This is a genomic window from Serratia quinivorans, from assembly GCF_052113645.1.
GTDB classification, from domain to species: domain Bacteria; phylum Pseudomonadota; class Gammaproteobacteria; order Enterobacterales; family Enterobacteriaceae; genus Serratia; species Serratia quinivorans_B.
Window position 1 is genome coordinate 228,849 of record NZ_JBIEIU010000001.1, and the last position, 115,343, is coordinate 344,191.

At 54.8% G+C, this 115,343-nt stretch carries 104 protein-coding genes, 2 tRNA genes, 1 other RNA gene, 1 pseudogene and 1 other annotated feature (1 of these 109 only partly in view); of the genes and pseudogenes, 55 read left to right on the plus strand and 53 right to left on the minus strand.

From position 1 onward, the window contains the following. Positions 1-121: 121 nt before the first annotated feature. The 3 genes from zigA to folE2 are packed head-to-tail and all read right to left on the minus strand — an operon-like array spanning position 122 to position 2,801. A complete protein-coding gene (gene zigA / locus ACGS9J_RS01005; protein ID WP_442229254.1) occupies positions 122-1,309 on the minus strand; it encodes a zinc metallochaperone GTPase ZigA in 1,188 nt (395 codons plus the stop codon). 12 nt (positions 1,310-1,321) lie between these two features. Continuing rightward, positions 1,322-1,882, minus strand: coding sequence for a carbonate dehydratase (locus ACGS9J_RS01010; protein ID WP_442229255.1), 561 nt, complete (start codon positions 1,880-1,882; stop codon positions 1,322-1,324). Beyond that, positions 1,872-2,801 carry a GTP cyclohydrolase FolE2 gene (gene folE2 / locus ACGS9J_RS01015; protein WP_442229256.1) on the minus strand — a complete coding sequence of 310 codons (930 nt, stop codon included), beginning with the start codon at positions 2,799-2,801 and terminating at the stop codon, positions 1,872-1,874. Before folE2 ends, ACGS9J_RS01010 begins: the two co-directional genes overlap by 11 nt. Before the next feature lie 204 nt (positions 2,802-3,005). Here folE2 and sapA point away from each other — a divergent pair, with 204 nt between their 5' ends. The 6 genes from sapA (at position 3,006) to ACGS9J_RS01045 (ending at position 9,943) form a co-directional block, all read left to right on the plus strand. Further along, positions 3,006-4,658: an ABC transporter substrate-binding protein SapA gene (gene sapA / locus ACGS9J_RS01020; protein WP_442229257.1), complete on the plus strand. Its 1,653-nt coding sequence runs from the start codon at positions 3,006-3,008 to the stop codon at positions 4,656-4,658. Further along, a complete protein-coding gene (gene sapB / locus ACGS9J_RS01025; RefSeq protein WP_442229258.1) occupies positions 4,655-5,620 on the plus strand; it encodes a putrescine export ABC transporter permease SapB in 966 nt (321 codons plus the stop codon). Before sapA ends, sapB begins: the two co-directional genes overlap by 4 nt. Next, complete coding sequence (gene sapC / locus ACGS9J_RS01030) at positions 5,607-6,497, plus strand: putrescine export ABC transporter permease SapC (protein ID WP_442229259.1); 891 nt, start codon at positions 5,607-5,609, stop codon at positions 6,495-6,497. Before sapB ends, sapC begins: the two co-directional genes overlap by 14 nt. Further along, the gene (gene sapD, locus ACGS9J_RS01035; RefSeq protein WP_442229260.1) at positions 6,497-7,489 is read left to right on the plus strand and encodes a putrescine export ABC transporter ATP-binding protein SapD; all 993 of its coding nucleotides are present in this window, start codon (positions 6,497-6,499) and stop codon (positions 7,487-7,489) included. The genes sapC and sapD overlap by 1 nt, the downstream gene beginning before the upstream one ends. Before the next feature lies 1 nt (position 7,490). Further along, the gene (gene sapF / locus ACGS9J_RS01040; protein ID WP_442229261.1) at positions 7,491-8,303 is read left to right on the plus strand and encodes a putrescine export ABC transporter ATP-binding protein SapF; all 813 of its coding nucleotides are present in this window, start codon (positions 7,491-7,493) and stop codon (positions 8,301-8,303) included. Between the two features lie 449 nt (positions 8,304-8,752). Beyond that, complete coding sequence (locus ACGS9J_RS01045) at positions 8,753-9,943, plus strand: CMD domain-containing protein (protein ID WP_442229262.1); 1,191 nt, start codon at positions 8,753-8,755, stop codon at positions 9,941-9,943. Here the strand turns inward: ACGS9J_RS01045 and ACGS9J_RS01050 are convergent, their stop codons facing one another. Both ACGS9J_RS01050 and dacD read right to left on the minus strand, forming a co-directional pair. Beyond that, on the minus strand, positions 9,944-10,840 hold the full coding sequence (locus tag ACGS9J_RS01050) for a LysR family transcriptional regulator (RefSeq protein WP_442229263.1): 897 nt from the start codon (positions 10,838-10,840) through the stop codon (positions 9,944-9,946). A gap of 81 nt (positions 10,841-10,921) precedes the next feature. Then, complete coding sequence (gene dacD, locus ACGS9J_RS01055) at positions 10,922-12,091, minus strand: serine-type D-Ala-D-Ala carboxypeptidase DacD (RefSeq protein ID WP_442229264.1); 1,170 nt, start codon at positions 12,089-12,091, stop codon at positions 10,922-10,924. 280 nt (positions 12,092-12,371) lie between these two features. Here dacD and ACGS9J_RS01060 point away from each other — a divergent pair, with 280 nt between their 5' ends. Continuing rightward, complete coding sequence (locus ACGS9J_RS01060) at positions 12,372-14,678, plus strand: FdhF/YdeP family oxidoreductase (RefSeq protein WP_442229265.1); 2,307 nt, start codon at positions 12,372-12,374, stop codon at positions 14,676-14,678. A 15-nt stretch (positions 14,679-14,693) separates the two neighbouring features. Here the strand turns inward: ACGS9J_RS01060 and ACGS9J_RS01065 are convergent, their stop codons facing one another. Beyond that, positions 14,694-15,548 (minus strand): LysR family transcriptional regulator, encoded by an 855-nt coding sequence (locus ACGS9J_RS01065; protein WP_442229266.1) that lies wholly within the window; start codon positions 15,546-15,548, stop codon positions 14,694-14,696. A gap of 99 nt (positions 15,549-15,647) precedes the next feature. On the opposite strand from ACGS9J_RS01065, the gene gloA reads away from it, so the two are divergent. The 3 genes from gloA to ACGS9J_RS01080 all read left to right on the plus strand — a co-directional run bounded on the left by gloA (position 15,648) and on the right by ACGS9J_RS01080 (position 20,588). After that, complete coding sequence (gene gloA / locus ACGS9J_RS01070) at positions 15,648-16,175, plus strand: lactoylglutathione lyase (protein WP_442229267.1); 528 nt, start codon at positions 15,648-15,650, stop codon at positions 16,173-16,175. 186 nt (positions 16,176-16,361) lie between these two features. After that, entirely contained in the window at positions 16,362-18,296 is a 1,935-nt protein-coding gene (locus ACGS9J_RS01075) for an exoribonuclease II (protein WP_442229268.1), read from the plus strand. 234 nt (positions 18,297-18,530) lie between these two features. Beyond that, complete coding sequence (locus ACGS9J_RS01080; protein WP_442229269.1) at positions 18,531-20,588, plus strand: carbon starvation CstA family protein; 2,058 nt, start codon at positions 18,531-18,533, stop codon at positions 20,586-20,588. 56 nt (positions 20,589-20,644) lie between these two features. On the opposite strand, the gene fsa is transcribed toward ACGS9J_RS01080, so the two are convergent. After that, positions 20,645-21,310, minus strand: a complete 666-nt coding sequence (gene fsa, locus ACGS9J_RS01085) for a fructose-6-phosphate aldolase (protein WP_442229270.1) — start codon at positions 21,308-21,310, stop codon at positions 20,645-20,647. 147 nt (positions 21,311-21,457) lie between these two features. Between fsa and ACGS9J_RS01090 the strand changes: the two genes are divergently transcribed. From ACGS9J_RS01090 to ACGS9J_RS01100, 3 genes are read left to right on the plus strand one after another with little or no spacing between them, the layout of a single operon-like run. Further along, positions 21,458-22,357 (plus strand): glycyl-radical enzyme activating protein, encoded by a 900-nt coding sequence (locus ACGS9J_RS01090; protein ID WP_442229271.1) that lies wholly within the window; start codon positions 21,458-21,460, stop codon positions 22,355-22,357. A 4-nt stretch (positions 22,358-22,361) separates the two neighbouring features. Beyond that, positions 22,362-24,794: a formate C-acetyltransferase/glycerol dehydratase family glycyl radical enzyme gene (locus ACGS9J_RS01095; protein ID WP_442229272.1), complete on the plus strand. Its 2,433-nt coding sequence runs from the start codon at positions 22,362-22,364 to the stop codon at positions 24,792-24,794. A gap of 48 nt (positions 24,795-24,842) precedes the next feature. Beyond that, entirely contained in the window at positions 24,843-25,589 is a 747-nt protein-coding gene (locus ACGS9J_RS01100; protein WP_442229273.1) for a DeoR family transcriptional regulator, read from the plus strand. Between the two features lie 51 nt (positions 25,590-25,640). On the opposite strand, the gene araD is transcribed toward ACGS9J_RS01100, so the two are convergent. Further along, the gene (gene araD, locus ACGS9J_RS01105) at positions 25,641-26,336 is read right to left on the minus strand and encodes an L-ribulose-5-phosphate 4-epimerase (RefSeq protein WP_442229274.1); all 696 of its coding nucleotides are present in this window, start codon (positions 26,334-26,336) and stop codon (positions 25,641-25,643) included. Positions 26,337-26,698: 362 nt separating this feature from the next. Here araD and osmB point away from each other — a divergent pair, with 362 nt between their 5' ends. Next, positions 26,699-26,917: an osmotically-inducible lipoprotein OsmB gene (gene osmB / locus ACGS9J_RS01110; protein WP_004945176.1), complete on the plus strand. Its 219-nt coding sequence runs from the start codon at positions 26,699-26,701 to the stop codon at positions 26,915-26,917. A 202-nt stretch (positions 26,918-27,119) separates the two neighbouring features. Here osmB and yciH read toward each other — a convergent pair whose 3' ends face one another. Both yciH and pyrF read right to left on the minus strand, forming a co-directional pair. After that, positions 27,120-27,446, minus strand: coding sequence for a stress response translation initiation inhibitor YciH (gene yciH, locus ACGS9J_RS01115; protein WP_442229275.1), 327 nt, complete (start codon positions 27,444-27,446; stop codon positions 27,120-27,122). A gap of 10 nt (positions 27,447-27,456) precedes the next feature. Further along, positions 27,457-28,185 (minus strand): orotidine-5'-phosphate decarboxylase, encoded by a 729-nt coding sequence (gene pyrF / locus ACGS9J_RS01120; RefSeq protein ID WP_442229276.1) that lies wholly within the window; start codon positions 28,183-28,185, stop codon positions 27,457-27,459. A 329-nt stretch (positions 28,186-28,514) separates the two neighbouring features. Between pyrF and bhsA the strand changes: the two genes are divergently transcribed. Together bhsA and ACGS9J_RS01130 are read left to right on the plus strand one after the other, a co-directional pair. Further along, entirely contained in the window at positions 28,515-28,775 is a 261-nt protein-coding gene (gene bhsA / locus ACGS9J_RS01125; protein WP_442229277.1) for a multiple stress resistance protein BhsA, read from the plus strand. Between the two features lie 173 nt (positions 28,776-28,948). Then, positions 28,949-29,245 carry an Arc family DNA-binding protein gene (locus ACGS9J_RS01130; RefSeq protein WP_442229278.1) on the plus strand — a complete coding sequence of 99 codons (297 nt, stop codon included), beginning with the start codon at positions 28,949-28,951 and terminating at the stop codon, positions 29,243-29,245. Between the two features lie 61 nt (positions 29,246-29,306). On the opposite strand, the gene lapB is transcribed toward ACGS9J_RS01130, so the two are convergent. The 3 genes from lapB to pgpB form a co-directional block, all read right to left on the minus strand. Further along, complete coding sequence (gene lapB, locus ACGS9J_RS01135; protein ID WP_442229279.1) at positions 29,307-30,476, minus strand: lipopolysaccharide assembly protein LapB; 1,170 nt, start codon at positions 30,474-30,476, stop codon at positions 29,307-29,309. A 6-nt stretch (positions 30,477-30,482) separates the two neighbouring features. Further along, entirely contained in the window at positions 30,483-30,785 is a 303-nt protein-coding gene (locus tag ACGS9J_RS01140; protein WP_020827127.1) for a LapA family protein, read from the minus strand. 288 nt (positions 30,786-31,073) lie between these two features. After that, positions 31,074-31,844, minus strand: a complete 771-nt coding sequence (gene pgpB, locus ACGS9J_RS01145; protein WP_442229280.1) for a phosphatidylglycerophosphatase B — start codon at positions 31,842-31,844, stop codon at positions 31,074-31,076. Positions 31,845-32,122: 278 nt separating this feature from the next. On the opposite strand from pgpB, the gene ribA reads away from it, so the two are divergent. Next, entirely contained in the window at positions 32,123-32,716 is a 594-nt protein-coding gene (gene ribA / locus ACGS9J_RS01150) for a GTP cyclohydrolase II (RefSeq protein WP_041415420.1), read from the plus strand. Between the two features lie 46 nt (positions 32,717-32,762). On the opposite strand, the gene acnA is transcribed toward ribA, so the two are convergent. From acnA to topA, 4 genes are all read right to left on the minus strand, one after another. Beyond that, positions 32,763-35,435 (minus strand): aconitate hydratase AcnA, encoded by a 2,673-nt coding sequence (gene acnA, locus ACGS9J_RS01155; RefSeq protein WP_442229281.1) that lies wholly within the window; start codon positions 35,433-35,435, stop codon positions 32,763-32,765. Between the two features lie 314 nt (positions 35,436-35,749). After that, complete coding sequence (locus ACGS9J_RS01160) at positions 35,750-35,863, minus strand: YmiA family putative membrane protein (protein ID WP_442229282.1); 114 nt, start codon at positions 35,861-35,863, stop codon at positions 35,750-35,752. Positions 35,864-36,187: 324 nt separating this feature from the next. Beyond that, positions 36,188-37,162 carry an HTH-type transcriptional regulator CysB gene (cysB, locus tag ACGS9J_RS01165; protein WP_020827132.1) on the minus strand — a complete coding sequence of 325 codons (975 nt, stop codon included), beginning with the start codon at positions 37,160-37,162 and terminating at the stop codon, positions 36,188-36,190. 360 nt (positions 37,163-37,522) lie between these two features. Next, entirely contained in the window at positions 37,523-40,120 is a 2,598-nt protein-coding gene (topA, locus tag ACGS9J_RS01170; RefSeq protein WP_442229283.1) for a type I DNA topoisomerase, read from the minus strand. Positions 40,121-40,546: 426 nt separating this feature from the next. On the opposite strand from topA, the gene ACGS9J_RS01175 reads away from it, so the two are divergent. Continuing rightward, complete coding sequence (locus ACGS9J_RS01175; protein ID WP_442229284.1) at positions 40,547-40,798, plus strand: YciN family protein; 252 nt, start codon at positions 40,547-40,549, stop codon at positions 40,796-40,798. A 48-nt stretch (positions 40,799-40,846) separates the two neighbouring features. On the opposite strand, the gene sohB is transcribed toward ACGS9J_RS01175, so the two are convergent. Further along, positions 40,847-41,893 (minus strand): protease SohB, encoded by a 1,047-nt coding sequence (gene sohB, locus ACGS9J_RS01180; protein WP_442229285.1) that lies wholly within the window; start codon positions 41,891-41,893, stop codon positions 40,847-40,849. Between the two features lie 359 nt (positions 41,894-42,252). On the opposite strand from sohB, the gene ACGS9J_RS01185 reads away from it, so the two are divergent. Together ACGS9J_RS01185 and cobO are read left to right on the plus strand one after the other, a co-directional pair. Further along, positions 42,253-43,014, plus strand: a complete 762-nt coding sequence (locus tag ACGS9J_RS01185) for a YciK family oxidoreductase (RefSeq protein ID WP_442229286.1) — start codon at positions 42,253-42,255, stop codon at positions 43,012-43,014. Positions 43,015-43,027: 13 nt separating this feature from the next. Next, positions 43,028-43,618 carry a cob(I)yrinic acid a,c-diamide adenosyltransferase gene (gene cobO, locus ACGS9J_RS01190; protein WP_442229287.1) on the plus strand — a complete coding sequence of 197 codons (591 nt, stop codon included), beginning with the start codon at positions 43,028-43,030 and terminating at the stop codon, positions 43,616-43,618. 45 nt (positions 43,619-43,663) lie between these two features. On the opposite strand, the gene rluB is transcribed toward cobO, so the two are convergent. The 5 genes from rluB to rnm all read right to left on the minus strand — a co-directional run bounded on the left by rluB (position 43,664) and on the right by rnm (position 47,763). Beyond that, positions 43,664-44,560 (minus strand): 23S rRNA pseudouridine(2605) synthase RluB, encoded by an 897-nt coding sequence (gene rluB / locus ACGS9J_RS01195; protein ID WP_442229288.1) that lies wholly within the window; start codon positions 44,558-44,560, stop codon positions 43,664-43,666. A 229-nt stretch (positions 44,561-44,789) separates the two neighbouring features. Next, positions 44,790-45,587: an alpha/beta fold hydrolase gene (locus tag ACGS9J_RS01200; protein ID WP_442229289.1), complete on the minus strand. Its 798-nt coding sequence runs from the start codon at positions 45,585-45,587 to the stop codon at positions 44,790-44,792. 147 nt (positions 45,588-45,734) lie between these two features. Continuing rightward, positions 45,735-46,094: a Rap1a/Tai family immunity protein gene (locus ACGS9J_RS01205; RefSeq protein ID WP_442229290.1), complete on the minus strand. Its 360-nt coding sequence runs from the start codon at positions 46,092-46,094 to the stop codon at positions 45,735-45,737. Between the two features lie 113 nt (positions 46,095-46,207). Further along, complete coding sequence (locus ACGS9J_RS01210) at positions 46,208-46,828, minus strand: L-threonylcarbamoyladenylate synthase (RefSeq protein ID WP_442229291.1); 621 nt, start codon at positions 46,826-46,828, stop codon at positions 46,208-46,210. Positions 46,829-46,884: 56 nt separating this feature from the next. Continuing rightward, the gene (gene rnm, locus ACGS9J_RS01215) at positions 46,885-47,763 is read right to left on the minus strand and encodes an RNase RNM (RefSeq protein WP_442229292.1); all 879 of its coding nucleotides are present in this window, start codon (positions 47,761-47,763) and stop codon (positions 46,885-46,887) included. Between the two features lie 242 nt (positions 47,764-48,005). Beyond that, positions 48,006-48,109 (plus strand) — a sequence feature (Trp leader region). A gap of 24 nt (positions 48,110-48,133) precedes the next feature. On the opposite strand from rnm, the gene ACGS9J_RS01220 reads away from it, so the two are divergent. The 6 genes and pseudogenes from ACGS9J_RS01220 to ACGS9J_RS01245 all read left to right on the plus strand — a co-directional run bounded on the left by ACGS9J_RS01220 (position 48,134) and on the right by ACGS9J_RS01245 (position 55,229). Next, complete coding sequence (locus ACGS9J_RS01220; RefSeq protein ID WP_442229293.1) at positions 48,134-49,696, plus strand: anthranilate synthase component 1; 1,563 nt, start codon at positions 48,134-48,136, stop codon at positions 49,694-49,696. Further along, positions 49,696-51,291 (plus strand): annotated as a pseudogene (trpD, locus tag ACGS9J_RS01225) (bifunctional anthranilate synthase glutamate amidotransferase component TrpG/anthranilate phosphoribosyltransferase TrpD). The gene ACGS9J_RS01220 and the pseudogene trpD overlap by 1 nt, the downstream one beginning before the upstream one ends. Positions 51,292-51,294: 3 nt before the next feature. Further along, the gene (gene trpCF, locus ACGS9J_RS01230) at positions 51,295-52,656 is read left to right on the plus strand and encodes a bifunctional indole-3-glycerol-phosphate synthase TrpC/phosphoribosylanthranilate isomerase TrpF (protein WP_442229955.1); all 1,362 of its coding nucleotides are present in this window, start codon (positions 51,295-51,297) and stop codon (positions 52,654-52,656) included. A 28-nt stretch (positions 52,657-52,684) separates the two neighbouring features. Then, on the plus strand, positions 52,685-53,878 hold the full coding sequence (gene trpB / locus ACGS9J_RS01235) for a tryptophan synthase subunit beta (protein ID WP_172479814.1): 1,194 nt from the start codon (positions 52,685-52,687) through the stop codon (positions 53,876-53,878). After that, positions 53,878-54,684 carry a tryptophan synthase subunit alpha gene (gene trpA, locus ACGS9J_RS01240; RefSeq protein ID WP_442229294.1) on the plus strand — a complete coding sequence of 269 codons (807 nt, stop codon included), beginning with the start codon at positions 53,878-53,880 and terminating at the stop codon, positions 54,682-54,684. Before trpB ends, trpA begins: the two co-directional genes overlap by 1 nt. A gap of 230 nt (positions 54,685-54,914) precedes the next feature. Then, a complete protein-coding gene (locus ACGS9J_RS01245; RefSeq protein ID WP_442229295.1) occupies positions 54,915-55,229 on the plus strand; it encodes a BON domain-containing protein in 315 nt (104 codons plus the stop codon). 44 nt (positions 55,230-55,273) lie between these two features. On the opposite strand, the gene ompW is transcribed toward ACGS9J_RS01245, so the two are convergent. Next, a complete protein-coding gene (ompW, locus tag ACGS9J_RS01250; protein WP_442229296.1) occupies positions 55,274-55,918 on the minus strand; it encodes an outer membrane protein OmpW in 645 nt (214 codons plus the stop codon). Positions 55,919-56,200: 282 nt separating this feature from the next. On the opposite strand from ompW, the gene ACGS9J_RS01255 reads away from it, so the two are divergent. Together ACGS9J_RS01255 and ACGS9J_RS01260 are read left to right on the plus strand one after the other, a co-directional pair. Then, complete coding sequence (locus tag ACGS9J_RS01255; protein WP_442229297.1) at positions 56,201-56,641, plus strand: YkgJ family cysteine cluster protein; 441 nt, start codon at positions 56,201-56,203, stop codon at positions 56,639-56,641. A gap of 39 nt (positions 56,642-56,680) precedes the next feature. Further along, positions 56,681-57,433 (plus strand): YciC family protein, encoded by a 753-nt coding sequence (locus tag ACGS9J_RS01260; RefSeq protein ID WP_442229298.1) that lies wholly within the window; start codon positions 56,681-56,683, stop codon positions 57,431-57,433. A 45-nt stretch (positions 57,434-57,478) separates the two neighbouring features. On the opposite strand, the gene ACGS9J_RS01265 is transcribed toward ACGS9J_RS01260, so the two are convergent. Next, the gene (locus tag ACGS9J_RS01265) at positions 57,479-59,182 is read right to left on the minus strand and encodes a SulP family inorganic anion transporter (protein ID WP_442229299.1); all 1,704 of its coding nucleotides are present in this window, start codon (positions 59,180-59,182) and stop codon (positions 57,479-57,481) included. Between the two features lie 234 nt (positions 59,183-59,416). Between ACGS9J_RS01265 and ACGS9J_RS01270 the strand changes: the two genes are divergently transcribed. Beyond that, positions 59,417-59,956, plus strand: coding sequence for a septation protein A (locus ACGS9J_RS01270; RefSeq protein WP_044551680.1), 540 nt, complete (start codon positions 59,417-59,419; stop codon positions 59,954-59,956). A gap of 75 nt (positions 59,957-60,031) precedes the next feature. Further along, entirely contained in the window at positions 60,032-60,460 is a 429-nt protein-coding gene (gene yciA / locus ACGS9J_RS01275; RefSeq protein WP_012145405.1) for an acyl-CoA thioester hydrolase YciA, read from the plus strand. Positions 60,461-60,598: 138 nt separating this feature from the next. Here the strand turns inward: yciA and tonB are convergent, their stop codons facing one another. Together tonB and ACGS9J_RS01285 are read right to left on the minus strand one after the other, a co-directional pair. After that, complete coding sequence (gene tonB, locus ACGS9J_RS01280; protein ID WP_442229300.1) at positions 60,599-61,345, minus strand: TonB system transport protein TonB; 747 nt, start codon at positions 61,343-61,345, stop codon at positions 60,599-60,601. A gap of 237 nt (positions 61,346-61,582) precedes the next feature. Then, the gene (locus tag ACGS9J_RS01285) at positions 61,583-62,236 is read right to left on the minus strand and encodes an epoxyqueuosine reductase QueH (RefSeq protein ID WP_442229301.1); all 654 of its coding nucleotides are present in this window, start codon (positions 62,234-62,236) and stop codon (positions 61,583-61,585) included. Positions 62,237-62,418: 182 nt separating this feature from the next. Between ACGS9J_RS01285 and ACGS9J_RS01290 the strand changes: the two genes are divergently transcribed. Together ACGS9J_RS01290 and ACGS9J_RS01295 are read left to right on the plus strand one after the other, a co-directional pair. Then, on the plus strand, positions 62,419-62,715 hold the full coding sequence (locus ACGS9J_RS01290; RefSeq protein ID WP_004945285.1) for a YciI family protein: 297 nt from the start codon (positions 62,419-62,421) through the stop codon (positions 62,713-62,715). Between the two features lie 225 nt (positions 62,716-62,940). After that, complete coding sequence (locus ACGS9J_RS01295; protein ID WP_442229302.1) at positions 62,941-64,830, plus strand: hypothetical protein; 1,890 nt, start codon at positions 62,941-62,943, stop codon at positions 64,828-64,830. Positions 64,831-65,087: 257 nt separating this feature from the next. Here ACGS9J_RS01295 and ACGS9J_RS01300 read toward each other — a convergent pair whose 3' ends face one another. Beyond that, positions 65,088-65,642, minus strand: a complete 555-nt coding sequence (locus ACGS9J_RS01300) for a TetR family transcriptional regulator (RefSeq protein WP_442229303.1) — start codon at positions 65,640-65,642, stop codon at positions 65,088-65,090. 123 nt (positions 65,643-65,765) lie between these two features. On the opposite strand from ACGS9J_RS01300, the gene ACGS9J_RS01305 reads away from it, so the two are divergent. Together ACGS9J_RS01305 and ACGS9J_RS01310 are read left to right on the plus strand one after the other, a co-directional pair. Then, positions 65,766-67,241 (plus strand): MFS transporter, encoded by a 1,476-nt coding sequence (locus tag ACGS9J_RS01305; protein WP_442229304.1) that lies wholly within the window; start codon positions 65,766-65,768, stop codon positions 67,239-67,241. Positions 67,242-67,434: 193 nt separating this feature from the next. Then, positions 67,435-67,926 (plus strand): Dps family protein, encoded by a 492-nt coding sequence (locus tag ACGS9J_RS01310; RefSeq protein ID WP_442229305.1) that lies wholly within the window; start codon positions 67,435-67,437, stop codon positions 67,924-67,926. 47 nt (positions 67,927-67,973) lie between these two features. Here the strand turns inward: ACGS9J_RS01310 and ACGS9J_RS01315 are convergent, their stop codons facing one another. Then, the gene (locus tag ACGS9J_RS01315; RefSeq protein WP_071827036.1) at positions 67,974-68,150 is read right to left on the minus strand and encodes a YciY family protein; all 177 of its coding nucleotides are present in this window, start codon (positions 68,148-68,150) and stop codon (positions 67,974-67,976) included. Positions 68,151-68,403: 253 nt separating this feature from the next. On the opposite strand from ACGS9J_RS01315, the gene cls reads away from it, so the two are divergent. Beyond that, positions 68,404-69,864, plus strand: coding sequence for a cardiolipin synthase (gene cls / locus ACGS9J_RS01320; RefSeq protein ID WP_442229306.1), 1,461 nt, complete (start codon positions 68,404-68,406; stop codon positions 69,862-69,864). A 56-nt stretch (positions 69,865-69,920) separates the two neighbouring features. Further along, entirely contained in the window at positions 69,921-70,244 is a 324-nt protein-coding gene (locus ACGS9J_RS01325) for an HI1450 family dsDNA-mimic protein (RefSeq protein WP_004945300.1), read from the plus strand. A gap of 63 nt (positions 70,245-70,307) precedes the next feature. Here the strand turns inward: ACGS9J_RS01325 and ACGS9J_RS01330 are convergent, their stop codons facing one another. Next, positions 70,308-71,072: a DeoR/GlpR family DNA-binding transcription regulator gene (locus ACGS9J_RS01330; RefSeq protein WP_442229307.1), complete on the minus strand. Its 765-nt coding sequence runs from the start codon at positions 71,070-71,072 to the stop codon at positions 70,308-70,310. Between the two features lie 303 nt (positions 71,073-71,375). On the opposite strand from ACGS9J_RS01330, the gene ACGS9J_RS01335 reads away from it, so the two are divergent. The 3 genes from ACGS9J_RS01335 to ACGS9J_RS01345 all read left to right on the plus strand — a co-directional run bounded on the left by ACGS9J_RS01335 (position 71,376) and on the right by ACGS9J_RS01345 (position 74,519). Further along, positions 71,376-72,818 (plus strand): FGGY family carbohydrate kinase, encoded by a 1,443-nt coding sequence (locus ACGS9J_RS01335; RefSeq protein WP_442229308.1) that lies wholly within the window; start codon positions 71,376-71,378, stop codon positions 72,816-72,818. Positions 72,819-72,841: 23 nt separating this feature from the next. After that, positions 72,842-74,089, plus strand: a complete 1,248-nt coding sequence (gene eutH / locus ACGS9J_RS01340; RefSeq protein WP_442229309.1) for an ethanolamine utilization protein EutH — start codon at positions 72,842-72,844, stop codon at positions 74,087-74,089. 73 nt (positions 74,090-74,162) lie between these two features. Then, complete coding sequence (locus ACGS9J_RS01345; RefSeq protein WP_442229310.1) at positions 74,163-74,519, plus strand: DUF1937 family protein; 357 nt, start codon at positions 74,163-74,165, stop codon at positions 74,517-74,519. Between the two features lie 70 nt (positions 74,520-74,589). Here ACGS9J_RS01345 and ACGS9J_RS01350 read toward each other — a convergent pair whose 3' ends face one another. The 9 genes from ACGS9J_RS01350 to ACGS9J_RS01390 all read right to left on the minus strand — a co-directional run bounded on the left by ACGS9J_RS01350 (position 74,590) and on the right by ACGS9J_RS01390 (position 86,204). Further along, positions 74,590-75,807: an NAD(P)/FAD-dependent oxidoreductase gene (locus ACGS9J_RS01350; protein WP_442229311.1), complete on the minus strand. Its 1,218-nt coding sequence runs from the start codon at positions 75,805-75,807 to the stop codon at positions 74,590-74,592. After that, complete coding sequence (locus ACGS9J_RS01355; RefSeq protein ID WP_442229312.1) at positions 75,804-77,201, minus strand: NAD(P)/FAD-dependent oxidoreductase; 1,398 nt, start codon at positions 77,199-77,201, stop codon at positions 75,804-75,806. Before ACGS9J_RS01355 ends, ACGS9J_RS01350 begins: the two co-directional genes overlap by 4 nt. 287 nt (positions 77,202-77,488) lie before the next feature. Continuing rightward, positions 77,489-78,490, minus strand: coding sequence for a murein tripeptide/oligopeptide ABC transporter ATP binding protein OppF (gene oppF, locus ACGS9J_RS01360; RefSeq protein WP_020827182.1), 1,002 nt, complete (start codon positions 78,488-78,490; stop codon positions 77,489-77,491). Continuing rightward, positions 78,487-79,503, minus strand: a complete 1,017-nt coding sequence (locus tag ACGS9J_RS01365; protein WP_442229313.1) for an ABC transporter ATP-binding protein — start codon at positions 79,501-79,503, stop codon at positions 78,487-78,489. Before ACGS9J_RS01365 ends, oppF begins: the two co-directional genes overlap by 4 nt. An 11-nt stretch (positions 79,504-79,514) precedes the next feature. Continuing rightward, on the minus strand, positions 79,515-80,423 hold the full coding sequence (gene oppC, locus ACGS9J_RS01370; RefSeq protein ID WP_044551719.1) for an oligopeptide ABC transporter permease OppC: 909 nt from the start codon (positions 80,421-80,423) through the stop codon (positions 79,515-79,517). 14 nt (positions 80,424-80,437) lie between these two features. Then, positions 80,438-81,358 (minus strand): oligopeptide ABC transporter permease OppB, encoded by a 921-nt coding sequence (gene oppB / locus ACGS9J_RS01375; RefSeq protein WP_442229314.1) that lies wholly within the window; start codon positions 81,356-81,358, stop codon positions 80,438-80,440. A gap of 83 nt (positions 81,359-81,441) precedes the next feature. Then, positions 81,442-83,079: an oligopeptide ABC transporter substrate-binding protein OppA gene (oppA, locus tag ACGS9J_RS01380; protein WP_442229315.1), complete on the minus strand. Its 1,638-nt coding sequence runs from the start codon at positions 83,077-83,079 to the stop codon at positions 81,442-81,444. Positions 83,080-83,230: 151 nt separating this feature from the next. After that, entirely contained in the window at positions 83,231-84,868 is a 1,638-nt protein-coding gene (locus ACGS9J_RS01385; RefSeq protein WP_442229316.1) for an ABC transporter substrate-binding protein, read from the minus strand. Between the two features lie 691 nt (positions 84,869-85,559). Then, the gene (locus tag ACGS9J_RS01390) at positions 85,560-86,204 is read right to left on the minus strand and encodes a YchE family NAAT transporter (protein ID WP_020827188.1); all 645 of its coding nucleotides are present in this window, start codon (positions 86,202-86,204) and stop codon (positions 85,560-85,562) included. Positions 86,205-86,729: 525 nt separating this feature from the next. On the opposite strand from ACGS9J_RS01390, the gene adhE reads away from it, so the two are divergent. Continuing rightward, on the plus strand, positions 86,730-89,402 hold the full coding sequence (gene adhE / locus ACGS9J_RS01395) for a bifunctional acetaldehyde-CoA/alcohol dehydrogenase (protein ID WP_442229317.1): 2,673 nt from the start codon (positions 86,730-86,732) through the stop codon (positions 89,400-89,402). 126 nt (positions 89,403-89,528) lie between these two features. Here the strand turns inward: adhE and ACGS9J_RS01400 are convergent, their stop codons facing one another. After that, positions 89,529-90,113, minus strand: a complete 585-nt coding sequence (locus ACGS9J_RS01400) for a thymidine kinase (RefSeq protein WP_442229318.1) — start codon at positions 90,111-90,113, stop codon at positions 89,529-89,531. Positions 90,114-90,817: 704 nt separating this feature from the next. Between ACGS9J_RS01400 and hns the strand changes: the two genes are divergently transcribed. Continuing rightward, the gene (gene hns, locus ACGS9J_RS01405) at positions 90,818-91,225 is read left to right on the plus strand and encodes a histone-like nucleoid-structuring protein H-NS (protein ID WP_006321188.1); all 408 of its coding nucleotides are present in this window, start codon (positions 90,818-90,820) and stop codon (positions 91,223-91,225) included. Positions 91,226-91,430: 205 nt separating this feature from the next. On the opposite strand, the gene ACGS9J_RS01410 is transcribed toward hns, so the two are convergent. The 5 genes from ACGS9J_RS01410 to rssA form a co-directional block, all read right to left on the minus strand. Then, positions 91,431-92,441: an NAD-dependent epimerase gene (locus ACGS9J_RS01410; protein WP_442229319.1), complete on the minus strand. Its 1,011-nt coding sequence runs from the start codon at positions 92,439-92,441 to the stop codon at positions 91,431-91,433. Positions 92,442-92,450: 9 nt separating this feature from the next. Continuing rightward, positions 92,451-93,794 (minus strand): UDP-glucose dehydrogenase family protein, encoded by a 1,344-nt coding sequence (locus tag ACGS9J_RS01415; RefSeq protein WP_442229320.1) that lies wholly within the window; start codon positions 93,792-93,794, stop codon positions 92,451-92,453. A gap of 43 nt (positions 93,795-93,837) precedes the next feature. Then, a complete protein-coding gene (gene galU, locus ACGS9J_RS01420) occupies positions 93,838-94,755 on the minus strand; it encodes a UTP--glucose-1-phosphate uridylyltransferase GalU (RefSeq protein WP_442229321.1) in 918 nt (305 codons plus the stop codon). Between the two features lie 197 nt (positions 94,756-94,952). After that, on the minus strand, positions 94,953-95,966 hold the full coding sequence (rssB, locus tag ACGS9J_RS01425; RefSeq protein WP_442229322.1) for a two-component system response regulator RssB: 1,014 nt from the start codon (positions 95,964-95,966) through the stop codon (positions 94,953-94,955). 105 nt (positions 95,967-96,071) lie between these two features. Further along, on the minus strand, positions 96,072-96,977 hold the full coding sequence (gene rssA, locus ACGS9J_RS01430) for a patatin-like phospholipase RssA (RefSeq protein ID WP_442229323.1): 906 nt from the start codon (positions 96,975-96,977) through the stop codon (positions 96,072-96,074). A gap of 142 nt (positions 96,978-97,119) precedes the next feature. Here rssA and ACGS9J_RS01435 point away from each other — a divergent pair, with 142 nt between their 5' ends. From ACGS9J_RS01435 to ACGS9J_RS01470, 8 genes are all read left to right on the plus strand, one after another. Beyond that, positions 97,120-97,584, plus strand: coding sequence for a YchJ family protein (locus tag ACGS9J_RS01435; protein ID WP_442229324.1), 465 nt, complete (start codon positions 97,120-97,122; stop codon positions 97,582-97,584). A gap of 99 nt (positions 97,585-97,683) precedes the next feature. After that, entirely contained in the window at positions 97,684-98,532 is an 849-nt protein-coding gene (gene purU, locus ACGS9J_RS01440) for a formyltetrahydrofolate deformylase (RefSeq protein ID WP_442229325.1), read from the plus strand. A gap of 158 nt (positions 98,533-98,690) precedes the next feature. After that, positions 98,691-98,775, plus strand: a tRNA-Tyr gene (locus tag ACGS9J_RS01445). 194 nt (positions 98,776-98,969) lie between these two features. Beyond that, positions 98,970-99,054: transfer RNA gene (locus tag ACGS9J_RS01450), tRNA-Tyr, on the plus strand. Between the two features lie 42 nt (positions 99,055-99,096). Further along, a non-coding RNA gene (locus ACGS9J_RS01455) (RtT sRNA) lies at positions 99,097-99,223 on the plus strand. A 162-nt stretch (positions 99,224-99,385) separates the two neighbouring features. Continuing rightward, positions 99,386-99,958 (plus strand): TIGR00730 family Rossman fold protein, encoded by a 573-nt coding sequence (locus ACGS9J_RS01460; RefSeq protein ID WP_442229326.1) that lies wholly within the window; start codon positions 99,386-99,388, stop codon positions 99,956-99,958. A gap of 102 nt (positions 99,959-100,060) precedes the next feature. Continuing rightward, positions 100,061-100,867 carry an exodeoxyribonuclease III gene (gene xthA, locus ACGS9J_RS01465; protein WP_442229327.1) on the plus strand — a complete coding sequence of 269 codons (807 nt, stop codon included), beginning with the start codon at positions 100,061-100,063 and terminating at the stop codon, positions 100,865-100,867. A 52-nt stretch (positions 100,868-100,919) separates the two neighbouring features. Beyond that, entirely contained in the window at positions 100,920-101,321 is a 402-nt protein-coding gene (locus tag ACGS9J_RS01470) for a pyrimidine (deoxy)nucleoside triphosphate diphosphatase (RefSeq protein WP_442229328.1), read from the plus strand. A gap of 18 nt (positions 101,322-101,339) precedes the next feature. On the opposite strand, the gene ACGS9J_RS01475 is transcribed toward ACGS9J_RS01470, so the two are convergent. From ACGS9J_RS01475 to ACGS9J_RS01495, 5 genes are all read right to left on the minus strand, one after another. After that, the gene (locus ACGS9J_RS01475; RefSeq protein WP_442229329.1) at positions 101,340-101,633 is read right to left on the minus strand and encodes a DUF1496 domain-containing protein; all 294 of its coding nucleotides are present in this window, start codon (positions 101,631-101,633) and stop codon (positions 101,340-101,342) included. Next, on the minus strand, positions 101,630-103,555 hold the full coding sequence (locus ACGS9J_RS01480) for a DNA topoisomerase III (protein WP_442229330.1): 1,926 nt from the start codon (positions 103,553-103,555) through the stop codon (positions 101,630-101,632). Before ACGS9J_RS01480 ends, ACGS9J_RS01475 begins: the two co-directional genes overlap by 4 nt. Next, the gene (gene mnmH / locus ACGS9J_RS01485) at positions 103,555-104,673 is read right to left on the minus strand and encodes a tRNA 2-selenouridine(34) synthase MnmH (RefSeq protein ID WP_442229331.1); all 1,119 of its coding nucleotides are present in this window, start codon (positions 104,671-104,673) and stop codon (positions 103,555-103,557) included. The genes ACGS9J_RS01480 and mnmH overlap by 1 nt, the downstream gene beginning before the upstream one ends. Continuing rightward, positions 104,673-105,716: a selenide, water dikinase SelD gene (gene selD, locus ACGS9J_RS01490; RefSeq protein WP_442229332.1), complete on the minus strand. Its 1,044-nt coding sequence runs from the start codon at positions 105,714-105,716 to the stop codon at positions 104,673-104,675. The genes mnmH and selD overlap by 1 nt, the downstream gene beginning before the upstream one ends. 157 nt (positions 105,717-105,873) lie before the next feature. After that, the gene (locus ACGS9J_RS01495) at positions 105,874-106,425 is read right to left on the minus strand and encodes an NAD(P)H nitroreductase (protein ID WP_442229333.1); all 552 of its coding nucleotides are present in this window, start codon (positions 106,423-106,425) and stop codon (positions 105,874-105,876) included. A gap of 160 nt (positions 106,426-106,585) precedes the next feature. Here ACGS9J_RS01495 and sppA point away from each other — a divergent pair, with 160 nt between their 5' ends. The 4 genes from sppA to ACGS9J_RS01515 all read left to right on the plus strand — a co-directional run bounded on the left by sppA (position 106,586) and on the right by ACGS9J_RS01515 (position 111,723). Beyond that, positions 106,586-108,442 carry a signal peptide peptidase SppA gene (gene sppA / locus ACGS9J_RS01500; RefSeq protein WP_442229334.1) on the plus strand — a complete coding sequence of 619 codons (1,857 nt, stop codon included), beginning with the start codon at positions 106,586-106,588 and terminating at the stop codon, positions 108,440-108,442. Between the two features lie 93 nt (positions 108,443-108,535). Beyond that, a complete protein-coding gene (ansA, locus tag ACGS9J_RS01505) occupies positions 108,536-109,552 on the plus strand; it encodes an asparaginase (protein ID WP_442229335.1) in 1,017 nt (338 codons plus the stop codon). Positions 109,553-109,577: 25 nt separating this feature from the next. Next, positions 109,578-110,207 carry a bifunctional nicotinamidase/pyrazinamidase gene (gene pncA / locus ACGS9J_RS01510; RefSeq protein WP_442229336.1) on the plus strand — a complete coding sequence of 210 codons (630 nt, stop codon included), beginning with the start codon at positions 109,578-109,580 and terminating at the stop codon, positions 110,205-110,207. A gap of 235 nt (positions 110,208-110,442) precedes the next feature. Beyond that, the gene (locus ACGS9J_RS01515; RefSeq protein WP_442229337.1) at positions 110,443-111,723 is read left to right on the plus strand and encodes a glycoside hydrolase family 18 protein; all 1,281 of its coding nucleotides are present in this window, start codon (positions 110,443-110,445) and stop codon (positions 111,721-111,723) included. Positions 111,724-111,761: 38 nt separating this feature from the next. Here ACGS9J_RS01515 and ACGS9J_RS01520 read toward each other — a convergent pair whose 3' ends face one another. Together ACGS9J_RS01520 and msrB are read right to left on the minus strand one after the other, a co-directional pair. Then, positions 111,762-112,034, minus strand: a complete 273-nt coding sequence (locus ACGS9J_RS01520) for a YeaC family protein (protein ID WP_020827210.1) — start codon at positions 112,032-112,034, stop codon at positions 111,762-111,764. A gap of 65 nt (positions 112,035-112,099) precedes the next feature. After that, on the minus strand, positions 112,100-112,513 hold the full coding sequence (gene msrB, locus ACGS9J_RS01525; protein ID WP_442229338.1) for a peptide-methionine (R)-S-oxide reductase MsrB: 414 nt from the start codon (positions 112,511-112,513) through the stop codon (positions 112,100-112,102). A gap of 348 nt (positions 112,514-112,861) precedes the next feature. Here msrB and gapA point away from each other — a divergent pair, with 348 nt between their 5' ends. Together gapA and ACGS9J_RS01535 are read left to right on the plus strand one after the other, a co-directional pair. Next, on the plus strand, positions 112,862-113,857 hold the full coding sequence (gene gapA, locus ACGS9J_RS01530; RefSeq protein WP_012145453.1) for a glyceraldehyde-3-phosphate dehydrogenase: 996 nt from the start codon (positions 112,862-112,864) through the stop codon (positions 113,855-113,857). A gap of 80 nt (positions 113,858-113,937) precedes the next feature. Further along, on the plus strand, positions 113,938-114,813 hold the full coding sequence (locus ACGS9J_RS01535; RefSeq protein WP_442229339.1) for a D-hexose-6-phosphate mutarotase: 876 nt from the start codon (positions 113,938-113,940) through the stop codon (positions 114,811-114,813). A gap of 114 nt (positions 114,814-114,927) precedes the next feature. On the opposite strand, the gene ACGS9J_RS01540 is transcribed toward ACGS9J_RS01535, so the two are convergent. After that, positions 114,928-115,343, minus strand: the 3' portion of a protein-coding gene (locus ACGS9J_RS01540) for a MipA/OmpV family protein (protein WP_442229956.1). 289 nt of this gene lie beyond the right edge of the window; the window shows 416 of its 705 coding nt (coding positions 290-705); the start codon falls outside the window, past its right edge; it ends in the stop codon at positions 114,928-114,930.

Consider the following 115,343-nt stretch of genomic DNA (forward strand, 5'->3'; position numbering starts at 1 on the left):
TCACAGCAGAACCACAATGAGTGGCCTTCCGTGAACTGCCAAGCGATGATAATAGTTATCAGTATCATCTGTAAAGCACTTTGTTGAGAATTTTTCTCATTACCACACTGTCATTGTGCAATTACCACTCAGGGAAGGGATCGGCCATCTCGTGCCAATAGTCCACCCCGGCAGCCATTTCCTCGTCGTTCAACAGGCAAGCGTCCAGCAAACGCGTTATTTTGGCCTGCTGCAGATGCTGGCCGATGAACACCAGTTCCTGACGCATATCACCAAAGGGCTCCACCCATTTTTCCATAATCTGCGCTCGCGTCTCCTCATCCTGCGGCCATCTATCTTGCGCTATGGCGCGCCAGAAGGTGCCTGCCAGCCCATAATGAGCAATCCCTCCCGCCTGGCTCCACTGCCCGGCCTGACGCGGGCGCGTCGCCAACCAAAAGAACCCTTTAGAGCGCAGTAGCTTGCCACCGCCCCAGTCACCGTTGATCACCCGGTAAAATTTATCCGGCGCAAAGGGACGGCGCGCCTGATAAACAAAACTGCTGATGCCGTAGTTTTCAGTTTCGGGCAGGTGTTCGCCACGCAGCTCCTTCAGCCAGCCGGGTGCCTGTTGCGCCTTGTCGAAGCTGAAGCTGCCGGTGTTCAATACCGCCGCCAGCGGTAATGTGCCGGGTGAGATGGCGATAATATTGGCCTCAGGATTCAGACTGGCCAGCAACGCCATCACTTCCCCCTGCTGCTCTGGCGTCAGCAGGTCGGTTTTGCTTACCAGCATCACATCACAGAACTCAATCTGTTCGATCAGCAGATCCGCCACGCTGCGCAGGTCGTCCTCACCCAGACTTTGCCCCGCCTCCTGCAGCGTCTGCGCCTGCTGGTACTGCTGGATAAAATTCACGCCATCCACCACGGTGACCAAGGTATCCAGACGGGCGAATTGAGACAGGCTTTGCCCCTGTTCGTCCTCAAAAGTGAAGGTTTCCGCCACCGGTAACGGTTCGGAAATGCCGCTGGATTCGATCAGCAGATAATCGAAGCGCCCGGCCTGCGCCAGTTCGCGTACAGAAATCAGCAGGTCTTCACGCAGCGTGCAGCAGATACAGCCATTGCTCATCTCCACCAGTTTTTCCTGCTGGCGATCAAGCTGGACTTCGTTCTCAACCAGCGCGGCGTCAATGTTGACTTCGCTCATGTCATTGACGATCACCGCCACACGCATGCCCTGGCGATTATTCAGAATATGATTCAACACCGTCGTTTTACCGGCGCCGAGAAAGCCGGAAAGCACGGTTACGGGTAATGGATTCATCGGGGTCCTCACTCAAAACTCATTGCGTAATGCCTGATAACCGCGCACCAGTTCGATATTGGTGGCGGCTACCTCTTCAGAAAATTGCAGTGCGCCGCGATCTACCTGGCGGTAAAGCGACAGATCGCTGTCGGCGCCAACACGCTCGGTTGACGGAATGTACAGGTTTTCCGGCAGCGTCACGCCGTCCACCACCGCGTTGTAACGCACCACGCAACCGGCGCCGATATGACAGTTGAACAGCACGCTGTTGAAGCCGATAAACACCCGATCCTCAATTCGACACGGGCCGTGGACGATGGCGCGATGGGCGATGGAACTGAAGCGGCCAATGGTGACCGCTGCGCCGCTTTTCGAGTGGATCACCACACCGTCCTGAATATTGGAATGGGAGCCGATCACAATAGGTTCCATGTCACCGGCCGCATTCAGCTCGTCCGCACGGATCACCGCATAGGGGCCAACGTAGACAAAATCTTCGATAATCACCCGGCCGCAGAGTATCGCGGTAGGATCGATGTAAGCTTTCGGCGATACCTGTGGCAGATGCCCACTGGGATTTTTACGCAGCATCCGCTTTCCCCCGCCAGCTCAACTCCGCCACCGCGTTGTGAGCGTGCAAGCTTTCCTGATGCTCGACCCGCAGCGAAAAGGCGCGGTAGCTGCATTGGCTGCGTAGCATCCGATACAGTCGGCGCGCGGCATCCTCACAAAACATCAGGTTTTGCCCATTCGCCAAGGCAAACGCCTGTTCGTCACGACGCTTCACCAGCGTCTGCAACGGCGTTCCCAATGCATGCTCGATGCGATCGATTAAGTTAACCACCGGCAACGCCGTTGCACGCTCATTCAGCGTCACCGTCACCCACGCCCAACTGCGCTGACTATGGGGAGTGGCCGGCATGCCCTGCTCGCCCAGCCAGTCGATAACCTGCTGCTGGTCGACTTTGTCCGCCGCCTGTTCGAAATCAAACTGAAACTGCTGCTGCGCCAGTTGGCGGCTGAGGGCCGCCGAACTCGGGCAAGTGGAGGAATATGGCACACCCACCGTTAGCGACAGGGTTAGCTCGGTGGTCCACGAAGCCTCAACTTTCAGCGGATAGGCTTTCCAGCCACGGTGTGGCGACAGCAGTGCCGGACGCGACAACAGCAGCTCTCCGCCGATGTTCAGGCTGGCACGGTCGCTGTTCTCCGGCTGCGACGCCAGAAAAGCGCGCAGGGACTCAGCAATGCGTTGTGGCGTCAGCTCCCCCTGGGTCAACTCATCCAACGCCAGATACAGGCGCGACATATGTATGCCCCGCGCCCCCTGGCTGCTGGCACGCAGATTGATCCCGGCATTGACCCGCGCCATCAGCGGCTTGCCCGCCAATTCCAGCGGCAGTGCTATCCCTTCCATCCCGACCCAATCGAGCCCGACATCACTCATTACGCCCTGCCAGGCCTGCGCGTCCGGCAGCGGCTGGCGTGGTGGAAGTGCAATATTGTTCATACATCCCCTTGCTATTATCAGTACATTGCAGGGAACGGTAACATGATTTTGTTATGTTATAACATATCAATTATAATTTTTTTGCCTTTGAGGCCACATTGTTCAATCAAGTAGCAGAAAACTCAGCCATTTTGCTCAATGGATTGGGCTGTTGGTCAGAGTGCGATACACTAAGGCTATTGCTTATTAACCCATGAAGCCTCTATGCGTGGTTTACCCCTTTGGATACTGTCATTGAGTTGCCTGGCCGGCAGCGCTCTGGCCTCCACACCTCCTGCGCCCGCCGCGGCATCGCCGTTGCCGGACATCCGCCAGAGCGGCTTTGTCTATTGCGTCAGCGGTATTCTGAACACCTTTAACCCGCAAATGGCCAGCAGCGGCCTGACGGTCGATACCCTGGCCGCACAGTTGTATGACCGTTTGCTGGACGTCGACCCTTATACCTACCGGTTGATCCCCGAATTGGCGCAAAGCTGGGAAGTGCTGGATAACGGCGCGACTTACCGTTTCCACCTGCGCAAAGACGTGCCATTCCAGACTACCGCCTGGTTCAAACCGACCCGCAAACTGAATGCCGACGACGTGGTTTTCAGCTTCGAGCGCGTGTTCAATCAGAAGCACCCTTATCATGATGTCAACGGCGGCGAATATCCCTACTTCGACAGCCTGCAGTTTGGCGAATCGGTGCAAAGCGTCAAGAAGCTGGATGACTACACGGTAGAGATCCGTCTGCAAGCGCCGGACGCCTCATTCTTGTGGCATATCGCGACCCATTATGCACCGGTGTTGTCGGCAGAGTACGCTGACAACCTGACGGGTGAAGGCCGCCAGGAAATGATTGACCGCGAGCCGGTCGGCACCGGGCCGTTCATGCTCAATGAATACCGCTCAGGGCAATATATCCGGCTGGCGCGCAACGATGTTTACTGGAAGGGTCAACCGCGTATGCCGCAGGTGGTGATCGACCTGGGGGCCGGCGGCACCGGTCGGTTATCGAAGCTGCTGACCGGCGAGTGCGACGTGTTGGCCTATCCTGCCGCCAGCCAGCTTTCGATTCTGCGTGATGACCCGCGCCTGCGCCTGACGCTGCGTCCGGGGATGAACATTGCCTATCTGGCCTTTAACACCCGCAAGCCTCCGCTTAACGATTTGAAAGTACGGCAGGCGATTTCGCTGGCGATCAACAACCAGCGTTTGATGCAGTCGATTTACTACGGCACGGCGGAAACCGCCGCCTCCATTTTGCCGCGCGCCTCATGGGCGTATGACAACGAAGCGCACGTCACCGAGTTTAACCCGGCCAAATCGCGCGAGATGCTCAAGCAAGCGGGCATCGAGTCGCTGAACCTGCGGCTGTGGGTGCCGACCGCCTCGCAGTCCTACAACCCCAGCCCATTGAAGACCGCTGAGCTGATCCAGGCCGATTTGGCCCAGGTCGGCATTAACGTCACCATAGTGCCGGTCGAAGGCCGTTTCCAGGAGGCGCGGCTGATGGAGATGAATCACGATCTGACCCTCACCGGCTGGGCCACCGACAGTAACGATCCGGACAGTTTCTTCCGACCGCTGCTGAGCTGCGCGGCAATTCGCTCGCAAACCAACTATGCTCACTGGTGTGACCCGGCGTTTGACGAAGTGCTGCAAAATGCCCTGCTGTCACAGCAGTTGGCACAGCGAATCGAAAACTACCAAAAGGCGCAGAAAATTCTCGAACAGCAACTGCCGGTGTTGCCGCTGGCGTCTTCATTGCGTCTGCAGGCCTACCGTTACGACATCAAAGGACTGGTATTGAGCCCATTCGGCAATGCGTCCTTTGCCGGGGTGTACCGTGAATCCGCGGAGGGGCCGAAAAAGTGATTATCTTTACCTTACGCCGTTTCTTGCTGCTGCTGATCACCCTGTTCTTCCTGACCCTGGTCAGCTTTAGCCTGAGCTATTTCACGCCACGGGCGCCGCTGAACGGTGCGGCTCTGCTGGATGCCTATCAGTTTTACTTTGTCAGTCTGCTGCACTGGGATTTTGGCGTTTCCAGCATTAATGGTCAGGCGATCAGCGAGCAATTGCGCGAAGTGTTTCCGGCAACCATGGAACTGTGCCTGCTCGCGTTCACGCTGGCGCTGTTTATCGGCATCCCCCTTGGCATCATTGCCGGCGTGATGCGCGGCAAATGGCAGGACACCGCCATCAGCACCTTTGCGCTGCTCGGTTTTTCAATGCCGGTTTTCTGGCTGGCGCTGCTGCTGATGCTGTTTTTCTCGCTGCACCTCGGCTGGCTGCCGGTTTCCGGGCGTTTCGATCTGCTGTATCAGGTTAAGCCCATTACCGGTTTCGCCCTGATTGATGCCTGGCTGTCCGATTCCCCCTACCGCGCCGAAATGATCGGCAGTGCGCTGCGTCATATGATTTTGCCGATTGCCGCGCTGGCGGTGGCGCCGACCACCGAGGTGGTGCGTCTGATGCGTATCAGTACCGACGACGTGCTCAACCAAAACTACATTAAAGCCGCCGCGACCCGGGGGTTATCCCGTTTCACCATCATCCGCCGCCACGTGCTGCATAATGCGTTGCCGCCAATCGTGCCCAAGTTGGGGCTACAGTTCTCGACCATGCTGACGCTGGCGATGATCACCGAAGTGGTGTTCAGTTGGCCGGGGCTGGGCCGCTGGATGATTAACGCTATCCGCCAGCAGGATTATGCGGCGATCTCCGCCGGTGTCATGGTGGTCGGCACGCTGGTGATCACCATTAACGTTCTGGCCGATATTTTAGGCGCTGCCACCAACCCACTGAAACATAAGGAATGGTATGCCCTTAGATAACGTATACCGCGAAAAGAAAATGCCGAGCCCGCTGCTGTATACCTGGCGGATTTTTTACGGTGATGCGCTGGCGATGATTGGCTTCTACGGCGTGATCGCGCTGCTGCTGCTTTCCGTGTTCGGCAGCCTGCTGGCGCCTTATGCGCTCGATCAACAGTTCCTGGGTTATCAACTGTTGCCGCCCTCCTGGTCGCGTTACGGCAACGTTTCCTTCTTCCTCGGTACCGACGATCTCGGCCGCGATATTCTCAGCCGCCTGCTGACCGGCACCGCCGCCACTTACGGCTCAGCGCTGCTGGTGACCGTTGCCGCCGCGTTGGTCGGGGTGATCCTCGGGGTGTTTGCCGGGGTGACCCGCGGCCTGCGCTCAGCGGTACTGAATCATATTCTTGACACCCTGCTCTCCATTCCTTCGCTGCTGCTGGCGATCGTGGTGGTGGCGTTCCTCGGGCCAAAGCTCGAGCACGCCATGCTGGCCGTCTGGCTGGCCTTGTTGCCACGGATGGTGCGCACCATCTACAGCGCCGTACACGACGAGTTGGAAAAAGAATATGTGGTGGCGGTCCGTCTCGACGGCGCTTCTACGTTGCAAATTTTGTGGTACGCCGTGATGCCCAACATTGTGGCGGTACTGGTGACTGAATTCACCCGTGCGCTGTCAATGGCGATCCTGGACATTGCCGCCCTGGGCTTCCTCGACCTTGGCGCACAGCTGCCGTCCCCTGAATGGGGCGCCATGCTCGGCGATTCGCTGGAGCTGGTGTACGTTGCCCCCTGGACGGTGATGCTGCCCGGCGCGGCGATCCTGATCAGCGTGCTGTTGGTTAACCTGTTGGGCGACGGTATGCGCCGCGCAATCAATACGGGGGTGGAATAATGCCATTACTTGATATCCGCAACCTGACGATTGAATTTATGACCGCCGAAGGCCCGGTCAAAGCGGTCGATCGCGTCAGCATGACGCTGAGCGAAGGGGAAGTCCGCGGCCTGGTCGGCGAATCCGGTTCCGGCAAAAGTCTGATCGCCAAGGCGATCTGCGGCGTCACCAAAGACAATTGGCGCGTCACCGCAGACCGTTTCCGCTTCGATGATATCGACCTGTTGCAGTTGACGCCGCGCGAACGGCGCAAGCTGGTTGGGCATAACGTCTCGATGATTTTCCAGGAGCCGCAATCCTGTCTGGATCCTTCCGAAAGCATCGGCCGCCAGTTGGCGCAGGCGATACCGGGCTGGACCTATAAGGGCCGCTGGTGGCAGCGCTTTAACTGGCGCAAACGCCGGGCCATTGAGCTGCTGCACCGCGTCGGCATCAAGGATCACAAGGACATTATGGGCAGCTTTCCCTATGAGCTGACCGACGGCGAGTGTCAAAAAGTGATGATCGCCATCGCCCTGGCCAACCAGCCGCGCCTGCTGATCGCCGATGAGCCGACCAACGCCATGGAACCGACCACCCAGGCGCAGATTTTCCGTCTGCTGGCGCGTTTGAACCAAAACAACAACACCACCATTTTGCTGATCAGTCACGATCTGCAAATGATGAGCAAATGGGCCGATCGGGTGAACGTGCTGTACTGCGGTCAAACGGTGGAAAGCGCCCAGTGCGAAGATCTGCTGGCCACACCGCACCACCCTTACACTCAGGCGTTAATCCGCTCAATGCCGGACTTTGGTCGCGCATTGCCGCATAAAAGCCGCCTCAACACGCTGCCTGGGGCCATTCCATCGCTGGAGCATTTGCCTATCGGCTGCCGTTTGGGGCCGCGTTGCCCTTATGCACAGAAAAAATGCATTGAGACCCCGCGCCTGCGCCCGGTGAAAAACCACCTGTTCGCCTGCCACTTCCCGCTGAACATGGAGGAGCAATAACATGGAAACGCTATTGGAAGTGCGCAATCTGAGCAAAACCTACCGTTACCGCACCGGGCTGTTTCGTCGTCAACACGTGGAAGCGGTGAAATCGGTCAGCTTTACCCTGCGTGAACGGCAAACGCTGGCGATCATCGGCGAAAACGGCTCTGGCAAGTCGACGTTGGCCAAAATGCTGTCCGGCATGGTTGAGCCTTCATCCGGTGAACTGCTGATTGACGACCATCGGCTCAACTATGGCGATTACCGCTACCGCAGCCAGCGCATCCGCATGATATTTCAGGATCCGAGCACCTCGCTCAATCCTCGTCAGCGTATCGGTCAGCTGTTGGACGCCCCGCTGCGGCTTAATACCGAGATGGCCGCACCTGAGCGCGAACAGCAAATCAATAGGACGCTGCGTCAGGTGGGGATGTTGCCGGACCACGCCAATTATTACCCGCATATGCTGGCCTCCGGACAGAAACAGCGGGTGGCTTTGGCCCGCGCGCTGATCTTGCAGCCCAAGGTGATCGTCGCCGATGAAGCACTGGCCTCGCTGGACATGTCGATGCGCTCGCAAATCATCAACCTGATGCTGGAACTGCAGGAGAAGCACGGTATTTCCTATATTTATGTGACTCAGCACCTGGGCATGATGAAACATATCAGCGATCAGGTAATGGTGATGCACGAAGGGGAAATCGTCGAACGCGGCAGCACCGCCGAGGTGCTGGCTTCACCGCTGCATGAACTGACCAAACGCCTGATTGCCAGCCACTTCGGTGAGGCGCTTACCGCAGATGCCTGGCGGCGCGACGGCGGCAGGTTCTGATCCTTCGGTTACCCTAAACGCCTGCGGTGCATCAGCCCCTTACCCCGGCCCTCTCCCCCTGGAGAGGGTGACGCCCGGCACTGGCGCTTAGCCAAAATCCTCAAATACAAATTACAATTTTGTTATATCTCATTATATTTTATTCCATTCAGTTATTGATTAGCACTTAACATTATTTTATCTCGCCAATCGAATCGGTGAGGATATCCCCTACGTTGAGCTTATTAAACGACAGGATATCGCACTGATGAATAGCCCTCGCAATCGCCGACTCTCGCAGTTTTTACTCGCTTTAGCCGCAGGTTTCTCGGTTTATGGTCACGCGCTGTGTGCCGATGGTCAACGCTGATCCTGTCATTCCGTGCCCTGTGCGGGCATGTTGCCATTTTGTCTTGCCGCCGCTGCCTGTCGCACCGGTGGCCGTTGCTCATGATTAAGGATCATCCCCTATGGAACTACTACGTCGACAACATAATGCCCAGTGGTATCACGAAACCCAAAGCAGCGTGCGCGGTGATCAGCCGTTGGAGCCGCAAGCGGCCGGCATCCGCGATCGATTCCTGCTGGGGCTGGGCGCTTTTGCCGACGAAGCGCTGAATACCGCACTGACCGCTCGCGCCGGGGTGTTTAACGCCTCTCTCGCCGGTTATCACGTGCTGTTTCCCGATCAGGTCGAATTATCACGATTAGTGACACTGTCACCTTACGATCGTCTCAGTACCGCGCTGACCGTGGCTCAGGTGACCGGCGTACAGTCGCTTTGTAGCCACTACGCTGCCCGCCTCGCCCCGCTGTACAGTCCCGACGCCTCACGTGAAAGTAACATCCGCCTCGCTCAAATCACCCAATATGCTCGCCAGCTTGCCAGCCAACCGACGCTGATTTGCAGTAAAGCCTTGCAGCAGCTCAGCGATGTCGGGTTGAGCCCGGCGGATATCGTGACCTTTTCGCAGATTATCGGTTTTGTCAGCTATCAGGCACGGGTGGTCGCCGGCGTGGCCGCGTTGGCCGGACGCCCCACGGGCGTGGTGCCTGGTTTCCCGAACATCGAGGACGCAGAAGGGGTTGAGTTCACCGCACAAGAGCTGACATGGCAAGCGCGGCTACCGTCGATAGTGCTGGAAGAGGCCCGCGCCGAACAGCTCGACGTGCTCGACCAAAGCCATCCCGATGCTCGCAGCGAGTCGTATTATCTGTTGCTGGCCCATGACGCCCCTGCACTGCGCGAGCGCAACGGCGTGTTTAACAGCATCAACGCCGACGGTTACGGCCTGTCGGCACGGCTGAAAGCCTTGGCAACGCTGGCGGTGTCCCGCATTAACGGCAGCCGCTACTGCGCATCGACCGTCGCGCAAGATATTCAACATGAAGAGTTGGTCGGTGCCCTGTTCGACAATATTGAACTCGGGCTGGAGAGCACGGCTAACCCGGTCGATCAGGCCGTGATCCGTGTGGCAACGGACCTGACTCGCACGCCGGAAAAATTCACCCCGCGCAGCGTGCAACCGCTGTTTAACCATGGTCTGAATCAGGCGCAAGCGCTGGACGTGATCCTGACCGGCGCGCTCTACGCCTGGGAAAATCGCTTGCGCCAAACGCTCGGCGACACACAACCTCTCAGCGAAAGCCCGGCGGAATAATCAGCGCAGCAACCAACCGCGCGCAGCATCAAAGAAATGCTGCGCCAACGGCGATGCGCGCCCCGGCTCAGCCACCACCACGGCGGCATGGCGTGACATCGCTGCGATGGAGATCGGCCGACGTTGCAACTCCGGCATCATTTCCGGCAGCAGGTTGCCATGCGGGAAAAGCCCGCAGCCCAGGCCGACGAAAATCCCCTGCAACAGCTGGAATATCGAGGTGGTTTCCATCCGCACATGCAACGTCAGGCCGGCTTCACGGAAGTTTTGATCAAGATAGCGACGGAAGTAACGCGTCGGTTCAGCCAGGCACAGCGGCAGCGTGGCGACCTCCTCCAGCGTCAGCGGTGCGTCGCCCTGCAATTCAGGAAAATGCTGCGGGTGGAAAACCAGTTCAACCCCGGCATCCGCCAACGGCTGCGACTGGAAATGCAGCTCCTGCAGCGTAGAAAGCTCAAAGAAGCCAATGCCGATATCCACGGTATGCGCCGTCAATGCTTCCAGCAACTGATCGGCGCTCAGCACCGCCACCCGGTAATCCAGCTGCGGGTAACGTTCACTGACATCCTTTAACATTTGCGCCAGCGAAATGCTGCACTGCGGCACCGCACCGATACGCAGCGTGCCGTTAAGCCCGTGCTTAAGCGACTCGACCTCCAGTTTCAGCCCCTGATAAACCGAGACGATCTCGCGTGCCCACGACAACACTCGTTCCCCCTCGGCGGTGAAACCTTCGAAGTTGTTACCGCGGTTGATTAACGAGACGCCCAGCTCTTTTTCCAAATTTTTCAGCCGCATAGATAATGTCGGCTGACTGACGAAGCTGATCTGCGCCGCGCGGCCAAAGTGGCGCTCGCGCTCGAGATTACACAGGTAGATCAGTTGCTTAATATCCATAAAACGGCTCAACAAGTCATGACTGACCTGAGTATATCACCGCTGCGGGATTTCGGGCGCAGCGCCCTGCGCCCTGAGGGGTCAAATCTTCAGTTTTACGTAGTCCATCAATCGCGAGAACATGCCACCTTGCTGGATCGGCTGCAGGACCACCAGCGGCAAGGTTTTGAGCAGCTTGCCGTTGTCGCTGATGCGGATCTCACCGACCCTCTGCCCCTGCGCCAGCGGCGCGTCCAGGCGCGAAACATTGACGACATATTGCGCTTTCAGCTTGTCCGCTTCGCTTTTCGGCAGGCTGAGAGACTGATCCTGTGCGCTGCCCACCGCGACCTCATGGCGGTCGCCGTACCACACTTTTTCCTGCCCCAGCTTTTGCCCGGCGCTGAACAGGTGCACGGTGGTGAAATCATGCAGACCCCAGGTCAGCAATTTACGCGCCTGTTCTTCGCGCCCTTTCGAGCTTTTACCGCCCATCACCACCGCAATCAGCCGCCGGTCGCCTTCGGTGGCAGAGGCAATGATGTTAAAACCGGCAGAGGCGGTATGGCCGGTTTTCAGGCCGTCGACGTGCAGAGCTTTATCCCACAGCAGCCCATTGCGGTTCTGCTGGGTGATGCCGTTCCAGGTCAGCGATTTCTCGCTGTACATGTGGTATTCCGCCGGCTCACTCATGATGATGGCGCGCGAAATCAGCGCCAGATCGCCCGCCGTGGTGAACTGCCCCGGCGCATCCAGCCCGTGAACAGTTTCAAAATGGGTATTCTGCAGGCCAAGCTGCGCGCTCTTTTCATTCATCAGTTTGACAAATGCTGCCTGACTGCCTGCCACGTAATCCGCCATGGCCACGCAGGCGTCGTTGCCGGAATCAATGATAATACCGCGGCTGAGATCGCGAACCGTGACCCTGTCACCGGGTTTTAAGAACATCAGCGATGACCCCTTAAACACCGGGTTGCCCTGCGCCCAGGCGTCGTTGCCCACCGTGACCACGTCATCCAGGCCAATCTTGTGCTGATCAAGCGCGTGATCAATCACCAACCCGGTCATCAATTTGGTCAGGCTGGCCGGGTTACGCCGCTGATCCGCGTTCGCCTGCGCCAGCACCTGACCGGTGGTGTAATCCATCAATACGTAAGAGGCGGCATCTATCGCCGGCGCTGTGTTGAGCGGGAAACTAAAGGGAGCCTCTGCTGCCTGTGCCGCTAACGGCAGTAACATTCCGGTTATCATCGCCAATACTGAACGCTTCAATCATTGTTCCTCAGGCCCTGCGGGCTAAATAAAATGCCAATATAATCCGTGGCATAGACTGCATTAATTGTCGGTAAAGCGGAATCGTTACTCTTTTTCAGCAGATGTCATTGTGCAACGATTTGTATGTGTCGGGTGGGAGAGCGATAAACTTGCTCTATGCCGCCATTGTCCCATTCGATTAGACGCTGACACCGCCCCCTCCTAAACTTGTGACATAAACACTGAAAGCGCTTAAAAAAGCGTTCACTTATTAGCTACATCACCTGCGAAGACCAATATGAAATTTAAACCGTCAATAAAGCCGTATACCGGCGCGGCGGGCGGCTGGGGTTCACTCGAAGCCACCACTCGCTATGTGCTCGACAGTAAACAGACACTGCAAAACCTGCGTAACCTGATGCGCGTGAATAAAGCACGCGGCTTCGACTGCCCAGGCTGCGCCTGGGGCGACGACAATCACAGCACCTTCAGTTTCTGCGAAAACGGCGCCAAAGCGGTCAGTTGGGAAGCCACGCGTAACGCGGTCGAGCCGGAATTTTTCGCGGCCCACAGCGTCAGCACCCTGCTGCAGCAAAGTGATTATTTCCTGGAGTATCAGGGCCGCCTCACCCACCCAATGCGTTATAACGCCGAAACCGACCACTACCAGCCGATCAGTTGGCCGGACGCGCTGGCGCTGATCGCCGGACACATCAAGCAGATGGATAACCCGAACCAGATCGAGCTGTATACGTCGGGCCGCGCCAGCAATGAAGCCTCCTATCTGTACCAGTTGTTTGGTCGCATGCTCGGCACCAGCAATTTCCCCGACTGCTCCAACATGTGCCACGAGGCCAGCGGCGTAGGCCTGAAACAAAGCATCGGCGTAGGTAAAGGCACCATCCGCATGGATGACTTTGAAAAAGCCGACGCCATCTTCGTGTTTGGCCAGAATCCCGGAACCAACCACCCGCGCATGCTGCACAGCCTGAAAAACGCTGCCAGCCGCGGTGCGCGCATCGTCAGCTTTAACACCCTGCGCGAACGCGGCCTGGAACGCTTTGCCGATCCGCAAAACCCGATCCAAATGCTGACGCCCAAATCTTCACCAATCAGCTCGGCCTATTTCCAGCCTAATCTCGGCGGGGATATGGCCGCCGTACGCGGCATGGTGAAAGCCTTGCTGCAAAGCCATCGCGAACGCCTGGCGGCCGGTGAACCGGGTCTGTTCGATCAGGCATTCATTGATCAGCACAGCGTGGGCGTAGAAGATTATCTGGCGCAGGTTGAGGCGACGAGCTGGGAGCAAATCACTCAGCAGTCCGGCCTCAGTGAGGAACAATTGCGTCAGGCGGCGGCTATTTATCAGGGGGCTGAACGCGTGATCTGCACCTGGGCGATGGGCGTCACCCAGCATAAACACTCGGTGCCCACGGTGCGTGAAATCACCAACCTGCAACTGCTGTTTGGCCAGTTGGGCAAACCAGGTGCCGGCCTGTGTCCGGTGCGCGGTCACAGTAACGTGCAAGGCAACCGCACCATGGGCATTGACGAGAAGTCGCCCAAAGCGCTGCTGGACAGTCTGGAGCAACATTTTAACTTCTCGCCACAGCGCGAACCGGGCCACAACACGGTGGAAGCCATCGAAGCGATGCTGCGCGGTGAAGTGAAGGTCTTGCTGGCGCTGGGCGGCAACCTGGCCGCTGCTGCGCCGGACACCGAACGCACGGCCCGTGCCCTGCGCTGCTGTGACCTGACGGTGCATATCAGCACCAAGCTCAACCGCAGCCATTTGGTCACCGGCAAAGACGCGCTGATCCTGCCAACCCTGGGCCGTACCGAACAGGACATCCAGGCCAGTGGCCCGCAGTACATCACGGTGGAAGACTCTTTCAGCATGGTGCACGCGTCAGAAGGCGTCGGCAAGCCGCTGGCGGAGACCCAACGTTCTGAAACCGCCATTGTCTGCGGTATCGCCGATGCGGTATTGGGTAACCAACAGCTCGACTGGTTGGCGCTGGCGGATGATTATTCGTTGATCCGCGACCATATCGCCGCCACCATTCCCGGCTTCGAGGATTTCAACCGTCGCTGCGACCAACCCGGGGGGTTCTATCTGGGTAACGCCGCCGCCGAATTAAGTTTTGCCACCCCAAGCGGCAAGGCAGAGTTCGGCGCGGCCCCCTTGCCGACCAGTCTGTTCCCGCAGTTGGACGGGCGTCAGGCCCCTTTCACGCTGCAAACTCTGCGTTCACACGATCAGTACAACACCACCATTTACGGGCTGGATGATCGTTATCGCGGCGTCTATGGTCAGCGCGAGGTGCTGTTTATTCACCCGGAAGATCTGGCGGCGTTGGATATGCAGGACGGGGAATTGGTGGAGATCGAAACCCTGTGGAATGACGGTATTACACGTAAGGTCAGCGGTTTCAAACTGGTGAGCTACGATATTCCGCGCGGTAACCTGGCGGCCTATTATCCAGAGACTAACCCACTGGTACCGCTGGCCAGCTTTGGTGACGGCACGGGGACGCCAACCTCCAAATCAATACCGGTGGCGATCCGCCGTTGCGTCGCTCAACCGACGTTGCGTATTGCCTGATCAGATGCGCCCGGTTCACGCCGGGCGCACTAATAGCTCAATCGCCGTCTGCAACTCATCTGAAAGTTGATGGCGGCGCCACACGAAGTACAAATTGCTCACCCCTTCCGCCCCCATTTCCACCACTTTCAGCTCCTGCGTCGGCAGGATCGACGGCAGCAACGACCCCGGAATACAGGCCACGCCGCAGCCCGCTTTCACGCAGGCCGCCATTGTCGTGTACGACTCCATCTCCAGCGTCATGCGCGGTTTTAACTGACGTGAGGCCAACCAGTGGTCAATCTTCAGGCGAAAAGAGCATTCGCGGCTGAAGGTGTAAAACTCCAGTTGCGCCAGCGTTGCGGCGTCCAGCTGCGGCACCGAGGCCGGTACCAGCAGCACCAGGCGTTCATCGAACGCCGCACGGCTGGCCAGCAGCGGATGTTCAATCGGCCCGTCGGTCAGCGCCAGATCGAGTTCGCTGTCAATCAGCATCCGCTCCAGCACCAGTGAGTCGCGGCTCAGCACGTTGACCTGCATGTGCGGCTGACTGCGGCGCAAGTGAGCGATGCGCGCCGGGAGGTGGCTAATCAGTGAAAAATCCAACGCCCCCAGATTCAGCAGCCCCTGCGGCTGTCGCCCGGCGAACAGCTGTTGACTGCGTTCCGCCAGCGCCAGAATGTCCCCAGCCTGCTGATAAAACAGGCGACCTTTCGGCGTGACATACAGCCGGTTTTTATCGCGAAAAAACAGCTCTCCGCCGAGGGAATCTTCCAGTTCTTTGATACGTAAGGTCACATTGGAAGGGACACAGTGCAATTCCCGCGCTGCGGCGGCAATGGTTTTATACTCAACTACGGCGCAGAAAAACCTGAGCTGACTCAGCTTCATTATTCATTCACTTTTAATTAGTGTTTTAGTTAAAAACAATCACTTTAGGTTAGCATTGATTTGCCCTAGAGTCGTGTCGACAACCTATGAGGGATCCCTATGCCACTGAATGATTTACTGACGCTGCCAGGCGTGACCGCACAACCGGAAACGGTCACCGACGGCTACGTGTTCAACCACACCATGATCCGCGTGAAGGACTTAACCCAAGCGCTGGACTTCTATACTCGCGTGCTGGGTTTCACCCCGGTATACCTGGAAACCTTCCAGGAAGCCGCGTTTACCATTTGCTACCTGACCCGCAGCCCGCGCGACCAGATCCCGCAGGATGATGACGCCCGTAAACGCTGGGTACTGAGCCAGCCGGGCATTCTGGAGTTGACCCACAACCACGGTAGCGAACAGCAGGCCGATTTTCATTACCATAACGGCAACAGCGAGCCGCGCGGCTTTGGCCACCTGTGTGTCACGGTGCCGGACGTGCATGCCGCCTGCGAGCGTTTTGAGCGGCTTGGCGTGAACTTCCAGAAGCGCCTGCATGAAGGCCGAATGAATTACGTGGCTTTTATCAAAGATCCCGATGATTACTGGATTGAAATTTTGCAGCCAACGCCGCTGCAGGACTGATTGACCCCATGTTTTCCCCCGGCGGTTCGAGCCGGGTTTTTTCTTCCCACCTTTTGAACCCCCGATATTCCACAAAATCGCGCCCCAACGCGGGAAAACCATGACGTTAGGCTTGCCCGCAGCGGGTGATTCGCGTAAAACTGTCAGCCGCAAATCTTGCCACTCACAACCCATTCACTGGACGATATGTTTCAAGATAACCCGCTGCTGGCGCAGCTTAAACAGCAACTTCACTCTCAGACCCCGCGCGTTGAAGGCGTAGTAAAAGGGACTGAGAAAGGCTTTGGCTTTCTTGAGGTCGACGGTCAAAAAAGCTATTTCATTCCGCCACCGTACATGAAGAAAGTCATGCACGGGGACCGCATCAGCGCAACCCTGCATACCGAGAAAGAACGCGAAATCGCCGAGCCTGAAACCCTGATCGAGCCCTTCTTGTCGCGTTTTGTCGGCCGTGTGCAAAAGCGTGATGACCGTCTGTCCATCGTGCCCGATCATCCGTTGCTGAAAGACGCTATCCCATGCCGTCCGGTGCGTGGACTGAATCACAACTTCCAGGCCGGTGACTGGGCAGTGGCGGAAATGTGTCGCCACCCGTTGAAGGGCGATCGCGGTTTCAACGCCGACCTGACCCAATTCATTACCGATGGCGAAGATCACCTGGCGCCGTGGTGGGTCACGCTGGCCCGTCATAACCTGGAAAAAGAAGCACCGGAAATGATCGCGATCGGCGAACCGGACGCCTCTGTACCGCGTGAAGATCTGACCGAGTTGAATTTTGTCACCATCGACAGCGCCAGCACCGAAGATATGGACGATGCGTTGTTTGTTGAGGATAACGGCGACGGTTCGCTGCAATTGACCATTGCCATTGCCGATCCGACCGCCTACGTCGAACAAGGCAGCCCGCTGGATGAAATCGCCCGCAAGCGCGCCTTCACCAACTATCTGCCGGGCTTCAACATTCCTATGTTGCCGCGCGATCTGTCAGACAACCTGTGTTCACTGCGCCCGAACCAACGCCGTCCGGTGCTGGCTTGCCGCGTGACCATCGGGGCCGACGGTGCATTGGGTAACGATATTCGCTTCTTCGCCGCCGAGATCGAATCAAAAGCCAAACTGGTTTACGACGAAGTCTCCGACTGGCTGGAAGGCATTGCCGGCTGGCAACCGCCGAGCGATGAAATCGCACAGCAAATCACCCTGCTCAAGCGCGTGTGCGATGCACGTAACGCTTGGCGCCACCAGCATGCTCTGGTGTTCAAGGATCGCCCTGACTACCGCTTTGTGCTGGGTGAAAAAGGTGAAGTGCTGGAGATCATCACCGAACAGCGCCGCAGCGCCAACCGCATCGTTGAAGAGTGCATGATCGCTTCCAACGTTTGCGCCGCCCTTGTGCTGCGCGATCGCCTGGGCTTCGGCATTTACAACGTGCACACCGGTTTCGACCCGCTGCTGGTTGAGCAAGCCGTTACCGTGCTGCAGGCCAACGGCGTAGAAGCCGAGGCCGAGAAGCTGCTGACGCTCGAAGGTTTCTGCGAACTGCGCCGCCATCTTGATTCGCAGCCAACCCAGTTCCTCGACAGCCGTATTCGCCGCTCTCAGACTTATGCCGAGATCAGCACCACGCCGGGTCCCCACTTCGGGCTGGGTCTGGAGGCTTACGCCACCTGGACCTCTCCGATCCGTAAATACGGCGATATGGTTAACCACCGTTTGCTGAAGGCCATTATCACCGAGCAGTCCGCCGAGAAACCGCTGGACGAGGTGACCGTTCAACTGGCCGAGCGCCGCCGCCTGAACCGGATGGCGGAACGTGACGTCGGTGATTGGCTGTACGCTCGCTACCTGAAGGACAAAGCCGGTACCGATGAACGCTTCAATGCGGAGATCATCGACGTGACCCGTGGTGGCCTACGCGTGCGCCTGCTGGACAACGGCGCAGTGGCCTTTATTCCTGCTCCTTTCATTCACGCGGTGCGTGATGAAATGGTTTGCAGCCAGGATACCGGTACGGTTCAGATCAAGGGCGAAGTGGTTTATCGCCAAGGGGATACCCTGCAGGTCACCATCGCCGAAGTGCGTATGGAAACCCGCAGCGTGATCGCCAGACCGGCGGCTTAACCGCGCGTCATAAGCTTCATCTCAGATAAACACCGGACGGGTCTCCCTCCGGTGTTTTTTTATTCCCCGCAACACCCTCATCACCTTGTTTTTACGCTATTACTCAACCGGCTTCACATTTCTCATCCGACCTGCTTCTCTTCGCGTGCAAAACTCCTACTTTTAATTTGTATCCATTCTCCATAAGAACACTTCTTTCTTTATTTATTTCTGCACACCAAGGAGTCGTTGAACATGAAAAACGTCAAGTCCGGGATCATCTGGCTGGCGGTGGCGTTGGTCGGCGCATTCGCCTTCGCCATGCTGGCGCTAAGCCGTGGGGAACATGTCAATGCGGTCTGGTTGGTGGTGGCGGCGGTCGCCTGTTACAGCATCGCTTATCGCTTCTACAGCCTGTTTATCGCCAAGAAAGTCTTTGAGCTCGACGACCGCCGCATGACGCCGGCAGAACGTCGCAATGACGGGTTGGACTATGTTCCTACCAACAAGTGGGTGTTGTTTGGCCACCACTTTGCCGCCATCGCGGGTGCAGGACCGCTGGTGGGCCCTATTCTGGCGGCGCAAATGGGCTTTCTGCCCGGCACCATCTGGATCCTGGTCGGGGTGATGTTGGCCGGTGCGGTGCAGGACTTCCTGATCCTGTTCATTTCGACCCGCCGCGACGGCCGTTCGCTGGGTGAAATGGCCAAGCAGGAACTCGGAGCCTTTGCCGGTGTGATCACCATGCTGGGCGCGCTGGGCGTGATGATTATCATTTTGTCCGCACTGGCACTGGTGGTGGTTAAAGCCTTGGCCGACAGCCCGTGGGGCCTGTTCACCATCGCCGCCACCATCCCTATCGCGCTGTTTATGGGCGTCTACATGCGTTTTATCCGGCCGGGTAAAATCGCAGAAATCTCGGTGGTCGGTTTTGTGTTGATGCTGCTGGCGATCATCTACGGCGGCAACGTGGCGCAAGACCCCTATTGGGGGCCGTTCTTCACGCTGCACGGCACCACCCTGACCTGGGTGTTGGTGATTTACGGTTTCGTCGCATCGGTGTTACCGGTGTGGCTGCTGCTGGCGCCGCGTGACTATCTGTCCACCTTTATGAAGATTGGCGTCATTATCGGGCTGGCGGTAGGTATCGTCTTCGCCATGCCGGAAATGAAAATGCCGGCGGTATCGCGCTTTATCGACGGCAGCGGCCCGGTGTTTGCCGGTTCGCTGTTCCCGTTCCTGTTTATCACTATCGCCTGTGGCTCGATTTCAGGCTTCCATGCGTTGGTTTCCAGCGGCACAACGCCGAAGCTGGTGGAACGTGAGAGCCATATCCGCTTTATCGGCTACGGCGCCATGCTGATGGAGTCCTTCGTGGCCATCATGGCGTTGATCTGTGCCTCGGTCATTGACCCGGGCGTTTACTTCGCCATGAACTCCCCGGCGGCACTGATCGGCACCACGGTGGAAAATGCCTCGCAGGTGATCAACAGCTGGGGCTTTATGATCACCCCGGAAACCCTGACGATGATTGCCAAGGACGTCGGGGAGCATTCCATCCTGTCGCGTGCCGGTGGCGCACCAACCTTTGCGGTGGGCATGGCTCACATCATTACCGAGGTGTTTAACAGCCGCGCGATGATGGCATTTTGGTACCACTTCGCCATTCTGTTCGAGGCGCTGTTTATTCTGACCGCCGTCGACGCCGGGACCCGCGCCTGCCGCTTTATGGTGCAGGATCTGGTCGGCGTGGCAATCCCGCGTTTGGCCAACAACCGTTCGTGGTTCGGTAATCTGGCGGGCACCACCGTGGCCGTCGCCGGCTGGGGCTTCTTTGTCTATCAGGGGGTGGTCGATCCGCTCGGTGGCATCAATACGCTGTGGCCGCTGTTCGGTATCGGCAACCAGATGTTGGCCTCGATGGCCTTGATCCTCGGTACCGTCGTGCTGTTCAAAATGAAAAAACAGCGTTACGCCTGGGTGACCATAGTGCCGACCGTCTGGCTGTTTATTACCTCAATGACCGCCGGTTGGCAGAAAATCTTCCACGAGAAGCCGAGCATTGGTTTCCTGGCGCAGGCGAAGAAATTCTCTACCGGTATTGAGCAAGGTACGCTGATTGCGCCGGCCAAGACGCTGAAGGATATGGAAACCATCGTTTTCAGTAACCAGATTAACGCCGCACTGTGCGCGTTCTTTATGCTGGTGGCGGTCACCATGCTGGTTTCCGCCTTCTTTGTGATCCGTCGTGCGCTGAATGCCAGTCAACCTACGGCGCAGGAGTCGCCGATCGTCCTGCGTGATAATGTTTAAATTCAGGTAGTTATAATCAGGGCGCTGCGGCGCCCTTTTCTTTGCTTATGCGGCTCTCAGTTCAGCAGATTAGTGCCGAACGCCCCCTGCCAATCCTGCTCGAACTTTTCTACCGCCGCCTGAACCGCCGGTGCCGCGAGGAACTGTTCGGCCACGTCGACCGGTAAGGTGATGGCCTGGCAACCCGCCAGCAAGCACTCCAGCGCCTGACGCGGCGTTTTGAAACTGGCGGCCAGCACCCGGGCACCCGGTGCATGCAGCGTCAGCAATTGCTGCAGCTCGTGGACCATTTCAATGCCGTCGCCGCCCTGTGCATCCAGACGATTAACATAAGGGGCCACGTATTCTGCCCCGGCCAAGGCCGCCAATAACCCCTGACCCGCGCCATAGACCGCCGTCCCCAGCGTGGGGATCGACATCGTTTTCAATTTTTTAATCGCCGCCAGCCCTTCGGCGGTCGCCGGGATCTTAACCACCAGCCCGGGCACCCGCTGATGAAGCAACGCCGCTTCCGCCACCATACGTTCTGCATCGTTGGCCATCACCTGAGCAAACAGCTTGCCGGTACCGCCCAGCGCGTCGCGCAGCGCCGGTAGCACTTCCCAAATAGGTTTGCCCTCTTTGGCGACAATGCTCGGATTGGTGGTCACACCGTGTAACGGCAGGATGCGTGCCAGACGTTTTACTGCGTTCACATCAGCGGTATCGAGATAAAGCTCCATTACGGACTCCTGAATCTTCTGTGGGCGAATTCAAACTCTCATCATAGTAGGAACATGCAACGCGTCTATATTTGATCGAAATCAAATCAACTTTCATTCGAAACAACTTTAATGGCAAAAGTAAAGCAACCGAATGACAGGTGACTCGTGATTTTCAATCTGCAGCGCTATTCCACCCATGATGGCCCAGGCATCCGCAGCGTGGTGTTCCTGAAGGGCTGCTCGCTGGGCTGCCTCTGGTGCCAAAATCCGGAAAGCCGTTCGCGACAGCCAGACCTGCTGTTCGACCCGCGTTTATGCCTGGGCGGCTGCACGCTGTGCGCTGAAGGCCATTCGCAGGCGATTCGGCGGACAGACGACAAGCTGGTGATCCAGCGCGACTTACTCAGCCACGATGATTATGCCGCATTGGCTGCCCGTTGCCCAACCGGCGCACTCAGCCTGTGCGGCAGCGCGGTCAATATCGACGATATCATGGCTGAAGTGCTGCGCGACCGCCCTTTTTATCTGCGCAGCGGCGGAGGACTGACGCTGTCCGGCGGTGAACCTTTCATGCAACCGACGGTGGCGGCGGAGCTGTTGAAGCGCGGTCGCGAGGCCGGTATTCATACCGCCGTGGAATCTTGCCTGCATACCCCCTGGTCCTACATAGCGCCTTCGCTGCCCTGGCTTGACCTGATGCTGGCGGACCTGAAACACGTCGATGAACGGCGCTTCAAGCAGTGGACCGGCGGCTCCGCCAAACGAGTGATGGATAACTTCCGCCGCCTGGCCGCGCACGGCACCCAAACGACCGTGCGTGTGCCGCTGATACCGGACTTTAACGCCGATCGTCGCTCAATCCGCGCGATTGTCGATTTCGCCGCCGATGAGGCCGGCGTCACAGAGATTCATTTTTTGCCGTACCACACGCTGGGCATCAACAAATATCACCTGCTCGGCGAACCTTATCACGCTGCCCGCGCCCCACTGGATGCCCCCGACCTGCTGGCCTATGCCGAGCAGTACGCCGAGGCCAAAGGGCTGACCGCCATTTTGCGAGGATAACATCATGACTACGCTGGATCTGACCACCCTGACCGAACGCACCCAAGCCCACAAGAACACGCTGATCCATATTGTCAAACCGCCGGTTTGCACCGAGCGCGCCCAGCACTATACCGAAGCCTATCAGCAGCATCAGGACAAACCCTTGCCGGTACGCCGGGCGTTGGCATTGGCCAACCATCTGGCTAAGCGTACCCTGCGAATCGATAACGATGAGTTGATTATCGGCAACCAGGCCAGCGAATTGCGCGCCGCGCCGATTTTCCCGGAATATACCGTCAGTTGGATCGAAGACGAAATTGACCAGTTGGCCGATCGCCCTGGTGCCGGTTTCTCCGTCAGCGAGGAGAATAAGGCCATTCTGCACCGGATATGCCCTTGGTGGCGCGGCCAGACGGTGCAGGATCGCTGCTACGGCATGTTTACCGATGAACAAAAGGCTCTGCTGGCCACCGGCATCATCAAGGCCGAAGGCAATATGACCTCGGGGGATGCCCACCTTGCGGTAAATTTCCCGCTGTTGCTGGAAAAAGGCCTCGACGGACTGCGCGAAAAAGTGGATGAGCGTCGCAGCCGTCTCCGGCTTACCGACTGGGAGGAATTGCATCAGGAACAATTCCTGAAGGCCATTGATTTGACCCTGGAGGCATTGAGCGCGCATATCTTGCGCTTTGCACAGTTGGCACGCGAGATGGCGCAAACCGAAAGTCGCGTCTGGCGGAGTGAGGAGCTGCAGGCCATCGCGCAAAATTGCGAGTTGATTGCCCACCAGCCACCGCAGACCTTTTGGCAGGCCCTGCAATTGTGCTATTTCATTCAGTTGACGCTGCAGATTGAATCCAACGGCCATTCGGTGTCCTTTGGCCGCCTCGACCAATATCTTTACCCCTGGTACCGGCGTGACGTAGAGCTGGAACACACTCTGCCACGTGAGCGCGCCATTGAATTGCTGCACAGTTGCTGGCTGAAACTGCTGGAGATCAACAAGATCCGTTCCGGCTCGCACTCCAAGGCTTCGGCCGGCAGTCCACTGTATCAAAACGTCACTATTGGCGGTCAGCAACTGATTGACGGCAAACCCTGCGATGCGGTTAACCCCTTGTCCTACACCATTCTCGAGTCCTGCGGGCGCTTGCGTTCCACCCAGCCCAATCTCAGCGTACGTTACCATGCCGGGATGAGCAGCGACTTCCTCGACGCCTGTGTGCAGGTGATCCGCTGCGGGTTCGGCATGCCGGCCTTCAACAACGATGAGATCGTCATTCCCGAGTTTATCAAGCTGGGGGTGGACCCCCAGGACGCCTATGACTATGCGGCGATCGGCTGCATCGAAACCGCCGTCGGCGGGAAATGGGGCTATCGCTGTACCGGCATGAGCTTTATCAACTTCGCCCGCGTAATGCTGGCAGCGTTGGAACAGGGACGTGACGCCACCTCCGGCAACGTTTTCCTGCCGCAGACGCTGGCGTTGTCACAAGGCAACTTCAGCGATTTCGACCAGGTGCTGGGCGCCTGGGACAACCAGATCCGCTATTACACCCGCAAGTCGATTGAAATTGAGTGTGTGGTCGATACCGTGCTGGAAGAAAACGCTCACGACATCCTTTGCTCGGCACTGGTTGACGATTGCATCGAACGTGGCAAAAGCATCAAGCAAGGTGGCGCAAAATACGATTGGGTTTCGGGCCTGCAGGTCGGTATTGCCAACCTGGGTAATAGCCTGGCGGCGGTGCGCAAGCTGGTCTTCGAACAGGGCGTGATCGGCCAACAGCAATTGGCGGCCGCGTTGGAGAATGATTTCGACGGGCTGAGCGGCGAACAGTTACGCCAGCGGCTGCTCAATGCCGCGCCCAAATACGGCAACGACGTGGATGAGGTTGATCAACTGCTGGTGCGCGCTTATCAGACCTACATCGATGAGCTGAAGCAGTACCACAACACCCGCTTTGGCCGCGGCCCGATTGGCGGAACCTACTACGCCGGCACCTCGTCCATTTCGGCCAATGTGCCCTTCGGTGCCGCCACCCAGGCCACACCGGACGGACGCAAAGCGCATACACCGCTGGCAGAGGGTGCCAGCCCGGCCTCCGGTACCGATCATCTGGGGCCCACGGCGGTGTTCAACTCGCTGTCCAAGTTGCCAACCGCGTCCATTCTTGGCGGCGTGCTGCTGAACCAGAAGCTGAACCCGGCGACGCTGGAGGATCCGCGCGACCGCGAAAAGCTGATGTTGATGCTGCGCACCTTTTTTGAGGCTTACCGGGGCTGGCACGTACAATACAACATAGTGTCACGGGAAACGCTGCTGCAAGCGAAGCAACATCCTGACCAATATCGTGATTTAGTGGTCCGCGTTGCTGGATATTCCGCTTTCTTTACCGCATTATCCCCTGACGCGCAGGATGATATTATTGCGCGAACAGAACATACTATTTAAACAATAAATATTAGCGGCCGCACATTGGTGGCCGCACATCAGGCTGATATGAATTCAAGACAACAGACAATACTGCAATTGGTCAACGATCGCCGGCGCATCAGCGTCAGCGATTTGGCCGCGGCAACCGGCGTGTCAGAGGTGACTATCCGCCAGGATTTGAACCTGCTGGAGAAGCGCAGCTATCTGAAGCGGGTGCATGGCTCCGCGCTGGCGTTAGAAAGCGACGACGTCGATGCGCGCATGATGTCCAACTTCACGCTCAAACAAAAGTTGGCGCAGTATGCCGCTTCGCTGGTTAACGACGATGAAACCATTTTTATCGAAAGCGGCAGTGCCAACGCCTTGCTGGCCCGCTATATCGCCGAGCGTAAACGCATCACGCTGATCACCGTCAGCCACTATATCGCCAACCTGCTGAAAGAGACGGATTGCGAGGTGATCATACTGGGCGGCATGTACCAGAAAAAAAGCGAAACCGTGGTCGGGCCGTTAACCCGCCAGTGCATTCAGCAGGTGCATTTCAGCAAGGCATTTATCGGCGTTGATGGTTACCACGCGGATACCGGCTTCACCGGCCGCGATATGATGCGCGCCGACGTGGTCAATGCGGTACTGGCGAAGGGCGTAGAAAATATTGTTCTGACCGACTCCTCGAAATTTGGTCAAATTCAACCCAATCCGTTGGCTCAGCAGGGCAAGGTTCAGCGGGTGATCACCGATTCGCGACTGTCGCTGGAGTATCAACACCTGTTGAAGCGCCAGGGGATACAGTTGGATATGGTGAACGATTAGGCGTAGGAAAAATGGAGAGCCGCCGACTGGGACTGGCGGCCCTTCTGAAGATCACTGGCCGTAGTAGGCGTTTTTGCCGTGCTTGCGCAGGTAGTGTTTGTCCAGCAAGGTTTGCTGCATATTTGCCAGGCCCGGCGTCAGTTGGCGCGAAAAAATCCCCATGTAGGCAATCTCTTCCAGCACCACCGCATTGTGTACCGCATTTTCCGCATCCTTGCCCCAGGTAAAGGGACCGTGAGTATGCACCAGCACGCCCGGAACCGCAGCCGGATCCAACCGACGCTCGGCAAAGGTTTCGACAATCACCCTGCCGGTCTCCCATTCATAGCGGCCATTAATTTCTTCATCCCGCATCTGCCGGGTACAGGGTATATCGCCGTAGAAATAATCGGCGTGCGTGGTGCCCCATGCCGGAATATCCTGCCCCGCCTGCGCCCAGATGGTGGCATGCCGCGAATGGGTATGCACAATGCCCCCGGCCGCAGCAAACTCCAGGTACAACACCCGGTGGGTATCACTGTCTGAAGAAGGTTTTTTATCCCCCTCCACGACCTTGCCACTTTCCAGCTCCAGCACCACCATATCGTCACGGGTCATCACCCCGTATTCCACCCCCGAAGGTTTGATCACCATCAGGCCCTCGCGACGGTCGACAGCGCTGACATTGCCCCAGGTGAAGGTCACCAGATTATGGCGCGGCAGCGCCAGATTAGCCTCCAAAACCTGCTGTTTGAGATCGTTAAGCATGCATCTTTCCCGGTTAAGCCTGTTGAGAATATTGTCGGCAGGCCGGCTCGGGGGTGGTATGGCGTAAATCGCTAAAGACCGCGTAGTCTTCTGCTGGAAACGGCAATCTGCGTGTTGGGTGTTAAATGGCGGACTAAAGACGGGGAATGGACTTTAAGACTATTTACCTGTTTATCGCCTGACAGACGCTTATAGTGAATATTGGCAGAGAGAGCGCTTTTAGCGTTTCAATTATTCTGCCTTTAACAAAAAATGCCATTTTTTATATCAATACTAATGGGAGCCACTAGCAGGCCGAATTCAGGGTTCATGCCTATACTTAATGGGCACTCCCATATAGCCAATGCTAAGGAGAAGTTATCATGATGATTATCAATAAACGTTTCGCCACCGCCGCTCTGGCGCTTACTCTGGCGTTTTCACTCAGCGCTTGTTCCAACATGTCCAAACGCGACCGTAACACCGCCATCGGTGCCGGTGCGGGGGCTGTAGGCGGCGCGGTGTTGACCGATGGTAGCGCACTGGGTACGCTCGGCGGAGCCGCGGTTGGGGGCATCATTGGTCATCAGGTCGGTAAATAACCTGAGCGGCCAGTTTCCAGATACCTCTGCCGACAGGCTGGCAAAAGCGTTTTCGCTTTGACGTATTAACCATAATAAAGATTATTTCAGGTCTGTTTTACCTTTCATCGATGGCTCATTGCCCTCAACGGGTTAACGCCCGGCAGCAGTATCCAGGCCATGCCGCAGTATTGCACCGCGGCATGGCACTTCGCTTAGACGATTAACCGCCCGCCAGTTTGACCTTCATCCCTTTGGCTTCCAACAGCTGTTTCAGCAAATCTCGCTTATCGCCCTGGATCTCGATCACCCCCTCCTTGACCGAACCGCCACAGCCGCACTTCTTCTTAAGCTCCGCCGCCAGTTTTTCCAGCGCCGCATCGTCCAGATCGACACCGGTGATCAGACAAACGCCCTTGCCCTTACGCCCGCTGGTCTGACGCTGAATGCGAACGATGCCGTCGCCCTTGTCGCGCTGCGGTTTAGCCTCTTCCTGCTTGATACGCCCACTGTCGGTGGAGTAAACCAGCCGGCTGTTATCGTTACTCATTGTTGCCCCCTTAAGCCAGTGAAGCGCGGATCGCGCTTAGCGTGGCGGCAGGATCGGCGGATTGGGTGATCGGGCGCCCAATCACCATATAGTCAACGCCCGCCGCTTGCGCCTGCACTGGCGTCATGATGCGACGCTGATCGCCGGCGTCGCTGCCTGCTGGACGGATGCCCGGCGTCACCAATTGGAATGCTTGACCGCAGGCCGCTTTGAGACGCTGAGCTTCGTGCGCCGAACAAACCACGCCATCCAGCCCACAATCAGCTGTCAGGCGTGCCAGTCGCTCAGCCTGCTCGGCAGGAGACAGATCGATACCGATACCGCGCAGATCCTCCGCCTCCATGCTGGTGAGCACGGTAACGGCAATCAGCAAAGGTGCCTGCGCGCCATAAGGCAGTAACGCCTCTTTGGCTGCGGTCATCATGCGCGCACCGCCGCTGGCATGAACGTTAACCATCCATACGCCCAGCTCGGCCGCCGCCGCAACGGCACGGGCGGTGGTATTGGGAATGTCGTGGAATTTCAAATCCAGGAATACGTCGAAACCCCGGTCGTGCAAATCGCGCACCAGCTGCGGTCCGAACAGGGTGAACATTTCCTTGCCCACTTTTAACCGGCAGTCCTGCGGATCAATACGATCGGCAAATGCCAGCGCCGCGCCAATATCGGCGTAATCCAGCGCAACGATGATCGGAGATGATTTTAAGTCATTGTTATTGATGTTATTTTCAGACTTCATTTCTTCTACCTTCTGTAAAATGGACATAAATAGGTAACAACCCGCCAAACTGACCGCCGCATTCTACATGTCAGCCAACAGAAATCCCAGCCGCAGCGCGCTCTGCGCTTAAGTAATGTTATCGCCCGATACGTCATCAAGCGTCAATAAAGCCCTGATGGCCCTTAACTCAGGCTGAGTAAAGCGCCGTAAAGATGCGTAAATAGTCAATCAAATAATTTGAATTAGATGCTCAGCATTATCAGATTTTAAATCCCCGTGGATGCTTTATTATTCAATACATCGGAAGCGAACGGCTTCCAACCTAAACAAACAGACTGGAGTCTCCCATGAAAAGCATCAAATATTTTGCAGCCGCTGCCGCTATCGCCATGACCTCTTTCGCTACCTTCGCCGCTGAGCCGGTTAATCTGCAGCAGGCCGACAGCCTGACCGCTTCAGGTGTCGTCTCCGCCGGTCACGCCACCACCCTGAGTAGCCTGGAAGCGAAACTGGCCGCCAAAGCCGATGCCCAGGGTGCCAGCAGCTACCGTATCCTTTCTGCCGGTGGTAACAACATGCTGAGCGGCACCGCAGTCATCTATAAATAAGTTCTTCGGTATAGGGCCCGGCACGCCGGGCTTTACTTCCATTTGCCCCGTCATATTTCGCGTCATCCCCCTCGCCAAAAATGTTACATAAATATTAAATTTTTATTACACACTAGACTCTCCCCCCCGAGTGGCTTAGCTTGAAGGCAATCCTCCCGCAGAAAGGCTTCAAAATGAGCGAGATATCTACATTAACCATTAAAATTCCTCTGGAACTCAAAGAAAAAATTCGTGCCATTGCTGCCGATAACCAACTTTCTCTGAGTGCCGAAGTTTGTCAACGTCTTGAAAATAGCTTCGAACTCCCGGCCAAAGCGGAAAAATCCGCGAAAAAATCGGCGGAGTCACACCATGGCGAAATCGATAATCAGGGGATTGAAGAAGAAATTGAGCAGCCGCTGAACCAGAAAGAGTTGAAGAAACTGCGTCAGCTGTTGAAAGGCAATGTGAAGGCCGGCAAGAAAAAATAATCCGGTGTCATCACAATACAGAACGGGGCCGTCAGGATTAGGCCCCGTTTTTTATTGTGCGTTACTGCCCATCCAGCCCGCGGATCGGTTTGACCGATGACCAGGCTCGGCATGACGGGCAATGCCAATAAAGGGAGTGCGCAGTGAATCCGCATTTATGGCAGCGATAACGCGGTTTGGTGCGGATTTGCTCGCCAACCATATCGCGCAGCAGCAACAGGCTCTCTTTGGCGCGGCCGTCTTCCGCATCCGCCAGGTGGTAATCCATCAAGCGGTAAAATACCCGCATGGTCGGATGACGCTGTAACTGGCGGTTGATATACACCTGCACTACGTCGCGCCCTTCATGCTGTTCGATAATTTCCGCCAGCATCAATTCGGCGGTAGCTCCGGTATTTTCTTCTACACAACGTTTGAGGAAGTCGGCCCAATCCTGCTGCTGTTCCAAATGTTGGTAACACTCGTGCAGCATTGGCAAGGTTTCGCTAACCAGTTCTTTATCCTGGTCCAGCACTCGCGTGAGCGACTCGACCGCCTTGGCGTACTCCCCCTGGGCCATATAAATGCGCCCCACCATGATCGACACCCGGGCACAGTGTTTGTCCGCTGAGGCCGCGCGTTTCAGCAAGCCCATCGCCTTATCGAGATCGTCGCTGCCCATCGCCTGCAGGGCCAGCTCGCAATAAAAATGGGCGATCTCGACACGCTGTTTGTCTTTGCCCAGCTTGACCAGTTTTTCGGCTACGTCGATGGCTTTCAGCCAGTCGCTGGTGGCCTGATGGATTGCCAACAGTTGCTGGAGTGCCGAGAGACGAAAATCCTCTTCGCCGACCAGTTGGCCAAACATGTCCTCGGCGCGATCGTACATGCCGGCTGCCATGTAGTCGCGGCCCAGCTGTTGGATAGCCAGCAGACGTTGTTCGAAGGTCAGAGAAGCGCTTTCCATCAGGGCCTGATGGATACGGATAGCGCGGTCGACTTCGCCACGCGAACGGAACAGGTTACCCAGCGTCAGGTGGGCCTCGACGGTGTTACTGTCCTCTTTCAACATATCGAGGAACAAATCGACCGCTTTATCCTGCTGGTTGGAGAGCAGGAAGTTAACCCCGGCCACGTACTCGCGCGACAGACGGTTGGCTTCCTGTTGTTTATCCTGTTGAGCACTTCTGCGCCCCATGTACCAACCGTACGCGGCAGCCACGGGCAGCAACAGAAACAGCAGCTCTAACATAGAAGATTATTCCTTGCTGACAACGGACTGAGCTGCCGGCTCAGCAGGTTGTTCAAGCTGCAGTTCCAGCCTTTTGATTTTGCGTTCGGCACGCCCCAGCGCAATGCGGGTACGCAGATAAAACAGGCCGCAAATGACCCAGCCGAGAACAAAACCGGCGCCAAACAACGCCGCCAACAGGGTCGATACGCGATAGTCGCCCTGCGCAACCAGATAGTTAAAACTCACGACCTGATCGTTATGCGCGCCCAACGTGACAGAAATCACGAAGATCACCAGAACCAACAAAAAAATCAGCAAATATTTCACATTCTTTCCCGCGATGCCGAGTTAATCGGATGAACTATGCCAATACGTGGCGTCCCTAACTAATAAGTTAGCATTTCCCGTCGTAGCAGGGAAACCCTGCGGCACGATAAAACCATATATCTGCTGGCATATTCGACAGTAAACGGCACTCCCGGACAAATTAATGAGAAAGCTTCTCAAAATACCGGATTAATAAGGATATGGGGGCAGTAATACGAATTGCAATGAAGGGTTATGTAAGCGATTAATGCGACGCCATCCCGGCGCCGCGACAAGTGACAGAGTCACTTAATGCTTGTTCGTCAGGGTCCTTTCTGCAATTTCCCGTTGCTCTTGCGGCGGCGGCGTCAAAGGCCCAAACCAGCGTTGCACCAGCCAACAAGCCAAGGTCACCAGCAACCAGCTGATCAAGGTCGCCACCACCAGATCCCGTGGCCAATGCATCCCCAACAGCAGACGGCTCCCCATCACCCCTGTGGCCCAAACCATTAATACCGCCACGGTCTTGTAATGCCGACGTGGCCACAGCAGCCCCACGCCCAGTAGCGCCCAACTGGCGGCAAACATAGTATGGCCGGAAGGAAACGCAAAACCGGTCTCAAACTGCCAATGTTCGCGCAACCATGTTGGCACCAGCGTTTGGTCCTGCAGTTGTTCTTTTACCAGGGCACCCCGCTCTTTGCGCTTGAGCGAGTAAAAGTATTTTTCATCGATCTGATGGGCGGATTCCAGCCACACCACAAAAGGCCGCGGCTCCTGCACCCGATCCTTGATAAAGGACTTAACGCCCTGCCCAATCAGAATCGACGCGCTGAGCAGCACCAGCAAGCCAATGGCCGGCTTGATGCGAAAACGCAGGCACCACAGAAACCAGGCACTGAGAATGATGCTGGTGAGGATCCCCCAGGGTGAAGTGACCGTTTCGGTCAGCCAGTACAAGCCTTTCAGTAGCCGTCCGTCGCCGCCCGGTTGCCATTGCCAGCCGGAAAACCATACTGCCAGCGGCATCAGCAGCAGCACTATCGCGCCAGCCGCCGTGCGTTTCGCTATCTCAAACATGCCCATTATCCTTTGCTTAAGCCAATTTGCAGTGTAACAATCTTGTAATATCGATAACACTCTAAAAATTAAACAGATAAAAAACCTATCGCAATAATAGTTGGCTGAAAACATCGGATGCTGATTTGCTGAGCACCTCATGGCAAGAAGTTATGGCAAAATAGCCGATAATTAACGAAATGCCGATCGTCGTTGCGTATTTTAATACTGGTCAGTTCACTGTGCCGGACGTAGGATGCGCAACCATGATTGAATCGGATGTATTTGTGGAGAGCAACATGCAGCTTAAACGGGTGGCAGAGGCCAAATTGCCAACACCTTGGGGCGATTTCCTGATGGTAGGATTCGAAGAACTGGCTACCGGGCACGATCACTTGGCGCTGGTGTTCGGTGATATTTCTGGCGCGACGCCGGTACTCTCACGCGTACATTCTGAGTGTCTGACCGGTGATGCGCTATTCAGCCTGCGCTGCGACTGCGGTTTTCAATTGGAAGCCGCGCTGGAGCATATTGCAGAAGAAGGCCGCGGTATCCTGCTCTACCACCGTCAGGAAGGTCGTAATATCGGTTTGCTGAATAAAATCCGTGCTTATGCCCTGCAGGATAAGGGCGCTGATACCGTCGAAGCCAACCACCAGCTGGGTTTTGCCGCTGATGAGCGCGATTTCACCCTGTGCGCCGACATGTTCAAGCTGTTGGGCGTGGATGCGGTGCGTTTACTGACCAACAACCCGAAAAAGGTTGAGATCCTGACGGAAGCCGGTATCAACATCACCGAGCGCGTGCCGTTGATCGTGGGCCGCAATCCGAAGAACGAACGTTACCTGGCCACCAAAGCGGCCAAAATGGGCCATTTGCTGGACCAAAAGTAATTTTTTACGGGAAAAATCAGGGCGCCAGAATAAGGCGCCCTTTTTATTACAGCATTTTCCTGATCACGTAGTGCAGGATGCCGTCGTTTTCATAGTAGGTCAGTTCGTTGCCGGTATCGATGCGACAACGGGTATTGACCACTTCCTTGCGCCCGTCGGCATAGGTGATATGCACCGGCACCGTTTGCCCTGGCTTCAGTGTTTGCAGCCCGCTAACGCTGATCTGTTCGTCACCGCTCAGCCCCAACGTTTTACGCGTCACGCCCGCCGGGAACTCCAGCGGCAGAATGCCCATCCCAATCAGGTTAGAGCGGTGAATACGCTCAAAGGACTCGGCAATTACCACTCGTACCCCCAACAGCCGCGGCCCTTTAGCCGCCCAGTCGCGGCTGGAGCCTGAACCGTATTCTTTACCGGCAATCACCGCCAACGGCACTCGCTCCTGCTGATACTGCATGGCAGCGTCATAGATCGACAGCTGATTCTGCGACGGAATGTGGCGGGTGTAGCCGCCTTCAACGCCTGGCACCATTTCGTTGCGGATACGGATATTGGCAAAGGTCCCGCGCATCATCACTTCATGGTTACCCCGGCGGGAGCCGTAGGAGTTGAAATCCAGCGCCGCAACGCCATGATCGCTCAGATAGCGCCCCGCCGGACTGTCACGTTTGATATTCCCTGCCGGTGAGATATGGTCAGTGGTCACCGAGTCAGCCAAAATGGCCAGAATGCGCGCATCCTTGATGTCCTGTACCGGATCCGGCGTCACTTTCATAGTGCTGAAGAACGGCGGATGACGGATATAGGTGGAGTCCGCCTGCCATTGATAGGTGGCCGAGCCGGTAACCTGAATCGACTGCCAGTTGGCGTCGCCGTCGAACACTGCACCGTATTCTTTGTGGAACATCTCGGTGCGAACCTCTTCCACCGCCTGCGCAATGTCTTTGCTGCTCGGCCAGATATCTTTCAGATAAACCGGCTGCCCGTCGCGCCCCTCGCCCAGAGGGTCTTTGGTCAGATCAATCTTCATGCTGCCGGCCAGCGCGTAAGCCACCACCAGCGGCGGCGAAGCCAGCCAGTTGGTCTTCACCAGCGGATGGATACGGCCTTCAAAGTTACGGTTACCGGATAGCACCGCACCCACGGTCAGATCACCCTCTTTGATCGCCTGCTCGATCGGCTCAGGCAATGGCCCGGAGTTACCGATACAGGTGGTACAGCCGTAGCCGACCAGATTAAAACCGAGCTCCTCCAGGTAAGAAGTCAGTTTGGCGCTGTCGAAATAGTCAGTCACCACTTTGGAACCCGGTGCCAATGAGGTTTTCACCCAAGGTTGGGTGCGCAAGCCTTTGTTCACCGCATTCTTCGCCAGCAGGCCGGCCGCCATCATCACGCTGGGGTTCGAGGTGTTGGTGCAAGAGGTAATGGCCGCGATAACCACCGCGCCGTTATGCAGCTCGTGTTCTTGGCGATCCAGGGTGAAGGTTTTGAATTCAGCTTTGCGCTGCTGATTGCCGATCTCAAGTTCGGTCGCAGCACTGAATGCCTTGGGCACGTCCGGCAGCGCCACGCGATCCTGAGGACGTTTCGGCCCCGCCAGGCTGGCGACGACCGTAGACATGTCCAGCGCCAAAGTGCTGGTAAAGACGGGCTCATCACCCGGGTTACGCCACATGCCCTGCACTTTGGCATAGGCTTCTACCAGTGCGATTTGCTCATCGCTGCGCCCACTCAGTTTCATATAACCCAGCGTTACTTCATCCACCGGGAAGAAGCCGCAGGTCGCGCCAAACTCCGGTGACATATTGGCAATGGTTGCCCGGTCGGCCAACGGCAAATCGGCCAGGCCATCGCCGTAAAACTCGACAAACTTGCCCACCACGCCGTGCTTGCGCAGCATCTGAGTGACGGTCAACACCAGGTCGGTGGCGGTAATACCTTCACTGAGCTTACCGGTCAGTTTAAAACCCACCACGTCCGGGATCAGCATCGATACCGGCTGGCCCAGCATCGCCGCTTCAGCTTCGATACCGCCCACGCCCCAGCCAAGAATACCCAGGCCGTTGATCATGGTGGTATGGGAGTCTGTGCCGACCAGCGTATCCGGGTAGGCGATACGCCGACCGCTTTCATCCGTGTGCCACACCGTTTGGCCAAGGTACTCCAGGTTAACCTGGTGACAAATACCGGTGCCCGGCGGGACTACGCGAAAACGGTTGAAGGCTTTTTGCCCCCAACGCAGGAAGGTATAGCGCTCGTGGTTGCGCTCCATTTCGATACGTACGTTTTCTTCAAAGGCTTCGTCATCGCCGAATTCATCAACGGTGACCGAGTGGTCAATCACCAAGTCGACCGGTGACAGCGGGTTAACCTGGTCAACATTGCCGCCCAACCGTTGCACCGCTTCACGCATCGCGGCCAAATCCACCACCGCAGGCACGCCGGTAAAATCCTGCATCAGTACGCGGGCCGGACGGTAGGCAATTTCACGATCGGCATGGCCGGTCTGCAACCAGCCAACGATAGCTTTCAAGTCGTCAACCTGCACGGTATCGCCATCCACATGGCGCAGCAGGTTTTCCAACAGCACTTTCATTGATTTTGGCAGTCGGTCAATATTCCCCAACTGTCTCGCGGCTAGCGGCAGGCTGTAATAGGCATACTCACTATTCAGTGCCACCAGCTTATCCATACTCGTTTCACGAAGATCGGACGACATAGCTCCTCCATTTCTTATTATGTCTAAAACAGGGTAATCACTGAGGTCTTATTTAAAGATAACACAAAGATGACGTAACGTTTTGATAACAACACGTTTTGATCATAACGATAGGCAAGAACAATCAGCGGAGGTAAGTGCTTGTTCGGTCAGTGGATTAGCCAAGGAGTGGTGACAAACTGGTCGGATATGTTTCACGGATCCGGCAAAAGGAAGAGCTTACCCCTCCCGTCTTGACAGGCAACAGGATCCGGAGAAAGGGGCAAAGAGGTGAGGATTTCCAAAATGGGTGGAGGCTGAATGAGGCTGAAGGCTTATACCAACCACCACACCAATGAGCCCGTCAACAGCCAGAACAAACCGCTAATAATGAACACGGCTTGCCATGCTTTACGTCTAATGTCCTTATCGTTCACGCCATCATCCATGTATCAAAACGACCGTAACGGGATTATGGCTCACTTTTAACCATCGCCATATCAGTGAATTCTCATGCCCGGTATAATACTTCCCCCGTCAGGCCCTGCTTTTGCTGATGATGGATGCAGACCCATTTGAGCTTAAGGAGAGCGCAGTGCCATTTTGGGATTTGTCAGTGAACGGGAGCAAAGCGGGTGGATGGGCGGCACTGAAGCCATTGGCGTAACGCTGAGAATGGGATATTGCGGCAAACAAGAGAAAACTGAAAAATCGCTGCGAGCTAAAGCAGGAGAGCAAAACGCCTCTCCTGCCATAATCCGTTAATCCGGCACTTATTTTTCCGGCAGTTTGATGTCCTTGAACATCGCTTCGATTTCTTCGTTGGAACGCAGAGCAACCGCGTTGTCGACCACGTCACGCGTCAGATGCGGCGCGAAACGCTGGATGAAATCGTACATGTAGCTGCGCAAGAAGGTGCTGCGACGGAAGCCGATTTTAGTGGTGCTGTAGGTGAAGATATCGCGTGCATCTACCGTCACCAAATCCGGATCTTGTATCGGGTCTACCGCCATGCTGGCGATCACCCCCACCCCAAGTCCCAGACGCACGTAAGTTTTAATTACGTCGGCATCGGTAGCCGTAAATACGATACGTGGTGTCAGCCCGGCACGGTTAAATGCGGTATCCAGCTCTGAGCGGCCGGTAAAGCCGAAGGTGTAGGTAACGATCGGGTAAGCCGCCAATTCTTCGATGGTGATATGGCTTTTGCCGGCTAAAGGATGATCGGGCTTCACTACCACCGCGCGGTTCCAGTGGTAGCACGGCAGCATGATTAAATCGTCGTAGAGGTGCAGTGCTTCTGTGGCGATGGCGAAGTCTGCAGTGCCTTTGGAGACAGCTTCCGCAATTTGCGTCGGCGACCCCTGATGCATATGCAGCGAAACTCGCGGATAACGCTCAATAAAGCCTTTAATGACGTTCGGCAGTGCGTAACGCGCCTGAGTATGGGTGGTGGCCACATACAGCGAGCCCTTGTCCGGGTAGGTATGCTCGCCGGCGACGGCTTTGATTGCATCCACTTTGGACAGCACTTCACGTGCAATACGGATGATTTCCAGGCCTGCCGGCGTCACCTGAGTCAGGTGCTTACCGCTGCGGGCGAAAATCTGGATACCCAGCTCATCTTCCAACATCCGCACCTGCTTACTGATGCCGGGTTGCGAGGTGTAAAGCCCTTCTGCCGTCGAGGAGACATTCAGGTTGTGGTTAACCACTTCCACGATGTAACGAAGCTGCTGCAATTTCATATCTTATACCATCCTAGGTTAAACACTGCGTTGAGACGCAGCCAGGTATATCGGTGTCGCCCCGGTATGCTGAAAACGAATAAGCCATGAACACAGTGTTTCACTCAGAGGCTGAAGAAACCGCCGTTGCTAATAAGCTTTAATCATAAAAAAACTTTTTATATAACCACTATATCACGCCACAGCTTCAAGTATAGATCCGCGTCACACTATGGTAACGATTATTTTGCATTGCGATCAACGTGAAACCTTGGCCCCAGGATGGAAAAAGCAGCAAAGAATAGATCTGTTCACCGACTTTAGCCAATAAAAAAACCAGCCGCAGGGGCTGGTTTTTAATGTTGCATTCAGGCTGCAAATTTACTTTTTGCCTTCAACCCACTTGCCATCGATGTAGAAAGCGGACCAACCAGTAGCTTTGCCGTCTTTCTCGGAAGAAACATACTGCTGTTTGGTTTTGCGGCTGAAACGCACCATGGTTTTGTTGCCTTCCGCATCCGCCACCGGCGCATCTGCCAGATAACGCAGTTTTTCAGGCAGACGATCCTTGAACCGCGCCAGCTCTTCCACCAATGGCGCACGAGTTTCGCGCGATTTAGGGAAGGTGTTAGCCGCCAGGAATACGCCGGCCGCGCCGTCACGCAGAACAAAGTAAGCGTCCGACTTTTCGCACGGCAATTCCGGTAATGGGACCGGATCTTCCTTCGGCGGTGCAACATCCCCGTTACGCAGGATCTTGCGGGTGTTTTTGCAGTTCTCGTTGGTGCAGCCCATGTACTTGCCGAAGCGCCCCATTTTCAGGTGCATTTCGGAACCACATTTGTCGCACTCCACCACCGGGCCGTCATAGCCTTTCAGACGGAACTCACCCTCTTCGATCTCATAACCGTCACAGGCCGGGTTGTTACCGCACACGTGCAGCTTGCGCTGGTTGTCGATCAGGTAGCTGTCCATCGCCGTGCCGCATTTCTGGCAACGGCGGCGGGCACGCAATGCGTTGGTTTCCGCATCATCCCCTTCGAGAATGTTCAGCACTTCCGTTTCCGGCACCAGGTTAATGGTGGTTTTACAGCGTTCCTTCGGCGTCAGCGCATAGCCGGAGCAGCCCAGGAACACGCCGGTGCTGGCGGTGCGAATGCCCATCTTGCGACCGCAGGTCGGACAGTCGATGCTGGTCATCACCATCTGATTCGGGCGCATACCGCCCTCTTCAGGATCTTTCTCCGCCGTTTCCAGCTGTTCGCTGAACTCGGCAAAGAATTCATCCAGCACCGCTTTCCATTCGGCGTGGTTGTTCGCTACCTGGTCCAGGCCGTCTTCCATTCGGGCGGTGAAATCATAGTTCATCAGCTCGCGGAAGTTTTCTTCCAGACGGTCGGTAACGATCTCACCCATTTTTTCGGCGTAGAAACGGCGGCTTTCGACCCGCACATAACCACGATCCTGAATGGTAGAAATGATCGAAGCGTAGGTAGATGGACGACCGATACCACGTTTTTCCAACTCTTTTACCAACGAAGCTTCGCTGTAGCGCGCAGGCGGTTTGGTAAAGTGCTGGCTTGGGATCAGCTTTTGCAATTCCAGCTCGCTGCCGACTTCGACATACGGCAAGGTGCGGTCTTCATCGCCCTTACGCAGCGCCGGCATCACTTTGGTCCAGCCATCGAAACGCAGCGTGCGACCCTTGGCACGCAGCTGGTAATCACCGGCTTTGACCGACAGCGTGGTGGAGTCGTACTGCGCCGGTGTCATCTGACAGGCGACAAACTGGCGCCAAATCAGCTGATACAGTTTTTGCGCATCCGCTTCCATATCTTTCAACTGCTCGGCCAGCACGTTCACATCCGACGGACGGATAGCTTCATGCGCTTCCTGCGAGTTTTCTTTGCTGCTGTACTGGTTCGGCGCTTTCGGCAGGTATTTGTCACCGAAGTTGTCGCCGATATAACCACGCACCATGTTAAGCGCATCCTGGCTCAGGTTGGTGGAGTCGGTACGCATATAGGTGATGTGACCGGCTTCATACAGGCGCTGGGCCATCATCATGGTCTTCTTCACGCCAAAGCTCAGACGAGTACTGGCCGCCTGCTGCAAGGTAGAAGTAATGTAAGGCGCACCCGGTTTGCTGCTGGTCGGTTTGTCTTCGCGATCCAGCACCGTATAACGGGCTTTTTCCAGCAGTTTCAGCGCGGCGTGAGTCTGCTCGCGATTAACCGGCTTGAACGGTTTGTCGTGGGCATGCGTCACTTCCATCTGCAGCGCGGTATCACCCTTCGCTAGCAGATCGGCGTGCAACTCCCAATATTCTTCCGGCACGAAGGCTTTGATATCGCGCTCACGCTCTACCACCAGTCGCACCGCAACGGATTGCACACGTCCAGCCGACAGGCCCCGGGCAATTTTTTTCCACAGCAGCGGCGAAACCATGTAGCCCACAACGCGGTCCATAAAGCGACGCGCCTGCTGTGCGTTAACACGATCGATATTCAGCTCGCCCGGCTGTTTAAACGCATTTTGGATCGCGTTCTTGGTAATTTCGTTAAACACTACGCGGCTAAAGCGTTTGTCGTCCCCCCCGATAACTTCCCGCAGGTGCCAGGCAATGGCTTCCCCTTCGCGGTCAAGGTCAGTTGCGAGATAAATGTGGTCGGCGTTTTCCGCTAACGATTTTAACTCGGCGACAACTTTTTCTTTACCCGGCAGAATTTCGTATTGCGCTTCCCAGCCATGGTAAGGATCGACGCCCATCCGATTTACCAGCGCCGTCTTCTCATCTTTTTTAACTTTCTTCTTGGCTTTGTTTTCGGTTGAGTCAGCGCTCTTTTTGCTGGCTGAGCCACTGGTCGGCAAATCACGGATATGACCGACGCTGGACTTCACCACGTAGTCATTACCTAAGTATTTATTAATAGTTTTGGCTTTTGCCGGGGACTCAACTATTACGAGAGCTTTACCCATATTTACCTTTACCTAATTTTATTTCTTCTAAAAAGAAGTCTTTTATCTCGCCGTGCCGCAGCGATTCATATCTCTTTTTTATATTGCGGCAGTCTGGCAAGAGATCAACATGTTTTTTTCTATTGGCTGCTTAACTGCTCAACCTGAACGCAAGTTGTTGATCCTGCCTGCTATTCACCCATGCCCCAGAAGTATGGCTGCGTGAAACTCATTAATGGCGTAAACAAAACCTTCCACCCGACGCCGCAAAATCCCACACTGTACCTGATAAAAAGCGCCACGCAACCTAATTAGCACGGAAAGGCAGATTTCGCCAATCGGCAGATACCGCTAGCCATCCAGACGGCAAATAAACCTTAGTCTGTTTGCGGATAAATGCGAACTGGCGTTAGAATATGTGCAGAATTTATGATTGGAGTGTAATAAATGCGCACTAATACCTCACCCATTGATCGTGACACCCTGCTGCAAGAAGCAAATAACCTTATTCGCCAGCATGATGATTATCTGCAGGGCATGGTTGCCACAGATGTTGAACAAAAAGGCAGCGTTTTAGTTTTCCGTGGGGAATTCTTTTTGGATCCGGATGGATTGCCAACGGCAAAAACTACCGCAGTATTTAATATGTTTAAACACTTGGCTCACGTGTTTTCTGATAAATACCATTTGGTCGATTAAGCATAAAAGAACGGGGGCCTCAGCCCCCGTCTTGTTTAATCGCTACGCTTAAAGCAGCGGTTTTTCACCGCGCTGCCACCAACGTAACAGCAGGCGATCGACACTTTCTGCCGCGCTGCCGGTAAAACGGTCCATCAGGCGTTTACGGCGTGCATAGCGCACACCGACCACCTCGTGGTTTTCCATTTCCGCAATCAGCAAATCGTCGCTGGTACCAATCGCATCAACCAGGCCCTTTTCTTTCGCTTGGGTGCCGAACCAGTGTTCGCCGGTCGCCACACTGTCAATATCCAGTGAGGGACGCTGCTGATGAACAAACTCTTTAAACAGCTCGTGAGTTTCGTTCAGATCTTCACGAAATTTCTCACGCCCCTGCTCGGTGTTTTCGCCAAACAGCGTCAGCGTGCGTTTGAATTCGCCGGCGGTATGCAGCTCCACATCAATATCGTTCTTTTTCAGCAGACGGTGGAAGTTCGGGATTTGCGCCACGACACCGATGGAGCCGATGATGGCAAAAGGGGCAGCAACGATGCGGTCGGCCACGCAGGCCATCATGTAACCGCCGCTGGCGGCCACCTTATCGACCGCGACCGTCAGGCGAATGCCGCCGGTGCGCAAACGCGCCAGTTGCGAAGACGCCAGGCCGTACCCATGTACCACCCCGCCAGGGCTTTCCAGCCGCAACAGAACCTCGTCCTGCGGCGTCGCCACAGCCAACACCGCCGAAACTTCCTCACGCAACGAGGTCACTTCATGGGCATCCATGCTGCCTTTGAAATCCAGCACGTACAGGCAAGGTTTGGTGGCTTCCACCGCCCCGGCTTTAGCGCGCTGCTTCTTCAGCTTATCGTCGGCCTTGGTCTGCTTTTTAAACTGCTTGCTCCAGGTCTTTTGTTCCGCTTCGCCCATTCGCGCCAGACGCATGTCGCGTTGCATGTCCCGATATTGTTCCCCGAGGTCGGTAAGCTGCAGTTCCCCTTTCTGTCGGGTTTTGCGTTGCCCGATACTGACCGCCAGCAACGCCAGCGCGGCGATGGCAATCACTACCGTCGCGACTTTGGCCAGAAACAGGCCGTAAACAGATATAAACTCCACAGATTCCGCCTTGATTAACAGGTTGTTAGTATGATCTCATTCATTCTAGCCAACCGACGCGGTGGCTGTCGCGGCTAAATAAAAATTCCTTGTGCTGCCTCTTTACTATGTGGGCGGCTTTTGGCTTAACCAAGCTGCCGTCGTTCCATTTTTGTTACAAAAGAATGCCGTTTCTGCGGCCTAATCATTGAAAATACGATCCATTTGAGGCATATAACACGGATTATTCATCAACGTGATGATCCAAATTCGCTGCGGGGCCCTGCATGCGGTCGAGCCTTTGCTCCTGTCATGGCCCCTCAATCCACCCACTCCCCGATGCAAGCGGGAGACCAGCCACCAAGGCGCGAGGAATTATTGTGCATTACCAACCTAAACAGGATCTGCTGCAACAACGTATTATTTTGGTCACCGGTGCGGGCGACGGCATTGGCCGTGAAGCGGCTCTCACCTACGCCAAATTTGGCGCGCAATTAGTGTTGTTGGGCCGTACCGAAAGCAAGCTGAAAGCGGTACAGGCCGAGATCGCCAAGCTAAGCAACGCACCCACTTACACCATCACGCTGGACCTGCTGCATACCACGCAGGAGCAGTGCCAACAGGTGGCGGCGGAACTGGCGACCCATGTCCCCCGTCTCGACGGCGTGCTGCACAATGCCGGTCTGCTGGGCGATATCGCCCCGATGGCAGAGTTGTCGATGACGATGTGGAACGAGGTGATGCAGGTGAACGTCAATGCCACTTTTATGCTCACCCAGGCACTGTTGCCCTTGCTGCTGAAATCCAATGCAGGATCCCTGGTTTTCACCACCTCCAGCGTCGGCCGTACCGGACGTGCCAACTGGGGCGCCTACGCCGTGTCAAAGTTCGCCACCGAGGGCATGATGCAGGTGCTGGCCGACGAGTACAAAAGTCGCAATCTGCGGGTAAACTGCATCAATCCGGGCGGAACGCGTACCCAAATGCGTGCATCTGCATTCCCTAATGAAGACAAAAGCAAGCTGAAAACCCCGACGGATATTATGCCGCTTTACCTCTATTTGATGGGGGATGACAGCCGCCGTAAAACCGGCATGAGCTTTGATGCCCAACCGAACCGTAAACCCGGCGCAGCCGAATAAAAGGGGTTTTATCATGGCTGAAGACCGCCACCAACAACGCCAACAGCGTCTGAAAGAACAGGTGGACGCGCGCATTGCCGCTGCCCAGGAAGCACGGGGTTTACTGCTGGTGTTCACCGGCAACGGCAAAGGTAAAACCACCGCGGCGTTTGGTACCCTCACCCGCGCCGTGGGCCACGGGATGAAAGCCGCCGTCGTTCAGTTCATCAAGGGTGAATGGCCGAACGGTGAGAAAAATCTGCTGCAGCAGCATGGCGTCGAATTTCAGGTGATGGCGACTGGGTTCACCTGGGAAACTCAGGATAAGACCAGCGATACCGCCGCTTGCCAGGCCGTATGGCAACACGGCAAGCGCATGCTGGCCGACAGCAGCCTGGATCTGGTGCTGCTGGACGAACTGACCTATATGGTCAGCTACGGTTATCTTGAACTGGACGAGCTGCTGGAGGCGCTACGACAGCGTCCTGCACACCAGACGGTGATTATCACCGGGCGTGGCTGCCATCGCGATCTGATGGAACTGGCGGATACGGTAACGGAAATGCGGCCGGTGAAGCATGCGTTTGACGCGGGCATCAAGGCGCAACAGGGAATTGACTGGTAACGAAAAGAAAAACGCCGCAGCCCTGTGGGGGCTACGGCGTGATAATCAGCTGCGTTTGCTTGGCTTGCCAGGCTTGCTGCCCGCGGCACTGCGGCGACCGCTTCCGGCCACCTGAGTGTGGCGCTTGACAGCACGACGGATCTGGTTAGCCTTCACACGGCGACGTTCGCGCTCAACCGGCATCTTGCTGACGGTTTCCGGCTTCAACTCAACCAGTTCGCGCAGGTAGTTAATCGCCGGCAATTCCAGCTCGGTCCAGCCGCCACGCGGAATACCTTTAGGCAGATCGATATCGCCGTAACGTACCCGGATCAGGCGACTGACCTGAACGCCAACCGCTTCCCAAAGACGACGAACCTCGCGGTTACGCCCTTCGGTCAGGGTCACGTTGTACCACTGGTTAATCCCCTCACCACCCTGGAAGGTGATAGTGCGGAAAGCGGCCGGGCCGTCTTCCAACTGAACGCCCTTGCTCAACTGCTTCACTTTTTCGTCGTCAATCTGGCCAAATACGCGCACCGCATATTCACGCTCGACTTCACGACTTGGGTGCATCAGGCGGTTCGCCAGTTCACCGTCGGTAGTAAACAACAGCAGGCCTGAGGTGTTGACGTCCAGGCGCCCTACCGCCACCCAGCGCGAGCCACGCAGCTTAGGCAGACGATCGAACACCGTCGGGCGACCTTCAGGATCGCTACGGGTGCAGAGCTCGCCTTCCGGCTTGTAATACGCCAGTACGCGGCAAACCGCTTCTTCGGATTCTTTAACCGAGACAACGTGACCATCCAGACGGATTTTCATTGAAGGGGTCACTTCAACGCGGTCACCCAGTTTGGCCACTTTACCGTCAACGCTGACGCGGCCGGCTTCAATAATGGTTTCGATTTCACGACGCGAGCCATGACCGGCGCGCGCTAAAACTTTCTGTAACTTTTCGCTCATTGAGCAACCTCTAGTGTCGCCTTCACAGGCGTCGGGGGGATGACCGTCGCGGCGTCAGACACCACAACGGTAACAATACGTTTACTTGGATCGAACCGCGCATTATACAGGCTTTCAATAGGGTTGAAACCCACTTTATTGCCTGGTCGATTATCGAAAGCTATCGATGGCGTGAGATTTCGATGAATAGCGGGCAAGAACCCGCTTTATAACAGACTAGGTAAACGGATCAATCTTCGAGGAAATCGGCTACCGCCCGATACACTGCCGCTGGCTGCTCGAGAATACCAAGGTGAGTACGGGCATTTTCCAGCCGCACGACCGAGAAAAATGGATGGTTGGCGGCAAAGCTCTGCTGTTGCAGCAAATAGTCTTCGTCGCGATCCAATGAGTAAATATGCCGGCAAGCAGGCGGAGAGGTTAATTCCCCCAGCCGGTTTAGCGGCGAACCGTATTGCCTGTAGGCTTGCTCAATCGCCACGCCGGCGGCCTGCCAAACGCGATAATCCTCCTGCGCCATTTCAACGGTCAAATGCTGTTTTACCTGTGGGTGTTCAATGCCGCCCTGCCAGAATGTGAATAAATCATCACGCGCCGCCAGCCAGTGTTCAGGCCGCTGCATTTGCTGAACGGAATCGAAAAATGCAGGCTCCGGCTGGGTCATGATCCAATCGAGAAACACCATTCCCTGCATCTGCTGCGGCATGTTCTCGGCCAACACCACCGCTATCCAACTGGCGTGCGCTACCGACAGCGTCACAAACCGCTCCACTTGCAACTCAAGCAGCAATTGCTGGAGATCTACCAGCAGATCCTGTGCGCCAAGGGAGAGCCAGGCATCGCGATCAGACAGGGCGTGCCCCCGCCAGTCGAGGCTGATCACCCGATACTTTTGCGCCGCCAGTGCAGTAAAGGGGGCAAATACGGTTTTTGGTTCACACCAACCGGGCAAAAGCACCAACGTCAGCGGGCCTGAACCGGAATCATGATAATCGAGAGAAAGGGTGCCGTGGCGAAACGCTGTCATTTTGTCTCCTAAACGTCATATCCCCCACAATAAGGGGATTTGTGTATTAGCAGTAAAATGACAGCCTTCGTCAGTTTCATCTATTGGAAAGGATGCTAAATAAGGGCCTTCGCACCTAATGAAAAAATACGCACTAAATAAACGTTATTAATGCCGTTCACAGGGATAGGCGGCGGTTAATGCCAGCATAATCACCGAAGGTGCGGAGTAATGCAGCTGTTCCGGGTGGTCATTTAAATACTGCATGACCGCATCCGAAGCCATGCCCACGCTCATTCCGGCATCCGGGCAAATACTGCGATTGCCCTGCATTGAGAAAGTATCAAATACGCCGGCTACATAGCCCATAAACATCCCGCCATCGAGCGCCTCAGCCACGGTAGCCGCCCCATTTTTATTTTTTACATAACCGTTGGTTTCAGACATCAAGGCGCTGCCGGAATAAAAACCCGCGCTGGCCACAGAAGAAAACAATATGGCCGCTAAAAGAGAAATCCGCTTAATCATCGTGACGCATCCTGCCTATTATCAGTTTTTGATATTGTAGAATAGCGGCTTTACCGGCAAATGACGCCGCGCCAGCCACTTTTCAGAAAATGAGCAAAATCTGCAGTCACGCATCAACGGAAAGGCGTTGCGTCACCCGCCCCTTCGCGCACCACTTCGGGTGCGGACTCGGTCAGGTCAACCACCGTGGTCGGTTGCTGGCCCAGGAAGCCGCCATGGATCACCAGATCTACCTGTTTGCCCAGATGTTCGCTGATCTCTTCCGGGTCGGATTCGGCAAAATCATTGCCTGGCAGCATTAACGTGGTCGACATCATCGGCTCATCCAACACTTCCAGCAGCGCCAACGCAATCGGGTTCGAAGGCACACGCAGACCGATGGTTTTACGTTTATCGTTCATCAACCGGCGCGGCACTTCCTTGGTCGCTTTCAGAATGAAAGTGTAGTTGCCGGGGGTGTTGTTTTTGATCAGTCGGAACGCGGTATTGTCGACGTAAGCGTAAGTCGACAACTCAGACAGATCGCGGCACATCAACGTAAAGTTATGGTTACCGTCCAATTGGCGGATACGGCAGATTCGTTCCATTGCCGCCTTCTCTTCCAGCTTGCACCCTAGCGCGTATCCGGAGTCGGTGGGATAGACGATCACACCGCCCTTACGCAGCACATCCACGGCCTGATTGACCAGGCGCGGTTGTGGATTATCTGGATGAATATAAAAAAGCTGACTCATGACTTGCTCCTAAAATGATGCACGCGGACGGCATCGCCCACGTTAAATCAACCGACTTAACCCTGCTGCGGTTGCGGCCAGTCACGCCACACGGGTTCAACCCCGCCGGGTAACCACAGCTTGCGGCCCAGTTCGATCCACGAGCAGGGCTGATGAAAATCAGATCCCTGCGACGCCAATAATTGATATTCCTGCGCATACTTTGCCAGTTGCGAGCGTTCATGCGGTGCCTGCTGACACTGGGCGACCTCCATGGCATCTCCCCCCTGTTCGGCAAAGTGCGCCAGCAACCGCTTCAGCCATTTGGCCGTCAGGTCGTAACGGCCCGGGTGCGCTATCACTGCCTGACCGCCGGATTGATGAATCACATCAATGGCTTGTTTTATTGTACACCACTGTGGCGGAACGTAGCCGGTTTTGCCTTTGGCCAGGTATTTCTTGAACACCTGGGCCATATTGCCGGCGATGCCGATCTGCACCAGATAACGGGCAAAATGGCCGCGCGTTACCGCCCCGCCGTCCGCCAGCTTTTGCGCGCCTTCAAACGCACCATCGATACGTGCTTTAGCCAGCCGTACGCCAATCTCCTGCGCACGTAAATTACGGCGTTCGGTCTGTTCGGCCAACAACTGCACCATCGCCGGATGGGTGGTTTCGATCCCCAGACCCACGATATGAATCTCGTGATTTTCCCACAGCGTGGAGATCTCCACCCCGTTCACCAACTGCAACGGCAAAGACAGTTCGGCAATGGTCGCGGCGGCGGCAGCCAGGCCTTCGGTGGTATCATGATCGGTGATCGCCAATACGCCCACCCGCATCTCAACCGCCCGCTGCACCAACTGCGCCGGCGTCAAATAGCCGTCAGAGGCGGTGGTATGGCTGTGGAGATCGTACAGGGTAAATGCGGAAGGCTGGGGATTACTGTCTGTCAAAAGAAATATCCGGCAATGGTTTGGCCTTCTATCATACGCGTGTTCGCCCGCCGGACGGAACTCTATTCTGGCCCGCGCGCCTGCCCCTTGATGAAAATAATTCACGTTTGCGGCTAAAACATTGTGTGAAAAGAGGGTTGACTTTACTCACGCGAACCAGTTAACTAGTACACAAGTTCAGGGCGATACCCTAGTTGGATGATAAACAAGAGAGCACAGAAATGAATAAGCAAACTTCTCTTCTTCGTTGGTGGCGTACCTCCCTTTCGCGGGCGGTGTAATCACGCATACCTGTCATCTGACACTGCAGATTCCCTAAGCCCGCTGGTAACGCGGGCTTTTTTATGGACAAATTTTAACTGGAATACCCATGATGAACATCAAACCACAGCTTAAATTACTGAAGGCGGAGGCCAGTTACCGGGGCGATCCGACCACCATTTTCCACCAGTTGTGTGGCGCTCGCCCGGCTACGTTGCTGTTGGAGTCCGCTGAAATCAACAGTAAGCAAAACCTGCAAAGCCTGCTGGTGATCGACAGTGCCCTGCGCATTACCGCACTGGGCCGCAGCGTCACGCTGCAGGCGCTGACCGCCAACGGGGCGGCGATGCTGCCGCTGTTGGATGAGGCGCTGCCGCCGGAAGTACAGATTCAGGTACGACCTAACGGCCGTGAACTGACATTCCCGCTGATTGACGCAGTCCAGGATGAAGACGCTCGCCTGCGTTCGCTGTCGGTCTTTGATGCGCTGCGTACCCTGCTGACACTGGTGGATTCTCCCGCCGACGAACGTGAAGCGGTGATGCTCGGTGGTCTGTTTGCCTACGATTTGGTCGCCGGTTTTGAAGACCTGCCGGCACTGCGCCAGGATCAGCGCTGCCCGGACTTCTGCTTCTATCTGGCGGAAACCCTGCTGGTGCTGGATCACCAGCGCGGCGTCGCCCGGCTGCAGGCCAGTGTATTCACGGCCGACCCGGCCGAGGAGCTGCGCTTGCAACTGCGTCTGGAACAGCTGCAGGTTCAATTGAAACAGACTCCGCAGCCGATCCCGCATCAGACACTGGAAAACATGCAACTGAGCTGCAACCAAACCGATGAAGAATACGGTGCGGTGGTCAGCGAGCTGCAGCAGGCCATTCGTCAGGGCGAAATTTTCCAGGTAGTTCCGTCACGTCGTTTCTCTCTGCCCTGCCCGGCCCCGCTGGCCGCGTACCAGACGCTGAAGGACAACAACCCAAGCCCATACATGTTCTTTATGCAGGATGACGAATTCACCCTGTTCGGCGCGTCACCGGAAAGTGCCTTGAAATACGACGCCAACAACCGTCAGATTGAAATCTACCCGATTGCCGGTACCCGCCCACGCGGCCGTCGTGCCGACGGTTCACTGGACCTGGATCTGGACAGCCGTATCGAGCTGGAAATGCGTACCGACCATAAAGAGCTGGCCGAGCACCTGATGCTGGTCGATCTGGCGCGTAACGATCTGGCGCGGATTTGTCAGGCCGGCAGCCGCTACGTGGCCGACCTGACCAAAGTGGACCGCTACTCTTTCGTGATGCACCTGGTTTCCCGGGTGATCGGCACCTTGCGTGCCGACCTTGACGTGCTGCACGCCTATCAGGCCTGCATGAACATGGGCACCCTGAGCGGTGCACCTAAAGTGCGCGCCATGCAGTTGATCGCCGCCTCTGAAGGCACCCGTCGCGGCAGCTACGGCGGCGCGGTAGGTTATTTCACCGCCACCGGTGATTTGGATACCTGTATTGTCATCCGCTCCGCGTACGTTGAAGACGGCATTGCCACCGTGCAAGCCGGGGCCGGCGTGGTGCTGGACTCTGTTCCTCAGGCGGAAGCCGATGAAACCCGTAATAAGGCACGTGCCGTGCTGCGCGCCATCGCCAGTGCGCATCAAGCCAAGGAGGTGTTCTGATGGCCGATATCTTACTGCTCGATAACGTTGATTCCTTTACCTACAACCTGGTCGATCAGCTGCGCGCCAGCGGTCATCAGGTGGTGATTTACCGCAACCAAATTTCTGCCGAGGTGATTATCGAGCGCCTGCAGCAGTTGACCCAGCCGGTGCTGATGCTGTCACCCGGCCCAGGGACTCCGGCCGAAGCCGGTTGCATGCCTGAGCTGTTGCAGCGCCTGCGCGGCCAGTTACCGATTATCGGTATCTGTCTGGGGCATCAGGCCATTGTGGAAGCCTATGGCGGCCACGTCGGTCAGGCCGGTGAGATCCTGCACGGCAAGGCTTCGGCGATCAGCCACGATGGCGAAGGGATGTTTGCCGGCATGGTAAACCCCTTGCCAGTGGCCCGTTATCACTCCCTGGTAGGCAGCAACATCCCGGCCGAACTCACCGTTAACGCCCATTTTGGCGAGATGGTGATGGCAGTACGTAATGACCAGCATCGTGTATGCGGTTTCCAATTCCATCCGGAATCGATCCTGACCACCCACGGCGCGCGTTTGCTTGAGCAAACTCTGGCCTGGGCGCTGGCGAAATAACGAGAGGAAACGACGATGCAAACTATTCTTGAAAAACTGTACCGTTCAGAGTCGATGAACCAGCAGGAAAGCCAGCAGTTGTTCAGCGCCATTGTTCGCGGCGAGCTTGAGCCAAGCCAATTGGCCGCAGCGCTGATCAGCATGAAGATTCGCGGCGAACGCCCGGAAGAGATCGCCGGTGCCGCCAAAGCGCTGCTGGCCGATGCCCTGCCGTTCCCACGCCCGGACTATCCGTTTGCCGATATCGTGGGTACCGGCGGCGACGGCACCAACAGCATTAATATTTCCACCGCCAGCGCCTTCGTAGCCGCGGCGTGCGGCGCCAAAGTGGCCAAACACGGCAACCGCAGCGTGTCCAGCCGGTCCGGATCGTCGGATCTGCTGGCGGCGTTCGGTATTCGCCTGGACTTGCCGGCGGAACAGGCACGTCAAGCGCTGGACGACCTGGGCGTGTGCTTCCTGTTTGCTCCGCAGTATCACACCGGTTTCCGTCATGCGATGCCGGTACGCCAACAGTTGAAGACCCGCACGGTGTTCAACGTGCTTGGCCCACTGATCAACCCGGCGCGTCCACCGCTGGCGCTGATCGGCGTTTACAGCCCGGAACTGGTGCTGCCGATTGCCGAAACCCTGCGCGTGTTGGGTTATCAGCGGGCAGCCGTGGTGCACGGCGGTGGCATGGATGAAGTGGCGATCCATAGCGCGACCCATGTGGCCGAATTGAACAATGGCGAGATTGAAAGCTATCAGTTGACGCCACAGTCCTTCGGGTTGCAAAGCTACCCGCTGGAGGCCCTGCTGGGCGGCTCGCCGGAAGAAAACCGTGACATTCTGGCAAGGTTGTTACAAGGTAAAGGTGACCCGGCGCACGCCGCTGCGGTAGCCGCTAACGTGGCGCTGCTGCTGAAGTTATTCGGGCATGAAGACCTGCGCCAAAACGCGCAGCAGGCACTGGACATGATTCACAGCGGGAAAGCTTACGAGCGCGTAACCGCACTGGCAGCAAGAGGATAAATGATGCAGGAAACCGTGCTCAACAAGATTGTTCGTGACAAAGCGCAATGGGTCGCAGCACGACAGCAACAACAGCCACTGGCCAGTTTTCAAAATGAAATCGTCCCAAGCGAACGTGGTTTTTATCACGCGCTGCAGGGAGCCAGAACGGCGTTTATTCTTGAATGCAAAAAGGCATCCCCTTCCAAAGGGTTGATCCGCGAGAATTTCGATCCCGTGGAGATTGCCTCGGTCTACAAAGATTTTGCCTCGGCGATTTCGGTGCTGACCGACGAAAAATACTTCCAGGGCAGCTTCGATTTTCTGCCGCTGGTCAGCAAGACGGTGACACAGCCGGTGCTGTGCAAAGATTTTATTATCGACCCGTATCAGATCTATCTGGCGCGCTTCTATCAGGCCGACGCCATTCTGCTGATGCTGTCAGTGCTGAACGACGATCAGTACCGTCAGTTGGCGGCGGTGGCGCACAGCCTGAACATGGGCGTGCTGACCGAAGTGATCAGCGAAGAAGAACTGCAACGGGCCATTGCTCTGGAAGCGCCCGTGGTCGGTATCAATAATCGCGATTTGCGCGACCTGAGTATCGATCTGGATCGCACTCGTCAGTTGGCGCCCCGCGTTCCGCACGGTGTAACGGTGATCAGCGAATCCGGCATCAACAATTACGGCCAGATCCGCGAATTGAGCCACTTTGCCAATGGCTTCCTGATCGGCAGCGCATTGATGTCGGAAAATGACCTGCGCGCCGCCGTGCGTCGGGTGATCCTGGGCGACAACAAAGTCTGCGGACTGACCCGTCCTCAGGATGCCAGCGCGGCCTATCAGGCCGGCGCGGTCTACGGCGGGCTGATTTTTGTCGGGCGCTCACCGCGCTATGTCGATATTAATCGCGCACGGGAGGTTATCTCGGGTGCGCCACTGAAATATGTCGGCGTGTTCTGCGATGCGCAGGTAGAAACCCTGGTTAAGACGGTCGAACGCCTGGGGCTGAAAGCGGTGCAGTTGCACGGTGCCGAAGATCAGGCCTATATCAGCGCCCTGCGCGCCGAACTGCCTGCCGAATGCCAGATTTGGAAAGCGCTGAGCGTGAAAGACCATTTGCCCAAGCGCGATTTGCAGCACGTTGACCGCTATCTGCTGGATAACGGTGCGGGTGGCACCGGCCAGCGTTTCGACTGGTCGGTATTGCACGGCGAAAACCTGGAAAACGTGATGCTGGCCGGTGGCCTGGGCGCAGACAACTGTGTTGACGCAGCCAAACTCGGCTGTGCCGGTCTGGACTTTAACTCCGGCGTTGAGAGCCAACCCGGCATTAAGGATCCTGCCCGCCTGGCGGCGGTATTCCAGACCCTGCGCGCTTACTAAACATGATTAACGGATAATAACGGGAACTATAATGACGCTGCTTAACCCCTACTTCGGCGAATTTGGTGGCCAATATGTGCCGCAGATTCTGATGCCGGCCTTAAAACAACTGGAAGAAGCCTTCGTCAGCGCCCAGCGCGACCCTGAGTTCCAGGCTGAATTTATCGACCTGTTGAAAAACTACGCCGGTCGCCCGACAGCCCTGACGCTGTGCAAAAATCTCACCGCCGGTACCAAAACCAAGCTGTATCTGAAGCGTGAAGATCTGCTGCACGGCGGTGCGCACAAAACCAACCAGGTATTGGGTCAGGCGCTGTTGGCCAAGCGCATGGGCAAAACCGAAATCATCGCCGAGACCGGCGCCGGTCAGCATGGCGTAGCCTCGGCACTGGCCTGTGCCTTGCTCGGTCTGAAGTGCCGTATTTATATGGGCGCCAAAGATATTGAGCGCCAGTCACCCAATGTCTTCCGTATGCGTCTGATGGGCGCGGAAGTGATCCCGGTGCACAGTGGCTCCTCTACGCTGAAAGACGCCTGTAACGAAGCGCTGCGCGACTGGTCCGGCAGCTATGAAACCGCCCACTATATGTTGGGTACCGCAGCAGGTCCGCACCCGTATCCAACTATCGTGCGTGAATTCCAGCGCATGATCGGCGAAGAAACCAAAGCGCAGATGCTGGAACGCGAAGGCCGCCTGCCGGATGCCGTGCTGGCATGCGTTGGGGGCGGTTCCAACGCCATCGGCATGTTTGCCGATTTTATCGACGACACCAGCGTTGGCCTGATCGGCGTCGAACCTGCCGGCCTGGGTATTGAAACCGGTCAGCACGGCGCACCGCTGAAGCACGGCCACGTCGGCATCTATTTCGGTATGAAAGCGCCGATGATGCAGACTTCCGAAGGCCAGATCGAAGAGTCCTACTCCATTTCCGCCGGGCTGGACTTCCCTTCTGTCGGGCCGCAACACGCCTATCTGAACAGCATCGGCCGGGCTGAATACGTGTCCATTACCGATGATGAAGCGCTGGATGCATTCAAGGCGCTGTCGCGTAGCGAAGGGATTATCCCGGCGCTGGAGTCTTCCCATGCCTTGGCTCATGCACTGAAAATGATCCGTGAAACGCCGCAAAAAGAACAGATCCTGGTGGTTAACCTGTCCGGCCGCGGCGACAAAGACATATTTACCGTTCACGACATTCTGAAAGCTCGGGGAGAAATCTGATGGAACGTTACCAGCACCTGTTCGACCGCCTGGCAAGTCACAAAGAAGGCGCATTCGTCCCGTTCGTGACTCTGGGCGATCCGAACCCGGCTCTTTCATTGCAGATCGTCGATATCCTGGTTGAAGCCGGCGCAGATGCGCTGGAACTGGGCATTCCGTTCTCCGATCCGCTGGCCGACGGCCCGACTATCCAAAGCGCTGCGCTGCGCGCTTTTGCCTCTGGCGTGACGCCAACCCAGTGCTTCGAAATGCTGGCGGCTATCCGTGAGAAGCATCCGACCATTCCTATCGGCCTGCTGATGTACGCCAATCTGGTGTTCCATAAAGGCATTGATGCATTTTACCAACGCTGTGCCGAAGTCGGCGTTGATTCGGTGCTGATTGCCGACGTGCCATACGAAGAGTCTGCGCCCTTCCGTGCTGCGGCAACGCGCCACGGCATCGCCCCTATCTTTATCTGCCCACCCAATGCAGACGACGATTTACTGCGTGAGATTGCCTCACACGGCCGGGGTTATACCTATCTGTTGTCACGCGCGGGCGTCACCGGTACCGAAAGCCGTGCTGAATTGCCCCTTCATCACCTGGTGAGCAAACTGCATGAATACCATGCGGCCCCCCCACTGCAGGGATTTGGCATTTCAGAACCGACGCAGGTGCGTGATGCCCTGCAGGCCGGGGCGGCAGGGGCGATATCCGGCTCGGCCATCGTCAAGATTATCGAGCAAAACCAAGCCAATCCGGCAGAAATGCTGACGAAACTGGCAAGTTTTGTCCGTGAAATGAAAGCGGCGACCCGGGCATAATGCTCCAACGGCGGGCGCAGAGCATTGCGTCCGCCGATAACATCTTGTTTCCCCTCAAAGTTATATGATTTTTTTACATCTAAAGTTTGAACAAACCCAATTCTTGTTTCACACTTAGCGTTGCGCGTCGGGCATTTCTTTATTTTGAGCGGTCTTTTGAGAAGTGCGCTACGTCTTCAGGTGAAAACCCGAATGTAGTTTCAACAATAACATTGCATGGAGAGTAATTTATGAAGCTATTTAAAACCCTTTCGGTCTTATGCATGGCTGCCGTTGTGGCATTCGCAGTGAGTGCCTGCGCGCCAACAGCGAAATCTGAAGGGACTGGCGGTTATATTGATGACACGGTTGTGACGACCAAAGTGAAGTCAGCGCTGCTGGCGGATAAAACCATCAAATCTACCGAAATCAGCGTCGAGACCTTTAAAGGTCGTGTGCAACTGAGCGGCTTTGTCAGCTCGAGCGCCGATGCCAACCGTGCGGTACAGGTGACACGCGGCGTAGCGGGTGTGAAATCCGTCGAGAACGTCATGCAAATCAAGTAAAAGTAAAACGGAGGCGCTGCGTGCGCCTCCCTGTTTCACCGCTATCAGAAACGATAACCCGCCCCGAACATAAACACCCACGGATCCAAGCGCGTATCAATACTGTGATGATTACCGGCCGCATCGTCAAAGCGCGTTTTGGTCTCGATGTTCATCCACCAGACTGACATGTTCAGCATCCAGTGTTCATCCAGGTTGTAATCCAGGCCCGCCTGCGCGGCCACGCCCCAGGAATCTTTCAAACTCAGGTTGCTCAACCCGGCATCTTTGCCGTTGTCATTGAATTTTTCATCGAAGAAGGTGGTGTAGTTAACCCCCAGCCCCAGGTACGGGCGCAGTTTGTCCTGCTTGTCGCCAAAGTAATACTGCGCCATCAGGCTCGGCGGTAAATCGTGCACCGTGGCGATATCACCGTTCACGGCTTTACCGTTCAAACCTACTTTATGGCGAAACGGCGTTGCGGCCAGCAGTTCGACGCCAATATTGTCCGTGACCATATACCCGAAGGTCAGGCCAAGCTGGGTATTGTTATTGGCACTGAATGAGCCCTGTCCCAGTACGTCATCCGATCCGGCATTTGGCCGTACCGTTGCAGAACCTGCGCGGAAAAGAAAGTCTCCTGCCTGATGCGCACTTGCCAACATAGGGGCCATCATCGCCGCCAATACCACCAGAGTTGTCTTTTTCATTATCCATTCCATTTGTGTGGTTATCATCCAGGGGAATATACCTACTTACGGGTATTTATGATCCCATCGAGATCACATCTTATGTGTAAAAATTTTAATTCCTACTAAAAACAAGGTTACCTAAGAGGCTAATAAATCGAGAATTGATCTGAATCAAAAAACGCCTTTTGTTGCAAATTATTTACATGTTCAAATTTCAGTTGCTAAAAAAAACGCCGCTGCGTAATTTCATCTTCCGTGTTGGTTTTGGTTGGTGTCGTAAGGAGTCGGCGGGCAATCAAGATGAGCGAAATTCTAAATCCCTGTGTCAGTTGCGGCGCATGCTGCGGCTATTTTCGAGTGTCATTCTATTGGGCCGAAGCGGAAGATGGCGGCGGCGTGGTTCCTTTATCCCTAACAGAACCGTTAACCCCCTTCCTGCGCTGTATGCAGGGGACCAACAGCAAGTCCCCGCGCTGTACCGCACTCGACGGCGAAATCGGCAAAGCAGTTTCCTGTTCTATTTATCTCAACCGCCCCAGCCCCTGCCGTGAGTTCGATCAGTCGGGAGAGAATGGCCTGCGTAACGAAGCCTGCGACCGTGCTCGCGAACGTTATGGCCTGCCGCCATTGCCGGTTTCCCTGCCGCTGACTTTACCGAGTACCACGATCGCCGAAGAAATAGCCGTAGTGCAATTCGCGGGGTGCCACAGCGACGTGGAACAGGGTACAATCGCCCACTGATTTTGATTTATCTCTGTTTCTCGATGCCAAGGAGTCTGCATGCCCATCACGGCCAACACGTTGTACCGTGACAGTTTTAATTTTTTCCGTAACCAACTGGCCAGTATCCTGATACTGGCGCTGTTGACCGCATTCATTTCTGTGCTGCTCAATCAGGCTTTCAGCCCTGACATCGAGCAGCTAAAGATCCTGAGTGCAACGGAAGGTGATTTTGCTGCATCCGCCGGTATGGGGATCCAGGAAATCATTCAACAAATGACGCCTGAGCAGCAGATGGTGTTATTGAAGGTATCAGCCGCCGCCACTTTCTCTGCGTTGGTGGGTAACGTGCTGCTGGTGGGCGGGATGCTGACGCTGGTTCGCCTGGTTTCCCAGGGGCAACGCCTCAGCGCCCTGCGCGCTATTGGGGCTTCCGCACCGGAACTGCCACGTTTGCTGCTGCTGCTGTTTATCTGCACGTTGTTGATCCAACTGGGCCTGACGCTGTTTGTCGTGCCAGGTGTGATCATGGCGATTGCCTTCTCGCTGGCGCCGGTGATCACCACCGCCGACAAGAAAGGTGTGTTCGCTTCGATCAAGCTGAGCTGCAAACTGGCTTTCGCCAATGCGCGCGTGATTGTTCCGGCAATGATGCTGTGGCTGGCGGCCAAGCTGCTGGTGCTGTTTATGGTGAGCCACCTGTCGGTGCTGACCCCGAACGTCGCCAGCGTGGTGCTGACCGCACTGAGCAACCTGGTTTCCGCCCTGTTGCTGATTTACCTGTTCCGTCTGTATATGCTGCTGCGAAGCTAATCTTCCGGTCGGTATCAAAAGGCACGCTTCGGCGTGCCTTTTTGTTTATGGGGCCGCGGCCGGATCCGCCTGCTCCTTGCTTTGAATCAGCTTCAGCGCCAGATAAAGATCCGGTACCAGTATTAATTCCCGATCGCGCCCCATCCGATTGATGCGGAACCAGCGTGTCAGCTCGGTTCGCCGTCCCGCCAGCACCAGCTTTACGTTACGCTGTAACAAATCGCGTTTCAATTCGTCGATAGCCGCCAGTACGCTGATATCCGCATGGGTAAAACTGGCAACGGCGTCCACCACCACCCAACGCGGTTGAAATGGCGTGCTGTCTACCAGGTTCAGGATGCGTCGTTTGAAGTACGCCACATTGAAATAGGTCAGCGGTGAATTGAAGCGATACATCATCACGCCCGGCACTGCCTTGATGCCGTTATTGTTGCCCATCGAGTGGATCATGCCTTCGTCATTGACGCCCAGCAGCTGTTCCGTCGGGCGGAATACCGTGCGCAAGAACTGCATCAATCCCAGTAATACTGCCAGGCCAATGCCGCTAATGACCCCCACCAGCAACACGCAGAGGAAAGTAAACATCGCCAGCCTGAAGGCCTGAGCATTACGGCGCCGCATAATCCAGATACCACGGATATCCAACAGCGACCAGGCGGCGTACATCAGTACCACCCCCAACCCTGCCACCGGAATAAACTGCAAGGGTGCCATCAGGAACAGCAGCACGAAGGCAATCACCCCCGCCGCAATGATCGACACCAGTTGGCTCTTGCCCCCGTTAGCATCATTGACCGCCGTGCGCGAATCCGCCCCACTGATGGCAAAGCCCTGCGATAGCGCCGAGACGATGTTCACCAGCCCGAGCGCGCGGAATTCCGCGTCGGCGTTAACCTCATAGCCGTTCTTGGCCGCAAAGCTGCGGGCGGTCAGCATCATACTGACAAAGCTCACTACCGCCAGGTTAAGCGCCGGGATCACCATATCGCGCAGCAAACCCGGCTGGAAATCCGGCCACTGCACTATCGGCAGCACGTCGCTAAAACCGCCCACCGTCACCACGCCATGCTGCTGCAGCCCGCACGCCCAGGTGACGAAAGTCGCCAGAACGATGGCGAATAGCGGCGCCGGCCAGTTGGGACGCCATTTTTTGAACCCGATCAGCGTCACTAACGTCAGCAACGAAACCGCGATGGTCAATACATCGCTGTGCATCAGGTTGCCCGGCAATGCGTAGATTCGTTCAATTAACTGCGCCGGATGCACGCCAAAACCCAGTACTTTGCCAATTTGATCGGCAATGATGGTAATCGCCACGCCGTTGAGCAACCCATTGAGTATCGGCCGCGAGAGCAAGTCGGCCAGTGCCCCCAGCTTGAAGCGGCTGGCCAACAGACACCATGCGCCCATCATCGCCGTCATCATAATGGTGAGCTGCCAGTGTCGCTCCATATTGCCCGCGGCCAACGGCGTTACCACGGCGGCAATAACCGCACAGGTGGCGGCATCCGGCCCCACAATAAGCTGGCGCGAAGAACCGAAGAACGCATAGGCGATCATCGGTAAAATACAGGAATAAAGCCCCACCACTGGGCTGACACCCGCCAACTCGGCGTAGGCAATCGCCACCGGCAATGCCACGGCGGCAACGGAAAGCCCGGCGCGAAGGTCCGGTTTGAGCCAACTGCGCTGATACCCTAATAAATGCGTCAAACCGGGCGTTAGCGCCTGGAGGGATTTCCACTGCATAAACTGTTTTCCGTTATAAATTATCCGGCTATTATTGTGCGTATCATGCGATGCCCATGTCGTGCTGGCAATCTGCCCGCAGCGAACTCGCGACCTCAATCGTAAGTTTATGCAAATTCCTGCTTTCACGGCGGAAATCCGCCGGCCAAACGCCGATAATCAGCACTTCCCAGCGGTACACAGAGCCCGCCAAATCCGGTATAGTCGGCCGATGAACAGATGATGGATTGATTTATGAAGCAGTTTCTTGATTTCCTCCCGTTAATTGTCTTTTTTGCATTTTATAAGCTCTACGATATCTACGTTGCCTCTGGCGCGCTGATCGTCGCCACCGCCCTGGCGCTGGTATTCACCTGGTTCAAGTACCGCAAAATCGAGAAGATGACGCTGATCACCTTCCTGATGGTGCTGGTGTTCGGCACTCTGACGCTGGTGTTCCATAACGATTTGTTTATCAAGTGGAAAGTGACGATCATCTACACCCTGTTCGCACTGGCTCTGCTGATCAGCCAACTGGTGCTCAAAAAGCCGTTGGTGCAACGCATGCTGGGGAAAGAGCTGACGCTACCGGATAAAGTCTGGAACAACCTCAATCTGGCCTGGGCGGTATTCTTCCTGGTCTGCGGCCTGGCGAACATTTACGTCGCCTTCTGGTTGCCGCAAAGTGTCTGGGTTAACTTTAAAGTGTTCGGCCTGACCGCACTGACACTGGTATTTACCCTGCTCAGCGGCGTTTATATTTATCGGCACATGCCGGAAGAACAGAAAAAATAGTTACAAAATTGTTAATGCCCGTGGCCTTTGCTACGGGCAGTATAGTGAAATCCCTTCTTTGATAAGCAGACAGCTATGACTCAACAACGACCTTTACCCAGTGGCGAAATGGTGCTGCGAACGCTGGCGATGCCAGCAGATACCAATGCCAACGGTGATATTTTTGGCGGCTGGCTGATGTCGCAGATGGACATCGGTGGCGCCATTCAGGCAAAAGAAATTGCCGAGGGACGCGTAGTCACGGTGCGTGTCGATGGCATGACCTTCCTGAAACCGGTCGCCGTGGGTGACGTGGTATGCTGCTATGCGCACTGTATCCGTACCGGACGCAGCTCAATCACCATCAATATCGAAGTGTGGGTCAAGAAAGTGTCTTCTGCCCCCATTGGTCAGCGCTACCGCGCAACCGAGGCGGTCTTTACCTATGTCGCAGTGGACGACGAAGGCAATTCACGCGCCCTGCCTGATGGCAAGATGAACTTCCGTGTGGGTTTTGAAGAGTAAGCCGTAGCGCCAAGATCGGTTTCAAGAAGCCCGATGAATTTCATTGGGCTTTTTTATTGCTGCAGTGGCGGAGCTCGGGCAGCAAAAGGGGCCGCCGTAGCGACCCCTATCTTGATTCAACCTGAACCCACCTGTCGGTCAGTTCATTTCCGTGGTGCCGTTAATTTTAAAGCGAATATTCACGGTGCGATCTTTCGCTTCTTTGGCTTCATAACGCCACTTACGCAATGCCTGTTTCACCTCACGCTCAAACATATTGCGCGGTTCCGCAGACAGGATGCGCACGTTACTCACACGGCCGTCACTGTCGATATCGAACTGCACCCGCACATTGCCTTCAATCTGCAAGGCTCTGGCGCGCGGTGGATAAATCGGATCGGCGCGGCTGATCGGTTTTGGCCCCACATCACGCGAATTCCCCTGAACCGGCGCTGACGGCGCCTGCTTCACCGGTGCCTTGTCGATAGGCTTGGCCGGCTCTTTATTTTCAAACGGCGACGGCTCACGCGGCTCGGTTTTTTGCGGTTCACGCTTAACCTTTTTTTCAACCTTCGGCTTAGGTTTTGGCTTCGGCTTGGGTTTTACCGGCTCAGGCTTGAGGATCGCTTTCGGCGGTGGCTCCGGGATCGGTTCCGGTTCCGGCTCGGGTTCAGGCTCCACCTGCGGTTCTGGCTCTGGTTCGGCAGGCGCAGGTGGCGGCGGCTCCGCCATCGCGGCGGTATTGACCATCATGACGCTGATTGGCGCATCTTCAGGTTTCGGCAGCTCCATCACTTCCTTGACAGAAGCATAAAGCAGGGCCCCCACCAAGGCGCTATGTAAGCCAACGGACAGGACAATCGGCACGGACAAACGGCGATTAAGGAACATCTTTTTTAGCGGCATAATGATTCTGTTTCCTCTGGTTCGCCAAGTTTAAATGCAAATAGCAATCATATTCAATAACGAATGGCAAACTATCGCTCTAATCGTCATTATTCATCGCTAAAACCTGCAAACTCATGAGGATATTAACCTTTCGTTTGCCTTTTCACTGAGGCTTTTACACGCTTCATTAACCTGATTTACCGCCGCTGAAAATAAAAAACCCGCCGTAGCGGGTCACTCATCACCAATGCGGCGTTATTCATCATCGCCGTAATACAGCACGCCCAGTTTGATCAGCGGTCGACCCTGCGCTTTGCGGTGCAGGTTGGTGTCGCGCAGCGAATAGACACAGCCGCAGTATTCTTGCTGATAGAAACGCTCGCGCTTGCTGATGTCGATCATCCGCGACGCCCCGCCTTTTTTACGCCAGTTGTAATCCCAGTACTCCAGCTCCGGGTATTTTTCTGCCGCACGCACGCCACAGTCGGTGATTTGTTGCATATTCTTCCAGCGGGAGATGCCCAGCGAGCTGGAAATGGTGTCATAGCCATTTTCATGTGCATACAGCGCGGTGCGTTCAAAACGCATGTCGAAGCACATGGTGCAACGGATACCGCGCTCGGGTTCATGCTCCATGCCTTTGGCACGAGCAAACCAATTGTCGGTATCGTAATCGGCGTCAATGATGGGAATACCGTGCTGCTCGGCAAAACGGATATTCTCGTCTTTGCGCAGCAGATATTCTTTTTGCGGATGAATGTTCGGGTTATAGAAGAAAATGGCGTATTCGATGCCGGAGGCCTGAATGGCTTCCATCACCTCACCGGAACAGGGGGCGCAGCAAGAGTGCAGCAGCAGTTTGCTTTTGCCCTCGGGCAAGTTGAGTTTATCTCTAACCAGTTCCGTCATTTCTTTCTACCTCACAAACCTTGTCCAATGAATCGCGCGGCCGCACTATACGAATAAACACTAGCGGCTTCAAGGCATAAGCGCCAGCCGCAGCTAAATTACAACGGGCGGGCATTCCCTTGTCTCGTCTTTTGCGATACTTTAAATTCACCCTTCTATAGCAATGATTTTAAAGGTGAAACATGCTTTATTTGATCTACGCGCAAGACGTCCCCAACTCATTGGAAAACCGCCTGTCGGTACGCCCGGCACACCTGGCACGCCTGCAGGCGTTGCGTGATGAAGGTCGTCTGGTGGTTGCCGGCCCCAACCCCGCCATTGACAGCAACGATCCGGGCAGCGCCGGTTTTAGCGGTTCCACGGTCATTGCGGAGTTCGCCTCGCTGGCGGATGCTCAAGCCTGGGCGGAGCAAGATCCTTACGTCGCGGCCGGCGTTTATGGTGACGTGACGGTGAAACCCTTCAAACAAGTTTTCTAATGCTAACGACAACCCGCTGTTTTTTGCTGCAGTGGGTTGTTATTGCGCCCCATCACCGTTGCATCCGCCGATGAACAGCCTAAATTCGCCGTCCCTTTTTCGTTTACTCTTTGCTGGCACAACGACCTTCCCCTCTCACGCTATTGTGCATTACTCGGCGCACTCATAGACTGATTTTACTGTATATAAATACAGTTATTTAATTTTCCCCTATGAGGATCAAAAATGAACACCTGCCCTGATATCGCAACATTGAGAAGTACTGTACCTGCCCTAGCCGGTGAGCTGATCGCGGTAACCGCCTATGATACAGCCTGGAGCACCAATAACCGTCAACCCACTGGTGGGGGCATTTTTGTCGCTAAAGCACAGTCGACACCGGCAGACGACGGTGGCATGTTTATTCGCCCCAACTCGTCGTGGGTCTGGCTACGAGTATTGGAGGTGGCAGGCACAGTTTCGCCTTACATGTACGGTGCTAAAGGTGATGGTATTGCTGACGATACGGATGCAGTCCAAAAGGCGAATGACTACGCGAGTTCGCTGGCGACCACCAGTGGCGCACGCGTGTTGAAAAACGGTAACCTAATTTTTGGCAACGGCCGTTTCAAGTGTACAAAAGAACTAACGTTTGACACCAAAACCGTCGATTATGATTTTTCCGGTGCACTGCTGGATTTCACGGGTATGGCTCACGGCAGCAAAGATAAGCGTAATACCGCCATCGGATGGCAAAATAATGCCGGCTATACTCAAGGCAATCTCAGCGTTAAAAATCTGCGTATCATTGGCCCCGGCGCTGACTCTTTTGTCGATGGGATGACATTTTCCACATCGCTTTCGAACAGTTACCCACGTAATTCTTTAACCTTCACCGGCGGCGGTCTTGAGGGGTTCGCCTATGGCCTCACGGGCACAACTAATTTCTACTTCCTGCGCATGTATGCTTTTACTTTCAATCATTGCGACATCTGCTACTACTTCCCAAACAACACTTCAGATTCCGGTGAAGAGATGAACTTTCACAGCTGTGTCTTCGCGCAAAGTAACTGCGGCGTGAACCTACAGGGAGGCTATAGCTATTTCTTCAACTGTTCCTTTGATTATATCTACGGAAAAAATGGGCCGCAGACATCGACGGACAGCCTGGGGAAATATATTCATATTGAAGGCGGGCAACACATTTTCCGCGATTGCCACGTTGAAGGCTATGGCCCTCAAAATTACATCGTCAGCATCCCGGACAATAAAAGCTGCAAAGTTAACTTTATTGGCGGCCTGTTCACCTTTAAAGCGGGGGGGAGCCCATCCACCTATCCCACCACCAGTAATCCTTTTTATTTTGGTAATCTGGCTCGGGTCGTGTTTGAGAAGGTCAATATTGGTCAGATGCAGCAAGGTGGGGATGCAAACGTCAGTGGTTGGATTGATGGCAGCGGTTCAGCATCATTGCATGATACTCAGTTGCCTATTGCCTGGCCTTATTTGCTGGCGCAGGTTCGTACCGATGCCGGGGTACAGGACAACTGGATCGACAGCTCAACCTATACCAGCGGTACCGGCAATGAGAAATGGACCGAGGAGGCTTGGGTTCTTCCGCCGGGAGGGGTTAACACTATTCGCAAATCTCGTTACGGCTGGGGAACCGCAAACAGCACCAATTTCAGCCTCATCCGACAGCCAAACTTTGTCTCACTGGGGCGTAACGTTTCCGCAGGCAGCGGCGTATTTCAAGCCGTATTAGGGACAATAAAGCTGAAAGGTTATGGCAGCGTAATTCATCATCTTCGCGCCAATACTTTCGCCGGTGATGGCCAAAGCTGTCAGGTAAAAATCGTATGGGCAAAACTGAACGAGTTTGGTGCCCAACAAGATAGGGAGCCCCAAATATTGATGCAGCAGACAGGTCACTCGTACACCTTTAATTTCAGTGGTGTTGAATCTGAACTGAAAACCGTGACCATTCCAGGGCAAATGCAGGGTTACACGACTCAGCCCCCCTCCTTTGAGCGAGCCCCTGACTGGGCAACCCACGCTTTTCTGTTGATTGATACCACGCAAATGAAAAGTAACTTCGACCTGCGTATTACCGATGTTTATATGCGTCAGGTATAAAAACTTAACGCCGACAACAGCCGCGGATTACCGCGGCTTTTTCGTTTGCAAACAAAAAAAAAGCCAGCACGGAGTGGCTGGCTAAAGGGTTCTTCGAGGGAATATCTTGTTCGAATAAGGTACTCCCTTCCCCGGTGGATCCGCCATCTATTGGTGTGATAGGCAAACCCCAGCCGGCCTCTTTTTGTTGCCGCATGGAAATCACCTCCGCCGACCTACGCTTGGGCCGTAGTCGATGCTCAGGTTTGCTAAAGGACTCAGCGACTCTCATCATTTTGCAGTATCAATGCCTGCATATCCGCAAACATGGCGTCCCACTCCGGCGGGTCAATATCCATCAAACCAAAGAAACGCAGCATAAATGCCCCTTCGGTGGCCAGGAAAGCCAATCGTGCACGCTTGCCCTCCTCGGTGGTTAAATCCAGTCCGGCGATCCGGCTGCGGTACCATTCACGCGTACTGTCCAGATGCTCCGGCGTTTGGATCAGGGTTGCCATCAGCCCTGCCGCCTTGGCGCTGGAGGTCTGATCGGAGCTTCTGGTCGCCTGCAGATGTGCTTGCACGGCAGTCGTGGCCGAGGGGGTTTCACCGGCAATGGCGTCGAACACCCGTTCATACGCCTTACCCCAGCGATCGAACATCGCATCAATCAACGCGTCTTTGCTGCCAAAGCAATACTGCACCCCGCCCTTGGAAATCCCCATCGCCCTGGCGACAGAATCAATCGTCAGCCCGGCGGCACCCTGTGTGGCGACAATCTCTTCGGCCACATCCAGAACCTTGTCACGATCGATGCTGCGTTGACGTCCCATTGAGAAACCCTCTTTTCAATACATACGTATGGATATATATTACCGCCAGTATACCACCCGGCAACCCCGGGCGGTGACCTTATAGCAACGCACCCGCGTCGCTCGCTTTTTTGGAATAATATTATGCACGTAAACAACCGTTGGTTGATCCTGGCAATGATCTCCAGCGCACTATTTTTGATCATTATCGACATGACGGTGCTCTACACCGCTTTGCCACGGCTGACACAAGCGCTGGATGCCAGTGCCTCGCAAAAATTATGGATCGTCAATGCTTACCCGCTGGTAGTCGCCGGTTTGCTGCCTGGTGCAGGCATGCTGAGCGATCGTATCGGCCACAAACGGCTGTTTATTGCCGGACTGCCGGTGTTTGCCATCGCCTCGCTTTGCGCGGCCTTTTCTCCGTCGGCCGAATGGCTGATCGCCGCCCGCGTATTTCTTGCGGTAGGTGCCGCGATGATGATGCCGGCGACCCTGTCCATTGTCCGTCATGTCTTTACGGATGAACGTGAGCGCGCCCTGGCGATTGGCATCTGGGCAGCCGTGGCCTCCGGTGGCGCGGCCATTGGCCCGGTGGTTGGCGGCGTCCTGCTGGAGTACTTCTGGTGGGGTTCGGTGTTCCTGATCAACGTGCCGGTGGTGATGGTCGTGCTGCCGCTCGCGTGGCGGTTAATTCCGCACTGCGGAGGGGAAAATAAGCGCCCTTACGATATCATCGGTTCGGCCCAGATCATGGCCGGTTTGGTGGGCTGCATCTATGCGTTAAAAGAATTGAGCAAGGCCTCGCCCTCATTTACCGCACTGGCGATTGCCGCGGCGATTGGCATTTTGTCGCTCTGGCTGTTTGTTCGCCGCCAACGGCGGGCGCGCTACCCTATGATCGACTTCTCACTGTTCCAAAACCGGCTGTTTGCCGGTGGCGTCGGGGTAGCGTTAGTGTCGATGATCGCGTTGGTCGGCGTGGAATTGGTGCTGACTCAACGTCTGCAACTGGTGCTTGAGCTGAGCCCCTTGCAGGCCGCACTGTTTATTCTGCCTATTCCGCTGGCGTCGGCGCTGGCAGGTCCGTTGGCCGGTTTACTGCTGCCGCGCTACGGCGAGCGCAGCATGATACTCGGCGGTTTTGTTCTGACCGGCCTCGGCATCGCCGGCCTGGCCCTGCTTTATCAAAGCAGCCTGGTGCTACAGTTGATTTGTCTGTTCATCGCCGGTTTTGGCCTTGGGGGCGTCATTACGGCGGCGTCGACCGCCATCATGCTGAATGCACCGGAAGAGAAGTCCGGTATGGCCGCATCGATCGAGGATGTCTCCTATGAACTGGGCGGCGTTCTGGGTATCACGCTGCTCGGCGGGTTGATGACCGCCGTTTATAGCCACAGTCTGGTGCTGCCCGGCAGTCTGCCGGTGAGCGACATCGCCTATGACAGTATCGATGAAGCCCTACGGCTGGCCGCCCACCTGGCGGCAGATCAGGCGGAGCAACTTAAGCAACTGGCACGCCTGGCTTTCGACCGTGCTTTTCTCGTCGTTCTGATTGCTGCAGCCTCATTGATGGCACTGGGGGCCGGCGTAGCAAAAATGGCATTGCGCAAGGAATGATGCAAAGCCGCTGTTGTTGTTAACGCATTCTGCTTAAACTGATTTGGCAATTTGCTTCTCGGACTTATCGACATTGGTTTCAGCGATTGCATTGATGCTTTTGATCGTCTTTAACCCTGCGATAGATCCGGTTACTGTGTTTGTTATGGACATTGTGTAAATCATCGAATCAAATAATCAGGAGAAGATTATTATGGCAACGACGAAGAAAGCAGCGAAAAACCATATCGGCCTGGACAGTAAACAATCGGCAAAACTGTCGGAAGCGTTGAATGCGCTATTGGCGAATTATCAGGTGCTGTATATGAACGTGCGCGGCTACCATTGGAACATTTCCGGCCCGCATTTCTTTGAGCTGCACGTCAAATTTGAAGAAACTTATAACGATCTGCTGACCAAAGTCGATGAATTGGCAGAACGTATTTTGACCCTGGGCTCGCAGCCGCGTCACGCTTTCAGCGAATATTTGAAAACTGCCGCCATCAAGGAAGATACCAACGTCACCGACGATAAAGGCACGCTAAGCGGTTTGTTGCACGGGTATTCGGTGCTGCTGCAACAGCAGCGCGAACTGTTGACGCTGGCCGCCGATGCCGGTGATGAAGGGACTGCCTCACTGATGAGCGATTACATCAAAGAGCAGGAAAAACAGGTGTGGATGCTTAATGCCTATCTGGGGAAATAATCTCAGCCTCAGCTAACAAAACAGTCCCCTCAGGGACTGTTTTCGTTTTACCACTCGTACGACACCACAAACAGCAACGAACGTCGGTGCTGATCATCCAGGCGACGACGCACCCGAATAATATGCCGATTGCTGCAAGACTGGCGTTCCAACCAGCGATGCCTGCGGCGCTGGCTCTGTCGTAACATCCGCCAGCGGCCCACTTCGTTTCTACTGCGTCTCATCGTTTCGTCACTCATCCGTCAAAAGCCAACGGCGGGCATTATAGCCCTTTCGCTGTGCGATCCAAGCCACAGTTCGCCGTATTTTACTCCGCTTGAGCGATGCGATGGCTAGTCGAAAATGTTCTTTTTGTTTACAGCAAGTGCCTTAAGACAATCATATTTTTGCAACATAAGCGCGGAGAAAAGGTTTCCCCTTTACCATTCTGTGCGTACACTCATCGTTGGTGGTTTGCGAACGGGATTTTTCGCCTTTATGACAACATTTTATACCGTAATCAGTTGGCTCATGGTGTTTGGTTACTGGCTGCTTATCGCCGGTGTGACCCTGCGTATTCTGATGAAACGCCGAGCCGTACCTTCTGCGATGGCCTGGCTGCTGGTTATCTACATTCTGCCGCTGTTTGGTATTGTGGCTTATTTATCTTTTGGTGAGTTGCACCTGGGCAAGCGCCGCGCCGAACGCGCCAAGGCGATGTGGCCTTCTACCGCACGCTGGTTGAGCGAATTAAAAGAGAGCCAGCGGATCTTTGCCACTGAGTACAGTGAAGTCGCCAGACCGCTGTTCCAACTGTGCGATCGCCGTCAGGGCATTGATGGCGTCAAGGGCAACCAACTCCAGTTGCTCACCACAACCGACTCAACGCTGAAAGCGCTGATCCGCGATATTGAACTGGCCCGCCATAATATAGAGATGGTGTTTTATATCTGGCAGCCCGGCGGGCTGGTGGATCAGGTGGCCGAATCATTGATGGCCGCGGCGCGCCGGGGCGTGCACTGCCGCCTGATGCTGGATTCGGCCGGCAGCCTGCAGTTCTTCCGCAGCCCCTATCCCGGCATGATGCGTAATGCCGGGATTGAGGTCGTGGAAGCGCTCAAGGTCAACCTGTTCCGCGTGTTCCTGCGCCGAATGGATTTGCGTCAGCACCGTAAAGTGGTGCTGATCGACAACTATATCGCCTACACCGGCAGCATGAACATGGTGGACCCACGCTTTTTCAAGCAGGACGCCGGCGTCGGCCAGTGGATCGATCTGATGGCGCGCATGGAAGGCCCGGTCGCCAGTACCATGGGGATTGTTTATGCCTGCGATTGGGAGATTGAAACCGGTAAACGCATCCTGCCGCCACCGCCGGACGTCAATATCATGCCGTTCGAACAGGAAAGCGGTCACACGATCCAGGTTATCGCCTCCGGGCCTGGTTTCCCGGAAGAAATGATCCACCAGGCGCTGCTGACGGCCGTTTACTCTGCGCGTGAACAGCTGATCATGACCACTCCCTACTTTGTGCCAAGCGACGATCTGCTGCATGCTATCTGCACCGCCGCCCTGCGCGGAGTTGAAGTCAGCATTATTGTCCCACGGGATAACGATTCGACGATGGTACGCTGGGCCAGTCGCTCTTTCTTCTCCGAGCTGCTGGAAGCAGGCGTGCGGATCTATCAGTTTGAAGGGGGTTTGCTGCATACCAAGAGTGTGCTGGTCGACGGCCAACTCAGCCTGGTGGGCACGGTGAACCTGGACATGCGCAGCCTGTGGCTGAACTTCGAAATCACGTTGGTGATCGACGATGACGGTTTCGGCAGCGATCTGGCCTGTGTGCAAGATGATTACATTGCCCGCTCGCAGTTGCTGAACGCCCAAGAGTGGCAGAAACGGCCATTCTGGCACCGCATTGTTGAGCGCCTGTTCTACTTTTTCAGTCCGCTGCTATAAATGCCGTAGCGGGCATGGTTTAATAACGCCAAACCCTTTGTTATCAGGATTTAATTATGGATTTGAATAACCGCCTTACTGAAGACGAAACGCTGGAACAGGCTTACGACATCTTTCTGGAACTGGCCGGCGACAATCTGGATCCGGCGGATATTCTGCTGTTCAATCTGCAGTTTGAGGAGCGCGGTGGCGCAGAACTGTATGATCCTGCGGAAGACTGGTCGGAACATGTGGATTTTGACCTGAACCCGGACTTCTTTGCCGAAGTGGTGATTGGTCTGGCGGACAGCGATGGCGAGCCGATCAACGACGTTTTTGCCCGTGTGCTGCTCTGCCGCGAGAAAGACCACAAGCTTTGCCACATTCTGTGGAAAGAGTAATACCCCTGGCATCAAAATAAACCCTGTCGGTCATCGTGACCGGCAGGGTTGTTTTATCCCCCATCAGGCCACAATCACCTGAAGACTCGCCGGGAAAGCCAGGTTCTTCAGCTTCTTCTCCGGATCGCTGGTCACCAACCACGAAATATCTTTTAACTCTGCTACCAGACCGGTCGCATGGTTGTTCAGTTTATGTCCATCGGCAAGCACAATGGTTTTGTTGCTGTTTTTGATCATCTGACGGGCAATCGCCGCCTCGTTCAGATCCTGGTCCATCACCCCCGCCTTTGGGCTCACTGCCCCAGCGCCGATAACGGCATAATCCGCATAGAAAGCACTGATCCCCTGCAATGCCACCGGGCCAATGCATTCCATTTTCGACAGCCCAAATTGTCCGCCGATCAGGATCAGGTTAATCGTGGCATTTTCATGGAACAGGTTGGCAATCACTGGCGAATTGGTGATGACGGTGAGCTGGTTAATACCGGCGATTTGTTTGGCAAATTCCAGCGTAGTGGTACCAAAATCGATAAACAGTGAGTCTCCGGGTTTGATCAATTCGGCAGCTTTAACGGCGATGGCCTTTTTGTCATCCTCAGCCAGTTTAGCTCGCTGATTAAATTCCAGCTCAAACCCAAACTGAGCAATAACCGCCCCGCCATGGATTTTCTTGATGTGTCTCAGTTCTTCGAGCTTATTCAAATCCCTGCGGATGGTTTCCTGAGAGACATTAAAGTCATCTGCCAACTCATTGACGAACACTTGCCCGTTATTTTTCAACTTATCGAGAATAATGTTCCTGCGTTCTAATGCGTTTGAATAATCCATCTTCTGATCCGTTATGCTGTCTTTAACATTATAAAAACTGTGGATTTACAGGGCGTTTTATTGCTTGGTCGACAATTGTTTACCAACTCCCCGTGTGAAGCAACCGACTATTTCACTTTTCACAGGGTGAAAACAGCAACAACCACATCATAACCACACTGCCAGAAGTGAAAACCAAGACGCTGGTCACAATTAAATCGGAAATTGTGAGTTTAGTGTTGATCTAATGTGTACTAATGATACTAAATAATAGAAACGGGCACAATGACAACATTTAAACCACAAAATAGACCTGAGGGCTTTATGCTGAACCAACGCTATGCAGCCATTGACCAAGGAACAACAGGAACACGCGTCGTGGTGTTCGGCGAGGATGGAAAGCACTTTTCCCCCGCCGCCATCGCACACAAGCAATTAACGCCCAATCCAGGTTGGGTTGAACACGATCCCATGGAGATCTTGCGCAATATCCGCACCTGCCTTGGCCAGTGTGGCGTGGTGGACGCCATCGGTCTGGCGCATCAGGGAGAGAGTGTCGTCGCCTGGGACGCGCAAAGCGGCCTGCCGCTTTATAACGCCATTATTTGGCAAGATCAGCGAACGGAATCCGTCATCCGTCACCTGCGCAACGAAGGTGTGGAAGAAAGCGTTCGGGCGAAAACCGGCCTGCCGCTGGATACCTATTTCTCCGGCAGCAAACTGGGCTGGATCATGCGTAACGTGCCCGGCGCCCGTGAACTTTCCCGTCGCGGCCATTTGCGACTCGGCACCATGGACAGCTTTTTCATGTTCCATCTGTGCGGGACCCACACCACGGATTACAACTCGGCTTCCAGGACTTCTCTGTTCAATATTCATACCCTGCAATGGGACGAAGAACTGTGTCGGCTTTTCGGCGTTCCGATCGAGGCATTGCCCGATATCAGGGACAATACCGGCCACTTTGGCGATGTGACTTATGCCGGCAATACCACGCCGCTGACAGCCTGCATCGTCGATCAGTTTGCCGGCACTTATGGGCATGGCTGTCTGCACCCCGGCCAAATGAAAATCACTTTCGGCACCGGCGCGTTTTTGCAATCGATTACCGGCACCGGGGTTCCCGACGCACAGGGCTCGGGGCTGCTGCCGACGCTGTGCTGGAAATTACCGGGCGAGTCCCCACTTTACGGCCTGGACGGCGGCGTCTATAACGCCGCATCGGCCATCAATTGGGCCAAAAAAATTGGCTTGTACAGTGATATCGAAGAGTTCTCCGATTTCCCGGATCAACCGGCTATCGCTCGTGGACTGGCGTTTATCCCGGCGCTTTCCGGATTGGGTTGCCCCTACTGGGATCGCTCGGCCGCGGGGCTCTGGGCGGGCTTGTCCCTGGAAACCGAACGCAAAGATATGCTGCAGTCCATTCTTGAAGGGATTGCCATGCGTTCGGCCGAAGTCATCTACGCCATGGACAAAGTTCGTCCGATTGGCGACACCATCTCCGTGGACGGTGGCCTGTCGGCAAACCTCTACTTCAAGCAGTTTCTCGCCAGCTTGATCCAAAAACGCATCGTCACTCCGTCCAACCGGGAAATTACCGCCCAGGGCGTCGCTTTGCTGGCACGCAAAGGGTTAGGCAATACCCATCCCATGAACGTCAGAACACAACACGTCACGACTGAGCCTGCAGAACGCGATCTGTCTCCTTATTTTGAAAAATATAAGGACATTATTTCCCGTTCCCGCAACCTGCGCGGCGAATAAATAATAATAAAGTGGAGGCAATTATGTCTGAGATTGGCAACATCATTATCTATATCATTATGGCCGGAACCCTGTTCGGGGCCATGGCCTCAGTGATCAAACCCGAAAGCGGGTTAGGCAAAGAATTCGTTAATGGCATTCATTCCATTGGCCCCGTTTTTCTGGCGCAGGCCGGTATTATGGCGGCGATCCCGATTCTTTCTTACGCCATTACCTACACCGTCGGCCCGCTATTCCAATCAATGGGTTCGGACGCATCCATCGCTGCCCTTTCCATTATCGCCGTTGATATGGGCGGCTATCAGTTGGCGGACGCCATTGCCGCAAACCGCGACCAATGGATCACCGCCATGCTGGTCGGCTACACCTCCGGCGCCAGCATCGTTTATTTAATCCCTGTCGGTCTGGTGATGTTGCAACAGAAAGACCACAAATATCTGGCATTGGGCGCCATGGCGGGGTTGATCAGCATTCCGTTTGGCGTGTTGATTTCATTGATGATCATTACGTTAAATAATATTCCGGTACGGGATATCATTTCCACCGCCTCGCCCGTTAATCATTATTTAAGCATCGACTTTTTCAATGCCTTGCAACTGCTTTCCCCTCTGTTCGTCTTTTGTATCCTGCTCGCCTTAGGGCTGAAATACCGCACCCTCTGGATGGTCAAATGCTTCCTGTTCTTCGGTAAAATCATGGATGCCTTTATCAAGATGGTGCTGGCCGCCTGCATTGTTCAGCACTTTACCGGGGTATTTAGCAAAATCTTTGGCGGCTGGGTGTTTGATCCTCTCTTCGCCGACGAAAAAGAGCTTTACCGCGCGATTGAGATTGCCGGCTATATTGGCATCATGCTGGCAGGCACTTTCCCGATTTGCTACCTGTTCCAAAAATACTGCCAACGCCCGATGAAGTTTATCGGCCGACAACTTCGGCTTACCGATGCCGGGGCCATCGGCATGGTGATGGTGCTGGCCAATATCATCGCCGTTTATCACCTGTTCAAAGACATGCGCGCCCGTGACAAGGTGTTATGCGTGGCCTTTGGTATCTGCGCCCAGGCCACCTTGGGCGATCATCTGGCCTTTACCGCCAACTTCCAACCCACCCTGGTTCTGCCGATTATGGTCGGTAAATTCCTTGCCGGTGCCATTGCCGTGGCTATCGCTGTCTTCATCTCCGTCCCGGAAGCGCAACGGATGGAAAAACGCGATCAGCTAGAAGAGGCGGCGGCGCAAAACGATCGGCCAACCGTTCCCCTGGCCGTTTAATTTCCCGATTAATTCCCCAGCAGTGCCTTGTAACAAGGCACTGCTTTCTTTATGTAATCCTATGAGGTTCACCATGCGTAAGATATTCCTTGCCTGCCCCTACAGCCATGCCGATGAGAACGTGGTCCAGGAGCGATTTATCGCCTGCAATAAAGTCGCGGCCAACATCATCGAGGCCGGCCATGCGGTTTTCAGCCAGGTCACCCTGTCACACCCGATTAATTTGCAGCTGACAAAGACCGATAAAGCAGAGATTGGCAAAATGTGGGCGCCGGTGGATGCCCTGTATTTAGATTTGATGGAAGAACTGATTATTTTGGATCTGGCCGGCTGGGATAAAAGTGCCGGCATTAAACGAGAAATTGAGTTCTATCAAGCGCGCAATCAACGCGTAAGCCTGTGGTCAGAGGTTGAGCACGAATTTAAATAACCCACCCGGAAGCCGATATAGTTAAGCCTGCATATTTGCAGGCTTTTCATTGGGCTGAGTGAGGAAACCGTTACCGGGCGATAACGGTCAACTGGCGGTCCGGCGTCACGCCAGAAATATCGATGTTCTTCAGAAGAATGCGACGTTCAGGCAAGCAACGGTGTTTTCCCCGGTAAAGTTCCTTTTCACCATCACGCACAATAATCTCGCCTTTATGATAACGGTTAACACGCACATTCAGCGTGATACGCTCCGGGATCTGTGTTGAGACGGAAATCATATTTGGCGCAGCTATACGGAAGACGTCATCCAGTTGAATCGGAATATCAAATCGCCCGGCGTCATCCTGCTGCAGTGATTGTGCAACCCGCCGCCCCACCTGCAACCCTTCCAGGTAGCACTGATCGCCCATATCGGCTGGGTGGGTCATATTGCCCACGACATAATAGTGCGGATCGGAACAACGGCCATGCTGATCGAACCAGGGGCGGCCACTCTCTGGCTCATAGGCCAAATGGCTGTTGCGGATCAGCGTGTACTCGCCGGTAAAGCGTCCGGTAAAAATAATACTGTCGCAGACCAGGTGCTGTGAGCTGCCGTCCGCAGCGGTAAATTCGATACTTTCCACCCGCTCGCCGCCATTGATTTGAGTGATATGCGCACCCAGATGGAGTTTAACCCCCATAAGGCGGGCATATAACGCAGCCACGCGGAACGCCGTTGGCCGGGGGTTTTCATCAATCAGAGCCAGCGCCTTGATGCCCGCATTACGCAGCGTCCAGATAGTGGAAAAGCTGACCAACTCAGATCCGACGATCACCGGCTTAGTGCCCGGCTTGAGCTTTTTCAGATAAATAAACTGTTGCAGCGCCCCCGCAGTCAGTACGCCCTGAGGCCTGACACCACTAACCAGCCTGGCATGGCGTGGCGTCTCACGCACGCCCGTGGCAATAATCACGCGTTTGGCGCGTAAGGTTTCAAGGCCATTGTCGCAAGAGATGATCACCTCACCGCCCGGCTTGATGTTCACCACCGTAGTGCCGGTTCTTATTTCACAATGGTTCTGCACCAGATTCAGTATTCGTTCGGCCCAAAGGTGGCCTTTCATCGGGCGATGGAAGGTCTGCATGCCGAATGTCGGGTGGCGGCAGTGGCGCGGTACGCCCCCTGCCTGTTTTTCTCTGTCCAACAGCAGAATGCGGCTCACCCCTTCGTCGGATAACGCACGGGCCGCGGCCAAACCGGCCGGCCCGGTGCCAATAATAATCACGTCGTATAACTGACTCATTCCACCCTCCCGACGACCAGCGTATTGTCCAAACGATCGCCTACGATTTCGGCAACCTGGTTACTGCAGAAAAAGCCGTTACATCGTCCCATCATGACGCGTGTGCGGCGACGCAGACCGCCGATACACTCTGGCGGTACCGCCGAGTGGAAAGCCGCCTCCAGTTCGCGCCGCGTGACCAATTCGCAATGGCAAACGATGCCGCCATTGCCTGAACAGGCATAATCGCGCGGTTGGTAATCGGACAGCATCGGCATCACCGGCCACTGAACTTCGGCAGGCGGCTGGAAGGTAAAGAGTGCGTTGAAATGGTTGCGGTAGAGATCTTCCACATGGGCGGCAATCCCCAGCGCAGCGGTCAGTCCGGTGGAGCGGATCCCTCCCACGCTGATCCAATTGTCCTGAGGATAAGGATAAATTCGATACTCTTTCTTTTCCGTGGCGGGACGCAGCCCCGCATAGGTGGCGGTAACGCTGTATTGCCCCAACGTCGGTAGCATCCGGCTGCCTTTTTCAATCAGCCCTTTGAGCACCGACTCATCCACGTCAGCCCGGTTACGATCGGTTTGCTCCTCGGCCGTCGGGCCTAAAATCATATTGCCGAAGATGGTTCGGCACAGCAAAACGCCTTTGGTGGTGGGGGTCGGGACCGGCAGGATGATGGCATTGATATCCGCCGCAGCGGCTTTGTCGTAGACCAGAAATTGCCCTTTGCGCGGGCGGATCTCATAATCCGCTGTCCGCCACAGGCCATCGATCAGATCGCCATGGTTGCCCGCACAGTTAATCACCAGCTTGGTTCGCACGCTGCCTTGGCGGGTCTGCAATAACCAGCCCTGCTCGTCCTGAGTCGCCTTCGTCACTTCGCAGTTGAATCGGTAAGCCCCACCATGCATCACGGCCTGCGTGACGTAGGCGAGCGGCGCACTCCAGGGATCGATAACATATTCCCCCGGAACCAGGACGCCACCGAGCACGCCCGCGGCCAATTTTGGCTCACGCTGGTAAACTTCGGCGGCAGAAATTTGCACCACGTCAGTCACCCCATTTTCATGCGCCTGTTTCACAATGCCGGGCAGCGCGGAAAGCTGTTCTTCACTCCAGGCCACCACGATGGCCGTGGTCTGCAACAGCGGGAGGTTCATCTTTTCTCGGATCGCCAAATACTCGTCGTAACCCGCCTGCATGCATTGCAATTCGAGGCTCCCCGTTGGCGCATCAAAGCCGGTATGCAGGATCGCGCTGTTGGCCTTGCTGGCGCCAGACAAGATATCGCCGCCGCGCTCCAGCAATAACGTTTTTGCGCCCATCAGGGTGAATCGTCGGAAAACGGCGCATCCCACTACGCCGCCACCAATCACTACCACATCCATATTTTCATTTAGCTGTGTCATACGCGTTTTCTCACCACGAAACATGTGATAATAAAACCACACAAACCACACCATTACAACATCAAAGCCACACTTGAAAATCGCAAAGACCACAGCAAAAACCATAGAAAAATAGAATTACTCATTGAATTTTATTTATTATTTTAAATAAATACGCTGAGTTTCATTTTTTAGTCGGGTGAGTTATTTGTGGTTTTTGTTGGTTTTGCGTTGTGGTGGGAATGCCATAAAAAAGGGTTCATGCAAACATGAACCCTTCAGGCAACAAAATGGAATGAAATGGCCGTTTACAGCGGATCAACCTTCAGACAGGACACCGCATGGCGGAAGCTGCCTTCCAGCAGAGGACGCGTCTTGGCGCATTCCGGCCCGGCTATCGGGCAACGGGTGCGGAACACGCAGCCAGAAGGCGGATTTATCGGCGAAGGCAATTCCCCTTCCAGCAACTGGATCTGCTTTTCCTTCTCCTTGTCCGGATCCGGGATCGGCACCGCCGACATCAACGCTTTGGTATAAGGGTGCTGCGGATTGTGGTACACCTCATCATAGGTGCCCAGTTCCACCGCATGGCCCAGATACATCACCAACACACGGTCGGAGATGTGTTTGACCACCGCCAGATCGTGAGCGATAAAGATCAGCGACAGGCCCATTTCACGCTGCAACTGCTGCAGCAGGTTCACCACCTGCGCCTGAATCGACACGTCCAGCGCCGAGACGGGTTCGTCGCAGATCACCAGCTTTGGTTCCAGGATCAAGGCACGTGCAATACCGATACGCTGACACTGGCCGCCAGAGAACTCATGCGGATAGCGGTTGATCAGGTTGGGCAGCAGGCCCACCTTCAGCATCATCGCCTTTACCTTGTCTTTCACTTCCTGACGCGGCATTTTTGGGTAATAGGTGCGCAGCGGCTCGGCGATGATTTCACCGATGGTCATGCGCGGGTTCAGCGAGGCCAGCGGATCCTGGAAGATCATCTGGATATCGCTGCGGGTTTTACGCCAATCGACATCGCTCATGCCAAGCAGGTCTTTGCCCAACCAGGCAACGCGCCCGCTGGTGGCCTTCACCAGGCCGATAATGGCACGGGCAAAAGTCGATTTGCCGCAGCCGGACTCGCCCACCACGCCCAGGGTTTCCCCTTCGAACAAGCGCAACGTCACGCCATCTACCGCCTTGAGCGTTTTCGGCGGCTGCCAGAACCACTGTTTGTCATCATGAATGTCGAAGTGCACTTTCAAATCGGCCACTTCGAGCAGCACTTTCTTGTCGGTTACCGCAGTCATACCAACGCCTCCACCGGTTTAAAGCAGGCGCGCAGGCGCCCTTCACCAAACTGCTCCAATGGCGGAGCGCTCGAACATTGCGCCATCGCGTACGCACAACGCGGTTGGAACGGGCAGCCTTTCGGCAGGCGCAGCAGGTTCGGCGGGTTGCCGGGAATGGTCATCAGCGCCTCGCCTTCAGCATCCAGGCGCGGTACCGCATTGAGCAGACCAATGGAATAAGGATGGCTCGGGTGATAAAACACATCCCGCGCGCTGCCGTATTCCATGGTGCGCCCGGCGTACATCACCAGCACCTTATTACAGATGCCGGCCACCACGCCCAGATCGTGGGTAATCATGATGATGGCGGTGTTGAACTCGCGTTTCAGCTCATTCAGCAGCGTCATGATCTGTGCCTGAACCGTCACGTCCAATGCGGTGGTAGGTTCATCGGCAATCAGCAACTTGGGCCGGCACAACAATGCCATCGCGATCATCACACGCTGGCGCATGCCGCCGGAAAACTCATGTGGATACATGCGCATGCGTTTACGCGCTTCCGGCATTTTGACCGCATCGAGCATGCGAACCGACTCTTCAAAGGCTTCGCTTTTGCCCATCTTCTTGTGCTGCATCAGCACTTCCATCAACTGCTCGCCAACGCGCATGTAGGGGTTGAGCGAGGTCATCGGGTCCTGGAAGATCATCGAAATTTCTTCCGCCCGCAGCTTGTTGAGCTGTTTTTCCGGCAGGTTGAGAATTTCACGGCCGTTAAATTTGGCCGACCCACCAATGCGACCGTTGCTGGCCAGCAGCCCCATCAACGCGAAGGCCGTCTGGGATTTGCCGGAGCCGGACTCACCCACGATCCCCAGCGTTTCGCCGGCGCGCAGATCAAAGTTCAGATCGTTCACTGCCGTCACGTCACCGTCTGGGGTGCCGAAGGTCACGCGCAGGTCTTTCACATCCAGCAACAGCGACGATTGAACGCCGGCACCGGTTTGCAACTGCGGATTTTCAATGGTGCTCATGATTGCACTCCTTAACGATCTTTCGGGTCGAGGGCGTCACGCAGGCCATCGCCGATAAAGTTGAAACAAAACAGAGTGACAACCAGGAAACCCGCCGGGAACAGCAGCAACCACGGTGAAACTTCCATCGAGTTGGCGCCATCGCTCAGCAATGCACCCCAGCTGCTTAACGGTTCTTGCGTACCCAGCCCCAGGAAGCTGAGGAAGGATTCGAACAGGATCATGCTCGGCACCAACAATGACGCGTAGACCACCACCACGCCGAGCACGTTCGGCACGATGTGGCGCAGCACGATATTGCGGCTTGAAACTCCGCACACCAACGCCGCTTCGATAAATTCTTTACGCTTCAGGCTCAGGGTCTGCCCACGCACGATACGCGCCATATCCAGCCACGACACCATGCCGATAGCGACAAAAATCAGCAGGATATTCTGCCCGAAGAAGGTCACCAGCAAGATCACGAAGAACATGAACGGGAAGGAGTTGAGGATCTCCAGCAGACGCATCATCACCGAGTCGATTTTACCGCCCAGATAACCTGACATGGCGCCGTACAGGGTCCCGACAATCACCGCCACCAGCGCGGCCGACACGCCGACCATCAGTGAGATACGCCCACCAATCGCCACGCGAACCAGCAGATCGCGGCCCGAGGAGTCAGTACCAAAGTAGTGTGCCGATTCAAGGCTTGGCGCGGCCGACATCATCGCCCAATCGGTGTCGTCATAGGCAAACTGCGACAGCCAGGGTGCCACAATCACAAACAGGGTGATCAAAGCCAATACGAACAGGCTGCTGAGCGCCGCCCGGTTGTGCACAAAGCGGCGACGGGCATCCTGCCACAGGCTGCGACCTTCCACTTCGAGCTTCTCGCTGAAGTGCTCCAGAGCCTCGCTGTTCTTTTTCGTCAACATCATTTGCGTGCTCCAGCTTAATAACGAATTTTTGGATCGATAACGGCATACAGCACGTCAACGATCGCGTTGAACAGGATAGTCAAAGCGCCCACCAGAATGGTCAGACTCAATACCAAAGAGTAGTCGCGGTTAAGCGCACCGTTGACAAACAGCTGGCCGATGCCCGGCAGGCCGTAGATGGTTTCGATGACCATTGAACCGGTGATGATGCCGACAAACGCCGGGCCCATATAGGAAAGCACGGGCAATAACGCAGGCTTCAACGCATGGCGCAATATAATGCGGCGCATCGGTAAACCTTTGGCGCGAGCGGTACGGATAAAGTTCGAGTGCAGCACTTCAATCATCGAGCCGCGCGTGATACGGGCGATACTGGCGATGTAAGCCAGCGACAACGCCACCATCGGCAAGATAATAAATTTCGGGGCACCGCCGTTCCATCCCCCACCCGGCAGCCATTTCAGCGTGATGGCAAAAATCAACACCAGTAACGGCGCCACCACGAAACTGGGGATCACCACCCCGGTCATGGCAAACCCCATCACCGTGTAATCCCATTTGGTATTTTGATTCAGTGCGGCAACCACACCGGCGCTAACGCCCAGGATCACCGCCAGAAAAAAGGCGGCCAGACCCAACTTGGCAGAAACCGGGAACGAAGCGGCCACCAGATCGTTGACTGAATAATCCTTATATTTGAATGACGGGCCAAAATCGCCCTGTGACAGCTGCGCCAGATAATGGCCGTACTGTTTCCAAATCGGATCGTTCAAATGATATTTGGCTTCGATGTTGGCCATCACTTCCGGCGGCAACGCGCGTTCGCCGGTAAATGGGCTGCCGGGCGCCAGGCGCATCATAAAGAATGAAATGGTGATAAGAATAAATAGTGTCGGGATCGCTTCCAATAAGCGACGAAATATAAATTTAAGCATTGCCCTAACCCTGTGCTGCAGCCTGATAACGGCTTATTATTTACAACATGGGCCGGCGGTTCACACCGCCGGCGCTTACCGTATCAATGCTTGATGATGTACAGGTTTTTGTCGTACACGTTATCAAGCGGGTCTTTACCGGTGTAACCGCCAACATAAGGTTTCACCAGACGAGCATTCACGTAGTAATAAACCGGAACGATGGCGGAGTCTTTATCCAGTTGTACTTCAGCTTTCTGATACAGCTCGGCACGTTCTTCTTTGGTTTTCGCCGTCAGCACATTGGCCATCAGCTTATCGAACTCGGGACTCTTATAGTGCGGAGTGTTACTGCTGCTGTCAGACAGCATCATGTTCAGGAACGAGCTAGGTTCGTTATAGTCCGCACACCAACCGGCACGCGCTACGTCATAAGTCCCCTGATGGCGGGTATCCAGGAAGGTTTTCCACTCTTGGTTCACCAGCTTCACATCCACACCCAGATTTTTCTTCCAGATCGAGGCCGCGGCAATCGCCAGCTTCTTATGCAGATCTGAGGTGTTGTACAGCAGCGAGAAGGTCAGCGGTTTGCCTGGGCCGTAACCTGCATCAGCCAGCAGTTTTTTCGCCACTTCATTGCGTTTTTCTTGTGTCCAGCTGAACCACTCTGGCGGGGTCAGTTTGGCACCATCGGTGTAAGGCGGCGTGAAGCTGTAAGCCGGCAGATCGCCCTGGTTTTTCACTTTATTGGTGATGATGTCGCGGTCCAGGCCCAGTTTCAGCGCTTCACGAACGCGAGCGTCGGTAAACGGCGCTTTCTGGTTATTGATTTCGTAGTAGTAGGTACACAGGTACGGATCCACGTGAACTTCTTTCGGGATCTCTTTTTTCAACTTCTGGAACAGTTCGATCGGCATGTTGTTATAGGTCATGTCGATTTCACCGGTGCGGTAGCGGTTAACGTCGGTCACTTCCGATGAAATTGGCAGGAAGGTGACTTTATTAATGATGGTTTTCGCGTTATCCCAATATTCCGGGTTACGTTCCAGCACAATACGTTCGTTAACCACCCAATCTTTCAGTTTGTACGCCCCGTTGCTGACGTAGTTGGCCGGCAAGGTCCATTTTTCGCCAAATTTCTCAACGGCGTCTTTGAATACCGGCTTCATCGCATAGTGCGGGGTCATTTCAACCAGATAAGGCACCGGCTCGGTCAGGGTCACCTGGAAGGTGTGGTCATCAATCGCTTTCACGCCCAGGGTAGATTTATCTTTCTTCCCGGCGATAACATCATCCACGTTTTCTACGTGGGCGTATTGCAGATAGCTGGCGTAAGGTGATGCGGTTTTCGGATCCACCACGCGCTGCCAGCTATACACGAAATCTTGCGCCGTGACCGGCTTGCCGTTCGACCATTTTGCGTCTTTACGCAGATGGAAGGTCCAGACTTTAAAATCTTTGTTATCCCAGCTTTCCGCCACGCCAGGGACAATGGAACCATCCGGGCTGTTGTTGGCCAAGCCTTCCATCAGATCGCGCGTTACGTTGTTTTCAGGGACGCCTTCGATTTTATGCGGGTCAAGCGATTGCACTTCCGAACCGTTGTTTTTAACGATCTCTTGTTTGTCAGCCAGTTGCACGCCCGCCGGCACGTCGGCCGCAAAAGCACTTCCGGTTGCTGTAATGCCCAGCGCGGCAATGATGCCGGCCGCAAGGATGGTTTTTTTCGTGATGTTGGTCATGTGTATACTCCAGTTTTTATTATCACAGGCTCATCGTGGAGCCTGCGTTGCCCGTGAGCGGACCTTGTTATACCGGCTGCCGATGAACGAATACGGCAGGCGGCCTTCCCTGTATTACTCCAGCGTTGTTGGCGTGGCGTAATACCCCTCGTTACTGCTTGATGATGTACAGATTTTTCACGTCGGTGTAGTCCAGCGGATCTTTACCGGTAAAGCCCCCCACCGACGGTCTGATCAGGCGAGCGCTGACGCGGTAATACACCGGGATCAACGCTGAGTCTTTATCCAACTGAGCCTCCGCCTGCTGATAAAGGGCTGCACGCGCAGCCACGTCCGGCGCTTTCAAGGTGCTGGCCATCAGGGCGTCAAACGCCGGGCTCTTGTAAAAAATGGTGTTGATGCTGCTGTTGGAAAGCACCAGATTGAGGAATGCGCTCGGCTCGTTATAGTCTCCGCACCAGGTGGCACGCGCTATGTCGTACTGCCCCTGATGGCGGCTTTCAAGCGAGGTTTTCCATTCTTGATTACGCAGTGTCACCTCAGCGCCGAGGTTTTTCTTCCACATCGAAGCGGCGGCGATCGCCTGCTGCTTATTTTGATCGGAGGTGTTGTACAGCAGCGTGAACTTAAGCGGCTTGGCGGCGCTGAAACCGGCTTGCTCCAGCAGTTTCTTGGCCTCGGCATTGCGCTGTTCCTGGCTCCAACTCGCCCATGCCGGCGCAGTGAATTTGGCACCCTCAGTAAAGGTTGGGGTGAAACTGAACGCCGGGATCTGACCCTGGCCCATGATTTTGTTGGCGATAATGTCGCGGTCCAGCGTCAGTTTCACCGCAGCGCGCACCCGGGGATCGGTAAAGGGAGCACGCTGGTTATTGATCTCGTAATAAAAAGTGCACAGATAAGGATTAACGTGCAGTTGTTCAGGGATCTCGCTCTTCATCTTCGCGAACAGGTTCGGCGGGATGGCGCTGTTAGTGATATCAATTTCACCGCTGCGGAAGCGGTTGACGTCGCTGACCTCTGAAGCAATCGGCAAGAACGTTGCTTTGTCGATCACCGTTTTCTTGTTGTTCCAGTAGCTCGGGCTACGTTCAAGCACAATACGCTCATTCACCACCCACTCTTTCAAGCGGTAGGCCCCGTTGCCGACATAGTTCGCCGGCAGCGTCCATTTGTCGCCAAACTTCTCAACCACCGAACGTTTTACCGGCATCAGTGCCGTACGGCTCAACATGCTGATGAAGTACGGCACCGGTTCGCTCAGTGATACCTGCAGCGTTTTATCATCGATAGCTTTAATGCCGAGGGCTTGCGGCCCTTTCTTGCCGGTCAGGATGTCGTCGATATTTTCAATTTTGGCGTACTGCAAATAGCTGGCGTAAGGAGAGCCGATTTTCGGGTCGGCCAGGCGCTGCCAACTGTAGACAAAATCCTGGGCGGTGACCGGGGAACCGTCACTCCATACCGCGTCAGGGCGCAGGTGGAAAGTCCAGGTTTTAAAATCCTGGTTTTCCCATTGGGTTGCCGCCGCCGGGACCACATGCCCATTGGCATCGGTGCTGACCAGCCCTTCCAACAGGTTCAGAATAATATTGCTTTCCGGTATCCCCTCGACCTTATGCGGATCCAACGAAGCCACTTCCGTGCCGTTGTTAATTACAATGTTCTGCTGTTGAGCCAATTGCACCCCAGCCGGGACATCGGCCGCCTGAGCAGAATAAACGGCGCTGATACTCAGCAAGCCGGTAATGAACATAGCCAATGGAGTACGCTTTCGGGTTTGCTGCATGGTCGAGGCTCCTTTTCACCAACAAGCATTGCTTATCGATATTCGTGAAGTATTTATAAGAATTCTAAATAAACAGACACCAGCAAAAATCATTCCCACTTTGACGACACAGCACAGTTAATTGCGCGTAGAAAGTTGCTCGGAAATTAGCAGAAGGCAAATTCCATAGCCAATAATTTTTACAGAAATGTTAAGCAATTCTCTTTTATTGCACCAAACCCAATCTGTGCCCCCCGAACGAGGGTGACAGAACGCCAGTTCAACAACATGATTTTATTGAATTAAAATAAAAACAGCACTGCCTTGGTGGTACGCAGCAAACCGACACATCAGACAAAGAAACATTCAGTTAACAAAGCGGCAGTTCAAAGAACAAACACCTGCTTATGTGCGGTTAATCACTAATAACACCTGGATGAAAGCGAGACAAGCCCTACAGAATGATGTGATTAAATTAACAGCGAATTTGATATCAGGGAGGTAAAAAAGGGCAATAATCGAGGAGGATAAGGGGTGAAAATAGCGCTTAGCGTTTTTATTGAGCAACAAATTGAGATTTATGCCACATCATGGTGCAAATGAAGAAAATTCATTCATATTGCGCACTATATTAATGCGAACCAATAACTGTTTTTAATTTTTAAAATTAATTTGAGTCGCGAAGTATCCTATTCACGACTCATGCGTCGGATCACAACAGACCGGGGAATATCGCCTTAATACCGGTAACGATAAACTCGATCCCTAATGCCATCAGCAACAGCCCCATGATTCGGGTGATGACGTTAATGCCGGTTTGCCCCAATAAACGCACTAATAAAGGTGCGGCACGGAACAACAGCCAGCAGCAAAAGGCAAACAACGCAATAGCGAGAGTAAAGCCCAACAGGTTCTGCCAGCTATGGTAGCGGGAGCTCCAAACGATGGTGGAGCTGATAGCGCCCGGTCCGGCCATGAGCGGTAAGGCCAGCGGCACTACGCCAATGCTTTCACGGATAGCGCTCTCTGACTTTTCCTGTTTGTTCTGCTTGTCTTCCCCGAGCTTGCCACTGATCATCGACATCGCAATGGTGACCACCAGGATCCCGCCGGCGATACGGAACGAGTCAATAGAGATGCCGAACATGCGCAAAATCCCCTCCCCCAAAAACAGCGAGGTCCACAGGATAATGGCGACCGACAGGTTGGCAGTCAGGTTAGTTTTATTGCGCCCTGCCGCAGCCTGATAGCTGGTCATGCTGATAAAAACCGGCAAAATGCCCACCGGGTTCACCAGCGCAAACAGGCCGACAAAAAATTTAATGTAGCCGGAAAAATCCAACAGAGATTGCCCCACAAATGACTCCGCTTTAATAGCTCTAAAAGTGACACTGCCTACGCGCGCTAATGTAATAGAATTGCCACGGGTAATCCATTGGTCATGAGCAGGATTTCTATCTATTAATTGCCATATTGGTAAAATAACTCGCCCTTGTTAAAGCAATGTACGGCTTATGATCTTTTATGTTGGGAAAAGTGCCCGATATCGCAGTTATTAAGAATGATTCTCAAAAAACCAAGGCTGAATGGTGTCAGCTTGAGGTTTTTATGATTTAAATCACAAAATCGCTACCCAAGAGTAGTTAAGCTCTTAGTCGTAGTCAGGGAGTAGAACAGGTTAAGGAAAAAGTGGCATCTCTGTTCGGCCCGCTGTCTTCTCCTGCTGAAGCATCGGGTAAAGCTCTTTAAGCAAATCAGCAACATGCAGCACGAAAAGTTGGAAAGTCCTTGTTTTTAAAACAGCATTTCCCACCGTTCTGTCTATACTAGTTGCTCGCACGGCTGATTTACTGAAAGAGTTTAACATTATCAGGAGAGCATTATGGCTGTAACAAATGTCGCTGAACTGAACGAGCTAGTTGCACGTGTCAAAAAAGCCCAGCGCGAATATGCCAACTTCACTCAAGAGCAAGTTGATAAAATTTTCCGCGCTGCTGCCCTCGCCGCTGCCGATGCCCGTATTCCTCTGGCTAAAATGGCCGTTGAAGAATCCGGTATGGGTATCGTTGAAGATAAAGTGATCAAGAACCACTTCGCATCAGAGTTTATCTACAACGCCTATAAAGATGAAAAAACCTGCGGTATCCTGTCCGAAGACGATACTTTCGGTACCATCACCATCGCCGAACCTATCGGCCTGATTTGCGGTATCGTCCCCACCACCAACCCAACTTCTACGGCTATTTTCAAAGCGTTAATCAGCTTGAAAACCCGTAACGGCATCATCTTCTCTCCGCACCCACGTGCGAAAAACGCCACCAACAAGGCAGCGGATATCGTGCTGCAGGCAGCGATTGCCGCCGGTGCGCCAAAAGACATCGTCGGCTGGATCGATCAACCGACCGTTGAACTGTCCAACCAACTGATGCACCACCCTGACATCAACCTGATCCTCGCCACCGGCGGTCCAGGCATGGTGAAAGCCGCCTATAGCTCCGGTAAACCGGCCATCGGCGTGGGCGCGGGTAACACCCCGGTAGTGGTTGACGAAACGGCCGATATCAAACGCGTTGTAGCTTCCATTCTGATGTCCAAGACCTTTGACAGCGGCGTGATTTGTGCCTCTGAGCAATCCGTCATAGTGGTTGATTCAATCTATGATGCGGTGCGCGAGCGTTTCGCTTCCCATGGCGGCTACATGCTGCAGGGTAAAGAGCTGAAAGCCGTGCAGGACATCATCCTGAAAAACGGCGGCCTGAACGCGGCTATCGTTGGACAGTCTGCACCGAAAATCGCTGAAATGGCCGGTATCAAAGTGCCCGCCAGCACCAAGGTGCTGATCGGTGAAGTGAAACTGGTTGATGAGTCCGAACCTTTCGCTCACGAAAAACTGTCACCAACGCTGGCCATGTATCGCGCCAAAGACTTTGAAGACGCCGTCAGCAAAGCAGAAAAATTGGTGGCAATGGGCGGCATCGGCCATACCTCTTGTCTGTACACCGACCAGGATAACCAGCCGGAACGCGTAGCCTTCTTTGGCGACAAGATGAAAACCGCACGTATCCTGATCAATACCCCTGCTTCTCAGGGCGGTATCGGTGACCTGTACAACTTTAAACTCGCTCCGTCTCTGACGCTGGGCTGCGGTTCCTGGGGCGGTAACTCCATCTCTGAAAACGTCGGTCCAAAACACTTGATCAACAAGAAAACTGTAGCGAAGCGAGCAGAAAACATGTTGTGGCATAAACTTCCGAAATCAATCTACTTCCGCCGTGGCTCACTGCCAATCGCGCTGGAAGAAGTAGCGACCGACGGGGCAAAACGCGCCTTCATAGTGACCGACCGCTACCTGTTCAACAACGGCTATGCTGACCAGATCACCTCCGTTCTGAAGTCACACGGTATTGAAACAGAAGTGTTCTTTGAAGTTGAAGCAGACCCAACGCTGTCCATCGTGCGTAAAGGCGCTGAGCAGATGAACTCCTTCAAACCAGACGTGATCATCGCACTGGGCGGCGGTTCACCGATGGATGCTGCGAAGATCATGTGGGTACTGTACGAACACCCTGAAACCCACTTCGAAGACCTGGCGCTGCGCTTTATGGATATCCGTAAACGTATCTACAAGTTCCCGAAAATGGGCGTGAAGGCGAAAATGATTGCCGTCACCACCACCTCAGGGACCGGTTCAGAAGTCACGCCGTTTGCGGTAGTGACCGACGACGTGACCGGCCAGAAATATCCGTTGGCTGATTACGCATTGACCCCTGATATGGCGATCGTTGACGCCAATCTGGTCATGAACATGCCGAAATCCCTGTGTGCCTTCGGCGGCCTGGATGCGGTAACTCACGCACTGGAAGCATATGTTTCAGTCCTGGCGAACGAATATTCCGACGGCCAGGCGCTGCAAGCGTTGAAACTGCTGAAAGAGTATCTGCCGGCCAGCTATAAAGACGGTGCCAAGAACCCGGTAGCCCGTGAGCGCGTGCACAATGCCGCGACCATCGCCGGTATCGCGTTCGCCAACGCCTTCCTGGGGGTTTGCCACTCAATGGCCCACAAACTGGGCTCTGAGTTCCACATCCCTCACGGTCTGGCCAACGCCATGTTGATCTCCAACGTCATTCGCTATAACGCGAACGACAACCCAACCAAGCAAACGGCTTTCAGCCAGTACGACCGCCCACAAGCGCGTCGCCGCTACGCTGAAATCGCTGACCACCTCGGTCTGAGCGCACCGGGCGACCGCACCGCGCAGAAAATCGAGAAGTTGCTGACCTGGTTGGATGAGATCAAAGCCGAGCTGGGCATCCCGGCGTCAATCCGTGAAGCCGGCGTACTGGAAGCCGATTTCCTGGCGAAAGTAGACAAACTGTCCGAAGACGCCTTTGACGACCAATGTACCGGTGCTAACCCGCGTTATCCGCTGATTGCCGAACTCAAGCAAATCATGCTGGATACCTTCTACGGCCGTAAATTCAGCGAAGCGGTTGATGAAGAAGTTCTGGCCGCACCGGTTGCCGCCAAAGCGGAAAAAAAGACCAAAAAATAACGGTTCATTGAGCCAATAAAAAACCGCCGAAAGGCGGTTTTTTTATGCGGCGAGGTGATACATCCACTCGCTTGCTTCGAAACAGTGCCAAAACGCGCCACAAGGTTCTCTGTCGCGCTTAGTGGTTTACTCCAGCGATTGTATCGCTTCCTTGTAATGCTTGCGGCAAACGGAGACATAGCTTTCGTTACCGCCTATCACCACCTGTTCACCGGCATGCATCGCCTGCCCGCTCTCATCGAGCCGCAGCACCATATTCGCCTTGCGACCGCAGTGGCAAATGGTTTTCAGCTCCACCAGTTTGTCTGCCCAGGCCAGCAAGTATTGACTGCCAATAAACAGTTCACCCAAGAAATCGGTACGCAAGCCATAACACAGCACCGGAATATCCAACTGATCGACAACATCGCACAATTGCTCAACCTGCTGCTTCGTCAGGAACTGGCTTTCATCCAACAGAACGCAGTGTACCGGCTGCTGCTGATGTTCCTGCGCGATCATCGCATAGAGCATAGAGTCATTATTGTAGAGCTGTGCCTGGGAAGACAGGCCGATACGCGAGCTAACCTTGCCGACACCAAAACGGTGATCTATTTCGGCGGTAAACACCAGCGTGCGCATACCACGTTCTTGATAATTATATGAAGATTGTAACAGCGCGGTAGATTTCCCTGCATTCATAGCAGAGTAATAAAAATAAAGTTGAGACATGGGCCCGCAACTCCAATGGTATAAGAAATATTCAGCGGTTGATTCAGAAGCCAAGTGTACCATAAGGTGTCCGCCGGCTCACACCTGCGGGTTAATCAATATCGCGGCCAAACGAATACTCGCCTTTCAAATGAAACATTCCGTTCTGCCCGCATTGCACTTTTACATCTATTTACAGGATGATTGCTGCCTGTCATCACATTTAATTACTTCCAATGATTAGCGTCCGGCATTAATGGTTATGCCAATGCAGTGAAGCGTCCCTGCAACAGCAGGCCAGCCCATAAGATAAAATCTATTAACGCCGCTTAGCTGCTGTGCCGGAGTATTTAATGACATAAAACCGTCAAGGGTACAGTTCTTGACGTTATCTTTACTCGCATACCCCTATTGTTTACAGTGTTTGCAGACTAAAGCGCGTGATTTAACCCACAGAATTCAGAGTAATATTGATATAAAACACAATTATAACTTAGTTATGAATGCCTTTCTGGCGCAGCAAACATACCGCCGTTGTTGAAAATTTGACTTAAAAATGGCGGTTGTAATACTTATCTCCCCCCTCTATATTAGTCAGAGAGTTCTGGTTAAGTCTTTTAAAAGGTAAATTTGAGCGTTCCTTTCAATTTGGCTATTGCAGAAAAGAAAAGAGCACTCTATTATTATCCAGACGCCCCCCACCAATATAATTTGAGACTAGGACAATGAGCGAAGCATTAAAGATTTTGAACAACATCCGTACTCTCCGCGCTCAGGCAAGAGAATGCAGCCTGGAAACGCTGGAAGAGATGCTTGAAAAACTGGAAGTTGTTGTGAACGAACGTCGCGAAGAAGACAGCCAGGCTCAAGCAGAAGTTGAAGAACGCACCCGTAAACTGCAGCAATATCGTGAAATGCTGATTGCTGACGGTATTGATCCAAATGAACTGCTGCAAACTATGGCTGCAACTAAAGCCGCTGGTAAAGCTAAACGTGCAGCTCGTCCGGCTAAATACCAATATAAAGACGAAAACGGCGAACTGAAAACCTGGACCGGCCAGGGCCGTACCCCAGCAGTGATTAAGAAAGCTATCGAAGAGCAAGGTAAATCTCTGGACGATTTCCTGCTGTAATAGCATTCCGCTGCATGTTAAAAAGGCTCCCTAGGGAGCCTTTTTGTTATGCTTATTTTCAGGTTTCTTACAAATCCCGTCAGGCTTTACGTAATTATCCTAATGGATGACCGCGCTTATCCTTTGCTTAACGACGGAGTCCCCACCCTTTTCCAAAGCATAAAAAAGGGGCCTGAGCCCCTTATAGCATTAGCGCGCTGTTCAATTACTGAACTTTATAAAATGACTTATACCATTCGACAAAGCGTTTCACGCCTTCTTCAACGCCGGTCTCCGGTTTAAATCCAATCACGCGGTAGAGTTCAGCAGTATCGGCACTGGTATCTAACACGTCGCCAGGCTGCATCGGCAGCATATTCTTACGTGCTTCAATCCCCAGAGCCTGTTCCAGTGCACTGATATATTCCATCAGTTTTACCGGGCTGCTGTTGCCGATATTATAAACATGATATGGCGCGGAACTGGTCGCCGGCGACCCTTGCTCAACGGTCCAGGCTGCATTGGGTTGAGGAATAACCGCCTGTAACCTCACAATAGCCTCGGCGATATCATCGATGTAGGTAAAGTCACGGTGCATTTCCCCGTGGTTATATACATCGATACTGTCGCCCGCCAATATGGCCTTGGTAAATTTAAACAGCGCCATGTCTGGGCGCCCCCACGGGCCATATACGGTGAAGAAACGCAGGCCGGTGGTTGGGAGACCATATAAGTGGGAGTAGCTGTGCGACATCAACTCATTGGCTTTCTTGGTTGCCGCATACAATGACACAGGGTGGTCGACTGAATCTTCAGTCGCAAATGGTAGCTTACGATTCAGGCCATATACCGAACTGGAAGAAGCGTATAACAGGTGCTCGACTTTATTGTGTCGGCAGCCTTCCAGCACGTTTAAATGCCCGATAAGATTCGAGTCCGCATACGCCAGCGGGTTTTCCAGTGAATAACGCACCCCGGCTTGTGCACCCAGATGAATCACCCGCTGAAACTTATGCTGGGCAAATAGCTGTGCCATCCCCTCTCGATCGGCCAAATCCAGTTTAATGAACTGGAAGGCGGACTTATCCGCCAGCAGATCAAGACGGGCCATTTTCAGGCCCACATCGTAATAATCATTCAGGTTGTCGATACCGACAACCTGATGCCCAGCGGCCAACAAGCGCTCAGCAGTATGATAACCAATAAACCCTGCCGCGCCTGTAACCAGGAATTTCATATAGAACCCTTAAATAACCGGCTGAATGGACGCACCGCGACCAATCGCATAATAGGTAAAGCCGCGGCTTTCCAGACGCTCTGGGTCAAACAGGTTGCGACCATCAAAGATCACTGGCTGCTTCAGCGCGCCCTTAATCACATCGAAATCTGGCGCGCGGAAGTTCTGCCACTCAGTACAGATGACCAAAGCATCCGCCCCATGTAACGCCGCTTCTTTGGTGCCCACCAGTTTCAGATCGTCACGTTGACCGTAAATGCGCTGCACTTCGTTCATCGCTTCAGGATCGTAAGCCTGAACGACAGCGCCCGCTTCCCACAGTTGCTCCATCAGCACGCGGCTGGAGGCTTCGCGCATGTCGTCGGTGTTAGGCTTGAATGCCAGTCCCCAAAGCGCAAAGGTTTTGCCTTTCAGATCTTCACCAAAGTGGTGCTTGATAAAATTGGTCAGCTTATATTTCTGCTGGTAGTTAACCTGCTCTACGGCCTGCAGCAGTTTTGGCTGATAGCCAATATGCTCCGCAGTGCGGATCAGCGCCTGAACATCTTTCGGGAAGCAAGAACCGCCGTAGCCGCAGCCTGGATAGATAAAGTGATAACCGATACGGGAGTCAGAACCGATACCCTGGCGCACTTTCTCAATATCAGCACCCAACATTTCGGCCAGGTTGGACATTTCGTTCATAAAGCTGATTTTGGTCGCCAACATGCAGTTAGCGGCATATTTGGTCAGCTCAGCACTGCGAATATCCATCATGATCATGCGATCGTGATTGCGGTTAAACGGCTCATACAGCTCGCGGATAGGTTCGATCACATCTTTGTTATCGGTACCGATAACGATGCGTTCAGGGCGCATGCAGTCTGCTACCGCTGCGCCTTCCTTCAGGAATTCAGGGTTGGAAACCACATCGAAAGGCACTTTGCTGCCACGCTTTTGCAGGGTTTCTTCCATCACCTGACGCACTTTGTCTGCGGTACCGACCGGCACGGTAGACTTGTCGATCACCACTTTGTGCTCGGTCATATGTTCCGCGATGGTGCGCGCAACGGCCGTCACATATTTCAGGTCAGCAGAACCGTCTTCATCCGGTGGCGTACCCACGGCAATAAACTGGATGGTGCCATGTGCGACGCCCGCTTTAGCATCGGTGGTAAAATGCAGGCGACCGGCTTCATAGTTTTGCTGAACCAACGGCGTTAAACCAGGTTCAAAAATAGGGATATTCCCTTTTTTCAGGTTTTCGACTTTACGTTCGTCTATATCAATACACATAACGTCGTGACCGACTTCAGCCAACACCGCAGCCTGCACCAGGCCAACATAGCCAATACCAAAAACTGTTACTTTCATGGGAAAATCCTAGTTTTTCAAATTAAGACGAAAGATAAATAAATTATTTTTTATCAGCGGTCAGTAACTGATCCAACCACTGAGAAAACTCTTTGCCGAGCGCAGGATGACGCATGCCGTATTCGACAAACGCCTGCATATAGCCAAGCTTGTTGCCGCAATCATGGCTGATCCCTTTCAGGTGATAGGCCTCAACCGTTTCTTGCTGCATCAGCATTTCAATGCTGTCGGTAAGCTGGATTTCATTGCCGGCGCCCGGAGGGGTTTTCGACAGCAGCGGCCAAATATCGGCGGACAGCACGTAACGGCCAACGATAGCCAGGTTAGAAGGGGCCTCGTCCGGCGATGGTTTCTCGACCACGCTGACCATTGGGGCGCTTTCGCCCGGCTGCAGCTCATACCCTTTGCAGTCGGCCACACCGTAGTTGCCGACATCTTTGTGTGGCACGGGTTCGACCATGATCTGGCTAATGCCGGTTTGTTCAAACCGCTGCAGCATTTCGTGCAAATTGTCTTTTTTCAGATCGGAGCTGTACTCGTCGAGGATCACGTCCGGCAAAATCACGGCTACCGGCTCGTCGCCCACCAGCGGATAGGCGCACATGATGGCGTGCCCCAGCCCTTTGGCGACACCCTGACGTACCTGCATCACGGTAACGCCCTTCGGACAGATAGACTGCACTTCGTCCAGCAACTGGCGCTTAACGCGTTTTTCCAGCATCGCTTCCAATTCAAAACTGGTATCGAAATGGTTTTCGATCGAATTCTTGGAGGAATGGGTAACCAACACAATCTCCTTGATCCCGGCCGCAATACATTCATTGACGACGTATTGGATCAAGGGTTTGTCAACCAGCGGCAGCATTTCTTTTGGAATGGCTTTTGTCGCCGGCAACATCCGTGTTCCCAAGCCTGCAACCGGGATCACCGCCTTTCTGACTTTACGATTTACAGCAGGCATTATTTCCTCTCTTAATAACGCTCATTTTATGAGCTTTTCCGCCATACAAAAACCTTCGGAGTATACCAGCTTATGACTGTCTGGCATTAACCGCAGCACAAATACAAAGAATTTAGGACAATTACCCAAGGGGTTAGCTGAGGCAAAAATAAGCACAGCAAATAGCTAAATTGCACATGCTATTATTCTCTGAGGGATTATTCGGCGCTGAGCATCAACCGCAGTCGTCCACCAGAGCCCCAAACCTGGCACTGCCAGGCGGAACAGTGCTGACTGATTTGATTCATGTACGTCGCACCCAGCGTGCCAAGCGGCACGCCGTTGCTCAATTGAATTTGATTGTCGCCGGTATTCACATTGGCATGCAGGCCGGCGGAAACCAGAATCAGGTTTTTATATTCGGCATGATAATAACCGACCAGCAGTGGAAATTGCCCTTCCAACTGGCCCTGACGTAATAATTGATTAACTTGCTTTAACAATGCGCTCATTTGCGGCAGCCTTTGGCGCTGATTAGCTAAATGGTCCTGCAGTAATCCATTAAATAAAGCCCGCAACAGCAACGCCGCCAATACGCCATTATCCCCTGCACGGGTTACATCCAGACAATAGAAAGCCAGATCCTTATCCGATAGCGCGGCAATATCCAGCACCAGCCCCGGGTTTTCACCGGTGGTTAATTGTCGATAATTAATCCGGCAATGGGCAACGGTCTGCTGTACCGGGGGCTGCAACTGTTTGAGCAACTTCACCGCTTCGGAGGGATTTTTACTCAGCGCGTCCCAGTCCTGTAACAGCTCCACTTCTTCAAGTGCCGGGGAGGTGAACATATTGGGGTACAGGCAGCCAAGCACCGCTTCACGCAGACGATTAAGATCGGTAACCGGCTTTAGCAGCACGTCCTGGACGCCCAACCGTAACATCTTGGCGATGTCCGCCATTTTATCGGTCGCCGATATCACCAACACTGGAATTTGTACGCCCTGAAGGCGCAGATGCTCGACAAACTCTATCCCATCCATTTCCGGCATCGCCAGATCGCACAGGATTAAATCCGGATGAACATCATCCACCAGACTCAATGCCTGCAAACCATTGGACGCTTCACTGGTTTCTGCCCCCAACGATTTCAAATAGCCAACAAGCACAGAACGAAAAACCAGTTCGTCCTCAACCACCAAAATGCGCTTGTGAGTCAATGGTAATGCCATCAGCCGAGCCTCTTCCCTTTCCATAGTGTAATAGTGGCTCAAAAAGGTCATTTATGCTTGCCGGAAATTTTTCCGACCATCAAGCATGCCCTCATAAACCGACAGTTATTTGTTTTTTATCAAAGGCAACAGCATATCGATCTGTTTTTCAACCGCCAGCTTGCCCGCGGCAATCGCTTCATCGGCGCGATGGAAATCCAGCGTAGAAATCTGCGGACAATAGGGCTGGATCAGCACATCTGGCGGATCGCCGGCCATGCGGTTGCGTTTCAGTCGATTTTCCAGAACCTGGATCGAAGTCCCCATAATTTCCATCGCCGTAGGGGTGAAATTAGGCTTTCTGGTGGTCATTTTACTGATGCGCTCTCTTAAACGTCCCCGCCAGTTACGGGCAGGGAGATCTTGTGGTGCTTCCACTTCATGATTGCGCACCGAGAACAGATCCTGCTGCATTAAATGAGCATCATGTTGCAAATCGACGGCGATGACGATGTCGGCCCCCAACGCCCGGGTCAATGAAATAGGCACAGGATTAACTACCGCACCATCCACCAGCCAATAACCGTCAAACCATACCGGAGCCAACAGACCCGGCATGCTGCACGATGCACGCACCGCCTGATGAATATCGCCTTCCGTCAGCCACAGCTCACGCCCGGTGCTCAGATTGGTCGCCACGGCACCGAACTTTAGTGAACACTCGGCGATATCATCGATCTTCAACAATTGCCCTACCGCATTGAACACCCGTTCGCCCCGCAACAATCCGCCCCGTTGCCAGGACAGGTCCATCAGCCGGATCACGTCCCAATAGCTGAACGAACGCACCCAGGTTTCCATCGCTGGCAAACGGTGGCTGGCAAAAGCCGCCCCCACCAGCGAACCCACCGAGCAACCGGCTACTATATCGACTTCAACTCCCAATTTCTTTAGCGCGTTAATCACGCCGATATGCGCCCATCCTTTCGCCGAACCCGCGCCCAATGCCAATCCAATTTTGATTTTCCGCATGTTTCCGCCCTTTGCCCGGTGAATTGTATCAATGTCGCTGTCAGCGTAGATTGTCACGATCGAATAATGTTAGGTAACATATGCGCTAAATTTCTTTCAGCATCGGCCCGTTCTTTAGGTTCCGGCCATTTTAGGAGTCACCTTGCCCGAATTATGCCCCTGCGGCGGCGGACTGGAGTATAGCGCATGCTGCGAACCCTACATCAACGGCAGCCAAACGCCATCGACCCCCGGACAGTTAATGCGTTCGCGCTTTAGCGCTTATGTGAAGCACAACGTGGATTATCTGATTGCTACCTGGCACCCCGACTGCCACGCCGCTGAATGGCGCAATGCGATCGTCGACAGCTTTAAAAATACCGAATGGCTCGGCCTGACGGTGGTAGAAGAAAAACAGGGTCACGAAGCCGGGGAAGGCTTTGTCGAGTTCATTGCCCGTTTCACCGAAGGCAGCAGCGGTGAGCACAAAGCAATGCACGAGCGTTCACGCTTCCTTCAGCTTGACCAACGCTGGTATTATATTGACGGAACCAAACCTCAGCCTGGCAGAAATGCCATTTGTCCGTGCGGCTCAGGAAAAAAATATAAAAAGTGCTGCGGGCGTTAGCCGGCAGTCACAGTGCCCTATTGATTTCAGGCTTGGCCTGAATAAAAACTCTCGCCTGCGCAGACAGGACATACAGTATCAGACAGGATCCTCATCCCCATGCCACACCAAAATGTACAAAGAAAAGTTTTGCGCACCATTTGTCCGGATGCCAAAGGCCTGATCGCCAAGATCACCAATATTTGCTACAAGCATGAGCTCAACATCGTTCAGAACAATGAGTTCGTCGATCACCGCACCGGCCGTTTCTTTATGCGTACCGAGCTGGAAGGTATTTTCAACGACACCACGCTGCTGGCGGACCTCGACAGCGCGCTGCCGGTGGGTTCGGTTCGCGAACTGCATAACTCCGGCCGCCGTCGTATCGTGGTGCTGGTAACCAAAGAAGCGCATTGCCTGGGCGATCTGCTGATGAAAAGTGCCTACGGTGGCCTGGACGTGGAGATCGCGGCGGTTATCGGTAACCACGATACGCTGCAAACACTGGTAGAGCGTTTCGATATTCCGTTCCATCTGGTCAGCCATGAAGGCCTGACACGTGACCAGCACGATCAGAAAATGATGGCCCAGATCGATCAGTATCAGCCGGATTACGTGGTGTTGGCCAAATATATGCGCGTGTTGACTCCGGCATTCGTACAGCACTACCCGAACCAGGTGATCAATATCCATCACTCGTTCCTGCCGGCCTTTATCGGCGCAAGGCCTTATCACCAGGCTTACGAGCGCGGCGTGAAAATCATCGGCGCCACGGCCCACTACGTTAATGACAATCTGGACGAAGGTCCGATCATCATGCAGGACGTGATTCACGTCGATCACACCTATTCTGCCGACGATATGATGCGTGCCGGCCGCGACGTCGAGAAAAATGCCCTCAGCCGTGCGCTGTACCACGTGCTGGCCCAGCGGGTATTTGTTTACGGTAACCGGACCGTTATTCTGTAATTGCTCAATAAAGCGGTGCCTTTCGTTCAGGGATGCACCGCCACGGGCAAAAAATCGGCAAACGATTCATTTTCTGCATTTCAATACTTTACACGCCCGCTTCATTTGATATGATGCGCCCCGCTTACCGAGACAGACGTTTCGCAAGCAAGGCCAGTGGTGGGGTTCCCGAGCGGCCAAAGGGAGCAGACTGTAAATCTGCCGTCACAGACTTCGAAGGTTCGAATCCTTCCCCCACCACCATCTTCTCTCTGTTGATGAGGGCACAGCGAAAGCTGAAGCTACATAAAACACTGAGGGGGAGGATGAGAAGCTTCGACAAGGTTCGAGCCGAGCGCAGCGAGACAACGCGCTTCAGCGCGGTAATCCTTAAGACGAAGTGCCACAGGAATCTAGCCGATCTCCTGTTAAGTAATAAGTAAATCCATGAATACCATGGTGGGGTTCCCGAGCGGCCAAAGGGAGCAGACTGTAAATCTGCCGTCACAGACTTCGAAGGTTCGAATCCTTCCCCCACCACCATCTTTTATACCTCTCAGAATCAAATCAAACCTGAAAGTCCCACATCACTCCTTACCGGGAGGGATGAGAAGCTTCGATAAGGTTCGAGTCTCACGCAGTGAGACAACGCGCTTCAGCGCGGCCCGTAGGGTGAGGCGCGCAGCGACGAATAATCCTTCCCCCACCACCATCCTTGTATACCTCTCAGAACCCAATCAAACCTGAAAAATTTTCTGGCGTTCAACGGTGCCATTTATCAATTTCCCTAACCCTTCAGCACATCCTCAACTTGAACTCCGGCCCACAATTCGCTATACCACTGGCTTCTTTAATGCAGTAAGGAAAAAAGTGCATGCGTAACAATATCTGCGTTTTTTGCGGCGCCAGCGAAGGCGTTAACCCTGCTTATGCCGAGAATGCACGGCAACTGGGCCAGACACTTGCCGCCCAGGGCCGACGTTTGATCTATGGCGGCGGTAAAAAAGGGTTAATGGGCATCGTCGCCGATGCCGTACTTGACGCCGGCGGTGAAGTCGTTGGCATCATCCCTGAGCGATTGGTCGAGGCAGAGACCGCGCATCGTGGCCTGACCGAGCTGGAAGTGGTGCCTGACATGCACACTCGCAAGGCGCGTATGGCGGCTCTGGCAGACGGTTTTATCGCCCTGCCCGGTGGCATAGGAACGCTCGAAGAACTGTTTGAAATCTGGACCTGGGGGCAAATTGGCTATCACAGCAAACCGGTTGGCCTGCTGGACGTAAAGGGCTTCTATCGCCCGTTGAACAGCTTCCTGCAACACGTGGCCGATCAGGGCTTTATGCGCCATGACTACCTCGGCACCATGCACATCAGTGAATCCGCACAAACCTTGCTGCAACAATTCGACGATTACCAGCCAAAGAATTACGACCGCTGGGCGAAATAATCTTGCTTGCCGCCGGCGGCCGTTGCCGCTGGCCTGCGTTACATTTCCGGCCAAACTCTGCTACTATCTCAACACATTTTTCTCGTATAAACGGCACCGCTCATGAAGTTTGTCTCTTTTAATATCAATGGACTGCGCGCGCGTCCGCATCAGCTGGCCGCAATTATCGAGCAGCACCAACCCGACGTGATCGGCCTGCAAGAAACAAAAGTTCACGATGACATGTTCCCGCTGGAAGAAGTCAGCCAGCACGGTTATCACGTGTTCTATCATGGCCAAAAAGGCCACTACGGCGTGGCCCTGCTGACCAAAGAGAAGCCGCTTGCCGTTCGCCGGGGTTTCCCTACGGATGAGGAAGACGCACAGCGCCGTATCATCATGGCCGATTTGGCTACGCCACAGGGTACGCTGACGGTGATCAACGGTTACTTCCCTCAGGGTGAAAGCCGCGACCATCCGATCAAATTCCCGGCAAAAACGCGCTTCTATCAGGATCTGCAAAACTATCTGGAACAGCAGATGTCGGTAGATTCACCGGTACTGGTGATGGGTGACGTCAATATCAGCCCAAGTGATTACGATATCGGCATCGGCGAAGAGAGCCGTAAGCGCTGGTTGCGCACCGGCAAATGCTCCTTCCTGCCGGAAGAGCGTGAATGGATGGATCGTCTGCTGAACTGGGGTCTGGTGGATACCTACCGTCACGCCAACCCAGAGCGTAACGATGAGTTCTCGTGGTTTGATTACCGTTCGCGCGGCTTCGATGAAAACCGGGGCCTGCGCATCGATTTGCTGTTAGCCAGCACACCACTGGCCGCACGTTGTACCGCAACCGGCATCGACTATCAGATCCGCGGGATGGAAAAACCTTCGGATCATGCCCCGGTCTGGGCTGAGTTCTCGCTGTAATTAACCCAACCCCGGCACTCGCCGGGGTTTCTCTATGTGGTCTGTGATATAGATGAAAATTATCGATGTCGTTGCCGCCATCATTGAAAAGGATGGCAAGATTCTGCTGGCACAACGCGATGCCGACAGCGATCAAGCTGGTCTGTGGGAGTTTCCCGGCGGCAAGGTTGAGCAAGGCGAGAGCCAGCCACAGGCCCTGGCGCGTGAACTGGACGAAGAGTTGGGGATTGCGGCCAGCATCGGCAATTACGTTGCCAGTAATCAGTGGCAGCAAAGCGAGCGAGTGATTAGGTTACATGCCTGGCGTATTGCAGCCTTCAGCGGCGAATTGCAAAACCGTTGTCATTCCGATTTTGCCTGGTTAACGCCGGAGCAGGCGTTTGACTATCCCCTGGCTCCGGCCGATGTGCCGCTACTGGTCGCGTATATCGAGGCTTTAGGGTCAGAGGCCTGAACCACTGACGTTACCGCGTCACTTCTTCAATCGGGTCCAGATCAAAGGATTGGTACCAACGACATTGGGGTCGCGCACGCACTGCAACGCTTCCCCCTCCACCTTGAGCACCGCCCCTTCCGAATAGTTTTGGTTCTGATAGATGCAGCAGCGGTTGCAGGGTTGCGCGGCGGGCTGGGAAGCGGCATTTTTCGCCGTGCCCCAAATTTCCGGCGATACCGGCACCACCACATCCACATCCCCCCGATGGGCCATCGCCGTAGCGGAAAATAACCAGACTCCGGCGGTCAGCATCATTAAGGCGTGATTCATTCACTCTTCTCCCGCGCCTTACCGGCGCTTTTTTTGCGTTTCTTCGCCCCGGAGGAAGGTGGCGGCGGCAACCCGCGAAACGCCATACTCGCCCGGCTCTGCTTGGCCTGATAAATCAGCTCCTGCAAAGTGCCTACCAGAGGTTGCATAAAGTCCTGATAGCGACAGGATTTCTCACTGATTTGCGTCAACGTGGCCTCCCAGTTCGCAGTCATATCCGGACGGGCAGCAATATCCGGCAGCGAATGGATCAACGCCCGACCGGTTTCGCTGGAATGAATATAACGCCCTTTCTTATACAAAAACGCCCGCTTGAACAGTAACTCAATAATGCCCGCGCGCGTCGCCTCGGTCCCTAAACCATCGGTAGCTCGCAGGATTTTCTTTAGCGCTTTATCCTGAACAAAACGCGCAATCCCGGTCATGGCGGAAAGCAGGCTGGCGTCCGTGAACGGTCGTGGCGGCTGCGTCTGTCGCTCAACCACCTCGCCGCGCTCACACAACAACTCGTCATCCTTCGCCACCACCGGCAACGGAGCGCCTTCGTTTTCTTCATCGCGCTCTTTACTGCCCAATAGCGTGCGCCACCCTGCTTCCGCCAGGAAACGCGCCTTGGCGACAAATTTGCCCCCGGCAATATCCAGCTCGATGACGCACTTACGAAACATCGCGTCCGGACAAAACTGCATCAGGTACTGCCGCGCCACCAACCCGTAAACGTTCAGTTCGTCCTGGCTGAGGCTGACCTTGCTGGCGCGGGCGGTAGGAATAATGGCGTGGTGGGCATCCACTTTTTTGTCATCCCAGCAACGGTTACGACGATCGCTGTCGATCACCGGCTGCGGATAAAGATCCGGCTGATGAACACTGATGGCGTTCAACACCGAATGGCGCCCGGCAAAATGCTCTTCCGGCAGGTAGCGGCAGTCGGAACGCGGATAGGTGATTAACTTATGGGTTTCATACAACCGCTGACAGACATCCAGCACCTGTTGCGCACTCAGGTTAAAGCGCTTGGAAGCCTCGATCTGTAAGGTCGACAATGAGAACGGCAAGGGTGCGGTATCTGATTCCCGTTTATCATTATAAGACGTGACCAGCGCCGGCTGGCCCTCGATGCGTTTGAGCACATGCTCCGCCAGCGGGCGGTGCAGCAGACGCCCTTCCTCGTCCTGGTAAGGCTCACAGGAATCACTCGGCTGCCACAGCGCGACGAAACGCTCCTCTTTCGGCGTGACGATGTGCGCTTTCACTTCGAAGAAGTCTTTCGACACAAAGTTTTCGATATCTTCGTCACGTCGTACCACCAGCCCCAGCACCGGCGTTTGTACCCGTCCAACGGACAACACGCCATCATAACCGGCATTACGGCCCAAAATGGTGTAGGCGCGGGTCATATTGATGCCATACAACCAGTCTGCGCGGGAACGCGCCAGGGCAGAGACACACAGTGGGATAAAGTCGCGGTTGTCCCGCAGCCGTTCAATGGCGCGTTCTACCGCCTGCGGGTTGAGATCGTTGATCAGGCAACGGCGTACGCTTTGACGTTTTTCCGGCGTTAACGCCAGATAGTCCAGCACCTCGTCGACCAGCAACTGCCCTTCGCGATCCGGGTCACCTGCGTGCACCACCTCATCGGCCTCATGCAGCAGTTTTTTGATCGCATTAAGCTGTTTGCTGACCGAAGGACGTGGCTGCAGTTGCCATTTTTCAGGGATAATCGGCAGATCCGCCAACGACCAGCGCGCATAGCGGCTGTCGTAGGCATCCGGCTGTGCCTGCTCTAATAAGTGGCCCACGCACCAGGTGACGACATCATTGTTGCCACAGGCGATAAACCCGTCACCGCGGCGATGCGGTTTGGGAAGGACATCGGCAATGGCGCGCGCCAAACTCGGTTTCTCGGCAATAAACAGTCGCATTATTCACCGTTATTCTGGCTGTACGTCATCAGGAATTCTCTTACTTCAGCATAATTCCCGCGGAACACAATCCGCTGGGATTTCTTTTCCAATTGGTAGTGATACATCGGATCGTAGTAGTGCTGCAACAACGGCACCAGCCACTCCTGATGTGCGTCACTATTACCGCTGGCATACTGGCGCTGCAACGCCCATTCCAGGCTCTGCGTCAGCTGTTGGAAACGCTCCAGGCCCAAACGACGGCGAATGGCGAACAGGCCGTGATGCAGATATTCATCATATTTCTGCCAACCCAGCTCCGCACCCAATGCCTGTTCAAACTCCAGACGCATGCGATCGATATATTCGTGCTGCAGCCGCGCCAGACGCACCTCGAAAGGATCGTCGATCACGGCCACCGGCGCCTGCTGCATGCGGTTGAAGATCGGCAACGGCAAATTGTTGCTGCCGATAATGCGTCCTTCGTCTTCCAGCACCCAACGGCGGCAGCCACCATGCTGTTTTTTCAGCAATAACACAGCCAGACGATTCTCAAAATCGATCTGGCCGCTTTGCGCCACCAGCGTTCGGCCAAAAGATGAACCGCGATGCCGTGCTGCCCCTTCCAGATCGATACCCTCGGCCAGCTCATTGACCAACACCGTTTTGCCGCTGCCGGTATTACCGCCGATCAGCACCATCGGCAGCTCGGCGCTTTGCTCCAGCGTGGTCAGCAAGAACTGACGCAGCGCTTTATAACCGCCGGTAATACGCGGATACGCCACCCCAGCCTCGCGCAGCCACTGCTGCACCAATTGGGAACGCAAACCGCCGCGAAAACAGTAAAGGTAACCTTCCGGCCATTGCGCGCATTGCGCCAACCACGCCGCCGTGCGCTGATCACGCAGCCTGCCGTTAACCAGACTGTGGCCCAAGGCAATCGCCGCCTGCTGCCCCTGCTGTTTGTAGCAGGTGCCTACCGCCTGCCGTTCATCGTCGTTCATTAACGGCAGATTCACCGCGTTGGCGAACGCGCCCTGCTGAAACTCAACTGGCGCACGCACGTCAATCAGCGGAATGTCCTGCAAAAAAATACGTCGATAGTCTTGGGTATCTGCCCGCTCCAGCCTGTTTGACACTACACAACCTCGATCAATGGCTTACCGGGGAGTGCCGCATGCAGTTCACCGATAGCCTGGAGCTGCATACCATGGCGCTCGGCAATCGCCTGCACCTGCTGCTCCGCCTGCGGCAACACCGCCAACAGCAAGCCACCGGAGGTTTGTGGATCACACAGCAATTGGCGCTGCAGGTCGGTCATTTCCCCCACCAGATGGCCGTAGCTGTCAAAGTTGCGTCCGGTACCGCCCGGCACGCAGCCTTCGGCAATATAGCGCTCGATATCCGGCAGTTTTGGCACCTGTTCAAACCAAACCGTCGCCTGCAGCCCTGAGCCCTGGCAAACCTCGCTCAGGTGGCCCAGCAAGCCAAAACCGGTGACATCGGTCATTGCCGTAACGCCTTCAACGTCGGCAAAATCCGCCCCCGGTTTATTCAACTGACACATGACTTCGGTCGCCAAACCTTCATGTTCGGGACGCAGCTTACTTTTCTTCTCGGCGGTGGTCAGCACGCCAATCCCCAGGGGTTTGGTCAGGAACAAGCGGGCCCCAGCCTGCGCCGCGCTGTTTTTCTTCACCCGCTCGGTATTGACGATGCCTGTCACCGCCAGGCCAAAAATGGGTTCAGGTGCATCGATAGAATGACCGCCGGCCAGCGCGATCCCCGCCTGTTGGCAGGCATAGCGCCCACCGTCGATCACCTGTTGCGCCACTTCCGGCGGCAAGGTGGCAATCGGCCAGCCAAGAATGGCAATCGCCATGATCGGTTTACCGCCCATGGCATAAACGTCGCTGATAGCGTTGGTGGCGGCGATGCGGCCGAAATCGAACGGGTTATCGACTATCGGCATGAAGAAATCGGTCGTGCTGATAATGCCAACGCCATTGCCGATGTCATACACCGCCGCATCGTCACGGGTTTCGTTCCCCACCAGCAAACGCGGGTCGACAAATTTCTCCCGCTCGCTGTGCAGAATAGTTTCGAGAACTTTCGGTGAGATTTTACAACCGCAGCCGGCGCCATGGCTGTACTGGGTTAAACGGATCGCTGGCGATGTCATATACCACTCCCTTCGGTTAACGGCATTCAAGATATCATAGGGTAGCGCTTGCCGAGGGGAATGGTAAGAGCGGGCTGTCGATAACCGTACAGCCTGCTCAGAAACAACACAGAATGGCGGGATTTAGCGCAATTTTGCGGTAACCCCGCGCAGAGGATCAGAAGTAGCTGACGAAAGGCGTGCTGTCTGGAGCAACAACTTTGGTGGCGGCTTTTAACTGTGGGGTTCCCAAATACAGGAAGCCGACAATTTCGTCCTGCTCACGGCAGCCAAAGGCCTCGCGAACCAGAGGATGTTCGGTCCAGGCACCGGTGCGCCAGATGCCGTTGAAGCCTTGCGCCAGCGCGGCCATCTGCATGGCCTGCACGGCACAGCCGGCGGAAACTACCTGCTCCCAGCGTGGCACCTTGGTTTCTTCGGTGCAATGCGCCACCACGGTGATGATCAGCGGCGCGCGGAATGGGGCTTTGGTCGCCTTCTCTATTGCCGCTTCATCCATTTCGTCCTGCTTTGCAGCAGCTTGTAACAATTGGCTAAAGCGCTCCAGGCCCTGGTTTTCGATCATCACAAAACGCCATGGCTGCAATGCGCCGTGGTCAGGCGCTCGCAGGCCCGCGTTGATGATATTCTGACGCGCCTCATTGGCGGGCGCAGGTGCCGCGAGGCGTGACGCCGAACGGCGATTCAGTAAAAGGTCCAGTGCATCCATCGTAAACTCCTGATAACAATTTTCATTCAAATCACGTTAACATAGCTAAACGGCGAGTGACAGTGTCGGCAATACCCTCTGTGACACAGGATTTAAAGCTGACATTTCCTCGGCCGCTCATTAGGATAGCGGAACATTCTCGACTCTTGCTGGAGAGCACATGCGCACATTGTGGCAAATCATTGCCGGCGTTTTCAGGTGGACATGGCGTCTGCTGAACTTTATCAGGGAACTGATCCTTAATCTGTTCCTGGTATTACTGATCCTGGTTGGGGCCGGTATTTATCTTTCATTCCAGAGTGCAACCACCCCAGCCGTTCCTACTCGCGGCGCGTTACTGGTTGATTTGAGCGGCGTGGTCGTTGACCAACCGTCGATGAACAACAAAGTACGCCAATGGGGCCGCGAACTGCTGGGCGCTTCCAGCAACCGCCTGCAGGAGAACTCCCTGTTTGACGTGGTTGACAGCATCCGCAAAGCCAAAGACGACAAAAACATTACCGGCATGGTATTGCAGTTAAATGATTTTGCCGGTGCCGATCAGCCTTCTCTGCAGTACATCGGCAAAGCGCTGCGTGAATTCCGCGACAGCGGGAAACCGATCTTTGCCATTGGCGACAGCTATAACCAGACGCAATACTATCTGGCCAGCTACGCCAACAAAGTCTATCTGTCGCCGCAGGGCGCAGTCGATCTGCACGGTTTTGCCACCAACAACCTTTACTACAAGTCCCTGTTGGAAAAACTCAAGGTCACCACCAATATCTTCCGCGTCGGTACCTATAAGTCTGCGGTAGAACCGCTGATCCGTGACGATATGTCACCGGCCGCCCGTGAGGCCGACAGCCGCTGGATAGGTGGATTGTGGCAGAACTACCTGGATACCGTGGCCGCCAACCGTCAGATCACGGCGCAGCAGCTGTTCCCAGGGGCCGCAGGCGTATTGAGCGGCATGCAGGCCGCCGGTGGCGATACCGCCAAGTATGCGCTGGACAACAAACTGGTGGATGAGCTGGCGTCGCGTACCGTCATCGAAAACCAACTGATCAAGACTTTCGGTTGGGACAAACAGGCGAATGATTTCAACGCCACCAGCATCTACGATTACCAACCGAAGCCTACGCCGGATCAAGGTGGCAAAATCGCCGTGATCTTCGCCAACGGCGCGATCATGGACGGCCCACAAACGCCGGGCACCGTTGGCGGTGACACCACCGCGGCGGAACTGCGCCAGGCACGGCTGGATCCGGCGATTAAAGCGGTTATTTTCCGGGTTAACAGCCCAGGGGGCAGCGTCAGCGCCTCCGAAGTGATCCGCTCCGAACTGGCTGCGGTACGTGCCGCCGGCAAACCTGTCGTGGTGTCCATGGGCGGCATGGCTGCCTCGGGCGGTTATTGGGTCTCTACACCGGCGGACTACATCATCGCCAGCCCAAGCACCCTCACCGGCTCTATCGGCATCTTCGGGGTGATCAACACCTACGAGCAGACGCTGGACAGCATTGGCGTGCACACCGACGGTGTGGCCACCTCACCGCTGGCGGACCTGGCGGTGACCAAAGCGCTGCCGCCGGAGTTTTCGCAGATGATGCAGCTGAACATCGAAAAAGGTTATCAAAACTTTATCGATCTGGTTGCCAAGGCTCGCAAAATGACACCGCAACAGGTTGATCAGATTGCCCAAGGGCACGTGTGGTTGGGCAGCGATGCCAAAACCAATGGCCTGGTCGATCAACTGGGTGATTTCGATGACGCCGTGAAGAAAGCGGCCGAGCTGGCGCAGTTGAAACAGTGGCAACTGAACTGGTTTGTCGATACGCCAAGCCTGACCGACATGGTTCTCAGTCAGTTTGGCGTTTCAATTCACGCCATGCTGCCGGCGGCCATCCAGTCGATGCTGCCTGCGCCGTTGGCATCGGTTGCCATGGCGGTGAAAGAACAGCCGGGCCTGTTCAATAATCTGAACGATCCGCAAAACCGCTATGCCATCTGTTTGACCTGCGGAGAAGTCCGCTAACAAATTAATCCTCAGCCCGGCACCCGCCGGGCTTTTTTTCTGCGCTTATCCCCCTATAATTCAGCCCATCTTATTTCTGTTAATACAATGACCATGCAAAAGAAATCGATTTACGTCGCCTACACCGGCGGTACCATCGGCATGCAACGTTCCGAACACGGCTACATTCCAGTCTCCGGCCACCTGCAGCGCCAGTTGGCCCTGATGCCTGAGTTTCATCGGCCGGAAATGCCGGACTTCACCATTCATGAATACGCGCCGCTGATTGACTCCTCCGACATGACGCCGGAAGACTGGCAGCATATCGCCGACGACATCAAACAGAATTATCACCTTTATGATGGCTTCGTGATCCTGCACGGTACCGACACCATGGCCTTCACCGCTTCGGCGCTGTCGTTCATGCTGGAAAACCTGGCCAAGCCGGTGATCGTTACCGGTTCTCAAATCCCCCTGGCGGAACTGCGTTCCGATGGCCAGACCAACCTGCTGAACGCGCTGTATCTGGCGGCCAACCACCCGGTCAATGAAGTCAGTCTGTTCTTCAACAACAAGCTGTTCCGCGGCAACCGCACCACCAAGGCGCACGCCGACGGCTTCGACGCCTTTGCCTCACCCAACCTGCCGCCATTGCTGGAGGCCGGGATCCATATTCGTCGTCAGAACGGCATCGACAGCCCGGTCTGCAACGGTGAGCTGAAGGTGCATAACATCACGCCGCAGCCGATCGGTGTGGTGACGATTTACCCAGGGATTTCCGGCGCGGTAGTCCGTAACTTTCTGCTGCAACCGGTGAAAGCCTTGATCCTGCGCTCTTACGGCGTAGGCAACGCACCGCAAAAAGCCGAGCTGGTTGATGAGTTGCGCGATGCCTCTGAACGCGGCATTGTGGTCGTTAACCTGACTCAATGCATCTCCGGGCGGGTTAATATGGAAGGCTACGCCACTGGCAACGCGCTGGCCCATGCCGGGGTCATCAGCGGTTTCGACATGACGGTCGAGGCCGCCTTGACCAAACTGCATTACCTGTTGAGTCAACCGCTGACGCCGGAGCAAATCCGCAGTCAGATGCAGCAAGACTTGCGCGGTGAACTGAGCATCAGCGGTTAGCCCTAATCCACACAACGGAGTCGCGATGAAAACAGCCCTGTTGCTGATCGATTTACAAAACGATTTTTGCCCCGGCGGCGCACTGGCGGTGACCGACGGCGATGCCGTGATCGCCGTGGCCAATCAGGCCATAGCGGCCAGTGCCGCACGTGGTGAGCCAGTGGTAGCCTGCCAGGACTGGCACCCCGCCAATCATCGCAGCTTTGCGGTAAACGCCAACGCGGAGGTAGGCACCCTGGGTGAGCTTGCGGGTTTGCCGCAGGTATGGTGGCCGGTGCATTGCGTACAGGAAAGCCAGGGCGCTGAGTTTCATTCGCAATTAAACCAACAGGGCATCAGCGCCGTGTTTCGCAAAGGGCAAAATACGGATATCGACAGCTACAGCGCTTTCTTCGACAACGGCCATCGTTCACACACCGAGCTGGACGCTTGGTTGAAAACACAGGGCGTGAGTCATCTGGCCATTATGGGGCTGGCAACCGACTACTGCGTGAAATTCAGCGTGTTGGATGCGCTGGCTCTGGGGTACCAGACCTCGGTGATCACCGACGGTTGTCGCGGCGTTGATTTACAGCCCGGCGACAGCCAGCACGCTTTTCAGGCGATGCAACAGGCCGGAGCACAACTCGTTACCCTGTCACAATTTATTGCCTGATGATCGCGGCGGGTGCACATTGCGCCCGCAACTTCCCCCCACCTGCAAACCTCGACATCGCTCACATTCCAACCATTCTCCTGTGATGACATCTTGTTCGCGTGCAGCACATTTGCTGTTATGACCGCTGATGCCTTGGCATCAATCAGTTATACGCATCCGGGGCCCCTCGAGCCCGGCTTTATGTTACCGCCTCAGGCGGTTTCGGTCGGCCTTGCCGACCAAAGGAGATGACATGGCTTTAACCCGTAAACTGCTGCCTTTGCTGGTAGCGGTGCAGTTTGGTATGGCTGGCGCCGGCATGGCTCACGCCGCCTCTTACCTGTCCGTCGGCTATTTCAATGGTGGAGGTGACGTTACCGCCGGTCCTGGCGGCGATATCAACAAGCTGGACGTCACGCAAATCACCCACCTCAATTACTCCTTCGGCCTGATCTACAACGATGAGAAAGAGGAATCCAATCCGGTGCTAAAAGACCCGGTTCGCCTGCACCAGATTTATCTGTCACCTAAAGTGATGGCCGATCTGAAGCTGCTGCCGGTGTTGCGTAAACAGAACCCGAATCTGAAAGTGCTGCTGTCCGTCGGCGGTTGGGGCGCTCGCGGTTTTTCTGGTGCGGCGGCAACGCCAGAGAGCCGGATCGTGTTTATCCACTCGGTGCAACAGGTCATTAAACAGTACCAACTGGATGGGATCGATCTCGATTGGGAATACCCGGTTAACGGTGCCTGGGGGCTGGTCGAAAGCCAACCTGCGGACCGGGCCAACTTCACATTACTGCTGAAAGAACTGCATGATGCCCTGAATAAAGACAAATTGCTGACCATCGCCGTGGGTGCCAACGTCAAAAGCCCGCAGGAATGGGTCGATGTCAAAGGCATTGCGCCCTACCTCGATTACATCAACCTGATGACCTACGACATGGCGTACGGCACTCAGTATTTCAACTCCAACCTGTATGATTCCAAGCAGTGGCCGACCGTAGCCGCCGCCGATCGTTATAGCGCCAATTTTGTCGTGGATAACTATTTGGCCGCCGGACTCAAACCCGCGCAGTTGAACCTGGGCATCGGTTTTTACGGCCGGGTGCCAAAACGCGCGACCGAGCCGGGTATCGATTGGGACAAAGCGGACGCCGCCAAAAACCCAGTCACCCAGCCTTATTTCTCCGCACGCGAAATTGACGTTTTCAAGTCGCTGGGGCTGGATCTGACCAAGGACAGCTATTTCAAATATAACGACATCGTCAACAAGCTGTTAAATGACCCACAGCGGCGTTTCAGCGCCCATTGGGACAAGGATGCTCAGGTCCCCTATCTGACGATGAAATCTGCCGAAGGCAAGCCGCTGTTTGCCATTTCGTACGAGGATCCGCGCTCGGTTGGGCTCAAGGCCGACTACATCAAAAGCAAGGGGCTGGGCGGTGCGATGTTCTGGGAATATGGCGCAGACGACAATAACCGACTCGCGCATCAACTGGCGGAGTCATTGGGGATAAACGGCGGGAAACGCTAAACTCACGGGGCGATGTCAGCATCGCCCCATGGTTCGCTTTACTGCGGCTTCAGCTTAGCCAAAGGCTCTGCAATGAACTGCTGTTTCAGCTCTTGCTTGCTCTTCATCACAATCTGGCCGTCGGTGCCGATGCTCATATGTTGCGGATCGGCATTGTGCAACGACTGCCACAACATCACGGCCTGCAGGCTGTTTTCTTTCTGTTCCGGGGTCAGGGCCACACCGTCCGGCCACTTGCCCAACTCAACGGCCAATACCAAGCGCTGATAAATTTCCGGCGTCATGGCGGCAATCAGATCTTTCACGTCCATCAGAGCATTTCCTCACTCGTGGAAGAATAATTAGCTGAATCGATTTTTCTAGCGGAATACTTCGTTTAGCCGGCCGTTTTCTCGCCGTTCTCACCGTCAGTAAAACTCAGCGACGCCGAGTTAACGCAAAAACGTTCGCCAGTCGGCTGCGGGCCGTCGGGGAATACGTGCCCCAAATGCGCATCGCAGTGACCGCAACGGATCTCGATTCGGTGCATATTATGTGTATTATCATCAAGATAACGAATAGCATCGTCGGATACCGGCTGATAGAAGCTCGGCCAGCCGCAGCCGGAATCGTACTTGCTGTCGGAGTAGAACAGCGGATGGTTGCAGCACAGGCAATGGTACATGCCCTCGCGTTTGTTGTGCAGCAATTTGCCAGAATACGGCGCTTCGGTACCACGTTCCTGCGTCACATAACGTTGGATTTCATTCAGTTCCGTGGCCGGATGGTCAGGGGTTGTCTCTTTAGCCATTTGTGCGATTCTCTGAATGTGGATAATGTCAACGAAAACAATGAGTAATAATAACAAAAAATTAACAACACTGCAGCGCTTTTTGGCCTAAACTGTAGCCCATAAAGGTCACGTCACGGCAATATGTGATACCGATCACATATCTTGAACGGGCTGACTTTATACTTGGCGGTTTGACCCCATATAACGGATGAGGCCGAACGCAAACGGAATGTGCAATAAGCGCTCAAACCAGGCTGCGAGGTTTGATTTGCAGCAAGAATTGACACGATTCCGCTTGACGCTTGGTAAGGTTTTTGTAATTTTACAGGCAACCTTTTATTCACTAACAAATAGCTGGTGGAATATATGACTATCAAAGTAGGTATCAACGGTTTTGGCCGTATCGGTCGCATTGTTTTTCGTGCTGCTCAAGAACGTTCTGACATCGAAATCGTTGCAATCAACGACCTGTTAGACGCAGAGTACATGGCTTACATGCTGAAATATGACTCTACTCACGGTCGCTTCAACGGCACTGTAGAAGTTAAAGACGGCCACCTGGTTGTTAACGGCAAAACCATCCGTTGTACCTCAGAAAGAGATCCGGCTAACCTGAAGTGGAACGAAGTCAACGTTGACGTCGTTGCTGAAGCAACAGGCCTGTTCCTGACTGACGAAACTGCACGTAAACACATCGCTGCAGGCGCTAAGAAAGTTGTTCTGACTGGCCCATCCAAAGACGACACCCCAATGTTCGTTATGGGTGTGAACCACAAATCCTACGCAGGTCAGGAAATCGTTTCTAACGCTTCTTGTACCACCAACTGCCTGGCACCACTGGCTAAAGTTATCAACGACAAGTTCGGTATCGTTGAAGCGCTGATGACCACCGTGCATGCAACTACCGCAACTCAGAAAACCGTTGATGGCCCGTCTCACAAAGACTGGCGCGGCGGCCGCGGCGCATCCCAGAACATCATCCCTTCTTCTACCGGTGCTGCTAAAGCAGTAGGTAAAGTTATCCCAGAACTGAACGGCAAACTGACCGGTATGGCGTTCCGCGTTCCTACTCCGAACGTGTCTGTGGTTGACCTGACTGCCCGTCTGGCCAAACCAGCTTCTTACAAAGAAATCTGTGCTGCCATCAAAGCCGCTTCTGAAGGCGAGCTGAAAGGCGTGCTGGGTTACACCGAAGACGAAGTCGTTTCTACCGATTTCAACGGCGAAACTCTGACCTCCGTATTCGATGCCAAAGCCGGTATCGCACTGAGCGACACCTTCGTGAAACTGGTTTCTTGGTACGACAACGAAACGGGTTACTCCAACAAGGTTCTGGATCTGATCGCTCACATCTCCAAATAATGGATTGATGCCAAGCTGATGATGAGGGCGACATTTTTGTCGCCCTTTTTTTGTTTCTACGGCGAACAAAAGGCCCCCCGATGAACGAGAAGATTTTCACCCTACCCGTTACCCAACAGATTTCACCTTACATCAGCCAACGCCAGCTCGACGAACTGCCTGTGGTGGTGGTTTCGCACCCGAAAGTCCGTGCCGCTATCACACTGCAAGGCGCACACCTGGTGGCCTGGCAACCCAGCGGCGAAGAACCTGTCATTTGGCTGAGCAACAACACGCCATTTACAAAAGGGAATGCTATCCGCGGCGGTGTGCCCATTTGCTGGCCCTGGTTCGGTCCGGTGGCGAAACCTTCGCATGGCTTCGCGCGTAACCAACCATGGAGCCTGACGGCTCATGATGAAGATGACAACGGTGTCATTCTTACCTTCACGCTGAAAGACAATGAGCAGACCCGCAGCGTCTGGCCGCACGCCTTCACGCTGATTGCCCGCTTCAAGCTGGGCGAAGAGTGCGAGATAGAGTTGGAATCTCACGGCGATTATCAGGCGACTGCCGCACTGCATACCTACTTCCAGATCGGGGATATTGAGCAGGTTAAGGTTGCCGGACTCGGCGTGCCTTATATCGATAAAGTCGCCGGTGGTGCTGAAGCCAAACAGACGGGTGACGTGACCTTTGTTGGCCAAACCGACCGGGTTTATACCCAGCCTGACGCTTTTAGCCTGATCAAAGACGCCGCGCTCCAGCGCACCATTGAGGTTCATCACCATCACATGAGTGATGTGATTGCCTGGAACCCAGGCGTAGAACTTTCTTGCAGCATGGCAGATATGCCTAACGACGGTTATAAAACCATGGTTTGCGTGGAAACCGGTCGCGTCAGCAAACCGCTGGTCGCCGCAGGTGAACAACCGGCTCGTCTGGCAGTGACCTTCCGTACCCGCAAAAACGCGTGATCGGTTAAAGGGCGGTAAACACGGCCGCCCTGCACCCTCGCACCACAGATGTGCAAAAGGGGCGCCAGCGCCCCTTTATAATGCATGCCTTGCACAGTATTTGTGCAACTTCGTTTAGAAGCTGTAGCTCACACCTGTCATCAACAACCCGGTGTAATTTTTATCCACCATTGGGCTGTCTTTCACTTCATCAGACAGCTGGATATAACGCCCGGTAAAGAAGGCATTCCAGTCTTTGTTAATCTTATAGTTGGCGCTCAGCTCAACATAAGGCGCCCAGCTGTCGCTCGGCGTGTAGCTGTCCAGACCACTGCGGCGAGATTCGTTATCACTGATGCCATAGTAGTATTTGTTCTGGTTCTTGCTGCTCCAGGTTACGCCCGCGCCAGGTACCAGGGTAAAATCGCCCAGCTCAAATTTATACAGATAGGCGAAATCACCGACTATACCGTTGCTGTAATTCAGCGTATCACCGGTCAAAGTCGTGCGCAGGATGCCCCACTCGGCGAAGTGCGAATAGGCCAGACCCG

Excerpts from the sequence above, each read along its gene's own strand:
- ACGS9J_RS01300 (WP_442229303.1), bottom strand. The coding sequence starts at position 65,642 with ATGGGACGTCAACGCAGCATCGATCGTGACAAGGTTCTGGATGTGGCC.
- ACGS9J_RS01535 (WP_442229339.1), top strand. The coding sequence starts at position 113,938 with ATGAACGAGAAGATTTTCACCCTACCCGTTACCCAACAGATTTCACCT.
- yciA (WP_012145405.1), top strand. The coding sequence starts at position 60,032 with ATGACTCAACAACGACCTTTACCCAGTGGCGAAATGGTGCTGCGAACG.
- eutH (WP_442229309.1), top strand. The coding sequence starts at position 72,842 with ATGTCTGAGATTGGCAACATCATTATCTATATCATTATGGCCGGAACC.
- ACGS9J_RS01295 (WP_442229302.1), top strand. The coding sequence starts at position 62,941 with ATGAACACCTGCCCTGATATCGCAACATTGAGAAGTACTGTACCTGCC.
- ACGS9J_RS01365 (WP_442229313.1), bottom strand. The coding sequence starts at position 79,503 with ATGAGCACCATTGAAAATCCGCAGTTGCAAACCGGTGCCGGCGTTCAA.
- gapA (WP_012145453.1), top strand. The coding sequence starts at position 112,862 with ATGACTATCAAAGTAGGTATCAACGGTTTTGGCCGTATCGGTCGCATT.
- oppA (WP_442229315.1), bottom strand. The coding sequence starts at position 83,079 with ATGACCAACATCACGAAAAAAACCATCCTTGCGGCCGGCATCATTGCC.
- ACGS9J_RS01400 (WP_442229318.1), bottom strand. The coding sequence starts at position 90,113 with ATGTCTCAACTTTATTTTTATTACTCTGCTATGAATGCAGGGAAATCT.
- hns (WP_006321188.1), top strand. The coding sequence starts at position 90,818 with ATGAGCGAAGCATTAAAGATTTTGAACAACATCCGTACTCTCCGCGCT.
- oppF (WP_020827182.1), bottom strand. The coding sequence starts at position 78,490 with ATGACTGCGGTAACCGACAAGAAAGTGCTGCTCGAAGTGGCCGATTTG.
- ACGS9J_RS01205 (WP_442229290.1), bottom strand. The coding sequence starts at position 46,094 with ATGATTAAGCGGATTTCTCTTTTAGCGGCCATATTGTTTTCTTCTGTG.
- rssA (WP_442229323.1), bottom strand. The coding sequence starts at position 96,977 with ATGCGGAAAATCAAAATTGGATTGGCATTGGGCGCGGGTTCGGCGAAA.
- acnA (WP_442229281.1), bottom strand. The coding sequence starts at position 35,435 with ATGTCGTCCGATCTTCGTGAAACGAGTATGGATAAGCTGGTGGCACTG.
- ACGS9J_RS01325 (WP_004945300.1), top strand. The coding sequence starts at position 69,921 with ATGGATTTGAATAACCGCCTTACTGAAGACGAAACGCTGGAACAGGCT.
- ACGS9J_RS01305 (WP_442229304.1), top strand. The coding sequence starts at position 65,766 with ATGCACGTAAACAACCGTTGGTTGATCCTGGCAATGATCTCCAGCGCA.
- ACGS9J_RS01050 (WP_442229263.1), bottom strand. The coding sequence starts at position 10,840 with ATGGATATTAAGCAACTGATCTACCTGTGTAATCTCGAGCGCGAGCGC.
- ACGS9J_RS01160 (WP_442229282.1), bottom strand. The coding sequence starts at position 35,863 with ATGGATGATGGCGTGAACGATAAGGACATTAGACGTAAAGCATGGCAA.
- ACGS9J_RS01255 (WP_442229297.1), top strand. The coding sequence starts at position 56,201 with ATGAGCGAAATTCTAAATCCCTGTGTCAGTTGCGGCGCATGCTGCGGC.
- ACGS9J_RS01130 (WP_442229278.1), top strand. The coding sequence starts at position 28,949 with ATGAGCGAGATATCTACATTAACCATTAAAATTCCTCTGGAACTCAAA.
- topA (WP_442229283.1), bottom strand. The coding sequence starts at position 40,120 with ATGGGTAAAGCTCTCGTAATAGTTGAGTCCCCGGCAAAAGCCAAAACT.
- osmB (WP_004945176.1), top strand. The coding sequence starts at position 26,699 with ATGATGATTATCAATAAACGTTTCGCCACCGCCGCTCTGGCGCTTACT.
- ACGS9J_RS01335 (WP_442229308.1), top strand. The coding sequence starts at position 71,376 with ATGCTGAACCAACGCTATGCAGCCATTGACCAAGGAACAACAGGAACA.
- lapB (WP_442229279.1), bottom strand. The coding sequence starts at position 30,476 with ATGTTAGAGCTGCTGTTTCTGTTGCTGCCCGTGGCTGCCGCGTACGGT.
- rssB (WP_442229322.1), bottom strand. The coding sequence starts at position 95,966 with ATGGCATTACCATTGACTCACAAGCGCATTTTGGTGGTTGAGGACGAA.
- araD (WP_442229274.1), bottom strand. The coding sequence starts at position 26,336 with ATGCTTAACGATCTCAAACAGCAGGTTTTGGAGGCTAATCTGGCGCTG.
- cysB (WP_020827132.1), bottom strand. The coding sequence starts at position 37,162 with ATGAAATTGCAGCAGCTTCGTTACATCGTGGAAGTGGTTAACCACAAC.
- ACGS9J_RS01270 (WP_044551680.1), top strand. The coding sequence starts at position 59,417 with ATGAAGCAGTTTCTTGATTTCCTCCCGTTAATTGTCTTTTTTGCATTT.
- ACGS9J_RS01480 (WP_442229330.1), bottom strand. The coding sequence starts at position 103,555 with ATGCGACTGTTTATTGCCGAGAAACCGAGTTTGGCGCGCGCCATTGCC.
- ACGS9J_RS01220 (WP_442229293.1), top strand. The coding sequence starts at position 48,134 with ATGATGAACATCAAACCACAGCTTAAATTACTGAAGGCGGAGGCCAGT.
- ACGS9J_RS01060 (WP_442229265.1), top strand. The coding sequence starts at position 12,372 with ATGAAATTTAAACCGTCAATAAAGCCGTATACCGGCGCGGCGGGCGGC.
- ACGS9J_RS01200 (WP_442229289.1), bottom strand. The coding sequence starts at position 45,587 with ATGACAGCGTTTCGCCACGGCACCCTTTCTCTCGATTATCATGATTCC.
- ACGS9J_RS01350 (WP_442229311.1), bottom strand. The coding sequence starts at position 75,807 with ATGAGTCAGTTATACGACGTGATTATTATTGGCACCGGGCCGGCCGGT.
- ACGS9J_RS01265 (WP_442229299.1), bottom strand. The coding sequence starts at position 59,182 with ATGCAGTGGAAATCCCTCCAGGCGCTAACGCCCGGTTTGACGCATTTA.
- zigA (WP_442229254.1), bottom strand. The coding sequence starts at position 1,309 with ATGAATCCATTACCCGTAACCGTGCTTTCCGGCTTTCTCGGCGCCGGT.
- sapD (WP_442229260.1), top strand. The coding sequence starts at position 6,497 with ATGCCATTACTTGATATCCGCAACCTGACGATTGAATTTATGACCGCC.
- ACGS9J_RS01095 (WP_442229272.1), top strand. The coding sequence starts at position 22,362 with ATGACTACGCTGGATCTGACCACCCTGACCGAACGCACCCAAGCCCAC.
- ACGS9J_RS01355 (WP_442229312.1), bottom strand. The coding sequence starts at position 77,201 with ATGACACAGCTAAATGAAAATATGGATGTGGTAGTGATTGGTGGCGGC.
- ACGS9J_RS01345 (WP_442229310.1), top strand. The coding sequence starts at position 74,163 with ATGCGTAAGATATTCCTTGCCTGCCCCTACAGCCATGCCGATGAGAAC.
- ACGS9J_RS01310 (WP_442229305.1), top strand. The coding sequence starts at position 67,435 with ATGGCAACGACGAAGAAAGCAGCGAAAAACCATATCGGCCTGGACAGT.
- ACGS9J_RS01045 (WP_442229262.1), top strand. The coding sequence starts at position 8,753 with ATGGAACTACTACGTCGACAACATAATGCCCAGTGGTATCACGAAACC.
- ribA (WP_041415420.1), top strand. The coding sequence starts at position 32,123 with ATGCAGCTTAAACGGGTGGCAGAGGCCAAATTGCCAACACCTTGGGGC.
- ompW (WP_442229296.1), bottom strand. The coding sequence starts at position 55,918 with ATGAAAAAGACAACTCTGGTGGTATTGGCGGCGATGATGGCCCCTATG.
- ACGS9J_RS01290 (WP_004945285.1), top strand. The coding sequence starts at position 62,419 with ATGCTTTATTTGATCTACGCGCAAGACGTCCCCAACTCATTGGAAAAC.
- ACGS9J_RS01330 (WP_442229307.1), bottom strand. The coding sequence starts at position 71,072 with ATGGATTATTCAAACGCATTAGAACGCAGGAACATTATTCTCGATAAG.
- ACGS9J_RS01385 (WP_442229316.1), bottom strand. The coding sequence starts at position 84,868 with ATGCAGCAAACCCGAAAGCGTACTCCATTGGCTATGTTCATTACCGGC.
- ACGS9J_RS01210 (WP_442229291.1), bottom strand. The coding sequence starts at position 46,828 with ATGAGTCAGCTTTTTTATATTCATCCAGATAATCCACAACCGCGCCTG.
- pgpB (WP_442229280.1), bottom strand. The coding sequence starts at position 31,844 with ATGTTTGAGATAGCGAAACGCACGGCGGCTGGCGCGATAGTGCTGCTG.
- pyrF (WP_442229276.1), bottom strand. The coding sequence starts at position 28,185 with ATGAAGTCTGAAAATAACATCAATAACAATGACTTAAAATCATCTCCG.
- rluB (WP_442229288.1), bottom strand. The coding sequence starts at position 44,560 with ATGAGCGAAAAGTTACAGAAAGTTTTAGCGCGCGCCGGTCATGGCTCG.
- ACGS9J_RS01245 (WP_442229295.1), top strand. The coding sequence starts at position 54,915 with ATGAAGCTATTTAAAACCCTTTCGGTCTTATGCATGGCTGCCGTTGTG.
- ACGS9J_RS01075 (WP_442229268.1), top strand. The coding sequence starts at position 16,362 with ATGTTTCAAGATAACCCGCTGCTGGCGCAGCTTAAACAGCAACTTCAC.
- oppC (WP_044551719.1), bottom strand. The coding sequence starts at position 80,423 with ATGATGTTGACGAAAAAGAACAGCGAGGCTCTGGAGCACTTCAGCGAG.
- fsa (WP_442229270.1), bottom strand. The coding sequence starts at position 21,310 with ATGGAGCTTTATCTCGATACCGCTGATGTGAACGCAGTAAAACGTCTG.
- galU (WP_442229321.1), bottom strand. The coding sequence starts at position 94,755 with ATGCCTGCTGTAAATCGTAAAGTCAGAAAGGCGGTGATCCCGGTTGCA.
- ACGS9J_RS01315 (WP_071827036.1), bottom strand. The coding sequence starts at position 68,150 with ATGAGACGCAGTAGAAACGAAGTGGGCCGCTGGCGGATGTTACGACAG.
- ACGS9J_RS01175 (WP_442229284.1), top strand. The coding sequence starts at position 40,547 with ATGCGCACTAATACCTCACCCATTGATCGTGACACCCTGCTGCAAGAA.
- yciH (WP_442229275.1), bottom strand. The coding sequence starts at position 27,446 with ATGAGTAACGATAACAGCCGGCTGGTTTACTCCACCGACAGTGGGCGT.
- gloA (WP_442229267.1), top strand. The coding sequence starts at position 15,648 with ATGCCACTGAATGATTTACTGACGCTGCCAGGCGTGACCGCACAACCG.
- ACGS9J_RS01285 (WP_442229301.1), bottom strand. The coding sequence starts at position 62,236 with ATGACGGAACTGGTTAGAGATAAACTCAACTTGCCCGAGGGCAAAAGC.
- bhsA (WP_442229277.1), top strand. The coding sequence starts at position 28,515 with ATGAAAAGCATCAAATATTTTGCAGCCGCTGCCGCTATCGCCATGACC.
- msrB (WP_442229338.1), bottom strand. The coding sequence starts at position 112,513 with ATGGCTAAAGAGACAACCCCTGACCATCCGGCCACGGAACTGAATGAA.
- ACGS9J_RS01260 (WP_442229298.1), top strand. The coding sequence starts at position 56,681 with ATGCCCATCACGGCCAACACGTTGTACCGTGACAGTTTTAATTTTTTC.
- oppB (WP_442229314.1), bottom strand. The coding sequence starts at position 81,358 with ATGCTTAAATTTATATTTCGTCGCTTATTGGAAGCGATCCCGACACTA.
- ACGS9J_RS01100 (WP_442229273.1), top strand. The coding sequence starts at position 24,843 with ATGAATTCAAGACAACAGACAATACTGCAATTGGTCAACGATCGCCGG.
- xthA (WP_442229327.1), top strand. The coding sequence starts at position 100,061 with ATGAAGTTTGTCTCTTTTAATATCAATGGACTGCGCGCGCGTCCGCAT.
- ACGS9J_RS01495 (WP_442229333.1), bottom strand. The coding sequence starts at position 106,425 with ATGGATGCACTGGACCTTTTACTGAATCGCCGTTCGGCGTCACGCCTC.
- ACGS9J_RS01065 (WP_442229266.1), bottom strand. The coding sequence starts at position 15,548 with ATGAAGCTGAGTCAGCTCAGGTTTTTCTGCGCCGTAGTTGAGTATAAA.
- ACGS9J_RS01470 (WP_442229328.1), top strand. The coding sequence starts at position 100,920 with ATGAAAATTATCGATGTCGTTGCCGCCATCATTGAAAAGGATGGCAAG.
- adhE (WP_442229317.1), top strand. The coding sequence starts at position 86,730 with ATGGCTGTAACAAATGTCGCTGAACTGAACGAGCTAGTTGCACGTGTC.
- folE2 (WP_442229256.1), bottom strand. The coding sequence starts at position 2,801 with ATGAACAATATTGCACTTCCACCACGCCAGCCGCTGCCGGACGCGCAG.
- ACGS9J_RS01080 (WP_442229269.1), top strand. The coding sequence starts at position 18,531 with ATGAAAAACGTCAAGTCCGGGATCATCTGGCTGGCGGTGGCGTTGGTC.
- ACGS9J_RS01410 (WP_442229319.1), bottom strand. The coding sequence starts at position 92,441 with ATGAAATTCCTGGTTACAGGCGCGGCAGGGTTTATTGGTTATCATACT.
- trpA (WP_442229294.1), top strand. The coding sequence starts at position 53,878 with ATGGAACGTTACCAGCACCTGTTCGACCGCCTGGCAAGTCACAAAGAA.
- selD (WP_442229332.1), bottom strand. The coding sequence starts at position 105,716 with ATGACATCGCCAGCGATCCGTTTAACCCAGTACAGCCATGGCGCCGGC.
- sapF (WP_442229261.1), top strand. The coding sequence starts at position 7,491 with ATGGAAACGCTATTGGAAGTGCGCAATCTGAGCAAAACCTACCGTTAC.
- sapC (WP_442229259.1), top strand. The coding sequence starts at position 5,607 with ATGCCCTTAGATAACGTATACCGCGAAAAGAAAATGCCGAGCCCGCTG.
- ACGS9J_RS01010 (WP_442229255.1), bottom strand. The coding sequence starts at position 1,882 with ATGCTGCGTAAAAATCCCAGTGGGCATCTGCCACAGGTATCGCCGAAA.
- ACGS9J_RS01475 (WP_442229329.1), bottom strand. The coding sequence starts at position 101,633 with ATGAATCACGCCTTAATGATGCTGACCGCCGGAGTCTGGTTATTTTCC.
- purU (WP_442229325.1), top strand. The coding sequence starts at position 97,684 with ATGCCACACCAAAATGTACAAAGAAAAGTTTTGCGCACCATTTGTCCG.
- sapA (WP_442229257.1), top strand. The coding sequence starts at position 3,006 with ATGCGTGGTTTACCCCTTTGGATACTGTCATTGAGTTGCCTGGCCGGC.
- ACGS9J_RS01520 (WP_020827210.1), bottom strand. The coding sequence starts at position 112,034 with ATGGACGTGAAAGATCTGATTGCCGCCATGACGCCGGAAATTTATCAG.
- ACGS9J_RS01460 (WP_442229326.1), top strand. The coding sequence starts at position 99,386 with ATGCGTAACAATATCTGCGTTTTTTGCGGCGCCAGCGAAGGCGTTAAC.
- tonB (WP_442229300.1), bottom strand. The coding sequence starts at position 61,345 with ATGCCGCTAAAAAAGATGTTCCTTAATCGCCGTTTGTCCGTGCCGATT.
- cobO (WP_442229287.1), top strand. The coding sequence starts at position 43,028 with ATGGCTGAAGACCGCCACCAACAACGCCAACAGCGTCTGAAAGAACAG.
- ACGS9J_RS01415 (WP_442229320.1), bottom strand. The coding sequence starts at position 93,794 with ATGAAAGTAACAGTTTTTGGTATTGGCTATGTTGGCCTGGTGCAGGCT.
- cls (WP_442229306.1), top strand. The coding sequence starts at position 68,404 with ATGACAACATTTTATACCGTAATCAGTTGGCTCATGGTGTTTGGTTAC.
- sppA (WP_442229334.1), top strand. The coding sequence starts at position 106,586 with ATGCGCACATTGTGGCAAATCATTGCCGGCGTTTTCAGGTGGACATGG.
- ACGS9J_RS01515 (WP_442229337.1), top strand. The coding sequence starts at position 110,443 with ATGGCTTTAACCCGTAAACTGCTGCCTTTGCTGGTAGCGGTGCAGTTT.
- trpCF (WP_442229955.1), top strand. The coding sequence starts at position 51,295 with ATGCAGGAAACCGTGCTCAACAAGATTGTTCGTGACAAAGCGCAATGG.
- pncA (WP_442229336.1), top strand. The coding sequence starts at position 109,578 with ATGAAAACAGCCCTGTTGCTGATCGATTTACAAAACGATTTTTGCCCC.
- ansA (WP_442229335.1), top strand. The coding sequence starts at position 108,536 with ATGCAAAAGAAATCGATTTACGTCGCCTACACCGGCGGTACCATCGGC.